The 111,097-nt window shown below is 74.2% G+C and carries 107 protein-coding genes and 1 tRNA gene (2 of these 108 cut by a window edge); 54 read left to right on the top strand and 54 right to left on the bottom strand.

The annotated features are described in order from the left end of the window. Positions 1 to 853, top strand: partial view of a MocR-like pyridoxine biosynthesis transcription factor PdxR gene (pdxR, locus tag FXF68_RS32535; RefSeq protein ID WP_148765971.1) — the 3' portion only. Its footprint begins 542 nt before the window's first position; 853 of the gene's 1,395 nt are visible here — the last part of the coding sequence; the start codon falls outside the window, past its left edge; it ends in the stop codon at positions 851 to 853. Here pdxR and FXF68_RS32530 read toward each other — a convergent pair. Then, on the bottom strand, positions 821 to 1,663 hold the full coding sequence (locus FXF68_RS32530) for a class I SAM-dependent methyltransferase (protein ID WP_148765969.1): 843 nt from the start codon (positions 1,661 to 1,663) through the stop codon (positions 821 to 823). The two genes, pdxR and FXF68_RS32530, sit on opposite strands and share 33 nt — an antisense overlap. 59 nt (positions 1,664 to 1,722) lie before the next feature. Between FXF68_RS32530 and FXF68_RS32525 the strand changes: the two genes are divergently transcribed. Beyond that, positions 1,723 to 2,310 carry a TetR/AcrR family transcriptional regulator gene (locus tag FXF68_RS32525; RefSeq protein WP_148765967.1) on the top strand — a complete coding sequence of 196 codons (588 nt, stop codon included), beginning with the start codon at positions 1,723 to 1,725 and terminating at the stop codon, positions 2,308 to 2,310. 13 nt (positions 2,311 to 2,323) lie between these two features. Here the strand turns inward: FXF68_RS32525 and FXF68_RS32520 are convergent, their stop codons facing one another. From FXF68_RS32520 to FXF68_RS32505, 4 genes are all read right to left on the bottom strand, one after another. Further along, positions 2,324 to 2,536, bottom strand: coding sequence for a hypothetical protein (locus FXF68_RS32520; protein ID WP_148765965.1), 213 nt, complete (start codon positions 2,534 to 2,536; stop codon positions 2,324 to 2,326). Between the two features lie 91 nt (positions 2,537 to 2,627). Beyond that, on the bottom strand, positions 2,628 to 3,302 hold the full coding sequence (locus FXF68_RS32515) for a response regulator (protein WP_148765962.1): 675 nt from the start codon (positions 3,300 to 3,302) through the stop codon (positions 2,628 to 2,630). Next, a complete protein-coding gene (locus FXF68_RS32510; RefSeq protein ID WP_148765960.1) occupies positions 3,299 to 4,426 on the bottom strand; it encodes a sensor histidine kinase in 1,128 nt (375 codons plus the stop codon). The genes FXF68_RS32515 and FXF68_RS32510 overlap by 4 nt, the downstream gene beginning before the upstream one ends. Before the next feature lie 140 nt (positions 4,427 to 4,566). Then, the gene (locus FXF68_RS32505; protein ID WP_148765958.1) at positions 4,567 to 5,022 is read right to left on the bottom strand and encodes a MarR family winged helix-turn-helix transcriptional regulator; all 456 of its coding nucleotides are present in this window, start codon (positions 5,020 to 5,022) and stop codon (positions 4,567 to 4,569) included. A gap of 83 nt (positions 5,023 to 5,105) precedes the next feature. Between FXF68_RS32505 and FXF68_RS32500 the strand changes: the two genes are divergently transcribed. Next, positions 5,106 to 6,638 carry an MDR family MFS transporter gene (locus tag FXF68_RS32500; RefSeq protein WP_246179085.1) on the top strand — a complete coding sequence of 511 codons (1,533 nt, stop codon included), beginning with the start codon at positions 5,106 to 5,108 and terminating at the stop codon, positions 6,636 to 6,638. Here FXF68_RS32500 and FXF68_RS32495 read toward each other — a convergent pair. Genes FXF68_RS32495 through FXF68_RS32485 form a run of 3 tightly spaced genes read right to left on the bottom strand, consistent with a single transcriptional unit; the run spans position 6,635 to position 8,968 of the window. After that, the gene (locus tag FXF68_RS32495) at positions 6,635 to 7,300 is read right to left on the bottom strand and encodes a response regulator transcription factor (RefSeq protein ID WP_148765954.1); all 666 of its coding nucleotides are present in this window, start codon (positions 7,298 to 7,300) and stop codon (positions 6,635 to 6,637) included. The two genes, FXF68_RS32500 and FXF68_RS32495, sit on opposite strands and share 4 nt — an antisense overlap. Before the next feature lie 53 nt (positions 7,301 to 7,353). Continuing rightward, positions 7,354 to 7,782 (bottom strand): pyridoxamine 5'-phosphate oxidase family protein, encoded by a 429-nt coding sequence (locus FXF68_RS32490; protein WP_148765952.1) that lies wholly within the window; start codon positions 7,780 to 7,782, stop codon positions 7,354 to 7,356. Next, positions 7,763 to 8,968 (bottom strand): sensor histidine kinase, encoded by a 1,206-nt coding sequence (locus FXF68_RS32485; protein ID WP_222870171.1) that lies wholly within the window; start codon positions 8,966 to 8,968, stop codon positions 7,763 to 7,765. The genes FXF68_RS32490 and FXF68_RS32485 overlap by 20 nt, the downstream gene beginning before the upstream one ends. On the opposite strand from FXF68_RS32485, the gene FXF68_RS43275 reads away from it, so the two are divergent. Next, positions 8,919 to 9,356, top strand: coding sequence for a helix-turn-helix domain-containing protein (locus FXF68_RS43275; RefSeq protein WP_222870170.1), 438 nt, complete (start codon positions 8,919 to 8,921; stop codon positions 9,354 to 9,356). The two genes, FXF68_RS32485 and FXF68_RS43275, sit on opposite strands and share 50 nt — an antisense overlap. Positions 9,357 to 9,367: 11 nt before the next feature. Here the strand turns inward: FXF68_RS43275 and FXF68_RS32475 are convergent, their stop codons facing one another. From FXF68_RS32475 to tkt, 10 genes are all read right to left on the bottom strand, one after another. Further along, entirely contained in the window at positions 9,368 to 9,697 is a 330-nt protein-coding gene (locus FXF68_RS32475) for a cupin domain-containing protein (RefSeq protein ID WP_067887049.1), read from the bottom strand. Between the two features lie 43 nt (positions 9,698 to 9,740). Further along, positions 9,741 to 10,943, bottom strand: a complete 1,203-nt coding sequence (locus FXF68_RS32470) for a L,D-transpeptidase (RefSeq protein ID WP_246179065.1) — start codon at positions 10,941 to 10,943, stop codon at positions 9,741 to 9,743. Positions 10,944 to 11,042: 99 nt separating this feature from the next. Next, positions 11,043 to 11,795 (bottom strand): 6-phosphogluconolactonase, encoded by a 753-nt coding sequence (pgl, locus tag FXF68_RS32465; protein WP_148765947.1) that lies wholly within the window; start codon positions 11,793 to 11,795, stop codon positions 11,043 to 11,045. After that, positions 11,792 to 12,886, bottom strand: coding sequence for a glucose-6-phosphate dehydrogenase assembly protein OpcA (locus tag FXF68_RS32460; RefSeq protein ID WP_148765945.1), 1,095 nt, complete (start codon positions 12,884 to 12,886; stop codon positions 11,792 to 11,794). Before FXF68_RS32460 ends, pgl begins: the two co-directional genes overlap by 4 nt. Then, positions 12,886 to 14,412 carry a glucose-6-phosphate dehydrogenase gene (gene zwf / locus FXF68_RS32455; RefSeq protein ID WP_148765943.1) on the bottom strand — a complete coding sequence of 509 codons (1,527 nt, stop codon included), beginning with the start codon at positions 14,410 to 14,412 and terminating at the stop codon, positions 12,886 to 12,888. The genes FXF68_RS32460 and zwf overlap by 1 nt, the downstream gene beginning before the upstream one ends. Before the next feature lie 258 nt (positions 14,413 to 14,670). After that, positions 14,671 to 16,407, bottom strand: coding sequence for a glucose-6-phosphate isomerase (locus tag FXF68_RS32450; protein ID WP_148765941.1), 1,737 nt, complete (start codon positions 16,405 to 16,407; stop codon positions 14,671 to 14,673). Further along, complete coding sequence (locus FXF68_RS32445; RefSeq protein WP_187438200.1) at positions 16,404 to 18,062, bottom strand: phosphoheptose isomerase; 1,659 nt, start codon at positions 18,060 to 18,062, stop codon at positions 16,404 to 16,406. The genes FXF68_RS32450 and FXF68_RS32445 overlap by 4 nt, the downstream gene beginning before the upstream one ends. Positions 18,063 to 18,234: 172 nt before the next feature. Beyond that, complete coding sequence (locus tag FXF68_RS32440) at positions 18,235 to 19,908, bottom strand: glucose-6-phosphate isomerase (RefSeq protein ID WP_148765939.1); 1,674 nt, start codon at positions 19,906 to 19,908, stop codon at positions 18,235 to 18,237. Beyond that, positions 19,905 to 21,020 (bottom strand): transaldolase, encoded by a 1,116-nt coding sequence (gene tal, locus FXF68_RS32435; protein WP_148765937.1) that lies wholly within the window; start codon positions 21,018 to 21,020, stop codon positions 19,905 to 19,907. Before tal ends, FXF68_RS32440 begins: the two co-directional genes overlap by 4 nt. Before the next feature lie 19 nt (positions 21,021 to 21,039). Next, positions 21,040 to 23,091, bottom strand: a complete 2,052-nt coding sequence (tkt, locus tag FXF68_RS32430) for a transketolase (RefSeq protein WP_246179084.1) — start codon at positions 23,089 to 23,091, stop codon at positions 21,040 to 21,042. Between the two features lie 546 nt (positions 23,092 to 23,637). On the opposite strand from tkt, the gene FXF68_RS32425 reads away from it, so the two are divergent. The 3 genes from FXF68_RS32425 (at position 23,638) to FXF68_RS32415 (ending at position 27,025) form a co-directional block, all read left to right on the top strand. Next, positions 23,638 to 24,636 carry a heme o synthase gene (locus tag FXF68_RS32425; protein ID WP_425458630.1) on the top strand — a complete coding sequence of 333 codons (999 nt, stop codon included), beginning with the start codon at positions 23,638 to 23,640 and terminating at the stop codon, positions 24,634 to 24,636. A gap of 77 nt (positions 24,637 to 24,713) precedes the next feature. Continuing rightward, on the top strand, positions 24,714 to 25,946 hold the full coding sequence (locus FXF68_RS32420; protein WP_148765933.1) for a PrsW family intramembrane metalloprotease: 1,233 nt from the start codon (positions 24,714 to 24,716) through the stop codon (positions 25,944 to 25,946). Positions 25,947 to 26,032: 86 nt separating this feature from the next. Beyond that, positions 26,033 to 27,025 (top strand): COX15/CtaA family protein, encoded by a 993-nt coding sequence (locus FXF68_RS32415; RefSeq protein WP_187438199.1) that lies wholly within the window; start codon positions 26,033 to 26,035, stop codon positions 27,023 to 27,025. Between the two features lie 28 nt (positions 27,026 to 27,053). Here the strand turns inward: FXF68_RS32415 and polX are convergent, their stop codons facing one another. Continuing rightward, positions 27,054 to 28,772: a DNA polymerase/3'-5' exonuclease PolX gene (gene polX / locus FXF68_RS32410; RefSeq protein ID WP_148765931.1), complete on the bottom strand. Its 1,719-nt coding sequence runs from the start codon at positions 28,770 to 28,772 to the stop codon at positions 27,054 to 27,056. A gap of 62 nt (positions 28,773 to 28,834) precedes the next feature. Further along, the gene (gene prcB, locus FXF68_RS32405; protein WP_148766184.1) at positions 28,835 to 29,644 is read right to left on the bottom strand and encodes a proteasome subunit beta; all 810 of its coding nucleotides are present in this window, start codon (positions 29,642 to 29,644) and stop codon (positions 28,835 to 28,837) included. A 317-nt stretch (positions 29,645 to 29,961) separates the two neighbouring features. Between prcB and FXF68_RS42695 the strand changes: the two genes are divergently transcribed. The 6 genes from FXF68_RS42695 (at position 29,962) to FXF68_RS32385 (ending at position 33,854) form a co-directional block, all read left to right on the top strand. Continuing rightward, positions 29,962 to 30,123 carry a hypothetical protein gene (locus FXF68_RS42695; RefSeq protein WP_187438198.1) on the top strand — a complete coding sequence of 54 codons (162 nt, stop codon included), beginning with the start codon at positions 29,962 to 29,964 and terminating at the stop codon, positions 30,121 to 30,123. 104 nt (positions 30,124 to 30,227) lie between these two features. Then, on the top strand, positions 30,228 to 30,395 hold the full coding sequence (locus FXF68_RS42690) for a hypothetical protein (protein ID WP_187438197.1): 168 nt from the start codon (positions 30,228 to 30,230) through the stop codon (positions 30,393 to 30,395). Positions 30,396 to 30,482: 87 nt separating this feature from the next. Further along, positions 30,483 to 30,992, top strand: coding sequence for a MauE/DoxX family redox-associated membrane protein (locus tag FXF68_RS32400; RefSeq protein WP_148765929.1), 510 nt, complete (start codon positions 30,483 to 30,485; stop codon positions 30,990 to 30,992). Further along, on the top strand, positions 30,992 to 31,507 hold the full coding sequence (locus tag FXF68_RS32395) for a thioredoxin domain-containing protein (protein WP_148765927.1): 516 nt from the start codon (positions 30,992 to 30,994) through the stop codon (positions 31,505 to 31,507). The genes FXF68_RS32400 and FXF68_RS32395 overlap by 1 nt, the downstream gene beginning before the upstream one ends. Then, positions 31,504 to 33,357 carry an ABC transporter ATP-binding protein gene (locus tag FXF68_RS32390; RefSeq protein ID WP_148765925.1) on the top strand — a complete coding sequence of 618 codons (1,854 nt, stop codon included), beginning with the start codon at positions 31,504 to 31,506 and terminating at the stop codon, positions 33,355 to 33,357. Before FXF68_RS32395 ends, FXF68_RS32390 begins: the two co-directional genes overlap by 4 nt. Beyond that, positions 33,354 to 33,854, top strand: coding sequence for a S26 family signal peptidase (locus FXF68_RS32385; RefSeq protein ID WP_148765923.1), 501 nt, complete (start codon positions 33,354 to 33,356; stop codon positions 33,852 to 33,854). Before FXF68_RS32390 ends, FXF68_RS32385 begins: the two co-directional genes overlap by 4 nt. A 34-nt stretch (positions 33,855 to 33,888) precedes the next feature. On the opposite strand, the gene FXF68_RS32380 is transcribed toward FXF68_RS32385, so the two are convergent. Genes FXF68_RS32380 through FXF68_RS32370 form a run of 3 tightly spaced genes read right to left on the bottom strand, consistent with a single transcriptional unit; the run spans position 33,889 to position 36,589 of the window. Further along, positions 33,889 to 34,851, bottom strand: a complete 963-nt coding sequence (locus FXF68_RS32380; RefSeq protein ID WP_148765921.1) for an EamA family transporter — start codon at positions 34,849 to 34,851, stop codon at positions 33,889 to 33,891. Between the two features lie 32 nt (positions 34,852 to 34,883). Next, positions 34,884 to 35,600 carry an ABC transporter permease gene (locus FXF68_RS32375; RefSeq protein ID WP_148766182.1) on the bottom strand — a complete coding sequence of 239 codons (717 nt, stop codon included), beginning with the start codon at positions 35,598 to 35,600 and terminating at the stop codon, positions 34,884 to 34,886. 50 nt (positions 35,601 to 35,650) lie between these two features. Then, complete coding sequence (locus tag FXF68_RS32370; RefSeq protein WP_148765919.1) at positions 35,651 to 36,589, bottom strand: ABC transporter ATP-binding protein; 939 nt, start codon at positions 36,587 to 36,589, stop codon at positions 35,651 to 35,653. A 201-nt stretch (positions 36,590 to 36,790) separates the two neighbouring features. Between FXF68_RS32370 and FXF68_RS32365 the strand changes: the two genes are divergently transcribed. The 13 genes from FXF68_RS32365 (at position 36,791) to FXF68_RS32305 (ending at position 49,237) form a co-directional block, all read left to right on the top strand. After that, the gene (locus FXF68_RS32365; RefSeq protein WP_148765917.1) at positions 36,791 to 38,032 is read left to right on the top strand and encodes an arginine deiminase; all 1,242 of its coding nucleotides are present in this window, start codon (positions 36,791 to 36,793) and stop codon (positions 38,030 to 38,032) included. A 54-nt stretch (positions 38,033 to 38,086) separates the two neighbouring features. Beyond that, on the top strand, positions 38,087 to 39,088 hold the full coding sequence (argF, locus tag FXF68_RS32360; RefSeq protein WP_148765915.1) for an ornithine carbamoyltransferase: 1,002 nt from the start codon (positions 38,087 to 38,089) through the stop codon (positions 39,086 to 39,088). A gap of 32 nt (positions 39,089 to 39,120) precedes the next feature. Beyond that, positions 39,121 to 40,056 (top strand): carbamate kinase, encoded by a 936-nt coding sequence (gene arcC, locus FXF68_RS32355; protein ID WP_148765913.1) that lies wholly within the window; start codon positions 39,121 to 39,123, stop codon positions 40,054 to 40,056. Continuing rightward, complete coding sequence (locus FXF68_RS32350) at positions 40,053 to 41,513, top strand: amino acid permease (protein WP_222870169.1); 1,461 nt, start codon at positions 40,053 to 40,055, stop codon at positions 41,511 to 41,513. The genes arcC and FXF68_RS32350 overlap by 4 nt, the downstream gene beginning before the upstream one ends. Beyond that, complete coding sequence (locus FXF68_RS32345; RefSeq protein WP_148765911.1) at positions 41,510 to 42,442, top strand: universal stress protein; 933 nt, start codon at positions 41,510 to 41,512, stop codon at positions 42,440 to 42,442. The genes FXF68_RS32350 and FXF68_RS32345 overlap by 4 nt, the downstream gene beginning before the upstream one ends. A 71-nt stretch (positions 42,443 to 42,513) precedes the next feature. Then, positions 42,514 to 43,329 carry a helix-turn-helix transcriptional regulator gene (locus FXF68_RS32340; protein ID WP_425458629.1) on the top strand — a complete coding sequence of 272 codons (816 nt, stop codon included), beginning with the start codon at positions 42,514 to 42,516 and terminating at the stop codon, positions 43,327 to 43,329. Further along, positions 43,326 to 44,738: a Fe-S cluster assembly protein SufB gene (gene sufB, locus FXF68_RS32335; protein WP_067886989.1), complete on the top strand. Its 1,413-nt coding sequence runs from the start codon at positions 43,326 to 43,328 to the stop codon at positions 44,736 to 44,738. Before FXF68_RS32340 ends, sufB begins: the two co-directional genes overlap by 4 nt. Beyond that, positions 44,738 to 45,874 (top strand): Fe-S cluster assembly protein SufD, encoded by a 1,137-nt coding sequence (gene sufD, locus FXF68_RS32330; RefSeq protein WP_148765908.1) that lies wholly within the window; start codon positions 44,738 to 44,740, stop codon positions 45,872 to 45,874. The genes sufB and sufD overlap by 1 nt, the downstream gene beginning before the upstream one ends. 73 nt (positions 45,875 to 45,947) lie before the next feature. Further along, complete coding sequence (locus FXF68_RS32325) at positions 45,948 to 46,265, top strand: non-heme iron oxygenase ferredoxin subunit (protein WP_148765906.1); 318 nt, start codon at positions 45,948 to 45,950, stop codon at positions 46,263 to 46,265. 27 nt (positions 46,266 to 46,292) lie between these two features. Then, complete coding sequence (gene sufC, locus FXF68_RS32320; protein ID WP_067886981.1) at positions 46,293 to 47,057, top strand: Fe-S cluster assembly ATPase SufC; 765 nt, start codon at positions 46,293 to 46,295, stop codon at positions 47,055 to 47,057. Further along, positions 47,054 to 48,373, top strand: coding sequence for a cysteine desulfurase (locus FXF68_RS32315; protein ID WP_148765903.1), 1,320 nt, complete (start codon positions 47,054 to 47,056; stop codon positions 48,371 to 48,373). Before sufC ends, FXF68_RS32315 begins: the two co-directional genes overlap by 4 nt. A gap of 72 nt (positions 48,374 to 48,445) precedes the next feature. Then, positions 48,446 to 48,904, top strand: a complete 459-nt coding sequence (gene sufU / locus FXF68_RS32310) for a Fe-S cluster assembly sulfur transfer protein SufU (protein ID WP_148765901.1) — start codon at positions 48,446 to 48,448, stop codon at positions 48,902 to 48,904. A gap of 6 nt (positions 48,905 to 48,910) precedes the next feature. Further along, on the top strand, positions 48,911 to 49,237 hold the full coding sequence (locus tag FXF68_RS32305; protein WP_148765899.1) for a metal-sulfur cluster assembly factor: 327 nt from the start codon (positions 48,911 to 48,913) through the stop codon (positions 49,235 to 49,237). Positions 49,238 to 49,308: 71 nt separating this feature from the next. On the opposite strand, the gene FXF68_RS32300 is transcribed toward FXF68_RS32305, so the two are convergent. Beyond that, complete coding sequence (locus FXF68_RS32300) at positions 49,309 to 49,878, bottom strand: hypothetical protein (protein ID WP_148765897.1); 570 nt, start codon at positions 49,876 to 49,878, stop codon at positions 49,309 to 49,311. A gap of 150 nt (positions 49,879 to 50,028) precedes the next feature. On the opposite strand from FXF68_RS32300, the gene FXF68_RS32295 reads away from it, so the two are divergent. Together FXF68_RS32295 and FXF68_RS32290 are read left to right on the top strand one after the other, a co-directional pair. Further along, positions 50,029 to 51,210 (top strand): sensor histidine kinase, encoded by a 1,182-nt coding sequence (locus tag FXF68_RS32295; protein WP_246179064.1) that lies wholly within the window; start codon positions 50,029 to 50,031, stop codon positions 51,208 to 51,210. Positions 51,211 to 51,283: 73 nt separating this feature from the next. After that, a complete protein-coding gene (locus FXF68_RS32290) occupies positions 51,284 to 51,958 on the top strand; it encodes a response regulator (protein WP_148765895.1) in 675 nt (224 codons plus the stop codon). A gap of 16 nt (positions 51,959 to 51,974) precedes the next feature. Here FXF68_RS32290 and FXF68_RS32285 read toward each other — a convergent pair whose 3' ends face one another. After that, positions 51,975 to 53,111 (bottom strand): EAL domain-containing protein, encoded by a 1,137-nt coding sequence (locus tag FXF68_RS32285; protein WP_246179063.1) that lies wholly within the window; start codon positions 53,109 to 53,111, stop codon positions 51,975 to 51,977. A 72-nt stretch (positions 53,112 to 53,183) separates the two neighbouring features. Beyond that, positions 53,184 to 53,579: an ABC transporter permease gene (locus tag FXF68_RS32280; protein ID WP_148765893.1), complete on the bottom strand. Its 396-nt coding sequence runs from the start codon at positions 53,577 to 53,579 to the stop codon at positions 53,184 to 53,186. 67 nt (positions 53,580 to 53,646) lie between these two features. Between FXF68_RS32280 and FXF68_RS32275 the strand changes: the two genes are divergently transcribed. Genes FXF68_RS32275 through FXF68_RS32265 form a run of 3 tightly spaced genes read left to right on the top strand, consistent with a single transcriptional unit; the run spans position 53,647 to position 55,702 of the window. Further along, complete coding sequence (locus tag FXF68_RS32275) at positions 53,647 to 54,285, top strand: AIM24 family protein (RefSeq protein ID WP_246179062.1); 639 nt, start codon at positions 53,647 to 53,649, stop codon at positions 54,283 to 54,285. Next, the gene (locus FXF68_RS32270; protein WP_148765889.1) at positions 54,285 to 54,938 is read left to right on the top strand and encodes an AIM24 family protein; all 654 of its coding nucleotides are present in this window, start codon (positions 54,285 to 54,287) and stop codon (positions 54,936 to 54,938) included. Before FXF68_RS32275 ends, FXF68_RS32270 begins: the two co-directional genes overlap by 1 nt. A gap of 8 nt (positions 54,939 to 54,946) precedes the next feature. Beyond that, positions 54,947 to 55,702, top strand: a complete 756-nt coding sequence (locus FXF68_RS32265; RefSeq protein WP_148766174.1) for an AIM24 family protein — start codon at positions 54,947 to 54,949, stop codon at positions 55,700 to 55,702. A 75-nt stretch (positions 55,703 to 55,777) separates the two neighbouring features. Here the strand turns inward: FXF68_RS32265 and FXF68_RS32260 are convergent, their stop codons facing one another. Further along, on the bottom strand, positions 55,778 to 56,569 hold the full coding sequence (locus tag FXF68_RS32260) for a VOC family protein (RefSeq protein WP_148765887.1): 792 nt from the start codon (positions 56,567 to 56,569) through the stop codon (positions 55,778 to 55,780). A 266-nt stretch (positions 56,570 to 56,835) separates the two neighbouring features. Here FXF68_RS32260 and FXF68_RS32255 point away from each other — a divergent pair, with 266 nt between their 5' ends. The 3 genes from FXF68_RS32255 to FXF68_RS32245 all read left to right on the top strand — a co-directional run bounded on the left by FXF68_RS32255 (position 56,836) and on the right by FXF68_RS32245 (position 59,735). Next, complete coding sequence (locus FXF68_RS32255; RefSeq protein WP_148765885.1) at positions 56,836 to 58,434, top strand: ABC-F family ATP-binding cassette domain-containing protein; 1,599 nt, start codon at positions 56,836 to 56,838, stop codon at positions 58,432 to 58,434. A gap of 116 nt (positions 58,435 to 58,550) precedes the next feature. Then, the gene (locus FXF68_RS32250; RefSeq protein WP_067886945.1) at positions 58,551 to 58,763 is read left to right on the top strand and encodes a helix-turn-helix domain-containing protein; all 213 of its coding nucleotides are present in this window, start codon (positions 58,551 to 58,553) and stop codon (positions 58,761 to 58,763) included. Between the two features lie 150 nt (positions 58,764 to 58,913). Further along, positions 58,914 to 59,735: an enoyl-CoA hydratase/isomerase family protein gene (locus FXF68_RS32245; RefSeq protein ID WP_148765883.1), complete on the top strand. Its 822-nt coding sequence runs from the start codon at positions 58,914 to 58,916 to the stop codon at positions 59,733 to 59,735. 42 nt (positions 59,736 to 59,777) lie between these two features. Here FXF68_RS32245 and FXF68_RS32240 read toward each other — a convergent pair whose 3' ends face one another. Then, on the bottom strand, positions 59,778 to 61,715 hold the full coding sequence (locus tag FXF68_RS32240; RefSeq protein WP_148765881.1) for a Xaa-Pro dipeptidyl-peptidase: 1,938 nt from the start codon (positions 61,713 to 61,715) through the stop codon (positions 59,778 to 59,780). A gap of 281 nt (positions 61,716 to 61,996) precedes the next feature. On the opposite strand from FXF68_RS32240, the gene FXF68_RS32235 reads away from it, so the two are divergent. Continuing rightward, a complete protein-coding gene (locus FXF68_RS32235) occupies positions 61,997 to 63,970 on the top strand; it encodes an ABC transporter ATP-binding protein (RefSeq protein WP_148766172.1) in 1,974 nt (657 codons plus the stop codon). 39 nt (positions 63,971 to 64,009) lie between these two features. On the opposite strand, the gene FXF68_RS32230 is transcribed toward FXF68_RS32235, so the two are convergent. Further along, the gene (locus tag FXF68_RS32230) at positions 64,010 to 64,939 is read right to left on the bottom strand and encodes a sulfotransferase family protein (RefSeq protein ID WP_148765879.1); all 930 of its coding nucleotides are present in this window, start codon (positions 64,937 to 64,939) and stop codon (positions 64,010 to 64,012) included. Between the two features lie 107 nt (positions 64,940 to 65,046). On the opposite strand from FXF68_RS32230, the gene FXF68_RS32225 reads away from it, so the two are divergent. From FXF68_RS32225 to FXF68_RS32210, 4 genes are all read left to right on the top strand, one after another. Continuing rightward, positions 65,047 to 65,823, top strand: a complete 777-nt coding sequence (locus tag FXF68_RS32225) for an SIR2 family NAD-dependent protein deacylase (RefSeq protein WP_148765876.1) — start codon at positions 65,047 to 65,049, stop codon at positions 65,821 to 65,823. Between the two features lie 88 nt (positions 65,824 to 65,911). Continuing rightward, the gene (locus FXF68_RS32220) at positions 65,912 to 67,096 is read left to right on the top strand and encodes a S66 peptidase family protein (RefSeq protein WP_246179061.1); all 1,185 of its coding nucleotides are present in this window, start codon (positions 65,912 to 65,914) and stop codon (positions 67,094 to 67,096) included. Beyond that, positions 67,093 to 68,004 (top strand): DUF1444 domain-containing protein, encoded by a 912-nt coding sequence (locus FXF68_RS32215; protein ID WP_148765874.1) that lies wholly within the window; start codon positions 67,093 to 67,095, stop codon positions 68,002 to 68,004. The genes FXF68_RS32220 and FXF68_RS32215 overlap by 4 nt, the downstream gene beginning before the upstream one ends. A 7-nt stretch (positions 68,005 to 68,011) precedes the next feature. Further along, a complete protein-coding gene (locus tag FXF68_RS32210; RefSeq protein ID WP_148765872.1) occupies positions 68,012 to 69,154 on the top strand; it encodes a glycerate kinase in 1,143 nt (380 codons plus the stop codon). On the opposite strand, the gene yczE is transcribed toward FXF68_RS32210, so the two are convergent. Beyond that, positions 69,151 to 69,783: a membrane protein YczE gene (gene yczE / locus FXF68_RS32205; RefSeq protein ID WP_148765870.1), complete on the bottom strand. Its 633-nt coding sequence runs from the start codon at positions 69,781 to 69,783 to the stop codon at positions 69,151 to 69,153. The two genes, FXF68_RS32210 and yczE, sit on opposite strands and share 4 nt — an antisense overlap. Before the next feature lie 104 nt (positions 69,784 to 69,887). On the opposite strand from yczE, the gene yczR reads away from it, so the two are divergent. Further along, a complete protein-coding gene (gene yczR, locus FXF68_RS32200) occupies positions 69,888 to 71,354 on the top strand; it encodes a MocR-like transcription factor YczR (RefSeq protein WP_483902919.1) in 1,467 nt (488 codons plus the stop codon). A gap of 41 nt (positions 71,355 to 71,395) precedes the next feature. Here the strand turns inward: yczR and FXF68_RS32195 are convergent, their stop codons facing one another. The 8 genes from FXF68_RS32195 to FXF68_RS32160 form a co-directional block, all read right to left on the bottom strand. Continuing rightward, positions 71,396 to 71,830 (bottom strand): CBS domain-containing protein, encoded by a 435-nt coding sequence (locus FXF68_RS32195; protein ID WP_148765868.1) that lies wholly within the window; start codon positions 71,828 to 71,830, stop codon positions 71,396 to 71,398. A gap of 171 nt (positions 71,831 to 72,001) precedes the next feature. Beyond that, a complete protein-coding gene (locus FXF68_RS32190) occupies positions 72,002 to 73,513 on the bottom strand; it encodes an SDR family oxidoreductase (protein ID WP_148765866.1) in 1,512 nt (503 codons plus the stop codon). Further along, the gene (locus FXF68_RS32185) at positions 73,510 to 74,355 is read right to left on the bottom strand and encodes a M24 family metallopeptidase (RefSeq protein WP_425458628.1); all 846 of its coding nucleotides are present in this window, start codon (positions 74,353 to 74,355) and stop codon (positions 73,510 to 73,512) included. The genes FXF68_RS32190 and FXF68_RS32185 overlap by 4 nt, the downstream gene beginning before the upstream one ends. 84 nt (positions 74,356 to 74,439) lie before the next feature. Continuing rightward, positions 74,440 to 75,252, bottom strand: a complete 813-nt coding sequence (gene fdhD / locus FXF68_RS32180; protein ID WP_148765864.1) for a formate dehydrogenase accessory sulfurtransferase FdhD — start codon at positions 75,250 to 75,252, stop codon at positions 74,440 to 74,442. Positions 75,253 to 75,271: 19 nt separating this feature from the next. Continuing rightward, on the bottom strand, positions 75,272 to 75,898 hold the full coding sequence (locus FXF68_RS32175) for a trimeric intracellular cation channel family protein (protein WP_148765862.1): 627 nt from the start codon (positions 75,896 to 75,898) through the stop codon (positions 75,272 to 75,274). After that, positions 75,895 to 76,122 carry a DUF3099 domain-containing protein gene (locus tag FXF68_RS32170; RefSeq protein WP_148765860.1) on the bottom strand — a complete coding sequence of 76 codons (228 nt, stop codon included), beginning with the start codon at positions 76,120 to 76,122 and terminating at the stop codon, positions 75,895 to 75,897. Before FXF68_RS32170 ends, FXF68_RS32175 begins: the two co-directional genes overlap by 4 nt. A gap of 41 nt (positions 76,123 to 76,163) precedes the next feature. Next, a tRNA-Sec gene (locus FXF68_RS32165) sits at positions 76,164 to 76,256 on the bottom strand. A 10-nt stretch (positions 76,257 to 76,266) separates the two neighbouring features. Continuing rightward, entirely contained in the window at positions 76,267 to 78,126 is a 1,860-nt protein-coding gene (locus FXF68_RS32160) for an AMP-dependent synthetase/ligase (RefSeq protein ID WP_148765858.1), read from the bottom strand. Between the two features lie 211 nt (positions 78,127 to 78,337). Here FXF68_RS32160 and selD point away from each other — a divergent pair, with 211 nt between their 5' ends. Both selD and FXF68_RS32150 read left to right on the top strand, forming a co-directional pair. Next, on the top strand, positions 78,338 to 79,345 hold the full coding sequence (gene selD / locus FXF68_RS32155; RefSeq protein ID WP_148765856.1) for a selenide, water dikinase SelD: 1,008 nt from the start codon (positions 78,338 to 78,340) through the stop codon (positions 79,343 to 79,345). Positions 79,346 to 79,482: 137 nt separating this feature from the next. After that, positions 79,483 to 79,794: a GlsB/YeaQ/YmgE family stress response membrane protein gene (locus FXF68_RS32150; RefSeq protein WP_187438196.1), complete on the top strand. Its 312-nt coding sequence runs from the start codon at positions 79,483 to 79,485 to the stop codon at positions 79,792 to 79,794. A gap of 18 nt (positions 79,795 to 79,812) precedes the next feature. Here the strand turns inward: FXF68_RS32150 and FXF68_RS32145 are convergent, their stop codons facing one another. Beyond that, positions 79,813 to 81,696, bottom strand: coding sequence for a propionyl-CoA synthetase (locus FXF68_RS32145; RefSeq protein ID WP_148765854.1), 1,884 nt, complete (start codon positions 81,694 to 81,696; stop codon positions 79,813 to 79,815). Between the two features lie 90 nt (positions 81,697 to 81,786). Then, on the bottom strand, positions 81,787 to 83,304 hold the full coding sequence (locus FXF68_RS32140; protein WP_148765852.1) for an MFS transporter: 1,518 nt from the start codon (positions 83,302 to 83,304) through the stop codon (positions 81,787 to 81,789). Positions 83,305 to 83,540: 236 nt separating this feature from the next. Here FXF68_RS32140 and FXF68_RS32135 point away from each other — a divergent pair, with 236 nt between their 5' ends. Both FXF68_RS32135 and FXF68_RS32130 read left to right on the top strand, forming a co-directional pair. Continuing rightward, positions 83,541 to 85,262: a GTP-binding protein gene (locus FXF68_RS32135; protein WP_148765850.1), complete on the top strand. Its 1,722-nt coding sequence runs from the start codon at positions 83,541 to 83,543 to the stop codon at positions 85,260 to 85,262. Between the two features lie 90 nt (positions 85,263 to 85,352). Continuing rightward, the gene (locus tag FXF68_RS32130) at positions 85,353 to 86,546 is read left to right on the top strand and encodes an RtcB family protein (protein ID WP_148765848.1); all 1,194 of its coding nucleotides are present in this window, start codon (positions 85,353 to 85,355) and stop codon (positions 86,544 to 86,546) included. Between the two features lie 9 nt (positions 86,547 to 86,555). Here FXF68_RS32130 and FXF68_RS32125 read toward each other — a convergent pair whose 3' ends face one another. Next, entirely contained in the window at positions 86,556 to 87,392 is an 837-nt protein-coding gene (locus FXF68_RS32125; protein WP_148765846.1) for an alpha/beta hydrolase, read from the bottom strand. 140 nt (positions 87,393 to 87,532) lie between these two features. On the opposite strand from FXF68_RS32125, the gene moaA reads away from it, so the two are divergent. From moaA to FXF68_RS43265, 3 genes are read left to right on the top strand one after another with little or no spacing between them, the layout of a single operon-like run. Then, on the top strand, positions 87,533 to 88,522 hold the full coding sequence (moaA, locus tag FXF68_RS32120; RefSeq protein ID WP_222870168.1) for a GTP 3',8-cyclase MoaA: 990 nt from the start codon (positions 87,533 to 87,535) through the stop codon (positions 88,520 to 88,522). Positions 88,523 to 88,528: 6 nt separating this feature from the next. After that, the gene (gene mobA, locus FXF68_RS43270) at positions 88,529 to 89,083 is read left to right on the top strand and encodes a molybdenum cofactor guanylyltransferase (RefSeq protein ID WP_148765842.1); all 555 of its coding nucleotides are present in this window, start codon (positions 88,529 to 88,531) and stop codon (positions 89,081 to 89,083) included. A 49-nt stretch (positions 89,084 to 89,132) separates the two neighbouring features. Then, positions 89,133 to 89,432, top strand: a complete 300-nt coding sequence (locus FXF68_RS43265) for a DUF6457 domain-containing protein (RefSeq protein ID WP_222870167.1) — start codon at positions 89,133 to 89,135, stop codon at positions 89,430 to 89,432. A 30-nt stretch (positions 89,433 to 89,462) separates the two neighbouring features. Here the strand turns inward: FXF68_RS43265 and FXF68_RS32105 are convergent, their stop codons facing one another. Beyond that, positions 89,463 to 89,720, bottom strand: a complete 258-nt coding sequence (locus tag FXF68_RS32105) for a hypothetical protein (protein WP_148765840.1) — start codon at positions 89,718 to 89,720, stop codon at positions 89,463 to 89,465. 82 nt (positions 89,721 to 89,802) lie between these two features. On the opposite strand from FXF68_RS32105, the gene FXF68_RS32100 reads away from it, so the two are divergent. Then, the gene (locus tag FXF68_RS32100; protein WP_246179060.1) at positions 89,803 to 91,224 is read left to right on the top strand and encodes a DHA2 family efflux MFS transporter permease subunit; all 1,422 of its coding nucleotides are present in this window, start codon (positions 89,803 to 89,805) and stop codon (positions 91,222 to 91,224) included. A gap of 21 nt (positions 91,225 to 91,245) precedes the next feature. Here FXF68_RS32100 and FXF68_RS32095 read toward each other — a convergent pair whose 3' ends face one another. From FXF68_RS32095 to FXF68_RS32085, 3 genes are all read right to left on the bottom strand, one after another. Next, a complete protein-coding gene (locus FXF68_RS32095; RefSeq protein ID WP_148765836.1) occupies positions 91,246 to 92,574 on the bottom strand; it encodes an FAD-dependent oxidoreductase in 1,329 nt (442 codons plus the stop codon). Next, on the bottom strand, positions 92,564 to 93,364 hold the full coding sequence (locus FXF68_RS32090; RefSeq protein ID WP_148765834.1) for a tryptophan 2,3-dioxygenase: 801 nt from the start codon (positions 93,362 to 93,364) through the stop codon (positions 92,564 to 92,566). Before FXF68_RS32090 ends, FXF68_RS32095 begins: the two co-directional genes overlap by 11 nt. A 107-nt stretch (positions 93,365 to 93,471) precedes the next feature. Next, positions 93,472 to 93,966 (bottom strand): MarR family transcriptional regulator, encoded by a 495-nt coding sequence (locus FXF68_RS32085; RefSeq protein WP_246179059.1) that lies wholly within the window; start codon positions 93,964 to 93,966, stop codon positions 93,472 to 93,474. Positions 93,967 to 94,055: 89 nt separating this feature from the next. Between FXF68_RS32085 and icmF the strand changes: the two genes are divergently transcribed. Continuing rightward, the gene (gene icmF, locus FXF68_RS32080) at positions 94,056 to 97,274 is read left to right on the top strand and encodes a fused isobutyryl-CoA mutase/GTPase IcmF (protein ID WP_148765832.1); all 3,219 of its coding nucleotides are present in this window, start codon (positions 94,056 to 94,058) and stop codon (positions 97,272 to 97,274) included. 48 nt (positions 97,275 to 97,322) lie between these two features. Beyond that, positions 97,323 to 98,096, top strand: a complete 774-nt coding sequence (locus tag FXF68_RS32075) for a helical backbone metal receptor (protein ID WP_148765830.1) — start codon at positions 97,323 to 97,325, stop codon at positions 98,094 to 98,096. A 21-nt stretch (positions 98,097 to 98,117) separates the two neighbouring features. Here the strand turns inward: FXF68_RS32075 and FXF68_RS32070 are convergent, their stop codons facing one another. From FXF68_RS32070 to FXF68_RS32060, 3 genes are all read right to left on the bottom strand, one after another. Then, the gene (locus FXF68_RS32070; RefSeq protein WP_148765828.1) at positions 98,118 to 99,269 is read right to left on the bottom strand and encodes an acyl-CoA dehydrogenase family protein; all 1,152 of its coding nucleotides are present in this window, start codon (positions 99,267 to 99,269) and stop codon (positions 98,118 to 98,120) included. 156 nt (positions 99,270 to 99,425) lie between these two features. Beyond that, entirely contained in the window at positions 99,426 to 100,808 is a 1,383-nt protein-coding gene (locus tag FXF68_RS32065) for a serine/threonine-protein kinase (protein ID WP_148765826.1), read from the bottom strand. Between the two features lie 465 nt (positions 100,809 to 101,273). Beyond that, positions 101,274 to 101,621 (bottom strand): DUF3099 domain-containing protein, encoded by a 348-nt coding sequence (locus FXF68_RS32060; RefSeq protein WP_246179058.1) that lies wholly within the window; start codon positions 101,619 to 101,621, stop codon positions 101,274 to 101,276. Between the two features lie 68 nt (positions 101,622 to 101,689). On the opposite strand from FXF68_RS32060, the gene FXF68_RS32055 reads away from it, so the two are divergent. Continuing rightward, entirely contained in the window at positions 101,690 to 101,902 is a 213-nt protein-coding gene (locus tag FXF68_RS32055; RefSeq protein WP_148765824.1) for a dodecin, read from the top strand. 101 nt (positions 101,903 to 102,003) lie between these two features. On the opposite strand, the gene FXF68_RS32050 is transcribed toward FXF68_RS32055, so the two are convergent. Both FXF68_RS32050 and FXF68_RS32045 read right to left on the bottom strand, forming a co-directional pair. Then, on the bottom strand, positions 102,004 to 103,377 hold the full coding sequence (locus tag FXF68_RS32050; RefSeq protein WP_148766160.1) for a metallopeptidase TldD-related protein: 1,374 nt from the start codon (positions 103,375 to 103,377) through the stop codon (positions 102,004 to 102,006). Between the two features lie 5 nt (positions 103,378 to 103,382). Further along, positions 103,383 to 104,882, bottom strand: coding sequence for a TldD/PmbA family protein (locus FXF68_RS32045; RefSeq protein ID WP_222870165.1), 1,500 nt, complete (start codon positions 104,880 to 104,882; stop codon positions 103,383 to 103,385). A gap of 204 nt (positions 104,883 to 105,086) precedes the next feature. Between FXF68_RS32045 and FXF68_RS32040 the strand changes: the two genes are divergently transcribed. Together FXF68_RS32040 and fabI are read left to right on the top strand one after the other, a co-directional pair. Further along, positions 105,087 to 105,791, top strand: coding sequence for a beta-ketoacyl-ACP reductase (locus FXF68_RS32040; protein WP_148765820.1), 705 nt, complete (start codon positions 105,087 to 105,089; stop codon positions 105,789 to 105,791). A gap of 23 nt (positions 105,792 to 105,814) precedes the next feature. Then, complete coding sequence (gene fabI / locus FXF68_RS32035) at positions 105,815 to 106,603, top strand: enoyl-ACP reductase FabI (RefSeq protein WP_148765818.1); 789 nt, start codon at positions 105,815 to 105,817, stop codon at positions 106,601 to 106,603. 116 nt (positions 106,604 to 106,719) lie between these two features. On the opposite strand, the gene FXF68_RS32030 is transcribed toward fabI, so the two are convergent. The 3 genes from FXF68_RS32030 to FXF68_RS32020 all read right to left on the bottom strand — a co-directional run bounded on the left by FXF68_RS32030 (position 106,720) and on the right by FXF68_RS32020 (position 110,342). After that, positions 106,720 to 107,352 (bottom strand): hypothetical protein, encoded by a 633-nt coding sequence (locus FXF68_RS32030; protein WP_148765816.1) that lies wholly within the window; start codon positions 107,350 to 107,352, stop codon positions 106,720 to 106,722. A gap of 129 nt (positions 107,353 to 107,481) precedes the next feature. Next, positions 107,482 to 109,392, bottom strand: a complete 1,911-nt coding sequence (locus tag FXF68_RS32025; RefSeq protein WP_246179057.1) for a helix-hairpin-helix domain-containing protein — start codon at positions 109,390 to 109,392, stop codon at positions 107,482 to 107,484. Continuing rightward, positions 109,389 to 110,342, bottom strand: coding sequence for an aldo/keto reductase (locus FXF68_RS32020; RefSeq protein ID WP_148765814.1), 954 nt, complete (start codon positions 110,340 to 110,342; stop codon positions 109,389 to 109,391). The genes FXF68_RS32025 and FXF68_RS32020 overlap by 4 nt, the downstream gene beginning before the upstream one ends. A gap of 69 nt (positions 110,343 to 110,411) precedes the next feature. Between FXF68_RS32020 and FXF68_RS32015 the strand changes: the two genes are divergently transcribed. Continuing rightward, the gene (locus FXF68_RS32015) at positions 110,412 to 111,074 is read left to right on the top strand and encodes a hypothetical protein (protein WP_148765812.1); all 663 of its coding nucleotides are present in this window, start codon (positions 110,412 to 110,414) and stop codon (positions 111,072 to 111,074) included. Here FXF68_RS32015 and corA read toward each other — a convergent pair. Beyond that, positions 111,071 to 111,097, bottom strand: partial view of a magnesium/cobalt transporter CorA gene (gene corA / locus FXF68_RS32010; protein ID WP_187438195.1) — the final stretch only. The gene runs 954 nt beyond the window's last position; only the last 27 of its 981 coding nucleotides appear in the window; its start codon lies beyond the right edge, outside the window — the gene reads right to left on this strand; the stop codon is at positions 111,071 to 111,073. The two genes, FXF68_RS32015 and corA, sit on opposite strands and share 4 nt — an antisense overlap.

Genomic DNA, 111,097 nt, shown 5'->3' with positions numbered 1-111,097 from the left:
GTCGCTCGGCCTGCTCACCGGGGTCCTCGCCGAGGCCGGGACGGCGGCGGTCGCGATGGAGGAGCCCGGCCATCCCTTCCACCGCGAGATCGTCCGGCGGGCGGGGGCGGAGATCGTCCCGCTGCCGGTGGACGAGCGCGGCGCGCTGCCCGGCGCGCTCGGCGGGGCGGGTGCGGCCGTCCTCACCCCGGCGCACCAGTACCCGTCCGGCGCGACCCTCGGCCCGGACCGCCGCCGCGCCTTCGCCGCGTGGGCCCGGCGCACCGGCGGCGTGATCGTCGAGGACGACTTCGACGGCGAGTTCCGCTTCGACCGGCGGCCGGTCGGCGCGCTGCAGGGCACGGCGCCCGACCACGTCGTGTACGCGGGGACGGCGTCGAAGACGCTCGCCCCCGCGATGCGCCTCGCCTGGACGGCGCTGCCCGCGCGCCTGGTCGAGCCGTTCGCCGAGGCGAAGCGGCTCGCGGACGCGCACACGCAGTCGCTCGCCCAGCTCGTCCTCGCCGACCTGATCCGCACGCACGCCTACGACCGGCACGTGCGGGCGTCCCGGCTCCGCTACCGGCGGCGCCGCGACCTGCTGGTCGAGACGCTGCGGGCGCGGGCGCCGCGCGTGCGGGTGCGCGGCGTCGCGGCCGGGCTGCACGCGCTAGTCCTGCTCCCGGACGGAGGCCCGTCCGAGGACGAGGTCATGGCGCGCGCCGCCGCCCTCGGCCTCGCGCTGATGCCGCTCCGCGGCCACTGGCAGGACCCGGACGGGCGGCCGCAGGGGTTCGTCGTCGGGTACAGCACGCCGTCCGGGGCCGCGTACCGTCCCGCGCTAGCCGCGCTCTGCGCCGCCCTCGACCCGTGACGCCATGACCACGAGCGTGGTGTAGGACATGGTGAAGCCGCCGCCGAGCCGGTCGATCGCCTGCCCGGTGAGCTCGGCGACCTCGGCCAGCCGGTCCGGCGCGAGGCGGGTGAAGACGCCCGCCGTGGGGAGCTGGTCGAGCCATTCGTCGCGGGTGTAGGAGCGCGTCCATTCGTGCGGCCACTCGTCGATGGGGCCGAACGCGCCCGCCGCGCGGACGCCGTCCGCGACCTTGCCGATCAGCGCCGGGTACGTCTCCTCGATCGGCCGCTTCATCGCCGTGACGTCGACCGGGATGTCCGGGACGACCCGGCGGACGGCCTCGGCGAGCGCGTCCACGATCTCGTCCGGCGGCCGGGGCGCGTTCCAGAACGCCGCCAGCACGCCGCCGGGACGCAGCACCCGCGCCGCCTTCGCCGCGCCCGCGACCGGGTCGACCCAGTGCCACGCCTGGCCGGAGACGACGCCGTCGAACGTCCGTCCCGCCGGGTCCCAGTCCTCGATCGTCGCGACCTCGACCTCGGTGCCGAGCCGCCGCGCGAGCGCGGCCATCCGGGCGTCCGGCTCGACGCCGAGCACCGTGCGGCCCGCGGCCTGGAACCGCCGGGCGGCGATGCCGGTGCCGCACCCGACGTCGAGGAGCTCCGGGCCGGGGCAGGCGGCGGCGATCCGCTCGATCACGGCGTCCGGGTAGCTCGGGCGGGCGCGGTCGTAGCGTTCGGCGTCGGCGCCGAACGACTCCGCCATCCGCCGGTCGCGGTGGAGCTGGGGATCGGAGGGAGGGCCTGGCTCCGGCGATATAGTGGGCATGCGCCCACCATAGTGGGCAAGTGCCCACTCGTCCATCGGGAACCAAGGAGACGCGTACGGTGCCGACCGGGGTGGCCCTCCGCGACGTGCGGGAGCAACTGTTCGACGCCGCCGACCGCATCCTGCTCAGGGACGGTCCGAGCGGCCTCACCAGCCGGGCGGTGACGACGGAGGCCGGGTGCGCCAAGGGCGTCCTGCACCGGCACTTCGAGGACTTCGACGCCTTCCTCGCCGAGTTCGTCCTCGACCGCGTCGGCCGGATGGACGCCGAGGCCGCCGCGCTCCGCGACGCCGCCGGGACGGGCACCGTCACCGGCAACCTCGCGGACGCCCTGTCGGCCCTGTTCGGGTCGGTCGCCGTCGCGATCGTCGCGCTCGTCACGTTCCGGGTCGCGCTGCGCGTCCGGCTGCGCCGCACCTGGCCCGCGGGCGTCCCCGTGCTGACCGAGGCCGCGGTCATGGTCGAGGGCTACCTCGCCGCCGAGCGCGACCTCGGCCGGATCGCGCCCGACGCCGACGTCGAGACCCTCGCCCCGACGCTCATCGGCGCGGGCCACCTGCTGTTCGCCGACCGCGCCGCCGGACCACCGGACGCGGCCGCCGTCCACCGGATGGTGACCACGGTGCTGACAGGCGTCCTCCGGTAGGCGGGGCCGCCCGTCAGCCGCGGCTCCGGTAGCGGGCGCCGACCACGGCGCCTGCGAGCGCGCAGACGATCGGGACGACGACGAACGCGGCCAGCAGGACGCCGGTGCCGTCGACGTCCAGGGTGCGGTCCAGGACGAAGGTGAAGAACGCGCCGACCGTCTCCGTCAGCAGGAAGCCCGCCGCTCCGCCGACCAGGAACCCGACCATGGCGCCCGAGATGCTCATGCCGCCCAGGTTTGCCGCTCGGGACGCCGGGCCGCGTCCGGCCGGGGCGGTCATTCCGCGATACGCCGCCGGTCGCGGGGCGGCGGCGCGGCTACCGCTCCGGTCGTATCCAGCCGGGGCTGACCATGCCCGACTCGTAGGCGAGGATGACGAGCTGCGCGCGGTCCCGCACGTCCAGCTTGGACATGATGCGGCTGACGTGCGTCTTCGCCGTCGCCGGGCTCAGCACGAGGTGCGCCGCGATCTCGTCGTTGCTCAGCCCCGTCGCGACGAGCCGCATCACCTCGCGCTCGCGGGCGGTGAGGGAGCGCAGCCGCGGGCCCGGCCGCGGCGCCTGGACGCGCCCGGCGAACTCCCCGATCAGCCGCCGGGTGACGGACGGCGTGATCAGCGCGTCCCCGCGCGCCGCGACCCGGACGGCGTGGATCAGCTCGGCGGGCTCGGTGTCCTTGAGCAGGAACCCGGTCGCCCCGGCGCGCAGCGCGCCGTAGACGTACTCGTCCAGGTCGAAGGTGGTGAGGATGACGACGCGGACGCCGTCGAGCCGCGCGTCGCCGATGATCCGGCGGGCCGCCTCCAGGCCGTCCATGCCGGGCATCCGGACGTCGAGCAGCGCCACGTCGGGGCGCAGCTCCCGGCACGCGGCGAGGGCCTCCTCGCCGTTCGCGGCCTCGCCGGTGACCGTGATGTCGTCCTCGTCGTCCAGGATGGAGCGGAAGCCCGCGCGGACGAGCCGCTGGTCGTCGGCCAGCAGAACCTCGATCATGGTGGTCCGTCCCGGTAGGGGAGCCGCGCCCGGACGACGAACCCGCCGCCCGGCCCCGGCCCCGCGGTCAGCTCGCCGCCGAGCGCGCGGGCGCGCTCGCGCATCCCGTCCACGCCGCTGCCCGGCCCCGCCGGGACGGCGGTCGCGCCCCGGCCGTCGTCGGCGACCTCGACGAGCAGGCCGCCCGGACCGTCCGCGACGCTGACGACGACCTCCGCCGCCCTCGCGTGCCGCGACACGTTCGTCAGCGACTCCTGGACGATCCGGTACGCCGCCAGCCCGACCTCTGTCGGCGGGTCGGCCGCGCCGTCCAGCCGGGTGCGGACGGTGAGCCCCGCCGCCCGCGCCGCGCCGACGAGGTCGCCGATCCGGTCCAGGCCGGGCGCGGGGGCGGTCGGCGCCTCCTCGTCGGCCTGGCGCAGCACGCCGAGCGTCGCGCGCAGGTCGCGCAGCGCGTCCCGGCTCGACTCCTTGATCGCGGCGAGCGCGGTCTCGCCCTGCGCCGGGTCGCGGTGGTAGCGGTGCAGCGCCGTGCCCGCCTGGACGTTGATCAGCGAAAGGTGGTGCCCGACCACGTCGTGCAGCTCGCGGGCGATGCGCAGCCGCTCCTCGCCCGCCGCACGCCGCTCGGCCTCCCGCAGGTAGGCGAGCCTGCTGTGCCGGACCCAGCCGAGCGCGACCATCGCCACCACCCAGCCGGTCAGCATGAACAGGGCCACCCCGTTGACCTGCTTGTTGCCGGACAGCGTCCCGATCGCGGTGAAGATCACGGTCAGCGCCCCGAGGGCGAGCGCGACCCGCATCCGCCCCTGCGCCGCGACCAGGTACAGCGCGGCGATCAGGGCCATCATCAGCGCGCCGTCGTAGGTGCTGGTGAGGTAGAACGCCATGGTCAGGACCAGGACGGCGAAGCCGACCGGCACGGGGTGGCGGCGGCCGAAGTAGAGCGCGCCGCAGGCGGCGACGAGCATCGCCCAGGACGCCGCGGTGACCGCCCACGGCTCCCGGCGCGGGCCCACCAGCGAGTCGATGCTGCTGAGCGCGACCGTGACGAACACGCTACCGGCGAGCGCCGCGTCCCGCGTGCGCCCGCGCGGCGGGCGCGGAAACCGGCGACCACCCATGCGGCCAGCGTAGACGGCGTTCGAGGCGCCATGATCGGCCGCGCGGCCGATCGTGCCGCCCGCCGGACCGCAACCGCGGGTGTAGCCGGACGCCCCCGCCCCGCAACCCCGGTCGTAGGCCCCCGGCGCTCGTAGCGCGGTCAGCCCTCGTAGGTGTGGACGAACCGGCCGAGCAGACGGGCGAACTCGGCGCGCTCGGCGTCCGTCCAGTCGGCCATGGCCTGGGCGAAGTGCTCCTGGCGGGTGCGGCGGGTGGCCTCCACGACGGAGCGGCCCGCGTCGGTCAGCTCCAGGTGGATGCGGCGCCCGTCCTCCTGGGACGCGACCCGGCGGACGTACCCGGCCTTGACGGCCTCCGCGACGATGCGGCTGCCGCGCGAGGCGTCCACGCCGAGCCGGGCGGCGACGAGCCCGACGCTCATCTCCTGGCCGGGCCGGTCGGGGCCCTCGTCGACGACGTCCACGACGTGCAGGACCTGGACGTCCACGGGGAGGTTGTGGTCCCGGACGGCGGCCTTCCCGAGCCGCTGCCGCGCCATGCCCCGGCGGAGCCTCACCATGCTCCGCTCGACGGCGTCCAGTGCCTCGTCGCTCATGACGGCAAGTCTAGCTAGGTTGCGCACCTCATCTAGATGTGCTTAGCATCTGCATGCGTAAAGCATATAAATGTGAGGTGCAGATGAATTCCGCGATCGTCACCGGCCCCGCCGTGCGGATGAGCCGCCGGGACCGGCTGCTGGTGTTCGGCGGGCTGATGCTCGCCGGGCTGATGTCGTCCCTGGACGCGACCGTGCTCGGCACCGCGCTCCCAGCGATCGTCGGCGACCTCGGCGGGCTCGACCGGCTCGCCTGGGTGTCCACCGCGTACGTGCTCGCGACCAGCGTCACCGTCCCGCTGTCGGGGCGGCTGGGCGACCTGTTCGGGCGCCGTCCCGTCCTGCTGACCGGCCTGGTCGGGTTCATGGCCGCGTCGGCGGCTTGCGGGGCCGCGCCGTCCATGAACTGGCTGATCGCGCTCCGCGTCGTGCAGGGCGCGGCGGCCGGGTGCCTGATGAGCTCGATGTTCGCACTGACCGGCGACCTGTTCGAGCCGCGCGAGCGGGCGAAGTACCAGGGGTACTCGGCGCTGGTCTTCGCGGTGTCGAGCATCGCCGGACCGCTGATCGGCGGGTTCCTCACCGACCACGCTTCCTGGCGCTGGGCGTTCTACGTCAACCTGCCGCTCGGCCTCGCCGCCACCGCCGCGACCGCGCTCCTGCTGCGGCTGCCGAGGCCGGAGCGCGAGCCGCGGATCGACTACCGCGGGATCGTGCTGCTCGGCGCGGCGGTCACCTGCTTCACGCTGTTCACGAGCTGGGCCGGGACGCGGTACCCGTGGGGCTCGCCGGTCGTGCTCGGGCTGGCGGCCGGGTCCGCCGTCCTGTTCGCGGTGTGGGTCCTCGCGGAGCGGACGGCGGCCGAGCCCGTCGTCCCGCCCCGCCTGTTCCGCGACCGGTCGTTCGCCGTCGCCTGCGCCGTCGCGGCCGTCGGCGGCGCCACCGGGTTCGGGCTCGCCACCTACCTGCCGATGTTCTTCCAGGTCGTCGGGGGAGCGGGGGCGACGCGCTCCGGCCTGCTCGTACTGCCGATGATGATCGGCCTCCTCGCCTCCTCGATGGGCGCGGGACGCCGCATCCACCGGACCGGCCGCTACCACCGGCTCCCGGCCGCGAGCATGGCGGTCAGCGGGCTGGGCGTCGCGCTGCTCGCCACCATGGACGCCCACACCAGCCTGCTCGTCGCGGGCTGCTACATGGCCGTCCTCGGGTTCGGGGCGGGCCTGTCGCAGCAGGTCGTCGTGCTGATCGCGCAGAACGCGGCGCCGCCCCGCGACCTCGGCGCCGCCGGCTCGGGGGTGTTCGCGACGCGGATGCTCGGCACGGCCGCCGGGATGGCGGTGTTCGGCGCGATCATGTCCAGCCGGTTCGCCGCCGAGGTCGGACGGCGCGTCCCGGACGGCCGCGTCCCCGCGTTCGACGACGCCGTCCGGCCCGGCGCGCTCGACGCCCTGCCCGGCCCGGTGCGGGACGGCGTCGCCGAGGCGTTCGCCGCCGCCTTCACCGACCTGTTCCTCGCCGCGCTGCCGCTGCTCGCCGCGGGTCTCGCCGCCGCGCTGCTGCTGCGGCACGTTCCGCTCGCGCCCCGCGGCCCCGGCGGCGGCCCCCGCGACTAGGTGTCGAGGGCGGCGTCGTGGACGAGCAGCGCCACCTGCACCCGGTTGTTCAGCTCAAGCTTCGTCAGCAGGCGCGACACGTACGCCTTCACCGTCGCGACGCTGAGCGACAGCTCCCGGCCGATCTCGCCGTTCGTCCGGCCCTGCCCGACCAGCGCCGCCACGGCCCGCTCGCCCTCGCTCAACCGGCCGAGCAGCTCGCGGGCGCGGGCCTGCCGCGGGTCCGCGCCCGCGTCCGCGACGTAGGACATCATCCTGCGCAGCACCGCGGGCGACATCATCGGCTCGCCCGCCGCGACCTGCCGGATCGCCTGGACGATCTCCGGCGGCGGCGTGTGCTTCAGCAGGAACCCGCTCGCCCCCGCCCGCATCGCGCGGACGATGTGGTCGTCGCTGTCGAACGTCGTCAGGATGATGATCTCGGGCGGGTCGCGGCGGGCGCGCAGCAGCTCGGTCGCCGCGAGGCCGTCCAGCCTCGGCATCCGGATGTCCATCAGCACCACGTCGGGTCGGTGCAGGTTGACGGCGGACACGACCTCCGCGCCGTCGGCGACGTCGGCCACCACGTCGAGGTCGTCGGCGTTCGCCAGCATCATCGACAGGCCGGCCCGGACGAGCGCGTCGTCGTCGACGATCAGGACGCGGATGGCAACGGAGTCCATCCCGCCACCCTATGGCTCGGAGCGGCCCGGCCCGTCCGCTACCGGCCTGTCCGTTACGGGCGGCGCAGGCGGCGGCCGCTGACCTCGTGCGCGGCCAGCCGGAACCAGGCGTCGCGCTCGCCGCCCGGCCACGGCCGGACCTGCGCCACGTGCGGGATCTCGTCGTCGGTCAGGGGATGCGCGCCGCCGCGTACGAGCACGCTCCACCCCTCGTGCGTCGCCTGGTCGAACTGGTCGACCTCGAACGCCGCGCGGATCTCGCCGCCGGTCACGAGCGTGTGCAGGCTGCGGTTCAGGCGCCCGGCGGCCGAGGTGCGGAAGATCACGGCGTCGCCGTCGACGGCGTGGTTCACCGGGACGACCGTCGGCCCCTCGCCGTCGTCGAACGCGACCCGGCCGACGTCCGCGGCGGAGACCAGCCGGAGGCATTCGGCGCGGTCCAGTTCTTCGAGCAATGGCCGGTCAGCGGAGTTCGGTGCCATGGGGGACACCCTTCCCGGCATCCCCGCCGGCATGCGGGCCGCCGAGCGGCAGCCGGGCCCGCAGCCGGAACCGGCCGTCGCCGGTGCGGCCGTGCTCCAGCGTCCCGCCGAGCAGCGCGACCCGCTCGGCCAGGCCGACGAGCCCCGCGCCCGCTCCCGGCAGCGGCCGGGCGGGCGGGCCCGGCGGCAGCGCGTTGACGATCTCGATGTCGAGGTCGTCCGCGGCGTCGAGCGTGACGCGGACGCGCGCCCCCGGCGCGTGCTTGCGGGCGTTGGTCAGCCCCTCCTGGACGATCCGGTACGCGTGCCGCCCGACCCGCGCCGGGACGCGCCCCGGGTCGGGGACGCGGTCGTCCAGCGTGACGCGCCCGCCCGCGCGCTCCGACTCGGCGACGAGGCCGGACACGTCCGCGAGCGTCGGCTGCGGGCGCTCCGGACCGGCGGAGCGCGGCGAGTCGTCCCGCAGCACGCCGATGACCTCGCGCAGGTCCTCCATGGCCTCGTAGGCGCTCTGCCGGATGATCCCGGCGGCCTCGCGCTGCTCGGGCGGCGAGTCCTGGCGGAACTCCAGCGCGCCCGCGTGCACGGCGAGCAGGGAGATGCGGTGCGCGAGGACGTCGTGCATCTCGCGCGCGATCCGCTCGCGCTCCAGCAGCCGCGCCTCCTCGACCCTGAGCTGCTGCTCGGTCTCGGCGGCGCGGGCCCGCTCGCGCAGCGACTCGATCAGCATCCGCCGTGACCGCACCAGCATCCCCGCCGTGACGAGCACCGCGTACATCAGCCCGAAGACGACGACGCCCTCGCGGAAGTCGCGCGCCGACAGCGGCGCGATCCAGAACTCCAGGGCGACCACGCCCATGGTCGCCGCGCCGATCGGCAGGCTCGTCCGCCACGGCCGCAGGACGGCGACCGAGAACACGGCCGCCGCGGCGGTGCCGAGCACCGTCGACGCGACGAGCTGCGCGAACATCATCGCGATCGCGAGCGCGACCGGGTAGCGGCGGCGGAACAGCAGGACGGCGACCCAGCTCACGGCGCCGATCACCAGGTCCCGGGGGACCGAGAGGTCCTGGCCGTCCTGGAGGTCCTCCAGCGACGCCTGGAGCATGAGCAGGCCGAGCACGACGGCGCCCGCGGTGACGCCCGCGTCGCCGAGCCGGTCGCGCCACGCCCGCCTGATCTCCACACACTCCACGGTATCGGCGGCCCCGGTTGCCGGCAGTGGCCGCAGGTCGGCGGCCCGTCGACTTTGGTATCGGCCGCGTCCGGCGGCCCGGCCGACGAGCGAGGCCGACGCCGCCGGGCGGCTCACCGTCCTGTTCGACGACCTCGACTTCGATCCGAAGCCCGCCGACGGCGTGATCCGGCTCCGGCACTGCCCGTTCCTCGAACTGGCGGAGGAGTACGGGCCGCTCGTCTGCGACGTCCACCTCGGCCTCATGCAGGGCGCGCTGGAGGAGCTGGACGCGCCCCTGTCCGCTGACCGGCTGGAGCCCTTCGCCGAACCCGGCGCCTGCGTCGCCCACCTGCGGCGCACCCCTCGATTATCTTCGAAAGCCGCCGGAGGCCGATGATCCCCCGCAGGTCAGCGCTTGGCGACCGTCAGCAGGACGGCCGAGTCCTCCAGCGCCTCCAGGGCGTGCCGCGCGTCCGGGACGATCAGCAGGTCGCCCGCGATGCCGTCCCAGGCGTCGTCGCCGCTCAGCAGCCGCACCCGCCCCAGCAGGACGTGGACCGTCGCCTCGCCCGGGCTCTCGTGCTCGGCCAGGGACGTCCCGGCGGTCAGCGCGATCAGCGTCTGGCGCAGGACGTGCTCGTGCCCGCCGTACACGGTCTCGGCGCTGCGCCCGGTGGACCCGGCGGCGGCGCGCTTGAGCTGGTCCCGAACCTGTGCGTCCAGCGAGAGCTTCTGCATGGCACCCAGTGTGCCAGCGCCCCCGGAGGCTCACCGGGGCGGGTCAGTTCAGCGGCGCGCCGGTGACGGGCCTGCCGGTCGCGCTGCCCTGGAGCCAGGCGTCCCACGACTTCGCCCACGGGGTCGGGCCGTTGCCGAACTGGAGCTTGCGCGTCGTCCCGGTCACCGTGACGACGTCGCCGCGGTTCGTGAAGTCGAAGAACCACTTGGCGTCGGACGGGGAGGCGTTGACGCATCCGTGGCTGACGTTGTCGTTGCCCTGCGAGTCGGTCGACCACGGCGCGGAGTGGACGAACGTCCCGCTGTAGGTCAGCCGGACGTTCCACTTCGTCGGGATCCGGTACTCGCCCGGGTCGCCGGTGGTCGCCGAGTCCATCACGATGTGCGCGCTCTTCTCCTGCGCGATCATCGTGCCGCTGTAGCTGTCGTGGCCCGGCTTGCCGAGGCTGACCTTCATCGTCCGGACGGTGCGCCCGCCGTCGGTGACGGTCGCGGTGTGCTTCTTCGCGTCGATAGTGGTGACGTGCCGGGGGCCGACCGTGAAGCCGGTGCTGCGGTCCTTCATCCCGTACAGGCCCTCGCCCGCCTTCAGCCCGGCCAGGTGCGCGACGACCTCCACCTTTTGCCCGGACGGCCAGTAGTCGCGGGGCCGGAAGTCGACCTCCCGGTCGCTGACCCAGTACCAGGCGCCCTCGACCGGCTTGGACATCCGGACCTCGAGCGCCTTCTCGACCGCGACCTTCCCGGCCTTGGTGGAGACCGGCTTGGACAGCAGCAGCTGCACCGGCATCCCGACGCCGACCTTCTCGCCGTCGAGCGGGGACATGCCGCTCTCCAGCTTCTTCGGCGGGGTCAGCGTCGTGAACGTGGACGTCGCCGTGGCCTCCTTGCCGCCCTCGCCGGTGCCCTTCGCGGTGACCGTGTACGTCGTGGACGGGCGGAGCGTCCACGACGACTTCCACGACTTGCCGTCCGCGGCGAGCCGCCCCTGCGCCTTCGCGTTCTTCTGGCCGTAGGTGAGGGTCACGCTGGTCAGCCGCCCCTTGTCGGCGGTGACGGTGACGGGCTGGTCGGGCGCGACCCGCTGGGCGCCGGTGACGGGGGTGATGGCCAGCTTGACCGCGTCCGCGGCCTTGCCGCCGCCCCCGCCGCCGCCTCCGCCGCCCCCGGACGAGCAGCCCGCGACGGCGACGACCGCCGCTCCGATGATCGCCGCGCACGCCGTCCCGGTCCGACCCCTGAGCACTGGGCACTCCTCACGCTCGACGGGCATTCCCACCGTCAGGGTATGCACGGTTTTGCCGAAGACATTCGAATGCGCGGGCTTGGTTCTGCTTCTCGCTGGTCAGGGCCGTCCGGACGTGTCGGCCCCCGGGAGCTTCGCGGCGGCGGACCGGTCCAGCAGGAACAGCGTGCGGTTCCGGCCGCGCACCCCGGCGACGGGCGCGGCGGCGACGTCCGCGCCCGACAGGCCGAGCCGGACCGCCTCCGCCTTCGACTCCCCGGCCGCGAGGACCCACACCTCGTCGGCGGAGTTGAGCGTCCCGAACGTCAGGGAGACGCGCGTCGGGGGCGGCTTCGGCGCGCCGTGCACGGCCACCGCCGTCCCGTCCGCGTCCAGGCCGGGCATGTGCGGGAACAGCGAGGCGACGTGCGCGTCCGGGCCGACGCCGAGCAGCACCACGTCGAGCCGGCCCCCGGCCCCCGCCAGCTCGGCGCCGTACCGGGCGGCGGCGGCCTCCGGGTCGTCGCCGTCCGGGCCGTCCGGCGCGGGCATCGCGTGCACCCGCGCCGGGTCGACCGGGACGTGGTCGAGCAGCGCCGCCCGCGCCCCGGTCTCGTTGCGCTCCGGATCGCCCGTGGGCAGGAACCGCTCGTCGCCCCACCACACGTCGAGGCGCGTCCAGTCGACCGCGTCGCGCGCATCGGACGCGGCGACGGCGGCGAGGACCGCCGTTCCGACGCCGCCGCCGGTCAGCGCGACCGACGCGGCGCCCCGCTCGGCCTGGGCGTCCGCGATCCGCGTGACCAGCCGCGCCGCCGCCGCGGCGGCGAGCACCCCCTGGTCGCGGTGCACCAGGACGGACGGCGGAGTCATGCCTCCTCCGATCCGCCCGCGCCGCCCTCGCCGGTTGCGTCGCCCGCGGCGTCGCCCCCGGCGGCCTCGGCACCGGCGGCGGCCTCGCGGTCGGCGACCTCGCGTTTCGCGGGGCCGGTCTTCGCCGCCTCGGCCGTCGCCGACACCGGGTCGCTCGCGACGCCCTCGCGGGTCGTCCCGCCCGCGAGGTCCTTGGCGAAGCGGGCCGCGGCCTCCCGGTACACCTCGTCCGGGTCGAGCCGCCGCAGCTCCTCGGCGAGCAGCTCCGCCATCGGCCGCCGCATCAGCGCGACCTGCCGGTCGGGCTGCCCGGGACGGCACAGCGTCGCGACCCGCCCGTCCGGACGGTGGATGACGATGTCCCCGGCCGTGGTCGTCAGCGTCACGCCGGTGATCCCCGGCCCCTCGGACACCGCACGGGACATCGGGACGCCGAGCCGGATCGACAGCCACGCCGCGAGCAGCTCCGCGCTCGGGCTGTCCGGCTCCGCCGCGACCTCGCCCGAGACGATGTCCTCGTGGTCCTGGTCGAGGGCGGCGGCGAGCAGCGACCGCCAGGACGTCAGCCGCGTCCAGGTGAAGTCGGTGTCGCCCGGCCGGTAGCCGTCCGCGAGCTGGGCCAGCGTGCCGAGCCGGTCGCGGGCCGCGTAGGAGTCGGTCACCCGGCGCTGCGCGAGGCGGCCGAGCGGGTCCCGCGCGGGCGCCTTCGGCACCTTGCCGCCCGGCCACCACGTCACGACCGGGGTGTCCGGCATCAGCAGCGGGACGACGACCGAGTCGGCGTGCTCGGCGAGCGGCCCGTACATGCGCAGCAGCACCGTCTCGCCGGGGCCGGTCTCGCCCATCCGGATCTCGGCGTCCAGCCGGGACGTCCCGCCGCGCGGGTCGCGGGAGATGACGGTCAGCACCCGGCAGGGGTGCTCGCGCGCCGCCTCCGTCGCCGCCCGCACCGCGTCGTACTGCGCCGACTCGTCGGTCACGATGATCAGCGTGAGCACCATGCCGACGGCCGGGCCGCCCATCAGGTGCCGGGACTGCGTCAGCGCGTCCTGGATCTGCCGGGTCGTCGTGCCGGTGAGGTCGATGTTCATCAGAGCCTCCTCCAGGTGCGCCCGTCGCGCGCCATCAGCTCGTCGGCGCTGTCGGGCCCGTAGCCGCCGGACTTGTACTGGTCGAGACCGCCCCGGCTCGCCCAGTACTCCTCGATCGGGTCGAGGATCTCCCAGGACAGCTCGACCTCCTCCTGGCGGGGGAACAGCGGGGGGTCGCCGATCAGCACGTCCAGCAGCAGCCGCTCGTACGCCTCGGGGGAGGTCTCGGTGAACGACTCGCCGTAGGCGAAGTCCATGTTGACGTCGCGGATCTCCATCGAGGTGCCGGGCACCTTCGAGCCGAACCGGACCGTGATGCCCTCGTCCGGCTGCACCCGCATCACGAGGGCGTTCTGCCCGAGCTCCTCGGTGTCGGTCTCGGAGAACGGCAGGTGCGGCGCCTGCTGGAACACCATCGCCACCTCCGTCACCCGGCGGCTCAGCCGCTTGCCGGTGCGCAGGTAGAACGGGACGCCCGCCCAGCGCCGGTTGTCGATCTCAAGCTTCACCGCGGCGTAGGTCTCGGTGCGGGAGTCGGCGGGAATGCCGTCCTCCTCCAGGTAGCCGCGGACGTTCACGCCGCCCTGCCACCCCGCCGCGTACTGCCCGCGCGCCGTGGACGCGGACAGGTCGCCCGGCACTCGCACCGCCGACAGGATCTTCGCCTTCTCCGCGCGGACGGCCTCCGCGCTGAACGACGTCGGCTCCTCCATCGCGGTCAGCGCCAGCAGTTGCAGCAGGTGGTTCTGGATGACGTCGCGGGCCGCGCCGATGCCGTCGTAGTACCCGGCCCGGCCGCCGATGCCGATGTCCTCGGCCATGGTGATCTGCACGTGGTCGACGAACGACCGGTTCCAGATCGGCTCGAACATCGAGTTCGCGAACCGCAGCGCCAGGATGTTCTGCACGGTCTCCTTGCCGAGGTAGTGGTCGATCCGGAAGATCGACTCCTCGGGGAAGACGCGGTGGACGGTGTCGTTCAGCTCCTTGGCGGTGCGCAGGTCGCGGCCGAACGGCTTCTCGATGACGACCCGCCGCCAGGACCCCTCCGTGCGCTCGGCCAGCCCGCTGCGCTGCAGCTGCTCGACGACGAGCGGGAACGCCTTCGGCGGGATCGACAGGTAGAACGCGTAGTTGCCGCCGGTGCCGCGGCTCGCGTCCAGCTCCTTGACCGCCATGGCCAGCGCGTCGAACGCGCCCGGGTCGCCGAACTCTCCGGGGACGAAGTGCATGCCCTCGGACAGGTGCGTCCAGACGTCCTCGCGGAACGGGGTGCGGGCGTGCGCCTTGACGGCGTCGTAGGCGATCTGGCGGAAGTCCTCGTTCTCCCAGTCGCGGCGGGCGAACCCGACGAGGGAGAAGCCCGGCGGGAGCAGCCCCCGGTTCGCCAGGTCGTAGATCGCCGGGAGCAGCTTCTTGCGCGACAGGTCGCCGGTGACGCCGAACAGCACGAGCACGCACGGGCCGGCGACCCGCGGCAGGCGCTTGTCGCGGGGGTCGCGGAGCGGATTGGCTGGGTCGGTCACGTGGCTCCACCTTTCCTCGGGGCTTCCCCCGGGCCCCCGTGGCGGCGGCCCGAAGATCCTCGCTTCGCTGCGGTCATCGGGGCCTCTCCGGCCGTCCGGCCGCCCGCCCGGTCCCCGCCGGGCGCGCGGCGCGCTGTCGTCCTCGTCCTGCAAGCATCCTGCCCTCTCTGCGCATTCTTCGGTCGCCACATCTCCGGTCCCGGGCCGCCGGGGGCGGCGCGGGGCGTCCACGGGTACGCGCCGCGGGGGGCGTCGCGCTCATCCCGTGCTCCATCCGGTTCCCCATCCGGTGCTCGGCGCCGTGCCCGGTTCCCCGTCCGGTCCGGGGCGGGGGCCCGGCTCGCGCGCGGCGTCCAGGAGCCGGGCGAGCCCGGCCCACCGGTTCCGCAGGTGCAGCCGCAGCACCGGGCGGCCGGCGGCGCGCGCGTCGCGGACGTCCCCGAGCGCCCGGGCCAGCCGCAGCGTCCCGAGCCGGTGCCCCCGTCCCGGGACCGGCACGTCGCGGTCCACGTTCCCGGTCACCATCAGGTATACGCACCCGTCCGGGTGATCATTCCCGCGCGCGGGCCGCCGCGCGCCCCAGCCGACCGCCACCGGGCGGCCGCTGCGCGCCGCGAGCAGCGCGGCCAGCCTGCGGACCTGCGCGCCCTGCCCGCGCGCCTCGTCCGGGTCGAGGTAGGCGAGGATCGTGAGCCCGCCGCCCGGGCCGGCCCCGGCGGCGAGCGCGGCCAGCGCGGTCATGAGCGCGGGCAGCGTGCCCGCCGCCGCGAGCTCCGGGACGGTCGTGTGCGCCTCGACGGCCCGGTCCGGGGCGCCGTCGGCGAACAGCGGCCCGCCCGTCCCGTCGTCGAGCGTCGGCGGGGCGGCGGGCGCGCGCGGGGCCATCGGGTCGGCGCCCAGCAGGTACGCGGCGACGGCCGCGGCGTACTCCCACACGAGGAGCTGGGCGGCGAGCGGGCCGGTGACGGTGGCGTCGTCCTGGCGCGGACGGCCGCCGAACGTCACGAGGAACAGGTCGTCGGCGGGCGCGAGCGGGAGGCCGCCGTCCTGGACGACCGGCGTCAGCCGCCCGCCCGTCGCCTCCGCCAGCAGCGCCGCCGCCCACCCGGCGAGGCCGGGCGGCGCGGCCGAGTAGCCGCCGAGCACGGCCGTGCGGCGCCCGGCGCGGGCGGCGCCGCCGAGGATCGCGCCGAGGACGAGCCCCGGGTTGTGCTCCGGCCGGGTCAGCGCCGGCAGTACGGCGGTCGCCTCGCCGAGCAGCGCTCCGACGTCCGCCCCGGCGAGCGCGGCGGGCACCAGCGCGTACGGGGACAGCGCGCCGAACGCGGTCGGCGCGGGCGCCTCGACCAGCGGGCGTCCCGCCTCCGCGGCGAGCTTGGCGGCCGCCGCGCCCGGCTCGGCGACGGTGACGATCCGCCGCGCGACGTCGGCGGGGGAGAGGCCGAGGCCGCCGAGCATCCCGCCGAGGACCTCGCGGAGCGCGCCGGTGCCGGGGTCGTCGCCGGTCACCACGACCATCGTCCGGGCCAGGCGGTCGGGGTCGTCCTGGAGGCGGAGCAGCGGGCCGGGCTCCGGGCTGTCGAGCAGCGTGAGCGCCGGGACGTCGACGGCGGCGACCTCCTCGTCGGGATCGTCGGGCTCGACGTCGTCGGGTGCCGCGTGGCGCCGGGACGCAACGATCAGCTCGGCGGCGCGGGCCGGGGCGCCGTCGCCGAGCAGCACGACCTCGGTCAGCCCGTCCGCGCGGGCCCGGTCGCGCAGCTCCCCGGCACGGTCCAGGACGGCGCGCCCCGGCCCCGGCTGGCTGGGCCAGCACAGGTCCCGGCCCTCCAGCGCCGCGGCGGCGGCGGACGGCCACAGCGACGCGTCCTCCGACGCGAGCCGGACCGGCACCTGGTCGATCCACAACCGGCCGAGCACCCGCTCGGCGGCCGCCCGCAGCGGTCCGCGGGCGGTGATGGCCGTCTCCCCCGAGACGACGGCGGTGAACGTCACGGCCTGCGCGCCCCCGCGACCGCCCGTACCGCCTCGGTGAGCCGTCCGGCGCCCTCGACCGGGTCGCGCAGGTGCAGCCTGATCACCGGGAGCCGCCGCTCGCGCAGCGCCCGCAGCTCGCCGAGGGCCCGCGCCACCTGCAGCTCGGCCAGGCTGTACGGGCGGCCGGGGACGGGGTGCGCGGCGAGGGCGTCGCCGGGCGCCGGGTCGCCGGTGATGATGAGGAACGCGCCGTTGCCGGGACCGTCCTTGTGTACCGGCCCCGTCGCGTGCGGGAAGGCGGGCCCCGGGCCGTAGACGACCGGACGGCCCGACGCGCGGGCCAGCGACGGCGCGAGGTAGCGCCCCGAGAAGTCGCCCGACAGATACGACATGACGGATAGGTACCCGTCGGACGGGACCGACGCCACGAGCCCGCCGAGGACGGTCATCAGCTCCGCGCCCGGCGGCCACGGGAAGTCGGCGTGGACTTCGATGCCGTCCTCCACGTACACCGGGCGCTCGGCGGTCAGCGCCGTCCCGCCCGGCGCGCGCAGCAGCGCGGCGGCGTCGTCCTCCGCCTCCTGGACGACCGCGCTGCCCGCCTCGAACGGGTTCACCCCGAGCAGCCACCCGGCGACCGCCGTCGCGTACTCCCACAGCAGGAACTGCGCGCCGAGCGGCGCCCACACCGAGGTGTCGGCGTCCTCGTCGGCCGCCGACCGCGGGTTGATCGACACGCCGTGCACGTCGGGGAAGCCGCCGCGCCCGCCCGGCGGCTCGAACACCAGCACGCCGCGGCCCCGCTTGCCGGTGCCGACCGCGAGGAGCTGGGAGATCCACGCGGTCAGCGCGCCGGGCCCGCGCAGCAGCACCTTGTCGCGGGCGAGGCCGCCCGGGGTCTGCTGCGCGCAGCCGCCGAGGACCGCGCCGAGCAGCAGGCCCGGGTTGTCCTCGTCCTTGCCGAGCGACGGGACGAGCGAGGCCGCCTCCTCCAGCAGCCGCTCGGCGTCCGCGCCCGCGAGCACCGCCGGGACGAGCCCGTACGCCGACAGCGCGCCGTAGTGGCCGGGCAGGTACGGGTCGGTCAGCCCGATCCGGTAGCCGCACTGCCGGGCGAAGTCGTGCAGCGGGCTGCCGTGGTCGGTGATCACCAGGAACCGGGACGCGATCTCCCGCTCGGACAGGCCCCGCTCCCGGAACGCGGCGGCGAAGATCCGCCGGTAGGCGTCGCCCTCCAGCGACACGCCCGCCTTGCTGGCCAGCACGACGAGCGTCCGGTCGAGGCGCTCCAGCGCGAACGCGAGCGCGGCGGTGTCGCTGCCGTCCAGCACGGTGAGCCCGCCCGCCGGGCGGTCGTCCCCGGCGGCGGGCGCGTGCGACTCCACGATCGCCTGCGCGGCGAGCGTCTCCGCGCCGACGCCGATCAGCACGATGTGGTCGAGCCCCGAGTAGCGCGCCTCCGCGACGAGGGCGTCCACCTGGCTCAGCAGGCCGCGGGAGGCGAAGGGCAGGTCGAGCCAGCCGAGCCTGCTGTGGTCGACCGCGCGGCGCCCCCACAGCTTGGGGTCCTTCGCGGCCAGCGCGGCCGGGACGCCGCAGCTCACGAGGTAGTCCCTCGCCTGCAGCGCCGAGTCGAGCACCTCGCCCCGCGTCAGTACGTCGAATCCGGACACCGTTCCCCTCCCGGCCCCCATCGTTTCAGGAGAGAAAGGGCATTGGCGACCATCTCCGTCGATCTTCTTCGTCGCGATTCGGGTTCGTGCGGTCGCCCTGCGTCCCGCCCGTTCCGTCCCAGGTCGTCCGGGTCGTCGAGGGCGGTCGGGCGGCGGGCCGCCGAGCAGGGGATCAGGCGAGGGCCTCGGTGAGCTGGGCGAGGCCCTCCGCGCGGTCGCGCAGGTGCAGCCGGACGGCCGGACGCCCCAGCGACCGCACCGTCCGCAGGTCGCCGAACGCCTGCGCCAGCTCCAGCTCGCCGAGCGTGTAGGGCCGCCCCGGCACCGGGACGTCGTCCACCACGGCGCCCGTGATCTGGAGGAACGCCCCGTTCGCCGGGCCGCCCTTGTGGTACTGGCCCGCCGCGTGCAGGGACCGCGGGCCCCAGCCGAACGTCACCGGCGCCGGGTCGCGGCGGAGCTTGCCGCCGCGCGCGGCGAGCAGCGGCCGCAGCCCGGCGGCCGCCGCGTCCCCGGTGCGGTCGAGGAACGCCTGCACGGCGAGGTAGCCGCCGTCGGGGACGTCGTCCAGGAGCATGTCGAGCGCCTCGGTGAGCGTCCGCGCACCGCGCAGCGCGCCCTCCGGGGCGTGCACCTCCACCGCGCCTGACACCAGCTCGGGCGGACGGGTCACGACCGTGGGCGCGGCGCCCTCCTCCGAGCGGAGCAGCGCCGCCGCGGCCTGCCGGGAGGCGTCCGCGTCGGGCTCGTCGAACGGGTTCACGCCGACCACCCGCGAGGCCACCGCGACCGCGTACTCCCAGAGCAGGAACTGCGCGCCGAGCGGCCCCGCGACGCTCACCCCGGCCTCGCGTCCGGGGCCGGGCTCGTCCGGACGGCGGCCGAGGATGACCCGGCGCAGGTCGCCGGTCAGCTCGAAGCCGGGCGCGTCGACGCTCTCCACGACCACCGGCAGCAGGCCCCTGCCGTCCTTGCCGAGCGACCCGGCGACGAGCTGCTCCATCCACCCGGACAGGCCGTGCAGCCCGGAGCCGTGGTCGGCGATCACCAGCTTGTCGCGGGCGCCGAGCGCGGACGAGGCGAGCACCGCCCCGAGCGCCAGCGCCGGATTGTCGTACGGCTGGCACAGCACGCCCGCCAGCCGGGACGCCTCGTCGAGCAGCCCGTCCACGTCGACGCCCGCGAGCGCCGCCGGGACGAGCCCGCGCGCCCCGAGCGCGCCGAAGCGCCCGTCGGTGCCCGGCTCGGCGACGACGAGGTGGTGGCCCGCTTCGCGGGCCGTCCGCTCCAGCTCGGAGCCGTCGTCGGCCACGACGACGAACCGCAGCGCCTGCTCGGCGGCGCTCAGCCCGGTGCCGCCGAACGCGTGGGCGAAGACCCGGTGGAGGGCGTCCGCCTCGGGGCTCTCGCCGACGACGACCACGATCGTCCGGTCGACCCCGGCGGCGAGGACGCCGCCCACCTCGTGCGGGTCGGCCGTGTCGAGGACGACCAGGTCGGCGCCCGTGGCGTCCCGCCCGCCCGCCGTGCGGAACATCGCCTCGGCGGCGAGGGCGGGGCCGCCCGCGCCGGCGAGGACGATCCGGTCGAGCCCGGCGTCGCGGGCGTCGGCCGCCGCCTCGGCCAGCCGGGCCGCCACGGGCCGCGCGGTCTCCGGCAGGTCCAGCCAGCCGAGCCGGCGGGCGGCGAGCGGGGCCGCGTCCGGCCCCCACAGCTTGGCGTTGCCGGACGTCAGCGAGCCCGGCACGCCGTCGGAGACGAGACGGTCGAGGACCGTCTCGCTCTCGTCGACGACGGCGCCGCGGATGGTGACCGAGATCCCCCCGGCGGTCACCACCGAGGTCACGCGCCGGCCCTCTTGGCTTCCAGCTCGCCGGTGATGGAGTCGAGCAGCTGCTTCCAGGACGCGGCGAACTTCTCGACGCCCTCGTCCTCCAGCACGCGGACGACGTCGTCGTAGTCGACGCCCGCGTCCTTCAGCGCCGCCATGTGCGCCCGCGCCTCGTCGTACGAGCCGCGGACGGTGTCGCCGCGCACGTCGCCGTGGTCGGCCACGGCGTCCAGCGTCGCCTCCGGCATGGTGTTGACCACGCCGGGCGCGACCAGCTCGTCGACGTAGAGCGTGTCCTTGAGGTCCGGGTCCTTCACGCCGGTCGACGCCCACAGCGGGCGCTGCGGGCGCGCCCCCGCGTCCTTCAGCGCCTTCCACCGGTCGGTGCCGAACTTCTCCTCGTACAGCGCGTACGCCAGCCGCGCGTTGGCGACGCCCGCCTTGGAGCGCAGCGCCTTCGCCTCGTCCGACCCGATCTTGTCGAGCCGCTTGTCGATCTCGGTGTCGACCCGGCTGACGAAGAACGACGCCACCGACGCGATCCCGGACAGGTCGTGCCCGTTCCGCCGCGCCTGCTCCAGGCCCTCGAAGAACGCGTCGATGACCTTGCCGTACCGCTCCAGCGAGAAGATCAGCGTCACGTTCACGCTGATGCCCTCGGCGAGCGTCGAGGTGATCGCGGCGAGGCCCTCCTCCGTCGCGGGGATCTTGATGAACAGGTTCGGCCGGTCGACCAGCCACCACAGCGCGCGCGCCTCGGCGGCCGTCTTGCGGGTGTCGCGGGCGAGCCGCGGGTCGACCTCGATGGACACGCGGCCGTCGAGGCCGTCCGTCCGGTCGTAGACGGGGCGCAGCACGTCGCAGCCCCAGCGGATGTCGTAGGTGGTGATCGCGCGGGACGCCTCCTCGACGTCCACGCCGCGCACCGCGAGGTCGCGGACCTGGTCGTCGTAGGCCGTGCCCTTGCTCAGCGCCTTGGCGAAGATCGTCGGGTTGGACGTGACGCCGACGACGTGCCGGTCCTTGACCAGCTCCGCCAGGTTGCCGGTGCGCAGCCGGTCGCGGCTGATGTCGTCCAGCCAGATCGAGACGCCCTCGTCCGAGAGCCGCTTCAGGATGTCGCTCATCGCTCTGCTCCTCACGCTCCTAGTTGCCGGTGGTCTCGCCGCGTCCCGCGTCCTTCACCGACGCCCTGATCAGGCTGGCCTTCGCCGCCGCGACGACCCGCTCGGAGGTGATGCCGAACTGCAGGAACAGGGTCTTGTAGTCGGCCGAGGCGCCGAAGTGCTCCAGGCTCACCGACTCGCCGGCGTCGCCGACGTAGGCGCGCCAGCCGAGCGCGATCCCGGCCTCGACCGACACGCGGGCCTTCACCCCGGGCGGGAGCACCTCCTGCCGGTAGGCGTCGGTCTGCGCCTCGAACCACTCCACGCACGGCATCGACACGACCCGGGTGGGGGTCCCCTCGGCCTGCAGCGTGTCGCGCGCCTCCAGTGCGAGCTCCACCTCGCTGCCGGTCGCGATGATGATCACGTCGGGCCGCCCGCCGTCGGCGTCGGCGAGCACGTAGCCGCCCTTCGCGACGCCCTCCGCGGACGCGAGGCCGCCGCTCCGGTCGAGCGTCGGCAGCTTCTGCCGGGTCAGCGCCAGCCCGGCGGGCCGGTCGGTGTGCCCGAGGACCGTCCGCCACGCGACGGCCGTCTCGTTCGCGTCCGCCGGGCGGACGACGTCCAGCCCGGGGATCGCGCGCAGCGCCCACAGGTGCTCGACCGGCTGGTGGGTCGGGCCGTCCTCGCCGAGGCCGATCGAGTCGTGCGTCCACACGAACGTGACCGGCAGCTTCATCAGCGCGGCCAGCCGCACCGCCGGGCGCATATAGTCGCTGAAGATCAGGAACGTGCCGCCGTACGGGCGGGTGCCGCCGTGCAGCGCGATGCCGTTGCAGATCGCGCCCATCGCGTGCTCGCGGACGCCGAAGTGCAGCGTGCGGCCGTACCGGTCGCCGGGGAACTCCTTGGTCTGGAACTCCTCCGGGATGAAGGACGGCTGGCCCTTCATCGTCGTGTTGTTGCTCTCGGCCAGGTCGGCCGAGCCGCCCCACAGCTCCGGCAGCACCGGCGCCAGCGCCGCCAGCACCTCGCCGGACGCGGCGCGGGTCGCGAGGGCCTTGCCCGCCTCGAACTGCGGCAGCGCGGTGTCCCAGCCGGGGGGCAGCGTGCGGGTCGAGATCCGGTCGTACTCGGCGGCCCGCACCGGGTTCGCCGCCCGCCACGCCTCGAACGCCTCGTTCCAGGTCGCGTGCTCGGCGCGTCCCCGGTCGCTCACCTCGCGGGCGTGCGCGAGGACGTCGTCCGGGACGACGAACGTCTCGGCCGGGTCCATGCCGAGGATCCGCTTGGTCGCGGCGACCTCGTCGGCGCCGAGCGCCGAGCCGTGGATCTTGCCGGTGTTCTTCTTGTTCGGCGCCGGCCAGCCGATGATCGTGCGCAGCGCGATGAACGACGGGCGGGACGTCTCGGCCTTCGCGGCGGCGAACGCGGCGGCCAGCGCGGCGACGTTCTCTTCGTAGTCGCCGTTCTCCGTCCAGTCGACGTGGTGGACGTCCCAGCCGTACGCGGCGTACCGGGCGCGGACGTCCTCCGACAGCGCGATCGCGGTGTCGTCCTCGATCGAGATGTGGTTGTCGTCGTAGAGCAGGACCAGGTTGCCGAGGCGCTGGTGGCCCGCGAGGGAGCTCGCCTCGTGGCTGATGCCCTCCTCGATGTCGCCGTCGGACGCGAACGCCCAGATCGTGTGGTCGAAGGGGGACTCTCCCTCCGGCGCGTCCGGGTCGAACAGGCCGCGCTCGCGGCGCGCCGCCATCGCCATCCCGACCGCGTTCGCGATGCCCTGGCCGAGCGGCCCCGTCGTCGTCTCGACGCCCGCCGTGTGGCCGTGCTCGGGGTGGCCGGGGGTGAGGCTGCCCCACTTGCGGAGCGACTTCAGGTCGTCCAGCGTCATCGGGTAGCCGGACAGGTACAGCTGGATGTAGAGGGTCAGGCTGGAGTGGCCGCAGGACAACACGAACCTGTCGCGGCCGGGCCAGTGCGGGTCCGTCGGGTCGTGCCGGAGGAACCGCTGGAACAGAAGGTAGGCGGCGGGCGCGAGGCTCATCGCCGTCCCCGGGTGGCCGGAGCCCGCCTCCTCGACCGCGTCCATGGCCAGGGCGCGGACCACGTCCACGGCCCGCCGGTCCTGGTCGGACCACTCAAACGTGCTGTTGTTCCTGCTCACGGAACGCCAGGCTCCTCTCGAACCGATGTGAAGATCCACACTGTGATGTTGTGCCGCGCCCGTCCCCGCCCGCGCTCTCATGGGCGGTGACGTCCGGCGGCGCGCCGCGCCTCCCCGGCCTCCCGGCGCCCCGTGACGACCCCGTTCGCGGCCCGCGAAGATCACGCCGCGGCCCCCTCGGCGAGCCTATCGCGCGGACGGGCCGCACCACCCTTGCCCGGACGGCCCGCGCGCTAACCCCCGCGCGGCGGATCGGGGACGGGTCCGCGAGGGGGACGCGCCGGGGCGCGTCCGCACGACCCGGTGCGAGGGTGGCGGAGGGGGCGGACTACAGTGATTGCGCGGTTGACGACAGCGGCCGCGGCAGGAAACGAAGCGAGATCGAATCCCAGCCGAGGCCGGCCCGGATCGCGGGGGCGCCGCCGAGCTGGTACGCGATTTCCCCATCCCTAGTTGGACGTGGACCCGATTGTGACGGTGCTCAGTAACAAGCGCGGGGTCGAGATCGACCTCGACTCGCAGGCGCCGGGGGCGCCGGCGGCGCCGCTCGTGCCGGTGGCCGCCGCCGAGCAGGCGGAGGCGCGGACCCTCGGCGCGCGGCTGCGCGCGTACGTGGCGCTGACCAAGCCGCGGGTGATCGAGCTGCTGCTGATCACCACCATCCCGGTGATGTTCCTGGCGGACGGGGGCGTCCCGCCGCTGTCCACCGTGCTGCTGACGCTGGCGTTCGGCACCATGTCCGCGGGCGCCGCCAACGCGATCAACTGCTACATCGACCGCGACATCGACGCGAAGATGCGCCGCACCCGGCGCCGTCCGCTGGCCCGCCACCAGGTCACCCCGGCCCGCGCCCTGATCTTCGGGATCACGCTCGCGGCGCTGTCCACCGCCGGGTTCCTGGTCGCCGTCAACCCGGTCGCCGCCGCCGGGTCGCTGTTCGCGATCCTGTTCTACGTCTTCGTGTACTCGCTGCTCCTCAAGCGCCGCACCTCGCAGAACGTCGTGTGGGGCGGGATCGCCGGGTGCATGCCCGTCCTCATCGGCTGGGCCGCGATCACCGGCGGCGTCGCCTGGACGCCGCTCGTCCTGTTCGGCGTCGTGTTCCTCTGGACGCCGCCGCACACCTGGACGCTCGCGATGCGCTACCGCGACGACTACGCGGTCGCCAAGGTCCCGATGCTGCCGGTCGTCGCGAGCGAGCGCCGCGTCGTCACCGAGAGCCTCGTCTACACCTACGCCACCGTCGCGTGCTCGCTGCTGCTGTGGCCGGTGGCCGGGATGGGACCGGTGTACGGGGCGGTCGCCGTCGTCCTCGGCCTCGTGTTCCTCGCCGAGGGGCACCGGCTGCTGCGTGCGGTGCGGGCCGGGGTGACGGGCGTCCACCTGCGCCCGATGCGGTTCTTCCACCTGTCGAACGTGTACCTCGCGCTGCTGTTCACGGCCGTCGCCGTCGACCCGATCCTGCGCTGAGCCGGGTCGCCGGGCGGTCACCGTCCGTGTCGGGCCGGGCTTAGCGCTCCGGCCGACCGGCGGTTACGCTCGGCGGCATGGCGCAACTTGACCCCAAGGCGGTGCTGGAGGGCCGGGTTCCCGGCCGGCCCCCGGTCGGCATGATCATCGGTATGACCGTCTCGGGGCTGTGCGTCCTGATCGCGCTCGGCGCGGACGTCGCCATCGGGGGAGCGGGCTTCTGGGTCGGGGTCGTCCTCGCCATCCTGCCCATCCCGGTGCTGGTCGCCCTCGCGCTCACCCTCGACCGGCTGGAGCCGGAGCCGCCGCGCGCCCTGGCCTTCTCCTTCCTGTGGGGCGCCGGGATCGCGGTGCTCGGCGCGCTGGTCCTTAACACCCTCGGGCTGCTGTACGTGACCGTCCCCGTCTTCGGCGAGACGGAGGGGCACTTCGTCAGCGCCACGTTCGGCGCGCCCGTCATCGAGGAGACGCTGAAGGGCGCCGTCCTGTTCGGGCTGCTGTGGTTCCGCCGCAACGAGATCGACGGGTTCGCCGACGGGATCATCTACGCCGCCATGGTCGGCCTCGGGTTCGCCATGATGGAGAACATCACGTACTACATGCGGGCCTTCGAGGAGGGCGGGGCCCAGCAGCTCCAGGCCGTGTTCATCCTGCGCGGGCTCGTCGCGCCGCTCAGCCACCCGCTGTTCACCTCGATGACCGGGCTCGGCGTCGCCTACGCCGCCACGCACCGGCGCTGGCAGCTCCTCGCCCCGCTCGCCGGGCTGCTCGGCGCGATGGTCCTGCACGGGCTGTGGAACGGCGCCGCCTCGTACGGGCTCGGCGGGCTCGGCGTCGTCTACCTGCTGGACTTCTGCGTCCTGGTGGTCCTGATGGTCATCGTGCTGGTGGAGCGGCGGGGGACCGTCCGGCGCATCGAGGCGTACCTGCCCATGTACGCGGGGACGGGCCTCGTCACGCCGCAGGACGTGCGGATGCTGCGCTCGCTGCCGTCCCGCCGCGCCGCCCGCCGGTGGGCCCGCGCGGTCGGCGGCCCGCCCGCCGCCCGCGCCATGACCGACTACCAGCTCGCCGCGACCGAGCTGGCGCTGCTGCACAAGCGCGCCGACCGCGGCGTGGCCGAGCCCGCCTGGTTCGTCACCCGGCGCGACTCGCTGTTGAACCTGATGTCGCTGGCCCGGCAGGCGTTCCTGCGGACGCCGCCGCGTCCCGGCGCGAGCCGCCTCGGCGGCCCGCCGTGGGCGGGGCCGGGGCCATCGGGCTTCACCCCACAGGGCCCTTACGGAGGTCCACCGGCCCCGCGCTACTGACCGATCGGAGGCCGGTGCGGGTCCGGGCCGGGCGCTTGCCGGGGGGCGGGGCGGGGGCGCGGTGGGGCGGCCATACGATTGGTGCCGTGGCAGAGCGTCGGACCTCCTCCCTCCTGACCCGGACCCGGGACGCCGTGTGGCGCCCGACGGCCGGGTCGCTGCGGCTGCTCGCGCTCGTCGGCGTCCTCGGCAACGTGGTGATCGTCGTCAGCGGCGGCGCCGTGCGGGTGACGAAGTCCGGGCTCGGCTGCCCCGACTGGCCGCGCTGCTCCGGCGACAGCCTCGTCCCGACGCACGACCCCGAGCACCACTGGCTCAACATGTCGATCGAGTTCGGCAACCGGCTGATCACGTTCGTGGTGCTGGGCGTCGGGGTGCTCGTGTTCGTCGCCGCGCTGCGGCTGCGGCCCCGCCGCAAGGACCTCGTGTGGTGGGCGCTGGCGCAGCCGATGAGCGTGGTCGCGCAGGCGGTCATCGGCGGGATCGTCGTCCTGACCAAGCTGCACCCGGCGGCCGTGTCGCTGCACTTCCTGGTCTCGCCCGCGCTGCTGGTCTTCTGCGTGGCGCTGTGGGTCCGCGCAGGCGAGGGCGACGCGCCGCCGCGCCCGCTCGCCGGGCCGTGGACGCGCCGCCTCGCCGCCGCGCTGCTCGTGTCGTGCGCGGCCGTGCTCGTCGCGGGCACCGTCGTCACCGGCACCGGGCCGCACGCGGGGGACGCCGAGTCCCGCCGGTACGGCTTCGACATCACCGACGTCGCCCGCGTTCACGGCGAGCTGGCCTGGGTCACGATCGGGCTGACGCTGGTCATGATCCTCGTCCTGCACCGGACCGGCGCCCCGGCGGCGGCGCGCCGCCGGGCGCACGAGCTGGCCGGGATCATCGTGGTCCAGGGCGCGATCGGCTACATCCAGTACGCGCTCGGCGTCCCCGAGGGACTCGTGCTGCTGCACATGCTCGGCGCGGTGCTCATGTGGATCACGGCGTTCCGGCTCTTCTTCGCCCTCCGCGACCGGGGGCAGGTGCCGACCGCCGCTCCCGTGGTGGAGCCCGTGCAGGCGGAGGCCCCGCAGCCCGCCTGACGGCCCTCAGCCCGCCGACGGCCCGCGCTCAGCGCTTCTTGAGGAACGCGCGGAGCCGGTCGAGCGGCCAGGTGTTGATCACATCGTCCGGGGTGAGCCAGCCGCGCTGGGCGGTGCCGACGCCGTAGCGGATGTTGCGGTGGTGCCCGAGCGAGTGCGCGTCGGTGTCGACGGAGAACTTCACGCCGAAGCGCTTCGCGCGGCGGATCAGGTCGGCGGGCAGGTCGAGCCGGTCGGGGAACGAATCGATCTCCATGGCGGTGCCGGTGCGGGCGGCGGCGCGGAACACCTCGTCCCAGTCGGCGTCGACCGGCGGGCGGCGGCCGATGCTGCGGGCCGTCGGATGTCCGATGACGTGGACGTGCGGGTTCTCGCACGCGCGGACGAGCCGCCGCGTCATGGTCTCCTGGTCCTGGGTGAAATGCGAGTGGATCGACGCGACGCACACGTCGAAGCCCGAAAGGAAGTCGGCGTCCCAGTCGACGCCGCCCTCCGGGCCGATGTTCAGCTCCGTGCCGTGCAGGAGCGTGAGGTCGCGGTACTCCTTCTGCAGTTCGGCGACCTCGGCGCGCTGGGCGAGCATCTTCTCGTCCGTCATGCGCTGCATCACGAGGTCGGGCGCGTGGTCGGTGATCGCGTAGTACTCCAGGCCGCGGGCGTGCGCGGCGGCGACCATGTCGGCGAGGGAGGCGACGCCGTCGGTCAGGTCGGTGTGGCTGTGCAGGTCGCCGCGCAGGTCGTCGACGGTGACGAGGCGGGGAAGGTCGTCCTTGAGGGCCGCCTCGATCTCGCCGGTGTCCTCGCGGAGCGTCGGGTGGACCCAGGGCAGGCCGAGCCGCTCGTAGACCTCCTCCTCGGTCGCGGAGACGATCAGCTCGTCCGTCTCGGCGTCGAACAGGCCGTACTCGGAGAGCTTGAGCCCCGCCTTCACCGCGATCTCGCGGGTGCGGATGTTGTGGGCCTGCGAGCCGGTGAAGTACTGCAGCGCCGCGCCCCACGACTCCGGCGGGACGACCCGCAGGTCGACCTGGAGCCCCTTCGCGGTGCGGATCGACGTCTTCTTCTCGCCGCTCGCGACGACCTCCGCGACGAACGGCAGCGCGGTGAACGCCGCCATGATCGGCTTCGGGTCGCGGGACGCGGCGAGGACGTCCACGTCGCCGATCGTCTCCCGCATCCGGCGCAGCGAGCCCGCGTGCTCGCACCGCTCGACCTCCGGCAGCCCGGAGAGCATGGCGACGACCTCGTCGGCGACGCTCGCCGCGGCGTCGAGCAGGACGCGCTCGCCCGAGCTGCGCATCAGCTCGATGCCGTGGAGGATGTTCTCCTCGGTCTTGGCGCCGAAGCCCTTGAGGCCGCGCAGCCGCCCCTCCTTGATCGCGTCGGCGAGGTCGTCCACGGACGAGATGCCGAGCTCCTCGTAGACGGTGAGGGCCTTCTTCGGGCCGAGGGTGGGGATGGCGGTCAGCGCCCGCACCCCGGCGGGGATCTGCGTCCGCAGCTCCTCGACCTGGCGGATCGTCCCGGTGGTCGTGTAGTCGAGGACCTTCTTCGCGATCGCCTCGCCCACCGTGGGGATCTTGCGCAGCCCGGCGAGGTCGAGCTCGGAGACGTCGCCGGGATGGCCCGCGATCGCCCGCGCGGCCTTCTCGTACGCCCTGATCTTGAAAGCGTCGCCGCCGGTGATGGACAGCAGGTCCGCAAGTTCCTGGATGAGGGCCGCAGCCTCGTCGTTCGCCCGTGCCATGCCTTCGAGTCTAGGAGCCGGGTACGACGTTTCCCGGCCCGCACCCGGCCCCCGGCGCGGGGTCAGCGCAGCGGCGCGACCGGGCCGTTCGGGGCGTCGAGGCGGGCCCGCAGGACCTCGTCGGCGATCGCGGCCACCTGCTCCTCGGGCAGCCGCCGGTAGCCGTCGGCGGTGACGACCGCGATCGTCGGGTAGATGCGGCGCGCCGGGTCGGGGCCGCCCGTGGCGGTGTCGTCGTCGGCCGCGTCGTAGAGGGCCTGGACGCAGACCGTCGCGGCGTCCTCCAGGGACAGGTCGGTGCGGTAGAGCTTCTTCAGCGCACCCGTCGCGTGGGGGGAGCCGGAGCCGTCCGCGTGGAAGTGCCGGGCCTCCTGGGGCGCGCCGGTGATGTCGTAGGTGTAGATGCGTCCCTCGTCGGCGTCCGGGTCGTACCCGGCGAGCAGCGGGACGACCGCGAGCCCCTGCAGCGCCTGCGCCAGGTTGGCCTGGATGACGGCGCCGAGCCTGCGGGCCTTGCCCGGCAGCGACAGCGGGACGGTCTCCATCTTCTCGTAGTGCTCCAGTTCCACCTGGAACAGCCGGACCATCTCCAGCGCCAGCCCGACCGTCCCGGCGAACGCGACGGCGGAGTACTCGTCGCCGCGCTGCACCTTGTCGAGCTCGCGGTAGGCGATGCGGTTGCCCTGCGTGGCGCGCCGGTCGCCCGCCATCATGACGCCGCCGGGGAACGTCAGCGCGAGGACGGTCGTCCCGTGCGGCAGCTCGGGCACGTCGCCGTCCGGCACCCGGTTCACCGGCAGCAGCTCGGGGGAGTGGGCGCGCAGCAGGTCGACGAACGACGGCGACCTCGCCTCGAAGAACTCGGGCGGCATCCCCTGCTCCTCGTTCCGGCCGGCCACGGCTGCTCCCCTCGCTGGACGATCACTACGCCTCCGATCCTTCCACGCCCCGCCGGCCTCCCGCCACCGCGCCCGTCCGCCGCCCGCGAACGCCCGGATGGTTGATCTATCAACATCAATAAGACAGGTTTCGGTCAATTTGAGTTGATATCAAGCGGTGCCGATATTGCCGCGTCCTGGGGCGATGGCACGTTCCAGGGAAAAACGATCATGACTCTTGTGCCGAAATTCCGGACCGTTCCATGATCGCTCCAACCGATCGGCCGGGACCCGGCCGGAGAGGACACGCCATGTCGCGCATCGCCGACAAACTGCTCGCACGCATCGCGGGCAAGGCCGCCGCCGAGGCCGCCTGCAGCACCACCGCCATCTGCCGCTTCGGTCACATCTACCTGCGCACCTGCTGCCTGAACCAGGGCTGCTCGGAAGTCCGTACCCGCGACCTCTGCTAGCCGGTCCGGCCGTGGGCCGGGGCGGCGGCATGCCGCCGCCGACAGACCGCTTCACGATCGTTCCGACTGACCGGCCGGGACCCGGCCGGAGAGGAGACACCACCATGCCGCGTATCGCCGACAAGCTGCTCACCCGTATCGCGGGCAAGGCCACCGTCGCAGCCTCCTGCACCACCACCACCTACTGCATCAGCAACCACATCGTCTATCGCACCTGCTGCCTGAACCAGGGCTGCACGGACCGCCGCACCGGCAACATCTGCCACTGGTGATCCGGTCGTAGGGCGCGGGCGGCGGCGCGCCGTCGCCCGTTCCCCATAGACCGCCCTGGAAGAACCGCTCTCAATGGGGAGGACGGCGTGGGGTACCTGCACGTGGGGTGCGCGAGCCTGGTCGGGCTCGTCTTCCTCGTCGGGGTCGTGTCCAAGCTCCGGGACCTGCGCGGCTTCGCCGCGTCCGTGCCCGGTCTCGTCCCGGGCCTGCCGGGGCGGTGGACGATGCCCCTCGCCGTCCTCGTGGTCGCGCTCGAAGCCGTCGTGGCCGCCGGGTCCGTCCCGCCCGCGACCCGGCCCTACGCGCTCTGCCTGGCGGCGGCGCTCCTCGCCGCGTTCGGCGCCGCCATCGGACGGGTCGTCGCGGGCGGCGGACCCCGGGCAGCGTGCCGCTGCTTCGGCACCCGGAGCGCCCCGCTCGGGGTCCGGCACCTCGTCCGCAACGGGGTGCTGTTCGCCGCCTGCCTGCTCGGGCTCACCGCCTCCCGGCCCACCCCCGTCGCGGGCGCCGTCGTCGCCGCGGCGGCGGGCGCCCTCGCCGCCGTCCTCATCGTGTCGCTCGACGACCTCGCCCACCTGCTCACGGGAGGCTCCTGATGCCCTACCTCGCCGCGGCCGTCGTCCTCGTCGGCCTGATCGCCGTCCTCAACCTGCTGCTCACCCTCGCGCTCGCGCGGCGGCTGAAGGAGCCGGCCGCCGCCGGGACCACGCACTCCGGCCCCCCGGTGGTCCTGCGTCCCGGCTCGCGGCCCGCCGCGTTCGCCTCCAGCACCACCGACGGCGAGCCCGTGACCGACGCGACGCTCCCCGCCCTGGTCGCGTTCTTCTCCGCGGGCTGCGGTCCGTGCCACGCCCAGGCGCCCAGCGTCGCCGAGCACGCCCGCGCGGCCGGCCGGGAGAACGTCCTCGCGGTGATCGCCGGGGACGACCCGGAGCTGGTCGCGACCCTCGCGCCCGACGTCCGGCTGGTCGTGGAGGAGGACCAGGCGGGCCCGGTCTCGGCGGCGTTCCAGAACGAGTGGACGCCCGCGCTCTACCTGATGGGCGACGACCGGACCGTCCTCGCGACGGGTGGCCGTCTGACCGACCTCCCCCTACCGGCCCGCGGATGACCGCGCTCGTCCCGGCGTCCGCCAAGGGGCCGCGGTTCGGCCTGCGGGACGCCGCCACCGCCGCCGCGACGGCCGTGCCGCTGGTCGTGCGCGCCGCGCCGCGCGGGGCCGCCGGGCATCTGCTGCTGACCGTGTCCGCGGCGGGCGCGCCCGTCGCGACCGCCTGGCTGACCAAGGTCGTGATCGACCGGCTGGCCGCGCCGCAGGGCGCGGTCGGCGGGGTCGCCGTCGCGCTGGTCGGGGCGGGGCTCGCGACCGCCGCGACGCCGCCGCTCGTCCGGTACCTGAGCGCGCAGACCGGCCGGGCGGCGTCCGCCGTCGCGACCGACCGGCTCTTCGCCGCCACCGAAAGGCAGGTGGGCCTGCGCCGCTTCGAGGATCCGGCCTTCCTCGACCGGCTGCGGCTCGCCCAGGACGGCGCGGCGGGCGTCGGCCAACTCGTCGAGGGCGTCGCCGGGACGCTCCGCGGGGCGCTGTCGCTGGCCGGGTTCGTCGGGGCGCTCCTCGTCCTCAGCCCTGTGATGACCGGGGTCGTCCTGCTGGCCGCCGTGCCGGTGCTGGTCGCGGAGCTGCTGCTGGCGCGGCGGCGGGCGGCCGTCCAGTGGGGGAACGAGATGGCGCACCGGCGCGAGTTCTTCTACAACGGGCTGCTGACCGGGGTCCAGGCGGCGACGGAGATCCGGCTGTTCGGCATCGGCGCGTTCCTGCGCTCCCGGATGATGGCCGAACGGCTCCGCGTGAACCGCGCCGACCGCCGGATGGACCTGCGCGAGCTCGCCACGCAGGGCGGCCTCACCACGCTGAGCGCGGTCGTCGCGGGCGGCGGGCTGCTGTGGGCCGTCACCGCCGCGCGGCACGGCGCCCTCAGCGTCGGGGACGTCGCCCTGTTCGTCGCGGCGGTCGCCGGAGTCCAGTCGGCCCTCGACTCCGCCGTCATGTCGGTGGCCGTCGTCCACGCGCGGCTGCTCGCCTTCACGCACTTCGCGGCCGTCGTCCGCGCCGAGCCCGACCTGCCGCGCGCCGCGGACGGCGACGCGCCGCCGCTGCGCGAGGGCGTCCGGCTGCGGGACGTGTGGTTCCGCTACAGCGACGACCACCCCTGGGTCCTGTCCGGGGTGGACCTGCTGATCCCGGCGGGACGGGCGGTGGCGCTCGTCGGGCTGAACGGCGCGGGCAAGAGCACCCTGGTCAAGCTGCTGTGCCGCATGTACGACCCGACCCGAGGGGCCATCCTCTGGGACGGCGTCGACCTCCGCGACATCCCGCCCGAGCGGCTGCGGGACCGGATCAGCGCCGTCTTCCAGGAGCACATGCACTACGACATGACCGCCGCCGAGAACATCGGGCTCGGCGACCTCCCCGCCCTGGACGATCCGGAGCGGCTGCGGGCGGCCGCCGTCCGCGCGGGGATCCACGACGAGGTCGCGGGCCTTCCGCGCGGCTACGACACACTCCTGACCAGGATGTTCTTCTCCGAAGCGGACAAGACCGACCCCGACACGGGGGTGGTCCTCTCGGGCGGCCAGTGGCAGCGGCTCGCGCTCGCCCGCGCGTTCGTCCGGGAGGGCCGCGACCTGATGATCCTGGACGAGCCCAGCTCCGGACTCGACCCGGAGGCCGAGCACCGGGTCCACGCCGAGATGCGCGCCCACCGGGACGGCCGGACCAGCCTGCTGATCTCCCACCGGCTCAACACCGTGCGGGACGCCGACCTCGTCGTCGTCCTCGCCGACGGGCGGATCGCCGAGCGCGGCACCCACGACGAGCTGCTCGCGGCGGACGGCCCGTACGCCCGCCTGTTCCGCCTCCAGGCCGCCGGTTACCAGGCGCCGGAGGTGGCGGCGGGATGAGGACGATCGGGTGGGCGGTGCCGGGCGCGGCGGTCGCGGTCGTCCTCGTGGCCCTCGGGATCCGGCGGCGCCTGCTGGTGGCGACGGTGTCGGGGCGGAGCATGGAGCCCGCGCTGCGCTCCGGCGACCGGCTGCTGGTCCGGCGGACGCCGCGGGCCCGCCGCGGGCAGATCGTCGTGGTGCGGGCGCGCGTCCCGCTGCTGGACGGGCCGCCGCCGGAGGCCGCGACCGCCGTCGAGGTGGAGCCCTCGGCGGCGGAGCTGGAGTCGTACGCGAAGCACGGTCTGCTGCTGATAAAGCGCGTGGCGGCGGTCGGCGGCGACCCGGTGCCGCGCGAGGCGTGCCCGGCGCTGCGCGACGTCCCGGAGGACGTCGTGCCCCGCGGCGCGCTGGTCGTGGTGGGCGACAACCGGCCGCTGAGCTGGGACTCCCGCGAGTTCGGCTACGTCCGTCCGGGGGACTGCGTGGGCGTCGCCATCCGCCGGATGAGGCTGTGAGACCACCCGCCGGAGGCCACCACACCCCGGGGCGTCACGCCTCGGGGGCCTCCGGCGGGTTCTGCTGGCTGCGGGTCGCCCCGGCGCAGGCGACGATGACGCAGCAGATCGCGATCCACTGCCGTCCGGTGAGGACCTCGCCGAGCAGCGCCAGCCCGACCAGTGCCGCGACGGCGGGCTCCAGGCTCATCAGGACGCCGAACACCCGCGCCGGCATCCGGCGCAGCGCCTCCAGCTCCAGCGAGTACGGGATCACCGACGACAGCAGCCCGACGCCGACGCCGACCAGCAGCAGCCGGGGGTCGAGCAGCGCCGTCCCGGCGGACGCGACGCCGAGCGGCAGGATCGCGAACGTCCCGACGATGCTCGCGACCGCGAGGCCGGTGGAGCCGGCGAACCGCTTGCCGGTCGCGGCGGTGAGCAGGATGTACCCGGCCCAGCACGTCCCGGCGAGGAGCGCGAACGCGATGCCGGCCGGGTCGAGGCCGCCGGAGCCGCCGCGCGCCAGCATGACGACGCCCGCCCCGGCGAGGACGACCCACAGCGCGTCCCGCGGCCGCCGGGACGCGACGATCGACACGGTCAGCGGCCCGAGGAACTCGATCGTCACCGCGACGCCCAGCGGGATCCGCGCGAACGACTGGTAGATCGAGAAGTTCATCAGCGCCAGCGCCAGCCCGAACCCGGCGGCGATGGCGAGGCTGGAGCGGGAGTGGTCGCGCAGCACCGTCCGCAGCGCCCGCCGGGCCAGGAACCCGAGGACGACCGCGGAGGTCAGCAGCCGCATCGTGACGATGGCGCTCGGCGGCAGCCGGTCGAACAGGTGCTTGGCGAGGCCCGCCCCGACCTGCAGCGAGATGATGCCGAGCAGGATCAGCGCGGGCGGCGGCACCGACCCGAGCGACAGCGTGCGGACCGACAGTGCGCGGACGCGGAAGCGCCCCGCCGCCGGCCGGGACGCTCCCCCGTAGGACCCCGGCGCCTCAGCGGAAGCCATCCCCCACCCCCGTCACTCCCATCCGAACCCGGTCACTCCCACTTGAAGAACTTGGCGGCGAGCGCGAGGCCCGCGACGGCCCACACCGCGAGGACGATCATCGGCGTGCCCGGCAGTGCCGCGCCGTCCTGGAGGACGTCCCGCAGCCCCTCGGCCAGCGCCGAGACGGGCAGCAGCTCCAAGGCGTCCCGCACGCCGCCGGGGAACTCGTCCAGCGGGAAGACGACGCCGCCCACCGCGAGCAGCAGGATGTAGACGAGGTTGGCGGCGGCGAGGGTCGCCTCCGCCCGCAGCGTGCCCGCCATCAGCAGCCCGAACCCGCTGAACGCCGCCGTGCCGAGCAGCAGCAGGAGCAGCACCGACCCCGGGTCGCCGTGCGGGTGCCAGCCGAGCGCCAGCGCGACCGCGCAGATCACCACGGCCTGCACCGCCTCGACGGCGACGACGCTGAGCGTCTTCGCGGCGATCAGCCCGCCGCGCGGCAGCGGCGTGGCGCCGAGCCGCTTCAGGACGCCGTACCGGCGCTCGAAGCCCGTCCCGATGGCCTGCCCGGTGAACGCCGTCGACATCACCGCGAGCGCGAGAACGCCCGGCGCGAGGAAGTCGACCCGGTCGCCGGGCCCGAGGTCGAGCAGCGACGTGGCGCTGAACAGGGTGAGCAGCACCACCGGGATGATCAGCGTCAGCAGGAGCTGCTCGCCGTTGCGCAGCACCGCGCGCACCTCGTAGGCGGCCTGGGACAGGATCATCCGCGGCGGCGGCGCGGCCCCCGGCGCGGGCGACAGGTCGAGCGGGGCGGTCACGGGCGCAGCTCCCGTCCGGTCAGTTCGAGGAAGACGTCCTCCAGGGTGCGGCGCTCGATCCGCAGGTCCTCGGTGAGGACGCCGTGGGACGCGCACCAGGCGGTGACGGTGGCGAGGAGGCCGGGGTCGACGTCCGCCTCGATGAGGTAGTGCCCGGCGGGCGACTCCTTCGCCGCGCTCCCCGCGGGCAGCGCGGACAGCAGCTCCTCCAGCCCGAGCCCGGGACGCGCCCGGAACCGCAGCTGCCGCTCGGCGCCCGTCAGCTCCTCGGGCGCGCCCTCGGCGACGACCCTGCCGTGGTCGACGATCACCACGTGGTCGGACAGGCGCTCGGCCTCGTCCATGTTGTGCGTGGTCAGCACCACCGACACCCCGGCGGCGCGCAGCTCCCCGACGAGCTCCCAGGTGGCGTGCCTGGCCTGCGGGTCGAGGCCGGTGGTGGGCTCGTCGAGGAAGACCAGCTCGGGGCGTCCGACCACGGCGACGGCGAGCGACAGGCGCTGCTGCTGCCCGCCCGACATGCGCCGGTACGGCGTGCGGGCGTGCTCGGTGAGGCCGAGCCGCTCCAGCAGCGCGGCCGGGTCGAGCGGCGTGGCGTGGAACGAGGCGACGAGCCGCAGGAACTCGCCCGCGCGGGCCGTGCCGGGCACGCCCCCGGACTGCGGCATCACGCCGACCCGCGGCCTGAGCGCGCGCCCGTCGGCGGCGGGGTCGAGGCCGAGGACGCGGACGGTCCCCGAGTCGGCCCGGCGGAACCCCTCGCAGATCTCGATCGTGGTCGTCTTGCCCGCGCCGTTCGGGCCGAGCAGCGCGGTGACCGCGCCCCGGGCGGCGCTCAGCGAGAGGCCGTCCACGGCCCGGCGTTCGCCGCCGGCCGCGGCGTAGCGCTTCACGAGCCGGTGCAGCTCGACGGCGCCGTCTCCGGGGGGTGTCATGCCGACGAGTCTAGATCCGGGACGGGCGCGCTCCGCGCCCGGTCCCGCCGCCCCGGCCGGGAAAGGTCGGGCAAAGCCGCGGGGCTGAAGTCGATCTAGTTTCGCCCGCCTGAGCGGGGGGAATTTCCCGCCGTGTCGGCGGGCCCGTCCCGGCGGCCGGGGCGGGGTGCGGCGGCGTGGCCGCGCCGGAGGAGGTGGGGGATGCCGTTCCATGTCGGTTCGGAGGTCGGGCGGCTGCGGGGTGTCCTGATCCACCGGCCCGAGCTGTCGCTGAAGCGGCTCACCCCGTCCAACGCCGCCGGTCTGCTGTTCGACGACGTGCTGTGGGTGCGGCGGGCGATGGAGGAGCACGAGGAGTTCGAGGACGTCCTGCGCTCGCAGGGCGTCCGCACGTACCTGTTGCTCGACCTGCTGCGCGAGACGATCGGGATCCCGGAGGCGCGCAAGCACGTCCTCGACGCGGTCGTCGACCCGCACTGGTACGGGCCGCTCGCCACCGACGCGATCCGCAACTGCTTCGACGCCATGGAGGTCGACGAGCTGGCCGCCTTCCTCATCGGCGGCATCACCAAGCGGGAGATGCTGGAGCGGATGGAGGAGCCCGCGTCCATCGCGTTCCACTCCATCGGGACGGACGGGTTCGTCCTGACCCCGCTGCCCAACCACCTGTTCACGCGCGACACGTCCTGCTGGATCTACGACGGCGTCTCGATCAACACGATGCGCATGAAGGCGCGGATGCGCGAGACCGTGAACATGGAGGCGATCTACCGCTGGCACCCGCTGTTCGCGTCCGGCTACGGCAGGCCGGAGGCGGGCGGGTTCCACGTCTGGAACACCGGGACGGCGATGGCCCCGGCGACCCTGGAGGGCGGCGACGTCCTGGTGATCGGGAACGGGGCCGTCCTGGTCGGGATGAGCGAGCGGACGCAGCCGCAGGCGGTCGAGATGCTCGCCCAGTCGCTGTTCGCCTCCGGGTCCTGCCAGAAGATCGTGGCGCTGCGGATGCCGCAGAAGCGGGCGTTCATGCACCTCGACACCGTGATGACCATGGTCGACCACGGCGTGTTCACCAAGTACGCGGGCATGGGGATGCTGCCCTCGCACACCGTCGAGCCGGGAGACACCGAGAAGGAACTCAAGATCACCGACCATCCGCCGGAGGACATGCACCGCGTCATCGCGGCGGCCCTCGGCCTGGACGACGTCAAGGTGCTCGTCCCGACGCAGGACGTCTTCTCCGCCGAGCGCGAGCAGTGGGACGACGGCGCCAACGTCCTCGCCGTCTCGCCCGGCGTGGTCGTCGCCTACGAGCGCAACGCGACCAGCATCGACCACCTCACCCGCAACGGCATCGAGGTGATCACCATCCGGGGCAGCGAGCTCGGCCGCGGGCGCGGCGGCCCCCGCTGCATGACCTGCCCGCTCGAACGGGACGCCTGACCGCGGGACGATCCCGCACGACCAAGACGATCCCGCACGACCAAGGAGTGGACGATGGCGTTCGACCTTCGCGGGCGCAGCTTCATCAGGGAGCTCGACTTCACACCGGAGGAGTTCGGGTCCCTGCTCGACCTCGCCGCGGATCTGAAGGCCGCGAAGCGCGGCGGCACCGAGGTCCCGGCTCTGACCGGCCGGAACATCGCGCTGATCTTCGAGAAGTCGTCCACCCGGACGCGCTGCGCGTTCGAGGTCGCCGCGCACGACCAGGGCGCCCACGTCACCTACCTCGACCCGAGCGGCACGCAGATCGGCCACAAGGAGTCGATGAAGGACACGGCCCGCGTCCTCGGACGCATGTACGACGGCATCGAGTACCGCGGGTCGAGCCAGAAGCTGGTGGAGGAGTTGGCGGCGTACGCGGGCGTCCCGGTGTGGAACGGCCTGACGGACGAATGGCACCCGACGCAGATGCTCGCCGACCTCCTCACCATGCGCGAGCACAGCGGCGGGCCCCTGGACGGCGTCACGTTCGCCTACCTGGGCGACGCCCGCAACAACATGGGCCACAGCTACCTGGCGGCGGGCGCGCTGGCGGGCATGAACGTCCGCGTCGTCGCGCCGCGCGCCCTGTGGCCGGACGAGGAGACCGTCGTCACGCCGTCCGCCGAGGTGGCCGCCACGACCGGCGCCGACCTCCGCTTCACCGAGGACGTCGCCGAGGGCGTCCGCGGCGCCGACTTCGTGATCACCGACGTGTGGGTGTCGATGGGCGAGCCCGCCGCGCGGTGGGACGAGCGGATCGCGCTGCTCCGCCCCTACCAGGTCAACGCCGAGGTCATGCGCGCGACCGGCAACCCGGACGCGAAGTTCATGCACTGCCTCCCCGCCTTCCACAACCGGGACACGGTCGTCGGGGAGCAGATCTTCCAGAAGACCGGCCTGGACGCCCTGGAGGTCACCGAGGAGGTGTTCGAGTCGGACGCCTCCATCGTCTTCGACGAGGCGGAGAACAGGATGCACACCATCAAGGCGGTCATGGTCGCGACGCTCGGCTGACCGGCCGGAGCGCGGAAGGGGAAGGGGGCAGGATGCGCGTCGTCGTCGCGCTCGGTGGGAACGCGCTGGTGGAGCGGGGCGACACGCCCGACGCCGACCTCCAGCGCGGCAACGTCGACCGGGCGGTGCGGGCGCTGGCGCCGCTCGCCGAGCGGCACGAGCTGATCGTCACGCACGGGAACGGCCCGCAGGTAGGGGTGCTGTCGCTGGAGAGCGTCAACGACCCGAACCTGACCCGGCCGTACCCGCTGGACACGATCGGCGCCGAGACCCAGGGCATGATCGGCTACTGGATGCTGCAGGCGCTGCAGAACGCGCTGCCCGGCCGCCAGGTCATGGCCATGATCAACCAGACGCTGGTCTCCGCCGTGGACCCGGCGTTCGAGAACCCGACCAAGTTCGTCGGGCAGGTGTACGAGCGGGAGGAGGCGGAGAAGCTCGCCGCCGAGTACGGCTGGACGGTCCGCCAGGACGGGGAGCTCTGGCGCCGCGTGGTGCCGTCCCCGCGCCCGCAGCGGGTGATCGAGACGCGGCTGATCAGGGAGCTGGTCCGGCTCGGCACGGTGGTGGTGTGCGCGGGCGGCGGCGGCATCCCGGTGTTCCGCAACGACGTCGGGCGGCTGGAGGGCGTCGAGGCGGTGATCGACAAGGACCTCACCGCGTCCGTCCTGGCCGAGAGCATGGACGCGGACGCCCTGCTCATCCTCACCGACGTGTCCCGCGTCATGCGCCACTACGGGACGCCGCGCCAGGAGGAGATCGTCCACACCACGCCGCACGAGCTGCGCGCCGAGGAGTTCCCCGCCGGGTCGATGGGCCCGAAGGTCGAGGCGGCGGCGAGCTTCGTCGAGCGGACCGGCGACATGGCCGCGATCGGGCGCCTCGACCAGTGCGTGGAGATCCTCGACGGGACGGCCGGCACGATCGTCACCCCCAACGCGACCTGGCCGCTGGCGAGCACGCTGTGACCGCCCCGCCGAAGCCCGCGCCCGTCTCGTTCGCGCGGAGCCTGCTGCGGACCAAGCCGGTCGACCGGATCGTCGCCGAGGGCGGCCAGGGCGAGGGCGGCGAGCTCAGGCGGACGATGGGCCTGCTCCAGCTCACCCTGTTCAGCGTCGGCGCGACGCTCGGCACGGGGATCTTCGTCGTGCTCGGCGAGGCGGTGCCGCTGGCCGGGCCCGCCGTCGTGCTGTCGTTCGTCCTGGCCGCCGTCACCGCGCTGTTCTCGGCCTTGTCGTACGCGGAGCTGGCCGGGACGATCCCCGTGTCCGGCTCGTCCTACTCCTACTCGTACGCGACGCTCGGGGAGCTGGTCGCGTGGGTCTGCGGCTGGTGCCTGCTGCTGGAGTACGCCGTGTCGGTGTCGGCCGTCGCGGTCGGCTGGGGCGCCTACCTGAGCGCGTTCTTCGACGACGCGGCGGGCTTCACGATCCCGGCGGCGCTGGCCGGGCCGCCGGGGGAGGGCGGGGTGGTCAACGTCCCGGCGGTGGCCGTGGTGCTGCTCGCGATGTTCCTGCTCCTGCGCGGGACGTCGGAGAGCGCCACCGCCAACACGATCATGGTGTTCCTCAAGATCGGCGTGCTGCTGTTCTTCTGCGCGGTCGCCTTCACCGCCTTCAAGTCGGGCAACCTGAGCCCGTTCGCGCCGATGGGCTGGGCGGGCATCAGCGCGGCCGGGTCCAAGGTGTTCTTCTCCTACATCGGCTTCGACGCCGCGTCCACGGCGGGCGAGGAGGCGAAGAACCCGCGCCGCGACCTGCCGCTCGCGATCGTCCTGTCGCTGGCGATCGTCACGACCGTGTACGTGCTCGTCGGGCTCGCCGCCGTCGCCGCCATGCACTGGACGAGGTTCAGCCTCAGCGGCTCGGAGGCGTCGCTCGCCGAGGTCCTGAACGAGGCGACCGGACGCACCTGGCCGTCGATGATCCTCTCGCTCGGCGCGGTGATCGCGATCGCCAGCGTCGTCCTCACCGTCATGTACGGGCAGACCCGCATCCTGTTCGCGATGTCGCGGGACGGGCTCGTCCCCGACGTGTTCCAGAAGGTCAGCCTGCGGCGGCGCGTCCCGGTCGCCAACACCGTCATCGTGGCCGCGTTCATCGGGACGCTCGGCGCCGTCGTCCCGCTCGGCCGCCTGGTGGACGCCACGAGCATCGGCACGCTGTTCGCGTTCGCGCTGGTCAGCGTGGGCGTGATCGTGCTGCGGCGGACGCGCCCCGACCTGCCGCGCAGCTTCCGCACCCCGCTCTACCCGGTGACACCGCTCGCGGGCGTCGGGTTCTGCGTCTACCTGATGGTCGGCCTCGGCGGGGTGACCTGGACGGTGTTCGCGCTGTGGAGCCTCGTGGGCCTCGCCGCCTACTTCCTCTACGGCCGCCGCCATTCGCGGCTGGCGGGCGAACCGTCCGGACGGAGCGCCCGGTGAACGGGCCGCGCGTCCTCCTCGGCTACTCGCCGGACGAGCGCGGCGACGACGCGCTCGCGCTGGCGGCGCTGGTCGTCCGGTCGGCGGGCGGGTCGCTGGTGGTCGCGAACGTCCACCCGCCGCCCTGGCCCGCGCGCGGCCCCGGCTCGGTCGACGCCGAATGGGTCGCCTACCTCAGGGAGGAGTCGCGGTCCGCGCTCGACCGGGCGGCGGCGCGGCTTGCCGGGACGGGCGCGCCGGAGCCGACGTGGCGCGTCCACGCCCACCGGGGCAGCGGGCGCGGCCTCATCGAGATCGCCCGCGACACCGCCGCCGACCTGGTCGTCATCGGGTCCGCGCCGCGCGGGCGGCGCGGCCGGATCGCCATCGGCAGCACCGCCGACCAGCTCCTGCACGGCTCGCCGGTGCCGGTCCTGCTCGCCCCGCGCGGCTACGCCGCCGACCCGCCCGACCGGCTGGCGCGCATGACCGTCGCGTACTGGCGGCGGCCGGGCGCCGAAGGCCCGCTGGCGAGCGCCGCCGCGTTCGCCGCGTCGCTCGGGGTGCCGTTGCGGCTGCTCACGCTGGTGCTCAGGCCGCCCGGCCTCGCCGCCAGGTTCCGCGACGCGGACGCGATGATGGAGCGCCGGCGGGTCCAGGCGGAGGAGGACCTGCGGGACGCCGCCGCCGGGCTCCTCGACGCGGCCCCGCGCGTCGAGCGCGAGACCGCCGCCGGGACGGGCGTCGCCAAGGCGCTCGGCGCGGTCGATATGCTGCCGGGCGAGGTGCTGGCCTGCCTGTCCAGCCACGACGGGCCGCTCCGCAAGGTCTTCCTCGGGGAGAGCTCCGGCAAGATCGTCCGGGCCGCGCCCTGCCCGGTGCTGGTGCTGCCGCGCGGCGCCGCCCGGCGCCCCGCCGCGGCGCCGGACGCGCAGCCGCGTGTTAGGTAAGGCTTACCTGCGTGAGCTACGACATCGGCGTTCCGGTGTTTGCCGGGAAGGAATTACGGCACACTGATGTTGTGAAAAACGTGAGCGAGGATCGGGCGAGCACGGAGACCGCAGGTACGCGGTCCGCCGGCGTGCCGTCCGCGCCCGGCCGCACCGAGCGCGACACCCGCGCCCGGGTGGCCCGGCTGATCCTCGAGCACGGACCGGTCACGGCGTCCACGCTGGGGGAGCGCGTCGGCCTCACGCCCGCCGCGGTCCGCAGGCACCTGGACGCGCTGCTGGCCGAGGGCATGATCGAGGTCCGCAAGGCGCGGACGCCGCAGACCCGGCGCGGCCGGGGGCGTCCCGCCAAGTGGTTCGCCATAACCGACGCCGGGCGCAACGCGTTCGTGCACGCCTACGACGACCTGGCGACGAGCGCGCTGCGCTTCCTCGCCGAGACGGCGGGGGAGCGCGCGGTCGCCGAGTTCGCCCGGCGGCAGATCGCCGACCTGGAGCGCCGCTACCGGCCCGTCGTGCAGGAGGCGCCGCTCCACCAGCGGGTCCGCACGCTCGCCGAGGCGCTGTCCGGCGACGGCTACGCGGCCGCCGCGGCCAAGGCGCCGCAGCCGGGCGGCGGCGAGCAGCTCTGCCAGCACCACTGCCCGGTCGCGCACGTCGCCGCCGAGTTCCCGGAGCTGTGCGAGGCCGAGACCGAGGCGTTCAGCCGCCTGCTCGGGACCCCCGTGCAGCGGCTGGCCACGATCGCCCACGGCGACGGGATCTGCACGACCCACGTCAGCCCGCACTCGCTCTGCGGGCCCGGCGAGAGCGGCCGGAGCGGCGGCGATGCCGCCGCGAGCGAAGAACTGACCAGTGACGAGGAGTCCGGAGGGACCTCCCTATGACTACGGCAGCCCACCCCGAACTGGAGGGGCTCGACAGGTACAAGTTCGGCTGGGCCGACTCCGACGAGGCCGGGGCCTCGGCGCGGCGCGGCCTGAACGAGGACGTCGTCCGCGACATCTCGGGCAAGAAGGGCGAGCCCGAGTGGATGCTCGACCTGCGCCTCAAGGGGCTGCGGCTGTTCAGCAAGAAGCCCATGCCGACCTGGGGCTCCGACCTGTCGGACATCGACTTCGACAACATCAAGTACTTCGTCAAGTCGACCGAGCAGCAGGCGGCGTCCTGGGAGGAGCTCCCCGAGGACATCAAGAACACCTACGACAAGCTCGGCATCCCCGAGGCCGAGAAGCAGCGCCTGATCGCGGGCGTCGCCGCGCAGTACGAGTCGGAGGTCGTCTACCACAAGATCCGCGAGGACCTTGAGGAGAAGGGCGTCATCTTCGTCGACACCGACACCGGCCTGCGTGAGCACCCGGAGATCTTCCAGGAGTACTTCGGCTCGGTGATCCCGGTCGGCGACAACAAGTTCGCCGCGCTGAACACCGCCGTCTGGTCGGGCGGCTCGTTCATCTACGTCCCGCCGGGCGTGCACGTCGAGATCCCGCTCCAGGCCTACTTCCGGATCAACACCGAGAACATGGGCCAGTTCGAGCGGACGCTGATCATCGCCGACGAGGGGTCGTACGTCCACTACGTCGAGGGTTGTACCGCTCCGATCTACAAGTCGGACTCGCTGCACTCCGCCGTCGTGGAGATCGTCGTGAAGAAGGACGCCCGCGTCCGCTACACGACGATCCAGAACTGGTCGAACAACGTCTACAACCTGGTGACCAAGCGCGCCGTCGCCTACGAGGGCGCCACCATGGAGTGGGTCGACGGCAACATCGGCTCCAAGGTCACCATGAAGTACCCGGCCGTCTACCTGCTCGGCGAGCACGCCAAGGGCGAGACGCTGTCCATCGCGTTCGCGGGCGAGGACCAGCACCAGGACGCGGGCGCCAAGATGGTGCACGCCGCGCCGAACACCTCGTCCAGCATCATCTCCAAGTCGGTCGCGCGCGGCGGCGGGCGGACGTCCTACCGGGGCCTCGTGCAGATCCAGGAGGGCGCCGAGCACAGCAAGTCCACCGTGAAGTGCGACGCGCTGCTCGTCGACCAGATCAGCCGGTCCGACACCTACCCGTACGTCGACGTCCGCGAGGACGACGTCGAGATGGGCCACGAGGCGACCGTCTCCAAGGTGTCGGAGCAGCAGCTCTTCTACCTGATGAGCCGCGGCCTCACCGAGGACGAGGCGATGGCGATGATCGTGCGCGGGTTCGTCGAGCCCATCGCGCGCGAGCTGCCGATGGAGTACGCCCTCGAGCTGAACCGGCTGATCGAGCTGCAGATGGAAGGAGCCGTCGGCTGATGGGGCTGGAGCAGAAGCCTCTGTCGACGCTGCACGACAAGGCGTCGTACGAGGTCGCCGACTTCGACGTGCCGACGGGCCGCGAGGAGGAGTGGCGGTTCACCCCGCTGCGCCGCCTGCGCGGCCTGCACAACGGCACCGCCGAGGAGGGCGGCAAGGTCCTGGTCGAGGCGGAGGCGGCGCCGGAGGTGACGGTCGAGACCGTCGGCCGCGACGACGCCCGCCTCGGCAGGGCGTACGTCCCCGCCGACCGGGTCAGCGCCCAGGCGTGGAACTCGTTCACCGAGGCCGTGGTCGTGACCGTCCCGAAGGAAACCGCCGCGTCCGCGCCGACCGTGCTGCGGCTGCGCGGCGAGGACGCCTCGGCCGCCGCCTACCGGCACACGACGGTGATCGTCGAGCCGTTCGCGCAGGCGACCGTCGTGCTCGCGCACCGCGGCGTCGCGACCTACGCCGACAACGTCGAGTTCGTCGTCGGCGACGGCGCCCGGCTGTCGGTGATCAGCCTCCAGGACTGGGCGGACGGCAGCGTCCACGTCTCCCACCAGCACGCCCGCCTCGGCCGCGACGCCCGGTTCGTCTCGCACAACGTGTCGCTCGGCGGCGACGTCGTGCGGATCTCGCCGTCGGTGTCCTACGACGGTCCCGGCGGCGACGCCGAGCTGTACGGGGTGTACTTCGTGGACGGCGGCCAGCACCTGGAGCACCGGCTGCTCGTCGACCACGCCGTCCCAAACTGCCGCAGCCGCGTCGACTACCGCGGCGCGCTCCAGGACCAGGACGCGCACGCCGTCTGGATCGGCGACGTCATCATCCGCGCCGAGGCCGAGGGCACCGACACCTACGAGCTGAACCGCAACCTCGTCCTCACCGACGGGACGCGGGTCGACTCCGTCCCGAACCTGGAGATCCTCACCGGCGAGGTCGCGGGCGCGGGGCACGCCTCGGCGTCCGGACGGCTCGACGACGAGCACCTGTTCTACCTCCAGGCGCGCGGCATCACCTTCGACGACGCGCGCCGCATGGTCGTCCGCGGGTTCCTCGGCCAGCTCGTCGAGCGCATCGAGGTCCCCGACGTGCGCGAGAAGGTCCGCGAGGCGATCGAGGCCGAGTTGGATCAGGGAGCGTCCCGATGACCGGAGCGAAGCGAGGATCATCGGGCGCCCGCCTCGGGGGTCTGGGGGTCGTCCCCCAGAAGGGCAGGTCGCGGTGACGTACGTGAAGGTGTGCGCGCTCGGTGACGTCCCGGCGGACGGGGCGGTCGCCGTCGAGGTCGACGACACGCCCATCGCGATCGCGCGGAGCGGCGAGGACGTGTTCGCCGTCAACGACATCTGCTCGCACGCCGAGGTCTCGCTCTCCGAGGGCGAGGTGTACGACGGCACGATCGAGTGCTGGCTGCACGGGTCCTGCTTCGACCTGCGCAGCGGCAAGCCCACCAACCCGCCGGCCACGCAGCCGGTCGCCACCTACAAGGTCAAGGTCGAGGACGGCGACGTCTACGTCTCGCTCGCCGCCGACGACTAGGCCCCACGATAAGGACAACGACGCACTATGGCCACGCTTGAGATCCGCGACCTCCACGTCTCCGTCGGCGACGGCTCCGACGGGTCGAAGGAGATCCTCCGCGGGGTCGACCTGACCGTGCAGGCCGGCGAGACCCACGCGATCATGGGGCCGAACGGCTCCGGCAAGTCCACCCTCGCGTACGCGGTCGCCGGGCACCCGAAGTACGAGGTGACGTCCGGCACGGTGACGCTCGACGGCGAGGACGTCCTCGCCATGTCGGTCGACGAGCGCGCCCGCGCCGGGCTGTTCCTCGCGATGCAGTACCCGGTCGAGGTGCCGGGGGTGTCGGTCTCGAACTTCCTGCGCTCGGCGGTGACCGCCGTCCGCGGCGAGGCGCCGAAGCTCCGCGAGTTCTCCAAGGAGATGAAGCAGGCGATGGACGACCTGTCCATCGACCCGGCGTTCGCGCAGCGCAGCCTGAACGAGGGCTTCTCCGGCGGCGAGAAGAAGCGGCACGAGATCCTGCAGCTGGAGATGCTGAAGCCGAAGGTCGCCGTCCTGGACGAGACCGACTCCGGCCTCGACGTCGACGCGCTCAAGGTCGTCTCCGAAGGGGTGAACCGGTTCGCGTCCGGCGACACCGGCGTGCTGCTGATCACCCACTACACCCGCATCCTCCGCTACGTGAAACCCGACTTCGTGCACGTGTTCGCGGGCGGCCGGGTCGTCGCCGAGGGCGGGCCCGAGCTGGCCGACGAGCTTGAGGAAGAGGGCTACGAGAAGTACGTGAAGGCGGGCGCGTCGCTATGAGCCTGAGTGAGGCGAACCGGGCGGCGTGGGAGGCCGCGTCCCCGGAGGGCGCCGGGAACCTCCTGCCAGAGGAGCTGAAGAAGGACTTCCCGCTCCTGCAGCGCACGGTCCGCGGCGGGCACCCGCTCGTGTACCTCGACTCGGGCGCGACGTCGCAGAAGCCCCTCCGGGTGCTGGACGCCGAGCGCGACTTCTACGAGCGGCACAACGCGGCCCCGCACCGCGGCGCGCACCTGCTCGCCGAGGAGGCGACGGAGGCGTACGAGAACGCGCGCGCGTCGATCGCCCGGTTCATCGGCGCGACGCCCGCCGAGATCGTGTTCACCAAGAACGCCACCGAGGGCATCAACCTGGTCGCGTACGCGATGAGCAACGCGGCGACCGCGGGCCCGGAGGCGGAGCGGTTCAGGGTCGGCCCCGGCGACGAGGTCGTCGTGTCGGAGATGGAGCACCACGCGAACCTCGTCCCGTGGCAGGAGCTGTGCCGCCGGACGGGCGCGACCCTGCGCTGGTTCGGCATCACCGACGACGGGCGGCTCGACCTCGACAGCCTCGACGACCTGGTCAACGAGCGGACGAAGATCGTCGCGCTGACGCACCAGTCGAACGTGCTCGGGACCGTCCCGCCGATCGAGCTGATCGCCGCCCGCGCGCACGCGGTCGGCGCGCTGGTCCTGCTGGACGCGGCGCAGTCCGTCCCGCACCAGCCGGTGGACGTCTCCCGGCTGAACGTCGACTTCCTCGCCTTCTCCGGGCACAAGATGCTCGGCCCGACCGGCATCGGCGTCCTGTGGGGGCGGAGCGAGCTGCTGGAGGCCATGCCGCCGTTCATCACCGGCGGCTCCATGATCGAGGTCGTCCGGATGGAGGGCACCACGTTCATGCCGCCGCCGCAGCGGTTCGAGGCGGGCGTGCCGATGACCGCGCAGGCCATCGGGCTCGGCGTGGCGTGCGAGTACCTCGCCGAGATCGGCATGGACCGGGTGCACGCCCACGAGGAGGCCCTCATCGGCTACTCGCTGGAGCGGCTCACCGAGATCCCCGGCGTCCGGATCGTCGGGCCCGGCACCACCGAGGCGCGCGGCGGCGCCGTGGCGTTCACCGTCGACGGCATCCACCCGCACGACGTCGGGCAGGTGCTGGACGACCTCGGCGTCGAGGTCCGCGTCGGCCACCACTGCGCGTGGCCGATCTGCCGCCGCTTCGGCATCCCGGCCACCACCCGCGCGACGTTCTACCTCTACAACACCCTCGACGACATCGACGCGCTCGCCGACGGGGTGCGGCAGGCGCAGCGGTTCTTCGGGACGGTCTGACCCGGGTCCGACCCGCCCGGAACACGCCCACCGCCCGCCCTGTTGCAGTGAGAAAGGCTTGGAAAGGACGACATGCAACTGGAGGCGATGTACCAGGAGGTCATCCTGGACCATTACCGCAACCCCCACCACAAGGGGCTGCGGGAGCCGTTCGAGGGCGAGGCGCACCACGTCAACCCGACGTGCGGCGACGAGGTGACGCTGCGCGTCCACCTGGACGGCGAGGGCCAGGCCGCCACGGTCGCCGACGTGTCCTATGACGCGATGGGCTGCTCCATCAGCCAGGCCAGCGCCTCGGTGATGTCCGACCTGATCATCGGGAAGTCCGTCAAGGAGGCGATGGCGGTCGGGGACGAGTTCCTGGCGCTGATGCAGTCGCGCGGCCAGGACGTGCACCCCGACGAGGACCTCCTTGAGGACGCCATCGCCTTCGCGGGGGTCTCCAAGTACCCCGCCCGGATCAAGTGCGCCCTGCTCGCCTGGATGGCGTGGAAGGACGCGACCGCCCGCGCACTCGGAGAGACAAGGTAGGGCACCATGACCGAACCGACCGGCACGGCCGTCCCCGAGGAGGAGATCCTCGAAGCCCTCAAGGACGTCGTCGACCCCGAGCTCGGCATCAACGTCGTCGACCTCGGCCTGGTGTACGGCGTGGACATCGCCGACGAGGTCGCCGTCCTGGACATGACGCTCACCAGCGCCGCCTGCCCGCTCACCGACGTGATCGAGGACCAGGCGCACAGCGCCCTGGAGGGCCTGGTCAAGGACGTCAAGATCAACTGGGTCTGGCTGCCGCCGTGGGGCCCCGACAAGATCACCGACGAGGGCCGCGACCAGCTCCGCGCCCTCGGCTTCAACGTCTGACCGGCATCACCTGTGAGGCCGCGCCCCGCTCGCCGGGGTCGCGGCCCCACGTGTCTTCGCGGTGCTGATCGTCAGTCTTGGCGCGCGGGGTCGGCGGGCTTCCGGGCCTTCTTGGGCTTCGCGGGCCAGAGGGTGTGGGTGATGGGCCACAGGGACCAGATCGCGAGGACGAGGCCGAGGCGGGCCGTCCAGCCGAGGAGGGCCTCGGTGCGGTCGGCGTCGCCGATCCAGGCGATCATGGCGAGGAGCAGGGCGCAGCCGATCGCGGTGGCGACCGCGGCCTTGCCGAACTCACGCCACTCGTAGCGGGTCCGGGCGGCGCCGTGCCCGGGCTTGCCGCGCGGCGGCGGGCCGCCCGCGAAGCGGTGCGCGAACCGCTCGTCCGCCCAGCGGACCATGCTGTGCCCGAACGCGACCGAGTAGCCGAGGTAGGCGGCGGCGAGCCCGTGCGCGAACCCGGCGGTCGCCCCGCCGCGCAGGTCGGCCGCCGTCGCGACCAGCAGCACCAGGTCGACCAGCGGGACGCAGAGCAGCAGCGCCGCGCCGGTCCGCCGCAGGCGCAGCGGGTAGCGGGCGGCGAGCCCGGACGCGAGAACGACCCAGAAGCCGATCTCGCAACCGGCGATGACCGCGATGAGCACGGGAGACCCCTTTCCGTCGGTTCCATGGTCCGGGGCCGGGGGCCGGGAATCGTCGTCCGCTGTGCGGGTTCCGAGGGTCGTCCGAAGGATGTACGGGGCATCCTCACCCGGACGGACGAGCCACGGCGCCGGAGATGCTGAGATGGGACGGTGCACCGCATCCGACGCCTGACCACCCGCCAGGACGCGCTGATCGTCGTGGCGGCGCTGGCCGGCGGGCTGACGATGCTCGCCGCGCACGGCTACTCCACCTGGTCGGAGGACTGGGACCCCTCGTTCCGGGCGCGGCTCGTCCCGCTGCTCGGGCTGTGCACGGCCATGCTGCTGCGCCGGACGGCGCCCCTCACCGCCCTCGCGCTGGCGACGCCGTTCAACTTCGCCGACGTCGCGTTCGGGCCGAGCATCGCCACCGCGATGATCTACGGCGACGCGCTGTACGCGGCGAGCCTGTACGGGCGGCGCCGGACGGCGGAGTGGCTGCTCGGCGCGACCGTCCTCGCCGCGCTCGGGGTCGCCGTGGGCGCCGCGATCGGGCTGCGCGGCGTCGCGCCCGGGGTGGTCGGCGGCGCGGTCGCCGGGCTGGTGTGGGTCGCGCCGGTGCTGACCGCGATGGCGGTCCGGGAGCACCGGTTCCGGGCGGAGGCGGAGCGGGCGCGCGCCGAGCAGGTCGCGCGGCTCGCCGAGCTGGACCGGCGCGCCGCCGTGACGGCCGAGCGCGCCCGGATGGCCCGGGAGCTGCACGACGTGATCGCCAACCATCTGAGCGCGGTCGCGCTGCACTCCTCGGCCGTCCTGAAGGTGCGCGACCTGGACCGGGACGGCGTCGACCGCGCCATGGAGGTCATCCGGGAGAACAGCGTGCAGGGACTCGCGGAGATGCGCCGGATGATCGGGCTGCTGCGGGAGGGCGACGGCGACGACCCGGCCGCCCGGCCCCGGCTCGCGGAGCTCGACCGGCTCGTCCGGCACACCGCGCGGTCCGACCTGTCGGCGAACCTGGAGGTCAGCGGGGAGCCGCCGGAGCTGCCCGCGGCGGTGGAGCTGGCGGCGTACCGGATCGTCCAGGAGGCGCTGACGAACGCGCTGAAGCACGCCGGTCCCGGCCGCGCCGACGTGCGGGTCGCCTACGCGCGGCGGCGCGTGGTGATCGACGTGCTGAGCCCGCTCGGCCGGGACGGCTCCCGGCTGCCGGGCACCGGCAGCGGCCTGGTCGGGATGCGCGAGCGCGCCGTGATGCTGGACGGCGAGTTCGACGCGGGCCCGGACGGCGAACGCTGGCGCGTCCACGCCGAACTGCCCCTGGACCAGGTGATCGAAGGGCGGGCGTCATGACCGGAGCGGAGCGAGGACCATGGCGACCGCCGTCCGGGGACCTGGGGGCCGTCCCCAGGAAAGGCGGGGCGTCGTGATCGATGTGCTGGTGGCTGATGATCAGGCGGCGGTCCGGGCGGGGCTGGTGCTGATCCTCGGGGCGGCGCCGGGGGTCCGGGTGGTCGGCGAGGCGGCCGACGGGCGGCGGGCCGTGGAGCTCGCCAGGGAGCTGCGCCCGCACGTGGTGCTGATGGACGTCCGCATGCCCCGCCTCGACGGCATCGCCGCGACCCGCGAGATCGCCGGGTTCACCGACGTGCTGGTGCTCACCACGTTCGACATGGACGAGTACGTGTTCGGCGCGCTGCGGGCGGGCGCGTCCGGGTTCCTGCTCAAGGACGTCGACGCCGACCGGCTGGTGGAGGCGGTGCGGACGGTCGCCGCGGGCGAGGGGATCATCGCGCCCCGGGTGACCCGGCGGCTGATCGAGGCGTTCTCCGCCGCCCCCGCGCCGCCCGCGCCGCCCGCCCTTGAGGAGCTGACGCCGCGCGAGCGGCAGGTGTTCGCGTGCCTCGGCGAGGGCCTGTCCAACGGGCAGATCGCCGCCCGCCTGGACATGGCCGAGACGACCACCAAGACCCACGTCAGCCGGATCCTGCAGAAGCTGGGGCTGGCCAGCCGCGTCCAGGCGGCCATCCGCGCGCAGGAGACGGCCGCCTCCGGACTTTCCGGGCCGGACCCCCATAAGGGATCACCCGGGACGAGCTGACCCCGTAGGAACGATCTCAGCCGGACAGGCTGCGGATCAGGTCGGCGACGCGGACGATGCCGAAGCACCGGCCGAGCTCGTCCACCACGACGAGGTCGTCGTAGACGCGGTCGTCCTCCCGCCCGGCGGCCCGCAGCGCCGCGACGGCGGGCACGGTGCGCGGCACCAGGCGGGGCGGGTCGGCGAGCCGCGCCGCCGGACGCCGGGCGTGCAGCGCGTGCCCGTACGCCCCCGAGAGCCGCAGCAGGAACCGCGTCCGGTCGACGGTGCAGCGGGGGCGCTGCCGCTCGTCCACGAGGACGATGCTGGTGATGCCGGTCTCGCTGTTCAGCGCGGTGAGCACCTCCCCGGCGGTCGCCGTGTGCGGCATCGTCACCGCGGGCAGCGTGAACTCCGAGACGCGCGGGCCGAGCCCGAGGTCGTGCCGGGCGGGCTCGCCGGGCGCGGCGACCGGGATGTGGATCGGCATCCCGGGCCGCCACTCCGGCGGGGCGAGCGCGGGACCCTGGACGAGCCGGACCCCGGCGTCCCGCATCCGCAGCACCTGCTCGCGGGTCGTCATCCGCGGCGCGAGGACGTGCGTCTCCAGCCGGTGCGCCAGCTGGACGAGGCTGTCCACGAGCGAGGCGCGGCGCGGCTCCGACATCGCCCTGCGGGCCAGGTCGGGATCTAGTTTCAGGAGGTAGCAGGCGCCGTCGACGAGCAGGTCGAGCGGCGCGTGCGCGGCGCCGAGGCCCGCGAAGCCGACCAGGTAGCCGGCCCTGCGCAGCCCGCCGAGCGCGGCGGTGAGTGGGGGGCGCACCGCGGGCGGGAAGCCCCCGGACACGCAGAGGATGATCTCCTGGGGGCGGCGTCCGGTCTCGGCCAGCCCGCGGTGCAGGCCGGCGAGGACGTCCTCGCCCTGGCAGAGGGTCTCGGCCCGGAGGCCGATCTGGATCGGCAGCGGGCTGCCGAGGTCGGCGCCGGCGCGGGCGGCCTCGACCGCGCGCCGCACGTCCTCGGAAGCCGGATCCGCCCGCATCGGGACGCGGGACGGGCCGATCGGCGCGGCATGCGCCTCCACGGCGACGACGGTGCCGGTGCCGAGATCGACCACCGGATGGAACACCGCCCGCGCCGGAAGGAGGGCGTCAATCGCTTCGACAGCGGACACAACGGCATCATGTCGCCCGTCAACCCTCGAAACTAGATACGTCAGGAGAAGTTAACGCATAATTCGCGCTGCTCACAGGCCCCGACCGCCGACGAACGCGGAGAGGAGGTAGGTGGCTCCGGCGAGTGCCGCGAGCCACGCGTACGCGGTGATGTCGGCGCCGCGGAGCGCCTGCACGGTCAGCCCGCCGACCACGGCGACGGTCAGCACGTCGCCGGTCATCGCCGCCGCGCGCAGGTGCGCGCGGGCCCGGGTGCCCGAGCCGAACCCGTCGCTCAGCGGCAGCGCGGGCTCGTTGCGCCGGTACGCCAGGTAGCCCGCGTACCCGGCCAGGGCGACGAGGGCGACGAGGGCCGTCCCGGACCGCCCGTCGGCGGCGAGCACGACCCCCACCACGACCCCGGCGCCGAGGACGACGCCGGGCACGGCCCACCTGCTCAGGCTGCGGCGTTCGGGAGCGATCCACATGGTCCTCATCCTTCCCGATCTACGGAGCGGCGGACCGGCAACGCGCCGGGCTGTATCTTCTCGCTTCGTGGCTCGATTTCGATTGAACGGCTCGAAGATGCTCGCCGTCGACCTGGCGGGCGAGACGGTCCGGGCACTGAACGGCTCCATGGTCGCCTACGAGGGCCAGATGGCGTTCAAACGGCAGGGCATGACGGGCGGCGAGGGCCTGCGCGGCGCCCTCAAGCGGAGGATCGCGGGCGAGGGCATGACACTCATGGAGGTCACCGGCCAGGGGACGGTGTACCTGGCGAGCGAGGCGACGGAGGTCACGCTCGTCCAGCTCGGCGGCGACACCCTGTTCGTGGAGTCGGAGAGCCTGCTGGCGCTGGACGGCAACCTCCAGACCGGCGTCCAGTTCGTCGGGCTGCGGGGGATGGGCACGGGGCAGGGCCTCGCCACCACCAAGGTGGAGGGCCACGGGACGGTCGCGATCCTCTCCGACGGCCCGGCGATCGCCCTTGAGGTGACGCCGCAGACGCCGCTGTGCGTCGACCCGCACGCCTACGTCTGCCATCACGGGCAGCTCCAGCAGGACGTGGTGACCGACGTCAACTGGCGGACGGTGATCGGCCAGGGATCAGGGGAGAGCGTGCAGTTCCGGTACCAGGGGCACGGGCTGGTGTACGTCCAGCCGGCCGAGCGCGGCGGGATTCTGGAGATCTGATGCCCGGATATCAGGCGATCAACTCGAAGATGCTCCAGGTGCCGATCGGCCCAGGGCAGGAGGTCTACAGCAAGCGCGGCGCGATGCTCGCCTACACCGGGCCCGTGTCGTTCGCGCCGACCACGACGGCCGGGCAGGGCGTCGGCGGCGCGCTCGGACGCGCCGTCGCGGGCGAGCACAGCGCGATGATGCACGTCACCGGTCAGGGCAGCGTGATGTTCGGGCACGGCGGGCTGGATGTCACCGTCATCGACCTGAACGGCTCCGACACCCTCTACGTGGAGGCCGACCGGCTGCTGGTCCACGACACGTCCCTCCAGGTCGGGACGATGTTCATGGGCGAGCAGGGCGGCGTCCGGGGGATCGTGCGCGGCGCGGTCACCGGGCAGGGCCTGTTCACCTCGACGCTCGCCGGTTACGGCTCGTGCGCGGTGCTGTCGCACGGCGGCGTGCTGGAGCTGCCGATCGGGCCGCAGCGCCCGGTGCACGTCGACCCGCAGGCGTACGTGGCCCACCGCGGCCAGGTGCAGAACAAGCTCACCACGGCGGTGGGCCTGCGCGACCTGATCGGACGCGGTTCCGGCGAAGCGTTCCAGCTGGAGCTGAGCGGATCCGGGGTCGTCTACGTCCAGGCCAGCGAGAGGAAGATCTGACCGTGAGCATGTTCGGCACGCAGACCTGGAACCCCGGGACGCTCCCCGTCAACGACAACGTCAACCCCTACGCCTTCAGCGTCGACCTCAACGGCCAGTGGTTCGCGCAAAAGGGGAAGATGATCGCCTACTACGGGCAGATCAGGTTCGAGCAGCTCTCGGCCGGGCCGCTCGACTCGCTCGTCGCCCACACGTTCAACTCCCCGCTGTACGCGCAGGACTGGATCGTCGCGCAGGGGCAGGGCAAGCTCCTCCTCGCCGACCGCGGGTTCGACGTCAACTCCTACGACCTGGACGAGGGCAACCTCACCGTCCGGGCCGGGAACCTGCTCGCCTTCGAGCCGGGCCTGGAGCTGAAGCAGTCGATCATCCCCGGGTTCCTGACGCTGATCGGGACGGGGCGCTTCGTCGCCGCGTCCAACGGCCCCGTCCACTTCGTGGAGCCGCCGATCCGGGTCGACCCGCAGGCGCTGCTCGGCTGGGCCGACTGCCCGTCGCCCTGCCACCACTACGACCACTCCTACATGCGCGGCGCGTTCGGCGCCGCTCGGATGGTCTTCGGGATCGGCGGGTCGTCCGGCGAGGAGCACCAGTTCGACTTCACCGGGCAGGGGACGGTGCTGCTGCAGTCGTCCGAGACCGTGATGAACGAGGACGTCCTGCTCCGCGATCTCGAAGGGCAGATCGGGCTGGTCGGCGCCAACGGCCTCCAGCGCCTCCACCGGACGATCTCGCAGCGGCTGTCGTCCGAGCGCCAGGGCTGACACGGCGGTTCCAGGGCCGACCCGGCGTCCCAGGCCCACGGCGTTCCAGGGCCCCGGCGGCCCTGGAACGTCCGGTCACGACTCCGGCTCGGGCGCGGGCTTCATCACGCGGAACGGCACGCCGAACGGGTCGCGGACGGACGCCGACCGCCCGTACGGGCTGTCCCGCGGCTCGCTGTCGACGGAGCCGCCGCCCGCGCGGACCTCGCGGACGGCCTGGTCGGCGTCCTCCACCGAGAAGTACGTCAGCCAGGAGGGGACGGCCTCGCCGCCCCCGCCGAGCACCGTCTCGGCCCCGCCGAGGATGCCGCCGACGTACCGGCCGTCCGGCCGCTTCAAGGCGGTGTAGTCCATCCCGGGGACGGGCTCGAACTCGTAGCCGAACAGCGTCCCGTAGAACTCGCGGGCGGGCCCGGCGTCGGGCGTCACCAGCTCGTTCCAGACGAACGAGCCCGGGTCGTTCACGATCGCCGACCCGACGTGCGCCTCGCCCTGCCACAGGCCGAACTGGGCGCCCTGCGGGTCCTTGAGCACCGCCATGCGGCCCTGGCCCATGACGTCCATCACAGGGACGACGACCTCCGCGCCCGCGTCGGCGGCCCGATCGGCGGAGCGGTCGCAGTCGTCGGTGGCGAAGTAGACGTTCCACCAGTACACGTCGGGCTGGTCGTCGGGGTTCTGCATCATCCCGGCGACCGGGAGGCCGCGCACCTTGCACATGTTGTAGTGGCCCGCCTCGGGGCCCGCGTCCTCGAACCGCCAGCCGAAGAGCGCCCCGTAGAACGCGCGGGCCCGGTCGATGTCGGGGACCCCGATGTCCAGCCAGTTGGGGGTGCCCTCGGGGGCGTTGCTCGTGACCTGGGTCATCTGCACTCACTCCTTCGCGCTGGGACCCACCGGTCCCGGTGTCGTCCCGTCGCACGCCCCGCCCCTTCCATCCTGGCCCCTCCCCGCGAGTTCACACATCGCCGTCGGCCATCGGCATGGCCGGGACCGGCCCGCGGTCACGTACACTTGACGGATGGTTCCGCTCCCGAACTGACAGGCCGCCCAGCGCGCCCGCGTCTCAGGACCGCGTGGCGCGCTTTCTCGTGCCTGTCCACCGAGCCGTCCGTCAGGGGAGCCCTGTCACTGTGATCATCGCGAAAGACATCGAGCTGCGCGCCGGGTCCCGGCTGCTCATCGAGGCCGCCACGTTCCGGGTGAACCCCGGCGACCGGGTGGGCCTCGTCGGCCGCAACGGCGCGGGCAAGACCACCCTCACCCGGGTGCTGGCGGGGGAGGGGCTGCCCGCTCAGGGGGCGGCGACCTCGTCCGGCACCATCGGCTACCTCCCGCAGGACCCGCGCGACGTCGACCTCGACGAGCTGGCCCGCGACCGCATCCTGTCCGCCCGCGGCCTGGACGAGGTCATCCGCGACCTGCGCGCCGCCGAGGACGCCATGGCGACGGCGGGCGGCGCCGAGCGCGACAAGGCCGTCCGCCGGTACGGCCGCCTCGAGGAGCGGCTGCACGTGCTCGGCGGCTACGCCGCGGAGGCGGAGGCGTCCTCGATCGCGTCCAGCCTCGGGCTGCCCGACCGGGTGATGACCCAGCCGCTCGGGACGCTGTCCGGCGGCCAGCGCCGCCGGGTCGAGCTCGCCCGCATCCTGTTCTCCGGCGCCGACACCCTCCTGCTGGACGAGCCGACCAACCACCTCGACGCCGACTCGATCGTCTGGCTCCGCGACTTCCTGAAGTCGCACCAGGGCGGCCTCGTGGTGATCAGCCACGACGTCGACCTGCTGGACGCGGTCGTCAACCGGGTCTTCCACCTGGACGCCAACCGCTGCGTGATCGACGTCTACAACGTCGGCTGGAAGAAGTACCTCGACCAGCGCGAGACCGACGAGCGGCGGCGCAAGCGCGAGTCGGCGAACGCGCAGCGGCAGGCGTCCGCGCTGCTGTCGCAGGCCGACAAGATGCGCGCGAAGGCCACGAAGGCGAAGGCGGCCCAGCAGATGGACCGCCGCGCCCGGCAGCTCCTGGCGTCCGCGGAGGGGGAGCGGCGGGCCGACAAGGTCGCCAAGATCCGCTTCCCGGAACCGGCTCCGTGCGGCCGGACCCCCCTCACCGCGGAGGGTTTGTCGAAATCGTACGGATCTTTGGAGATATTCACCGACGTGGACCTGGCCGTCGACCGGGGCAGCCGGGTCGTGATCCTGGGCCTCAACGGGGCGGGCAAGACGACGCTGCTGCGCCTGCTGGCGGGCGTCGACAAGCCCGACACCGGGTCGGTCGTGGCCGGTCACGGCCTCCGCGTCGGCTACTACGCGCAGGAGCACGAGACCCTGGACGTCGACCGGTCCGTCCTGGAGAACATGCAGTCGGCCGCGCCGGGCCTCGCGCCCGTCGAGGTGCGCAAGATCCTCGGCTCGTTCCTGTTCTCCGGCGACGACGTCGACAAGCCCGCGGGCGTCCTGTCCGGCGGCGAGAAGACCCGGCTGGCGCTGGCGATGCTCGTGGTGTCCAGCGCGAACGTCCTGCTGCTGGACGAGCCCACGAACAACCTCGACCCGGCGAGCCGCGCGGAGATCCTCGGGGCGCTCCGGACGTTCACCGGGGCCATCGTCCTCGTCACGCACGACGAGGGCGCCGTCGAGGCGCTCGCCCCGGAAAGAGTGATTTTGCTGCCCGATGGTGTGGAAGACATCTGGAGTGACGAGTTTGCCGATCTGGTGGCGCTCGCGTGACCTGCGGAACGACTTCCGCAGATCTTTTCTGGCCGAGTGGGTAGCCGAACAGCCGGGAATGACTGATCATGGCGGGGGATAACGCAGCGGTCACCACATCACTACGGGAGGTACTCGTGGCCGAGACCCTGAAGAAGGGCACCCGCGTGACCGGTGCCGAGCGCGACAAGCTGGCGTCGGACCTCAAGAAGAGGTACGACTCCGGCGAGAGCATCCGCGCCCTGGCAGCCGCCACCGGCCGCTCGTACGGTTTCATCCACCGGATTCTGACCGAGTCCGGCGTCAACCTGCGCGGTCGCGGTGGCGCGACCCGGGGCAAGAAGTCCTGACCGGACACCGGCCCCCGGATGAGCGCACCGCCTGAGCCGTTGCCGCGGCCGACCGAGTAGGGTTCGGTCGCGGCGGCGGACAGGTGCGGCGGGTCCCGTCCCGTGGACGGCGGGACGGGCCCGGCGCCGCTCATTCGAAGGGACGGACCCATGGCGGACGCGCAGACCGCCGGGCGACCGGAAGCGGTCACCGGCATCGGCCCCGGCACCGACGAGGCGGCCCTCCTCGCTGAAGGAGGGCTGCGCCTGGACGTGTCCGGCGCCGTCGCCACCATCACCCTGGACCGTCCCGAGCGGCGCAACGCGATGACGTTCGCGACCTGGCGCGGGCTCGCCGCGATCGGCCGCTCCCTCCCCGCCGAGGTGCGCGTCGTCGTCCTGCGCGGCGAGGGCCCCTCGTTCTCGGCGGGCATCGACCTCGGCATGTTCTCCGGAGCGGGCGGGGGCTTTCCCGACACGTCCGACCCGAAGGCCGCCGACCGCCTCATCGCGGAGCTCCAGGAGGGCTACACCTGGCTCCGCCGCCCCGATTTCGTCACCGTCGCGGCGGTGCAGGGCCACGCCATCGGCGGCGGCTTCCAGCTCGCGCTGGCCTGCGACATCCGCGTCGCGGCCGACGATGCGAAGTTCTGCATGAAGGAGCCCGCGCTCGGGCTCGTCCCCGACCTGACCGGCACGAAGCCGCTGGTCGAGATCGTCGGCATCGGGCGGGCCCTGGAGCTGTGCCTGACCGCCCGGACGGTCCCCGCCGACGAGGCCGCCCGGATCGGGCTCGCCGAGATCGTCGTGCCGCGCGACGGGCTGGACGGCGCCGTCCGCGACCTGGTGGACGCGCTTCTCGCCGTCAACCCCGGCGCGGCGGTGGCGACGAAGCGGCTGCTGTGGCAGGCCGCGGAGAACAGCCTGGAAGAGCAGTGCGCCGCCGAGCGCCGGGAGCAGATCGGCCGGCTCCGCGAGCTGTTCGGCGGGTGACCGGCGGGCCGGGGTCCTGGGCTTCCCGGCCCGCCGGCCGGCCTACCCGAGCGACTCGCGGCCGCCCCGCGCGAGCGGCAGCAGCACCTTGCTGGCCCCCGGACGGACGGTGACCTTGGTCCCGGCCGGGTAGCGCAGCGTGTAGTCGTAGTCGGTGGACAGCAGGATCACGCCGAGCCGGTGACCGGCCTTCACGACGTAGTCGGTGGGCACGAAGTCCCACGTGAACGTGTACGTCTTGCCCGGCTTGATCGGCTCGGTGCGGCTGAAGTCGTGCCGGTTGCGGGCGTCCAGCCAGCCCCGCGTGATGATCTTGAAGGGGGCGGTCTCGGTCCGCAGCGTCTGCCGGATCGTGCAGCCGGGGTCGCCCTCCACGCTCTGCCCGAAGCACACCTGCTGGTCGGTGTTGTCCCGGGCGCCGGTCGGGCGGGTGTCGGTCCCGTAGTCGACCAGCAGGGCGGTCAGGAACGGCGACCGGCCGTCCAGCGACGCCTGGATCGAGGCGGACGGGATGCCGTCCACCCGGACGGGCTCCTCCAGCGGTCCCGTCAGGTACGCGAGCCGGTTCGGGTCGGCCTGGTTCTCGTTGGCGAGGAGCTGCTCGGCGGTGCGGGTCTTGCCCGCGTCCACGAACGACTGCGGGGCGCCGTGCCGGGCCTTGAGACCGAGCGTGCCCGGCTGCCCGGACGGCCCGGCGTTCAGGCTGACCGGGACGGTCCGCGTCCCCGGCACGGGCCAGTCGGACGCCGTCTCCCACGAACCGTCCGCGCGCTCGACGTCGACCTTCGGCTCGCGCTCGATCCCGTTGCGGATCCCGTAGAGGTAGCGGTCGAACCAGTGGTGCGTCTGCCGCAGCCACTCCTCGACGCGCCAGCGGAACGGCGTGGAGTGGTTGCCCTGGTGCAGCCACAGCTTGCGCGGGACGCCCGCCTTCTTCAGCGCGTTCCACCACTGGACGGAGTTCTTGACCTTGACGTTCCAGTCGTTCACGCCGTGCACGACCATGACGGCGGCGCGCACCTTGCGGGCCTGCCCGACGTAGTCGCGCTGGGCCCAGACCTTGCCGTAGTCGCCGGTCTCGCGGTCCTGCGCCTTCTCGATCTCGTCGATGATCTTGGCGCAGACCTCGGGGTTCTGCCGAGTCAGCACGATCTTGGCGAGGACGTCCAGGTCCTCGCCCTGGAACCCGCCGGGCGCGACCACGCCGCCGCCCGCGCGGTAGTAGTCGTACCAGCTGGAGATCCCGGCGATCGGGACGATCGCCTTCAGCCCCTCGACGCCGGTCGCGGCGGCCATGTTCGGCAGCGTCCCGTTGTAGGACTGGCCGATCATGCCGACGTTCCCGGTGGACCAGGTCGCCCTCACCGGCGAGCCGTCCGGCGCCCAGCCGCGGGCGCGGCCGTTCAGCCAGTCCACGGCGGCCTTCGCGCCCGCCTGCTCGCTGCGGTCCCCGGACGTCGGGCAGCCGGTGGACCCGCCCGTCCCGATGCTGTCGAGGTCCGCGATCGCGTACCCGCGCGGCAGGAAGTAGTTGTCGTAGTAGCCGGGGAAGACCTCGGCCATGTTGCGCGGGGCCGGCTTCAGCGCGCGGCTCTGCGGGTCTCCGATGTCGACCGGGTGGTTCGGCACGCTGTGCGTCCCCGCCCAGTACGGGCTCGCCTCCATGATCGTCGGGACCTTGAGCCCGGCGGTCTCGGTCTCCTTCGGGCGCATGATCCGCAGCTGCACGCGGTCCCGGACGCCGTCGCGGTCGCTGTCGGCGGTGGTCTCGATCATCACCGTCTGGGTGACGGCGTCGGCCCGGGAGAACACCGGCTGCGTCTCGCCGTTCCGCACGGTGACCTGCGGGGACGCGGCGCGTCCCGGCGACTCGGGACCGGCGGGGGGCAGCGCCGCTCCCGCCGGGAACGCGGTGAGCGCGAGCAGCGCGGCGGCGAGGGTGATCGCGCCTGCGCCGCCCCTTGTGAGGGGTCGTGTCACTGGGGCTCCTGGGGGGTGCGAAGCCTTGAGGGTGTTGATCACAGTCGCACTAGCGGGCCCGCTTGTCCAGACGCGGTTACGCCCTGAGCGGAGCCGGGAAGCCCGACGGGCGGGGCGGCGTTGTCCGCTCCGACTGAGATGCTTACTTGATTACCGCGCTTGATCATCCGCACTCGGCCACCCGCTCCGTCCGGACGACCGCGCCGGTCGGGACGGGCCGACCGGGCCGATCGGGAAGGTGGGGCGCGGCACGCCGACCACACGATGGAGGCACAGTGGGAATGCCGGGAACGCCGGGCAACGGCTGGCAGGTGATGGCCTCGTTCCGCCGGGACAGCTCCGTCACCCAGCAGAGGCTGAAGCCCGGCACGGTCAAGCGGATCGCGGGGTACGCCCGGCCCTACGTCCGCGAGCTGGTGCTGTTCCTCGCGCTGAACTCGGTGTCCGCGCTGATCGTGGTCGCCAACCCGCTGCTGCTGAAGGGGATCATCGACCGCGGCATCGTGCCCGGGGAGCAGAGCGTCGTCGTCTGGCTCGCGGTCGCCGTCGCCGGGCTCGCCCTCGTGGAGGCCGTGCTCGGCCTCGGGCAGCGCTGGTACTCCGCGCGCATCGGCGAAGGGCTGATCTACGACCTGCGCAGCCAGGTGTTCGCGCACGTCCAGCGGCAGCCCGTCGCGTTCTTCATGCGCGCCCAGACCGGCTCCCTGGTCAGCCGCCTGAACAACGACGTGATCGGCGCGCAGCGGGCGATCACCACCACCCTGTCGTCGGTGGTGTCCAACGTGATCAGCCTGGTCGTGGTGCTGATCACCATGATGATCCTGTCCTGGCAGGTCACGCTGATCGCGCTGCTGCTGCTCCCGGTCTTCGTCCTGCCGGCCAAGTGGGTCGGCAAGCGGCTGCAGCGGGTCAGCCGCGAGCAGATGGTGCTGGACGCCGAGATGGGCTCGCTCATGACCGAGCGGTTCAACGTGGCGGGCGCGATGCTGGCCAAGCTCTACGGGCGCCCGGCCGAGGAGGAGGAGAACTTCTCCAGTCGCGCCGCCCGCGTCCGCGATATCGGTGTCGTCGCCGCCATGTACGGCCGGGTGTTCTTCACCGCGCTGACGCTCGTCGCGGCCCTCGCCACCGCCATGGTCTACGGCGTCGGCGGCTCCCTCGTCGTCGGCGGCACCTTCGAGCTCGGCACGCTCGTCGCGCTCGCGACCCTGCTCACCCGGATGTACGGGCCGCTCACCGCGCTGTCGAACGTCCACGTCGACGTGATGACGGCGCTCGTCAGCTTCGACCGCGTGTTCGAGGTGCTCGACCTCAAGCCGCTGATCCGCGACCGCGAGGACGCCCGGCCGCTGACCGAGGCCCGCGCGTCCACCGCTCCCGACCTGTCGAAGTCGCCGTCTGAGCCACTGTCGAAGTCGCCGCTGAAGGCGCCGTCGATCGAGTTCGACCACGTCCGGTTCGCCTACCCGTCCGCGGAGGAGGTGTCGCTCGCCTCGCTGGAGTCGATCGCGCGCACCGACACCGCGCCGGGCCGCGAGGTCCTGCACGACGTCGACTTCACCGCCGCGCCGGGGCAGCTCGTCGCGCTGGTCGGGCCGTCCGGCGCGGGCAAGTCGACGATCACGCACCTCGTGTCCCGGCTGTACGACGCGTCGGGCGGCGCGGTCCGGATCGGCGGCGCCGACGTCCGCGACGTGACGCTGGAGTCGCTGCGCGCCGAGATCGGCGTCGTCAGCCAGGACGCGCACCTCTTCCACGACACGATCAGGGAGAACATGCGCTACGCCCGCCCGGACGCCTCCGACGGGGAGATCCTGGACGCGCTCGCGGCGGCGCAGGTCGGCGCGCTGATCGCGGACATGCCCGAGGGCCTCGACACCGTGGTCGGCGACCGCGGCTACCGGCTGTCCGGCGGCGAGAAGCAGCGGCTCGCGATCGCGCGGCTGCTGCTCAAGGCGCCGTCGGTGGTCGTCCTGGACGAGGCCACCGCGCACCTCGACTCGGAGTCGGAGGCGGCCGTCCAGCGGGCGCTGCGCACCGCCCTCGCCGGGCGGACGTCGCTGGTCATCGCGCACCGGCTGTCCACGATCCGGGAGGCCGACCAGATCCTCGTGATCGACGAGGGCCGGGTCGCCGAGCGCGGGCGGCACGAGGAGCTGCTGCTCGAAGGCGGCCTCTACGCCGAGCTGTACCGCACCCAGTTCGCGCACCAGCGCGACGAGGAGCGGCGGACCGAGCCGCTCGGCGCGGAATAGCCGCTTCCGGTCGGCGGTCCGCCGGGAACCGCCGGGCGGTCAGCGGTCGGAGCCGAGGCGGTAGCCGAGCCGCCGCAGCTCCGTCCCGGCGACCTTCTCGACCTGGGCGAGCTGCCGCGGGGTGAGCCGCTCGCGCCACGCGCCGACGCCGCCGTCGTCCCTGGTCCCGGCGGGGACGAGCCCCGACAGGACGGTCCGCGGGATCGCCGCGTCGAGGTACTCCGACAGGTCGGCGGCGACCCGGCGCGGCGCGGCGACGAGGTCCTCGTAGCGGACGGTGAGCAGCTGCTCGGCCGGGACCTGGAGGCGCAGCCGCGCGCTGAGCCGCACCGACCCGCGCCAGCGCAGCGCGCACTTGACGGCGGTCGCGGCGGCGGGCCACCGGCTGCGCTCGGTGTGGTCCTCGACGCCGAGGAACGGGTTCGGGAACACCGTGTCGAGGTTGGCGAGGCCCGGCTTGAACCAGGCGAGGCAGCGCTCGTCGGCGAGCATGTCGGCGACCGCGTCCCGGCCGTCCCGGATCACCTGGACGAGCTGCGCGTCGGGGAAGGCGTCCAGCAGCACGTCGGCGCTGTAGATCAGGTCGGGGGAGGCGTCGGCGAAGCGGGCGATGCGCCCGGGGTCGACGCACGGCCCGGCCGGTTCGCCGGGCGAGGTGAGCCCGGCCATGTCGCGGCACTCGTCCGGGCACTCGGCGCAGGCCCGCGCGGACACGAGCCACGCCTCGGCGCAGGCGTCCCGCAGCACCCGGGCCGCGCCCTTCCCGCGCTCGGACGCGATCGCCGGCTGCCGGGCGAACGCGTAGGTCACCCGCAGCACGCCGTGCCGGCCGGTCGTGAGGTGGAAGCCGGGCGACCGTTTCATCGCACGGGCCAGCGGCTCCACACCCGAGTGCGGAGCTCCGAGGATGAACACCGGGCGGCGGACCTTGGTGCCGTTGACCACCAGGATGTGGGGCGTCGAACTCATACCGGGCCCAAGTTTGTCACCTTTTGCGGGCTGCTCCGGCCCGCGACGCTCCGAGCCGGCCTCGGCGAATTCCGGGCGGGGCCCCGCCGGGATCTACCATAGGGCGAATGGAGGCTCCCCAGACGCTCGCCGGGTTACTGCCCGAGACGGCGGCGATCACCGTCCTCACCGGAGCCGGGATCTCCACCGACAGCGGCATCCCCGACTTCCGCGGCCCCCGGGGCGTCTGGACGAGGGACCCGGCGGCGGAGGCGCTGTCCCGCATCGACTCCTACCTCGCCGACCCCGACGTCCGGCGGCGCGCCTGGCGGGCGAGGCTCGACGACCCGGTCTGGAAGGCCGAGCCCAACGCCGCGCACGCCGCGCTCGCCGAGCTGGAGCGGGCCGGACGGCTGCGCGCCCTGATCACCCAGAACATCGACGGCCTGCACCAGCGCGCCGGGTCGTCGGACGCCAAGGTCATCGAGATCCACGGCTCGGTGCGGGAGGCCGTGTGCCTGAACTGCGGCCTGCGCACGCCCATGCCCGACGTCCTCGCGCGGGTCGCCGCCGGGGAGGACGACCCGCCCTGCGCGGACTGCGGCGGCGTCCAGAAGTCCGCGACGATCTCCTTCGGGCAGGCGCTCGACCAGGACGTCCTCGACGCGGCGATCACCGCGTCCCGCGAGTGCGACCTGTTCCTCGCGGTCGGGACGTCGCTGACCGTCCAGCCCGCCGCCGGGCTGTGCCTGGAGGCGGTCGACCACGGCGCCCGGCTGGTGATCGTCAACGCGGAGGAGACCCCCTACGACGGGATCGCCGACGCGGTCCTGCGCACGCCGATCGGCGAGGCGCTGCCCCGGCTCGCCGGGCTCGCCCTCGGCGCCGGGGGAGGGCCGAGATGATCTGTTGGCGGGTCGTGACCGGACGCCCCTTCCGCTTGGGTCCGGATCCTGACAAGCTCTATCCGTCGCGGTGCGAGGAGGGATCGGGTTGAACAGCGGGGGCGCCCGCGCGGAGGCGGCCGAGGAGCCGTCCGACGCGCCCGCCGCCCGGCCGCCGGGCGGTCCGCCGTGTGCGCCGGAGCGCCGCAGGTACGAGCGGTTGCGGCGCGGCGACCGGATCGCCGTGGTCGCGCCGAGCGGACCCGCCGAGCCCGCGCGGCTGGAGGCCGGCTGCGCCGTGCTGCGCGACCTCGGCCTTGACGCCGTCGTCGGCAAGCACGCGCTGGACCGTGTCAACCTCGGCGCGCCAGGACCCGTCCGCGACGATTGGCACCGGCTCGCCGGAAGCGACGCCGACCGGGCCGCCGACCTGCAGGAAGCCTGGTGCGACCCGCGCGTCCGCGCGGTGGTCTGCGCGCGCGGCGGCTACGGCGCGACCCGCGTCCTCGACCTGCTCGACTGGGACGCGCTGCGCGCCGCGACCGGCACGCCGTCCGGGCGCGGGCCGAAGATCCTGCACGGGTCCAGCGACATCACCGCGCTGCACGTCGCGTTCGGGACGCGGCTCGGCGTCACCACGTCCTTCGGGCCGATGCCCGCGGGCGTCCTCGCCGGCCCCGGCCCCGGCCCCGGTCCCGCCGCCGCGGACGGCGCGTCCGACGAGCGGCTGGACGGCCTGCGCGCCGCCCTGTTCGGCGGCCCCGTCTCGCTGCCCGGCACCCGCGCGCTGCGGCCGGGCCGCGCCGAGGGCCCGCTGACCGGCGGCACCCTCTCGCTCCTCACCGCGCTGCTCGGCACCCCGTACGCCCCGCCGCCCGCCAGGGGCCGCGTCGTCTTCCTTGAGGACGTCACCGAGGCCCCCTACCGGATCGACCGGATGCTCGTCCAGCTCCTCCAGGCGGGCTGGCTCGACGGCGCCGCCGGGTTCGCGCTCGGCTCGTGGCGCGACTGCGGCGACCCCGCCGAGCTCGACGCCGTCTTCGCCGCGCGGCTCGGGCCGCTCGGCGCCCCGATCCTCGCGGGCGTGCCCGCGGGGCATGGACCGCGCCAGCGCACGCTGGAGCTCGGCGCGCCCGCCGTCCTGGACGTCCCCGCCGTCCCGGACGCGCACGAAGCCCGACCGCACGAAACCGATACGCACGAAACCGATAAGCAGGAAGCCCGACCGCAGGACCCCGCCGTGCCGGACGCCGGCGCGCTCACCCTCCAAACGCTCCCGGGAGGCGCGCGATGAGCGGCCGCCACGCCCGCCCCGTCCCTTCGGACGACGGCACCCTCGACTCACTCCTCGTGCTGGTGGCCGAGAGCCTCGGCTACACCTGCCGCCGATGTCCCGGCGAGATCGTGATGCTGGAGGATCCGCGCCGGCTGCCGATCACCGCGCGCCGGCTGCCCGTGAACATGCGCGACGTGCGGCAGCTCGCCCGGCTGGTGCCGCCCGCCGACTGGCCCGCCGTGGTGTCCGACTACGTCACGACGATCGTCACGTCGATGGAGGAGCCGCTCGACCTCGACGACTTCGACCTCGCCCAGCACCTGCTCCGCACCCGCATCTACCCCGACGAGGCCGACAACGGCGGGCTCGCGTCCCGGCCGTTCGCGCCCGGCCTGATCGAGGTCGTGGTCGTCGACACCCCGACGTCCGTGCGGACGGTCAGCACCATGGACATGAACGGCTGGCCGGTGTCCGGCGACGCGCTGTTCATGCTCGGGCGCGCGAACGTCCGCGCCGACGGACCCCTCCAGGTGGACGAGCAGGACCTCGGCGGCGTCCGCGTCTCCGTCCTGCACGGCTGGACGTTCTACGTCGCGACGCATCTGGCCTGGCTGGAGGAGTACCTCCAGATCGGCCCGCACGGCGCGCTCGTCATCGCGCCGAACCGGAGCCTGATCGTCGCGCACCCGCTCCGCGTCGCCGAGGGCGACGCGCGGACCCGCCACCGCACGGCCGTCGCGGCCGCCACCGAGCTGCAGGCCCAGGCGCACCGCGCGTACGAGGAGGGGCCGGGGTCGCTCAGCCCGCACCTGTACTGGTGGCGCGCCGGCGAGCTGACCTACCTGGAGACCCGCTACGAGGGCTCGACGCTCGTGCTGCCGGAGGAGTTCTCCGCCGTGCTCGCGACGCTGACGGCCGAGCGGTGACCTCCGGATGGTGACCGGCCCGCGGATCGTCGTCGCGCCCGACTCGTTCAAGGGGAGCCTGTCCGCGTCCGGCGTGTGCGCCGCCGTCGAGGCGGGCGTCCTGCGCGCCGTGCCCGGCGCCGACGTGGTCGCCGTGCCGATGGCGGACGGCGGCGAGGGCACGCTCGACTGCTTCCTCGGCGCCCGCTCCGGCCGGGTGGTCGCGGTCGCCGCGGCGGACCCGGCCGGGCGTCCGGTCAAGGCCCGGTACGCGCTGTCCGGCGACGGCGGGTCGGCGGTGGTGGAGCTGGCCGCCGCGTCCGGGCTGCCGCTGGTGGAGGACGTCCCGCCCGACCCGATGAACGCGGGCAGCGCGGGCACCGGTGAGCTGATCATGGACGCGGTGCGGCGCGGGGCCCGCGACGTCCTCGTCTGCGTCGGCGGCAGCGCGAGCACGGACGGCGGCGCCGGGCTGCTGGGCGCTCTCGGCTTCCGCTTCCTGGACGCCTCCGGCGCGGAGCTGCCGCCCGGCGGCGCGGCGCTGGCCCGGCTCGCGCGGATCGACGGCTCCGCCGTCCCGGCGGAGGTGCGCGCCGCGCGGTTCCGGGTGGCGTGCGACGTGACGAACCCGCTCGTCGGCCCGGACGGCGCCGCCGCCGTGTTCGGCCCGCAGAAGGGCGCTTCCCCCGCGCAGGTCCGCGAGCTGGACGCCGCCCTCACCGTGTTCGCCGACGCCGTCGCCGCGCACACCGGCGTCCGCGTCCACGACCTGCCCGGCGCGGGCGCGGCGGGCGGCGTGTGCGGCGGGCTCGCCGGGCTGCTCGGGGCCGTGCCCGCCGACGGCGCGGCGCTGGTCGCGGAGGCGGTCGGGCTCCCGGCCGCGCTGACCGGCGCCGACCTGGTGATCACCGGTGAGGGGCGGGTGGACGCGCAGAGCGCGGCGGGCAAGGTCGTCTCGGCCGTCGCCGCCCTCGCGAAGGAGCGCGGGATCCCGTGCGTCGCCCTGGCGGGCGGCGTCACCGGGCCCCTGGACGATCTGCACGAACTCGGCCTCACCGCCGCGTTCAGCCTCGCCGACGGGCCTCGCCCGCTGGCCGAGCTGAGGGCCGAGGCCGCGCCGCTGCTGGCGGCGCTCGCCGAGCAGGCCGTCCGCCTGTTCGCCGCCCGCTAGCTCCGGACGGGCTCCGGCTCAGGCTCCGGCAGGGCGGCCGGAGCGGGCGGCGCCTTGATCGTCAGCGCGGGCAGCAGGACGTGCGTGAGCGGCCCGATCGCCACCGCGTAGAGGACGGTCCCGAGCCCGACCGTCCCGCCGAGCAGCCAGCCCGCGGCGAGGACGCTCAGCTCGATCCCGGTCCGCACGACGCGGATCGAGTGGCCGCGCGCGGCGAGCCCGGTCATCAGGCCGTCGCGGGGGCCGGGGCCGAGCCCGGCGCCGATGTAGCAGCCGGTCGCGAACCCGCCGACGAGGACGGCGGCGACCAGGAACGCCCAGCGGGCGGCGAGCGCGTCCGGGGCGGGCAGCAGCCAGAGGAACAGGTCGGCGAACACGCCGACGAGGACGACGTTGCTGATCGTCCCGATCCCGGGCCGCTGCCGGAGCGGGATCCAGGCGAGCATCACGAGCGCGCCGACGATGATGATCCAGACGCCGATCGACAGGCCGAGCCGCCGGGAAAGACCCTGGTGGAAGACGTCCCACGGGTCGTTGCCGAGCCCGGACGACACCTGGAGGGCGATCCCGAGCCCGTACAAGGCCAATCCGAGGTAGAGCTGCACCAGGCGGCGCGCGAGCAAGGCCATTTTTCCGCTCTCCAAGCAATATCACACGATAGTACGCACCAACCTGCCCTACTCTCTGGCAAGTGGTCTGGTGATGACAGGGCCAATGTGGAAAAGTGGCTTATGTGAGCACACGGTATGTGAGCGGCCCGAACCTGGCCCGCATGGTCGGGGACGTCGGGCGGGAGCGCCCCGTCTACGCCTCCCTGGCCCGGTCGGTGCGCGCCCTCGTCCTGGACGGCCGCCTGGCCCTGCGGACCCGGCTGCCCGCCGAGCGCGACCTCGCCGCCGCGCTCGGCCTGAGCCGCACCACGGTCACCGCGGCCTACGACCGGCTCCGCGACGAGGGCTACGTCGAGAGCCGCCAGGGCGCGGGGAGCTGGACGGCGCTGCCGCCCGTCCGCATGTCGTCGGCCGAGCCGCGGCCCGCGCCGCCCGGCGGGCGGTACGGCAAGGTGCACCCCGTCCCGGACGACCCGTCGTTCATCGACCTGGGCTGCGCCACCCCCGGCGCCCCGGCGATCTTCGACGCGGCCGTCGCCGCCGCCGTCGCGGAGCTGCCCCGCTACAGCTCGGGCCCCGGCTACGAGCCCGCCGGGCTGCCCGGCCTGCGGGAGGTCATCGCCGACGGCTACACGGCGCGCGGCGTGCCGACCCGGCCGGACCAGATCGTCGTCACTACCGGGGCGCAGCACGCCTTCACGCTGCTGACCCATGTCCTGGCCGAGACGGGCGACGCCGTCATGGTGGAGCGGCCCACCTACCCGCACGCGCTCGGGGCGCTGCGCCGCCGGGGCGCGCGGCTCGTTCCGGTCGGCGTCAACGAGGGCTGGGACGTCGAGCTGATCGCGGGCACGATGCGGCAGGCCGCCGTCCGGATGGCGTACCTCGTCCCGGACTTCCAGAACCCGACCGGGCTGCTGATGTCGGCGGACGACCGGGCCGCGCTCGTCGACGCCGCCCGCCGCGCGGACGCGTTCCTGGTCCCCGACGAGACGTTCGCCGACCTCCCGCACGATCCGGGCGCGCCGCGCGTGCCGCCGCTCGCCGCGTTCGACTCCGGCGGCCGGGTCGTCACGGTCGGGTCGGCGTCCAAGCTGCTGTGGGGCGGGCTGCGGATCGGCTGGATCCGCGCGACCGCGCCGCTCGCCCGGCGGCTCGTCCTCGCCCGCGAGCCGTTCGACATGGCGAGCCCGGTGCTCGACCAGCTGATCGTCCGGGAGCTGCTGCTGCGGGTGGAGGAGGTCCGCGCCGAGCGCGCCGAGACCCTGCTGCGCGGCCGGGACGCGCTCGCCGCCGCGCTGCGCGAGCTGCTGCCCGACTGGGAGTTCCGGCTCCCGGACGGCGGCATGTCGCTGTGGGCGCGGATCGGCGCGCCGGTCGCGACGGCGCTCGCGGAGACGGCCGAGCGGCTCGGCGTCCGGGTCGTCGCCGGACCGGTGTTCGGCGCGGACGGCGTCCTGGAGGACTACGTCCGCCTCCCGTACGTCCTGCCGCCGGACACGCTCCGGGTCGCCGCGGAACGCCTCGCCGTCGCCTTCCACGAGGTGGAGGCGGCCCCGGCCGCCCGCCCGCTCCCCGCCTACGTCTAGGCGCCGGTCGCCGCGGGGCGCGGGCGGGGGCCGCGGTCGGCCTAGGGGACGTTCTGGATGTAGCCGACGAGGTGTTCGCGTTCGCTCTGCAACTCGTCGATCGCGCTCTTGACCACGTCGCCGATGCTGACGATGCCCGCGAGGCGCCCGTCCTCGACGACGGGGACGTGGCGGAAGCGGTGCTCGGTCATGGTGCGGCGCAGGTCCTCGACCAGGTCGCCGGGGCCGCAGCTCCGCACCTCGGCGGTCATGATCTCGGAGACGGGGCGGTCGAGCAGGCCCGCGCCCCGCTCGTGCATCCGCCGCACGACGTCGCGCTCGGACACGATCCCGGCGATGGACGCGCCGTCCGGCGAGACCACCACCGCTCCGATGTTGTGCTCGGCCAGGACGGCGAGCAACTGCCGCACGGTGGCCTCGGGCCGCACCGTGGCCACCGTGTCTCCCTTCCTCCGCAGGATGTCGCGAATCCGCATGCCTCACGCTCCGGTGCCGGTTCGGACTGGTGGGACGACGGCCGCCCGGGGCCTGGCCCCGGGCCTGTTCCTGCCAAGGTCGCATGTTCCGGGCCGCGGTGGAACCCCGCGCCGGTAAACCGTTCCGAGGCGCCGCCCGGCGAAACGCCCGAACCGGGACCGGCGGGGCCGTCAGTTCGCGCCGACGCGGGCCAGGACCCGCCTGAGGCGCGGGGGGAGCCGCGACGCCGCGTGCGCGAGCCGCCCCTCCGGCGTGACGGGCCCCAGCGACATGTCGCGCAGCACGGCCGCCACGACCTGCTCCGCGACGTGCTCGGGGTCGTGGCCGCGCCGCCCGAACCCCCGGCCGCCCTCGCCCCGGTCCTCGAACAGCCGCGACTCGTGGACGACGTCCCAGAGGTCGACCTCCAGGACGCGCTCACAGTCCGGCGCGGTGTGGTCGAGGAACGACCCGGCCATCCCGGTGCCCACGTTGTTGACGACGACGTCCGGTGCCCCGTGCTCGTGCACGACGGACTTGGCGAAGTCCTCCATCGCGGCGGGGTCGGACACGTCCACCTGGTAGGGGTGGCCCTCCGGCCCGAGCAGGCCCGCCAGGTCGGCGGTGCGCCGCGCGGACTCCGGGTCGGGGTCGGCGGCGACGACCTCCGCGCCGCGTTCGGCGAAGGCGAGCGCGGTGGCGCGTCCGATCCCGCCGCCCGCGCCGGTGACGACGACGAGCGAGCCGTCGAACGGCCGCCGTCCCGGACGGACGCGGGCCCGCCGCAGCGAGCGGGCCTCGGCGGCGCTCAGCGGGCCGCCCAGCACGCCCGTGACGTGCTCGGTGATCCAGCGGGCGACGGGCCCGGGATGGCTGCGCGGCACCCAGTGCCCGGCGGCGATCGGCCGCAGCGACAGGTCCGGCACGCGCCCGGCGAGCCCGCCCACCAGGTGCGGCGACACGAACAGGTCCTTGGTCGGGACGATGACCTGCGTCGGGACGTCCGTCCGCCGGTCGGCGGGGGCGCGCAGCCGCCGCAGCATGTTCGCGCGGTAGAGGCCGACGCCGGCGGCGGCGTCGCGCCCCATCGTCCGGGCGGGGTGGCCGGGACGTGCCGCGATGCCCTCGCCCAGCTCCAGCGCGCGCATGAACGGCTTCGACATCCCGCCCCGCCAGAGCAGCTCCGGCAGCAGCGGGGTCTGGAAGAAGTAGATGTACCAGGACCGGGCCATCTGCCCCGCCGCCCGCTTCAGGTTGCCCGGCGTCGGGCGGGAGAGGTTGCGCCGCATCCAGCGCCCGGCGTGGTCCAGGCACGGCCCGGAGATGGACGTGAACGACGCGAACCGGTCGGGCATGGTGAAGACCGCCTCCCACGACTGGATCGAGCCCCAGTCGTGCCCGACGAGATGCACCTTGCGGTCGGGCGCGGCGGCGTCCAGCACGGCGCACATGTCGGCCATCAGGTACTCGAACGCGTAGCGCCTCCGCCCGAACGGACGCGACGACGCGCCCGCGCCGCGCACGTCGTACCGGACGACGTGGAACCGCTCGGCGAGGAGCGCGGCGACCTCGTCCCAGACCGCGTGGGTGTCGGGGTATCCGTGCACCAGCAGGACGGTCGGCCGCGCCGGGTCGCCCTGTTCGTAGACGGCCAGATCGACCCCGTCACCCCGAACCCTGCGCCGCGCAACGGGGGATGTCATCTGGCGGCCTCCAAGCTGGCCCAGCGGTGGACGTGGGGGAGGTCGTCGTCGAGCCAGTAGGCGTCGTCCTCGGTGACGACGAGGATCTCCTCGAACTTCACGCCGACGCCGCGAAACGCGATGTGCGGCTCGACCGCCCACAGGCCGGGCGTCGGGGGGTGCTGCGACCGCGCGGCCCCGCTCCAGAGCGGGGAGCGCCCTTCGAGGCGCTCCTTGACCAGCTCGCGGCCGATGGTCTGCAGGAACCGTACACCGAACGGGAATCCGACGCGCTTCGGGAGGATCCCGCCGATGACGCCGACCTGGTGACCGATGACGCGGCCCGGGTACTTGCGGTGCCGGTTCTGGTATCCCTGCCGCTCGATGAGGGCGTCCACCTCGGCGTAGACGTCGGCGAACGTCCGCCGCTCCCGGACGAGGCCGAGGATCAGCGTCCGGTAGGCGGCGAGGTCGGCGTCGATCCGGTCCCAGATCCGGTTCTCGCCGAGGACGCCGCCGTACCCGATGTCGGCGGCGTAGCCGTCCCGCACCGGCGCCATGTCGAGGATGTAGGGCATGCCCTCCTCCAGGCGCGCCCCGCTCGGGAGGAATTGGGTGGGGAGCCGGAAGCCGCGGAACGCGGTCCGGTCGCCGAACCAGGCGAACGGGGTGTGCAGCCAGTCGTCGACGCCGCGGGCGCGCAGCCAGCGGCGCATGCGGCGGCACGCCTCGCGCTCGGTCACGCCCGGCTCCAGCGTGGCGGCGACTTCGTCCGCGCACCGGTAGCAGAGGCGCTGGACGTCCCGGAATCGCTCGAGCTCCGCCTCGTCGTGCACGCGGGCGAGCGTCACATTATTGGACACAGAGTTAATAAATCCCCGGAACGGGGGCCCGGTCAAGGGGCGCGCGGACGTGAGACGGGACACGCAGGGACGACCGGCGTGCGGTCAGAGGGTGATGCGCTCGGCGCCGGTGTAGACGTTCATCGTCTCACCGCGCAGGAAGCCGACGAGCGTCATGCCCGCGTCCTCGGCGAGGTCGACGGCCAGCGACGACGGCGCCGACACGGCCGCCAGCACCGGGACGCCCGCCGTCATCGCCTTCTGCGTCAGCTCGAACGACGCCCGCCCGCTCACCATGAGGACCGTTCCGGCCAGCGGCAGCCGCCCCTGCCGCAGCGCCCAGCCGACGACCTTGTCGACCGCGTTGTGGCGGCCGACGTCCTCGCGCAGCGCGAGCAGCTCGCCGCCCGCGTCGAACAGCCCGGCGGCGTGCAGGCCGCCCGTCCGGTCGAAGACCCGCTGCGCCTTCCGCAGCCGTCCCGGGAGCGCGGCCAGCACGTCCGGCGTCAGCCTCACGGGATCGCCCGCGACGTCGTACGGACGGTCGTCGCGCAGCGCCTCGATGCTCGACTTGCCGCACACCCCGCACGCGCTGGTCGTCGTGAACGCCCTGGTCATCGAGTCGTCCGGGGGCGGGACGCCGGGGCCGAGCACCACGTCCAGGGTGTTCTGCTCGGCGGTGTCGGCGCAGTAGCGCATCGTCGCGAGGTCAGCGGCGGAGCCGATCACGCCCTCGGTGGCGAGGAACCCGGCCACGAGGTCGAAGTCGTGGCCGGGCGTGCGCATCGTGATCGTGAGGGGCTTGCCCGCGACGCGGATCTCCAGCGGCTCCTCGACGGCGAGCGTGTCGGGACGCCGTCCCCGCCCGCCGGAGGTGCTCAGCTTCAGCACGGGCCTGCGCACGGTGATCCGCCCCATGCCGGACACGGTACCCGGTTCAGTCCGGAACGCCGCGGGGCAGGGGCGCCCGCCAGCCGTACCGCATGGCGAGCACCCGCAGCGCGAACGCCGTGACGGCCGCGCCCGCCGTGACGGCGCCGCCGTGCAGATCGGCCGCGTCCGCGGCGGCGACGGCGGCGGCGCCGAGCAGCGCGGGCAGCGCGTACAGCTGCCGGTCGTACAGGACGCTCGGGATGTGCCCGGCCAGCACGTCGCGCAGGACGCCGCCGCCCACCGCCGTCACGACGCCGAGCAGCACGGCGTGCACCGGCGACAGGCCGTGGTCGAGCGCCTTCAGCGTCCCGGTCGTGCAGAACAGGCCGAGCCCGGCCGCGTCGAACAGCAGCACCGCCGGGAACAGCCGTGTCACCTGCGGGTGCCAGAAGAACACCAGCGCCGACGCGGCGAGCGGCACCAGCACGTACCCGAGGTCGGTGAACGCCGCGGGCGGCACCGCCCCGATGATCAGGTCGCGGACGATCCCGCCGCCGAGCGCGGTGATCTCGGCGAGCACCACCATCCCGACGACGTCCAGCCGCTGCCGGACGGCGGCGAGCGCGCCGGACACCGCGAACACGAAGATCCCGGCGAGGTCCAGCGCGGACGCGACGGCCGGCCCGCTCACCCGCGGCGGTCCAGGTGGTCCGTGCGGTCCGAGTCGTCCGCGCGGTCGGTGCGGTCGATGTTCCAGTTCGCCACGATGACCGCGACGGGCGGGATGACCAGCGCCGCCATCGACATCGCGAACGCGGCCTCGCCCGAGTACCGCCGGACCACCGCCCACGCCAGGACGAACAGGGTGAGGCAGGTCCCCATCATGATCCCGTACGCCACCTCGCGCCGCCTCATACCCTCACGTTACGTCGCGCGTCCGGCGCGGGACGGGGGAGCGGAGGCGTACGGGAATCGAACCCGCCGTCCCGAGATCCTCGGGACCGTCGGCTTTGAAGGCCGGGGAGGCCACCAGGCGCTCACACGCCTCCGCCGGTGATCTTAGCGGTCGTACAGGCCGTCGAGGGCGGCGGCGTACTTGGCGTGCACGACGCGCCGCCGCAGCTTGAGCGTCGGGGTGAGCTCCTCGCTCTCGGCCGTCCACTCGGCGGGCAGCAGCCGCCACCGCTTGACCTGCTGGACGCGGGCGAGCCGCGCGTTCGCGTCCTCGACGGCCTTGCCGACCTCCTCCAGGACGATCGGGTGCTCGGCGAGCGCGGCCAGGTCGGTGGTGTCGGCGCCGTGGGCGGCGGCCCAGACGGGGGCGACCTCGCCGTCCAGGGTGATCAGCGCGACGACGTAGGGGCGGCGGTCGCCGAACGCGAGGGCCTGGCCGATGAGCGGATGCTCCTTCAGGCGGTTCTCCACCAGGGACGGCGCGACGTTCTCCCCGCCCGCCGTGATGATCAGCTCCTTCTTGCGGTCCACGACGGTGAGGAAGCCGTCGGCGTCGAGGCGGCCGACGTCGCCGGTGCGGATCCAGCCGTCCGGGTCGATGAGGTCGGCGGTCGCCTCCGGGCGGTTCAGGTAGCCGGGCGTGCAGGTCGCGCCGCGGACGAGGATCTCCCCGTCCGCGGCGAGCCGCAGCTCGACGCCGTCGAACGGGCGCCCGACCGTGCCGAGCTTGAACGAGTCGGACAGGTTGGCGGTGACCGCGCCGGTCGTCTCCGTCATCCCGTAGGCGTCGAAGATCTTCATGCCGAGCCCGGCGAAGAACCGGGCGACCTCGACGGGCAGCGGCGCGGCGGCGCTGGACGCCTGCCGCACCCGGTCCAGCCCGAGCAGGGCGCGCATCGGGGCGAGGACGGCCGCGTCCGCCGCCTCGAACGCGGCGGTGACCTCCGGAGTGGGGGAGCCGCCGTACTCCTGCGCCGCGACGTACGCGCGGCCCGCGTCGAGCGCGGCGGCCACGGCCCGCCCGCGCGCCTCGTCCGGCTCGGCCGCCAGCACCGCCTGGATCCCAGCCATGATCTTCTCCCAGACGCGCGGGACGCCGAAGAACGAGTGCGGCCTGACCTCGGCGAGGACCGTCGTGAGCTGGGCCGGGTCCGGGCAGAAGTGGACGTGCGAGGCGAGCCCGACGGGCAGGTAGTAGCTCAGCACCCGGTCGGCGATGTGCGCGAACGGCAGGTAGGACACCCCGGACGGGTGCTCGGGCAGCACCGACGTCCGCCGCACCATCTCCGCCTCGTGCAGCACCATCGAGTGCGTGATCAGGACGCCCTTGGGGTCACCGGTCGTCCCGGACGTGTAGAGCAGCGTGACGGTGTCGTCCGGCGCGACGGCCCGCCAGCGGCGGTCGGCCGCGTCGGGGTCGGCGGCGAGCCGCTCGCGGCCGAGCGCGGTGAGGGCGTCCCAGGTGAGGAAGCGGTCGCCGGGCGGGCAGGCGCCGGCGTCCACGACGACGACCGTCCGGAGCCCGGGGAGCCGGTCGAGCACCGGCAGCCAGCGGTCGAGCTGCGCCTTCCCGTCCAGGACGGCGTACCGGGCCGCGCAGTCCCCGGCGACGAACGCGACCTGGTCGGGCGCGAGCGTCCCGTACACGGTCGTCGGGACGCCGCCCGCGTGGACGGCGCCGAGGTCGGCGAGGACGTGCTCGGACCGGTTCGGCATCATCAGCGCCACCACGTCGCCCCGCTCCAGCCCGAGCGCGGCGAACCCGGCGGCGGTCTCCAGCGCCCGCGTCCGGGTCTCGGCCCAGGTCAGCGTCCGCCACTCGGCGCCGACCCGGTCGGAGTAGGCGGGCTTGTCCCCGTGCCGCTCGGCGGTCGCGGCGAGCGTCGTGCAGACCGTCCGCCCGGCCACGGCCTGATCGAGGTGCTGGCCGAGGTCGAGGCCGCGCCGCTGCTCCTGGATGCCCATGTCGCCCCTCGCTGTCGGTTCCCGAATGTAAGTGAGGACTTGCAGAGGGGAATCGCATCATGCCGAACGAGGTTCGGACAAGCCCCCGGCCCGATTCCGTCCCAGGTCGGACGCCGGTCGCGGGCCGGCCGCGGCGGATCTCGCCCGTCGTGACCGGACCCGTACTGTCCGGTTGTTGATCATTTGAGGTAGTTGTGCGTTAAATTTTCCGGTGACCCGCCTCGCTCCGGCAGCCCGCCTCACGCAGTACGCGCACGGCGGCGGCTGCGCCAGCAAGATCCCCCCGGCGGAGCTGGAGCGCGTGGTGGCCGGCCTCACCGGCGGCGGCCCCGCCGACCGCGACGGCGCGCTGCTCGCCGGCGGGCAGGACGGCGACGACGCCGCCGTGCTGCGGATGGACGGCGGCCGGGCCGTGGTGTCCACCGCCGACTTCTCGACGCCCGTCGTCGACGACGCCTACGACTGGGGCCGCATCGCCGCCGCGAACGCGCTGTCCGACGTGTACGCGATCGGCGGCGAGCCGCTGATGGCGCTGAACCTGCTCGGCTGGCCCGTGGACGCGCTGCCCGCCGAGCTCGCCCGCGAGGTGCTGCGCGGCGGCCGGGACGTCGCCGCGCTCGCCGGCTGCGCGATCGCGGGCGGGCACAGCGTCGACGACCCCGAGCCCAAGTACGGCCTCGCCGTCACCGGAGTCGCCGATCCGGACCGGCTGCTGCGGCTGGACGCGGGCCGTCCCGGCGTCCCGCTGTCGCTGACGAAGCCGCTCGGCGTCGGCGTCCTCAACGCGCGGCACAAGGCGACCGGGGAGGCGTTCCCGCACGCCGTGGAGACGATGACCGCGCTGAACGCGGCGGCCGGGCTCGCCGCGCTGGAGCGCGGCGTCGTGTGCGCCACCGACGTCACCGGGTTCGGGCTGCTCGGCCACCTCTACAAGCTGGCGCGGGCGAGCGGCGTCACGGCCGTCGTGGACGCCTCCGCCGTCGAGTACCTGGACGGCGCCCGCGCCGCGGTGCGGCACGGGTTCGTCCCCGGCGGGACGCGGCGGAACCTGTCGTGGGTGTCCCCGCACACCGACTTCCGGCGGATCGCCGAGGAGGAGCGGCTGCTGCTCGCCGACGCGCAGGTCTCCGGCGGCCTGCTGATCGCGGGCGAGATCCCGGGCGCGCCCGTCATCGGGGAACTGGTCGCCCGGCAGCGCCGCGCGCTCATCGTCCGCTGACACCGCCGGGCCCTCGGTCCGCGCGCCCGGGACTTTGCCCGGGGCGCGAACGACCGGCGGGCTCGTGTCGGGACCGATACTCCGGGTAGGGCTTCCCTTGACCGGGTGTTCGCCGCCCCGGGAAGCGGAGGGACGAGATGAGCGTCGGGGGGCTCGCCGCGGCCGTCGTGCTTGGCGCGGTCGTCGGGGTGCTGGGACGGTTGATCGCGCCGGGCCGGGAGACCATGCCGGCCTGGTGCACGGTCGCGGTCGGCGTCGTCGCCGCGTTCGCCGGGACGGGCCTCGCCCACCTGTTCGGCCTGGGCAGCGGCGGCTGGAGCGGCTGGAGCTTCTGGGAGTTCCTCTTCCAGCTCGGCATCGCCGTCGCGGGCGTGTTCCTGGTGGCGGTGTGCTGGCCGAAGCGGATCGTCCCGCCGCCGAGGCAGACCCGCCCGCCCCGCTCGCCTTAGCGCGCCCGCCAGGGGCTCCTAGGGGGCCTTGCGCAGGACGGGGCGCAGCTCGTCCAGGACTTCCGGGTCCTCGATCGTGGACGGGACGCTCACGTCCTCCCCGTCGGCGATGCCGCGCATCACCCCGCGCAGGATCTTGCCCGACCGCGTCTTGGGCAGCGCTCCGACGACCGTGATCTCCTTCAGCGCGGCGACCGGCCCGACCTGGTCGCGGACCATCCCGACCAGCTCGGCGCACACCTCGCCCGGCTCGGCGAGCACCCCGCTCTTCAGCACGACCAGCCCGCGCGGCACCTGCCCCTTGAGCGCGTCCCGGACGCCGATCACCGCGCACTCGGCGACGGCCGGGTGGGCGGCCATGACCTCCTCCATCGTCCCGGTGGACAGCCGGTGCCCGGCGACGTTGATGACGTCGTCGGTGCGCCCCATCACCCAGACGTAGCCGTCCTCGTCCATGTGGCCGCCGTCGCCGGTCAGGTAGTGGCCGGGGTGCTTCGTGAGGTACGACTCGACGAAGCGCTCGTCGTCCTGCCACAGGGTGGGGAGGGTGCCGGGCGGCAGCGGCAGCCGGATCGCGATGTCGCCGTCCTCGCCGGGCGGGACGGCGGACCCGTCCGGGCCGAGGACCCGCACGTCGTAGCCCGGCACCGGCACCGAGGGCGACCCGGGCTTGACCGGCATCGGCTCCAGCCCGCGCAGGTTCGCGACGATCGGCCAGCCCGTCTCTGTCTGCCACCAGTGGTCGACGACGGGGCGGTCCAGCACCCGCGCCGCCCACCGGTAGGTGTCGGGGTCGAGCCGCTCCCCGGCGAGGAACAGCGTGTCCAGCGCGGACAGGTCGTGCCCGGCGAGCAGCGCGCCCTCCGGGTCCTCCTTCTTCACCGCGCGGATCGCGGTCGGCGCGGTGAACAGCGCTTTGACTCGGTGCTGCGCGGCGACCCGCCAGAACGCGCCCGCGTCGGGCGTGCCGACCGGCTTGCCCTCGTACAGGACGGTCGTGCACCCGGTGAGCAGCGGCGCGTACACGATGTAGGAGTGGCCGACGACCCAGCCCACGTCCGACGCCGCCCAGAACACGTCGCCGGGCCCGACGCCGAACACGTTCTCCATCGACCAGCGCAGCGCCACCGCGTGCCCGCCGTTGTCGCGGACGACGCCCTTCGGCCGCCCCGTCGTCCCGGACGTGTAGAGGATGTACAGCGGGTCGGTGGCGGCGACCGGGACGCAGTCGGCGGGCTCGGCGGCGGCGACGGCCTCGTCCCACTCCACGTCCCGCGGCCGGACGAGGTCGGCGTGCAGCTGCTCCCGCTGCCGGATCACGCACCGCTCCACCTTGTGCTTGGCCAGGTCGAGGGCCCGGTCGAGCAGCGGCTTGTACGGGACGACCCGGCCGCGCTCGATCCCGCACGACGCCGAGACGACGGCCTTCGGCCGTGCGTCGTCGATCCGGACGGCCAGCTCCCGCGCCGCGAACCCGCCGAACACCACCGAGTGCACCGCGCCGAGCCGCGCGCACGCCAGCATCGCCACGACCGCCTCGGGGATCATCGGCAGGTAGAGCACGACCCGGTCGCCGCGCTCGACGCCCTGCGCCCGCAGCGCCCCGGCGAACCGGGCGACGAGGCGGGTCAGCTCCCGGTAGGTGTAGGTCCGCACGGTGCCGGTGACGGGGCTGTCGTAGATCAGCGCGGCCTGGTCGCCGCGGCCCTCCTCGACGTGCCGGTCCAGGGCGTTGTCGCAGGTGTTGAGCTCGCCGCCGGTGAACCAGCGGTAGAAGGGGGGCGCCCCGTCGTCCAGCACCCGGTCCGGCGGGACGAGCCAGCGCACGTCCCGCGCGGCCAGCCCCCAGAAGCGGGTCGGGTCGGCGATGCTCCGTTCGTACGCGGCCGCGTAGGCGCCCATGTGGTCCTCCCGGTGGCGGGTTCCTGGCCCCGCCCTGCGATTCGGCCCGTCCGGCGATGCGGCCCCGATCTCGGATTGGGGCCGCATTCCCTATAGGGCACGTCGGAGGGCCCGTTCGTCAAGGCTCGTTGCGGCATCGTCAAGGCGCGTCGCGGCTCGTCCCGGCCGGAGGGACGGCGAGTCGGGGTGCCGCAGGCCGTGCCCCACGGCGACCGCGGAGGCGAGCACGGCGCCCGCCGCGACGATCCAGAAACACAGTTCGTAAGCGCCGAGGGCGGGCATCTCCGTCCCGGCGACGACCTGCCCGGCGAGGATCGACGCGGTGACCGCGCCCGCGATGCTGCCGCCGGTCACGCGGACGAGCGAGTTGACCCCGGAGGCGATGCCGCTCTGGTCCATCGGGACGTGCTGGACGGCGAGCGTCCCGAGCGCCGCATAGGCGATCCCGAACCCGACGCCCTGGATCGCGCTGAACGCCAGCATGTCGTAGCCGTGCGAGTTCGACACGGCGAGCCAGCCGTAGCACAGCCCGGCGAACGCCGACCCGACCGCGAGGGTGAAGGCGGGGCCGACGCGGGCGGCGATCGGCCCGGCCAGCGTGGAGAACACCAGCATCGTGACGGTGCTCGGCAGCATGTAGAGGCCGACGTCGAGCACGGAGCCGGACAGGCCGTAGCCGACGTCGGCCGGGCGCGCCTGCACGAAGCCCGCGATCAGCGTGAACGCCGCGAACATCGAGAAGCCGAGCAGCGCGGACGCGGCGTTCGCCGACAGCGACCGAGGGCCCGCGAGCAGGCTCAGCCGCACCAGCGGCGCGCGGACCCGCCGCTCGACCGCGACCCAGACCGCGCACAGCGCCGCCGCCGCGGCGAAGAAGCCGAGTACGCCGCGCGACGTCCAGCCCCAGGCGTTGCCCTGGCTGATGCCGAGCAGCAGGCACAGCAGCCAGCCCGCGAGCAGCGCCGCGCCCGCGAGGTCGGGCCGCCCGCCCGGCCGGGCGCCGACGTCGCGCGCCGCCGCCCCGACGAGCACCAGCCCGGCCGCCGACAGCGCGGCGGCGATCCAGAACACCGGGTGGTGGCTCGAGGTGTGCGCGGCGATCAGCCCGGTCACGATCATCCCGGCGCTGCCGCCGACGCCCATCGTGGCGCTGACGATGCCGATCGCCGTGGTGATCCGGTCCCGCGGGAAGGTGTCCCTGATCATGCCGATGGCGAGCGGGATCATCGCGGACGAGACGCCCTGCATCGCGCGCCCGGCGATCAGCACGGCGAGCGACCCGGACACCGCGCACACCACCGACCCGGCCAGCAGCAGGACCAGCGCCAGCATGATCATCCGCTTCTTGCCGTACAGGTCGCCGAACCGCGACAGCAGCGGCGTGGCGACCGCCCCGGCCAGCAGCGACGCGGTGAACACCCAGGTCACGTCCGTGATCGGGGCGTCGAACGCGCGCATGAGCTGGGGCAGCAGCGGCAGCACCAGGGTCTGCTGCACGGACACGACCATCCCCGCCACCGCGAGCGCCAGGAGCGTGCGGCCGGTGCGCGCGGGGGCGGGGTCCGGACGCCCCGCGGTCGCGCACGCCTCGGTCGGGGCGCCGGTCATCCGAACCTCCAATAAATTTACTTAGCTTAAGTAAATTGTACGGATAGGGCGGGAAGCGCAGCGCGCGCCGGGTCCGTTCCAGGGACGCGGGGGGTCGTCCCCCCACACGAGAGCGGCCCGGTTTTGCGCGGGCGTCGCGCCTCCCTAGGCTTGCCCTCCGTGGACCTTCGTCTGCGCCACCCCGGTACCGGCCTCCCTCGGGAGGCCCGCTGCGTCCCGCCCCGGAAAGGACGCTGATGCAGGTCGTCACCACCGCCGGCCACGGTGGGCACGGCAAGTCCGCGCTCGTGCGCGCCCTCACCGGCAGGGACACGAAGGAGCCCGAGGCGTGGACGGAGCTGCCTTCCGGGCGCCGTGTCGCGTTCGTGGACGTCCCCGGCGACGAGCGGTCCGTCCCGGCGATGCTCGCCGGGGCCGCGCCCGCGTCCGCCGTGCTGTTCGCCGTCGCCGCCGACGAGGGCTGGATGCCGCGCTCGCAGGAGCACCTGGACGCGCTCGCCGCGCTCGGCGCCCGGTTCGGCGTCCTCGCCGTCACCCGGTCCGACGCCGCCGACCCGAAGCTCGCGCTCCGGCAGGCCCGCGAGCGGCTCGCCGGGACGGCGCTGCGCGGCGTCGAGACCGTCGCCGTCAGCGCCGGGACCGGCGCCGGGATCGACGAGCTGGCCGCCGCGCTCGACCGGCTCGCCGGGCGGCTGCCCGTCCCGGACGCCGCCGCCCCGGTCCGGCTGTGGATCGACCGCGCGTTCACCGCCGGGCGGCAGACCGTCGTCACCGGCACCCTCACCGCCGGGACGGTCGCCGTCGGCGACGAGCTGCTGCTCATGCCCGCCGGGTCGCGCGTCCGCGTCCGGACGATCGGCTGCGCGGGCGAGCCCCGGGACTCGGTCAGGGGCGTCTCCCGGGTCGTGCTGACCCTGCGCGAGGCGGGGCGCGTCGACGCCGGGATGGCCCTCGTCACCCCCGGCGCGTGGACCCACACCACCAGCGTCGACGTGCGCACCCGGAACGGCGAGGCGTCCGGGCGGCTGGCGCGGCGGATGACGCTGCACGTCGGGTCCGCGGCCGTCCCGGTCCGGCTGCTGCCGCTCGGCCCCGACACCGCCCGGCTGACCCTGAACACGCGGCTCGCGCTGCACCTCGGCGACGCGGGGGCGCTGCGCGACCCGGAGCGCCGGTCGATCGCCGGGGTGAGCGTGCTGGACGTCCGGCCGCCGACGCTCGTCGGGCGCGGCGCGGGCGCCGCCCGGGCGCGCGAACTGGCGTCCTGGCCCGACCGCCCGGACGGCGCGCTCGTGCTGCGCCGGCACGGCGTGCTCCGCCGCTCCGAGCTGGCGCTGATGGGCTGCGCCCCGCCGCCGGACGCCGTCGCGCTGGACGGCGGGTGGCTCGCCGACCCCGCCCACTGGCGGTCGCTGTTCGAGCGGCTCGCGGAGGAGGCGGCCCGGCACGCGGCGCGGAGCCCGCGCGCCCCGGGCGTCCCGCTGGAGACGGCCCGGCTGCGGCTCGGGCTCCCTTCGCGGCAGCTCGTGGCGGCGCTCGTCCGGCCGCCGCTGCGGGTGGAGGCGGGGCGCGTCCACGGCCCCGCCCCGGCCCCGGCGCCCGCGCCCGCCTGGGAGGCCGCCGTGCGGCGGCTCCGCGCCGACCTCGCGTCCGCGCCGTTCGCCGCCCCGTCCGCCGAGCGGCTGGACGAGCTCGGCCTCACCGGCGCGACCCTCGACGACGCGGTGCGCGCGGGCGCCGTCGTGCGGATCGCCGCCGCCGACGACGGGGACGGGGACGGCGGCGAGATCGTCCTGCCGAAGGGCGCGGAGGAGGCGGCGCTGCGCGTCCTGTCCGCGCTGCCGCAGCCCTTCACCCCGGGTCAGGCGGCGGAGGCGCTGTCGACCGGCCGCCGCGTCGCCGCCGCGCTGCTGCGCCATCTCGGCGGGCTCGGCCTCACCGAGCGCCGCCGTTCCTGACCTTCCGGCGGGGAATAAACCGGTTGAACCGCGGCCGGGCGCTCTGGCGTCATAGATCACGGTTCGGTTCCCGTCGATCGAGGAGAAGGCATGCCGTACCAGACTCTGAAGGGCGGCCGCGTTCCCATCCGCATGTGGACCGACCCCGCCACCGTCGAGGACCTCGCCCTCGACCAGCTCCGCAACGTCTCCGCCCTGCCGTGGGTGGAGGGCCTCGCTGTGATGCCCGACGTCCACTACGGCAAGGGCGCCACCGTCGGCTCGGTGATCGCGATGCGGGACGCGGTGTCCCCGGCGGCCGTCGGCGTCGACATCGGCTGCGGGATGACCGCCGCGAAGTCGACGCTCACCGTCGAGGACATGCCGGACGACCTGTCCGGGCTGCGCGGCCGCCTGGAGAAGGCGATCCCGGTCGGGCGCGGCTCGCACAGGAGCGCCGTCGACCCGTCCGCGCTGCCGAACCTGAAGGAGCGCGGCTGGTACGACTTCTGGAAGGCGTTCGACGACCTGCACCCGGCGGTCCGGTCCCGCCTCGGCCGCGCCCACCAGCAGATGGGCACGCTCGGCGGCGGCAACCACTTCCTGGAGCTGTGCGCCGACGACGACGGCGCGATCTGGCTCGTCCTGCACTCGGGGTCGCGCAACATCGGCAACGAGCTGGCCGAGCACCACATCGAGGCCGCCCGCAAGCTGCCCCACAACCAGGACCTACCGGACAACGACCTCGCCGTCTTCGTCGCGGGCACCGCGAAGATGGACGCCTACCGGCACGACCTGTTCTGGGCGCAGGAGTACGCGCGCCGCAACCGCGCCGTCATGCTCGCGCTCGCGCAGAACGTCGTGACGAAGCGGTTCGGCGAGAAGCGCTGCCGCTGGGAGCAGGTCATCTCCTGCCACCACAACTACGTGGCGGAGGAGGAGTACGAGGGCGTGGAGCTGCTCGTCACCCGCAAGGGCGCGATCCGCGCGGGACGCGGCGACCTCGGCATCATCCCGGGGTCGATGGCGACCGGCACCTACATCGTCCGCGGCCTCGGCAACGAGACCGCGTACAACTCGGCGTCGCACGGCGCGGGACGCAGGATGAGCCGCAACAAGGCCCGCAAGAGCTTCACCGTGGACGACCTCATCGAGCAGACCCGCGGCGTCGAGTGCCGCAAGGACACCGGCGTCATCGACGAGATCCCCGGCGCCTACAAGGACCTGGAGACGGTGATCGAGGAGCAGTCCGACCTGGTGGAGGTAGTGGCCCACCTGCGCCAGCTCATCTGCGTGAAGGGCTGAGAAGGACGGTCAGAGGGGACGGCCGAGGACGCGGTCTACGAAGGCGGTCACGTCGGCGAGGACCGCGTCCCGGTTCGTCTCGTTGAAGACCTCGTGGCGGGCGCCCGGGTAGAAGCGCTCGGTGAAAGCGGGGCCGCGGATCGCCTCGATGCCGACGCGGGTGTCGGTCGGGCGCACGATCTCGTCGGCGTCGCCGTGGACGTGGAACACCGGCAGGCGGCCGAGGGAGCCCCGCTCGTTGACGCGGCGCAGCGCGGTGTCGAGGGCCCTGACGGTCGTCTTCTTGAACGGGCCGTGCCAGACGAGCGGGTCGGCGGCGTACGCCTTCCCGACTGCCGGGTCCCGCGACAGCAGGGACGTGTCGATGGGCTCGTCGGGCATCTCGTCCAGGGGGAGCAGGGCGTCGACGACGTGCCAGCGACCGAGCACCGGCCCGGACAGCACCAGCGCCGCGAGGACATCGCCGTGCAGTTGCGCGTACCGGGCCCCGATGAGCCCGCCCATGGAGTGGGCCACCATCACGACGGGCAGTTCGGGGCGGTCTTCGCGTGCCGCCTCGACGACGGTGTGCAGGTCTGCGACGACGTCGTCGTAGTCCTCGACCAGGACGCGCTCGCCCGCCGAGCGGCCGTGCCCCATGTGGTCGGGGCCGCAGACGACGGCGCCGTGCCGGACGAGGGCGTCCGCGACGTGGTCGTAGCGGCCGAGGTGCTCGCCGTAGCCGTGCACGAGGACGGCCGCGTACCGGGGCTCGGCGGCGTACCGGGGCTCGGCGCCGTCCGTCCAGATGCGCGCGGAGACGGCGCCCCGCGTCCCGGCGAACTCCCACTCGCGTACGGCCGTCACGGGACCCCCTCCGCTGATCTACGGACTGTCACGGTCTCCCGCGATGCGACCGATCGTCAACCGCCGCAATAGTCTGGGGAGTCCGACCGCAATCCCCGGCGGCCCGCGGGACGGGCGCCGGTCAGCAGGAAGGGGCCTCCGTGCTGGTCGACACCTTCGGCCGTACCGCGACGGACCTGCGGGTCTCCCTCACGGACCGCTGCAACCTCCGCTGCTCGTACTGCATGCCGCCCGAGGGGCTCGACTGGCTGCCGAAGCCGGAGCTGCTGACCGACGACGAGGTGGTCAGGCTCGTGACGCTCGGCGTCCGCGACCTCGGGGTCACCGAGGTCCGCTACACCGGCGGGGAGCCGCTGCTGCGCCGCGGGCTGGCCGACATCGTCCGGCGGACGGCGGAGCTCTCCCCGCGCCCGCAGATCTCGCTCACGACGAACGGCATCGGCCTCGACCGGCTGGCCGCGCCGCTGGCGGCGGCGGGGCTCGACCGGGTCAACGTCTCGCTCGACACGTTGGATCGTGCCACCTTCCGGCGGCTCGCGCACCGCGACCGGCTCGGCGACGTCCTCAAGGGCCTCGCGGCGGCGCAGGCCGCCGGGCTGGCGCCGGTCAAGGTCAACGCCGTGCTGATGCGCGGGGTGAACGACCACGAGGCCGTCCCGCTGCTGCGGTTCTGCCTCGACCACGGGTACCGGCTCCGGTTCATCGAGCAGATGCCGCTGGACGCCCAGCACGGCTGGACCCGCTCCGGCATGGTCACCGCCGACGAGATCCTCGACCGGCTGTCCGCGGCGTTCGCGCTCGCGCCGGACGCCGCGCACGACCGCGGCAGCGCGCCCGCCGAGTCGTTCACCGTCGACGGCGGCCCGGCGACGGTCGGCGTCATCGGATCGGTGACGCGGCCGTTCTGCGGCGCGTGCGACCGGGTGCGGCTCACCGCCGACGGGCAGGTCCGCAACTGCCTGTTCGCCACCGAGGAGTCGAACCTGCGGGACGCGCTGCGCGGCGGCGCCGACGACGCCGAGCTGGCGGACCGGTGGCGGAAGGCGGTGCTGCGCAAGCGCGCCGGGCACGGCATCGACGACCCGTCGTTCCTGCAGCCCGCCCGGCCGATGTCCGCGATCGGCGGCTGACCTCCGGTGGACTTCGACGCCGTGGTGCTCGCCGGGGGGCGGGCACGGCGGTTCGGCGCCGACAAGCCCGCCGCGTCCGTCGGCGGGCGGACGCTGGTCGAGTGGGCGGCCGCCGCCGCGGCCGGGGCGTCCCGGCTGGTCGTGGTCGGGCCGCCGCGCGACGTCCTGCCGGGGGCCGTGCTCGTCCGGGAGGACCCGCCGGGCGCCGGGCCGGTGCCCGCGCTGCGCGCCGGGCTCGCCGAGGTCCGCGCGCCGCGGCTGGCGCTGCTGGCGGCCGACCTGCCGTTCCTGCGTCCCGGGCACGTCGCCCGCCTGCTCGGCGCGGCCGCCGGGCGCGCGGGGGCCGTGCTGGTCGACGACGCGGGCCGGGAGCAGTGGCTCGCCGGCTGCTGGGACGCCGCCGCGCTGCGCGAGGCGCTCGGCGCGTACGGCGGCGCGTCCCTGCGCGGGCTGCTCGGACCGCTCGGTCCCGTCCATGTCGCGCTGCCCGCCGAACCGCGTCCCGCCTGGTACGACTGCGACACCCCGGACGACCTCGCCGCCGCCCGCCGCCTGCTTTGATCGGACGAGAACGGGCAGATCCGCCCGGACGACGCCACAAGGAGGACCCATGTCCGTGCTGGAGGACTGGATCAACGCGGCCTGCCTCGAACTGGGCCTCGACCGCGGCGACATCGACCGCGACCTCGTGCTGGACCTCGCCCGCGACGTCGCGCACGGCGTCGCCCGCCCCGGCGCGCCGCTGACCGCCTACCTGCTCGGCCTAGCGGTCGGGCGCGGCGCGCCCGCGCGGGACGCCGCCGCCCGCCTCACCGAGATGGCCGAGGGCTGGCCGGACGCCGCCGGCCGCGCCGCCGGGACGCCCGACGTGCCCGGACCGGCGGGGGAGCGGGTGCTCGGCGAAGCCTGACCCGCCGGGGCCCGCGGGCCCGGACGCCGGTCAGCGGCCGTCGGGAGGCGCGTCGAGGTCGGCCACCGGGACCACGTCCTTCAGGAAGTCGCGGCGGCCGAGGAACGCCGACAGGCTCTCGCGGTGCTCGTCGCAGGCGAGCCACACCTTCCGCCGGTCCGGCGTGTGGATCTTCGGGTTGTTCCAGCGCAGCGCCCACACGGCGTCCGCGCGGCAGCCCTTCGCCGAGCATTGCATCTCGTCGCGCTGCGTCTCGTCGGGGACGGCCCCCTGGCCGGAGTCGGGCATGGCGCAACTGTTCCACAGCACGTCCGGACACGGTCGCGCGCCCCGGCGTTTCGTCCCCGTGATCGCCGGAAAGGAGCCTGCCGTGCCGACCGAGGCGACCGACTCCGACGAGCGCGAGACGCGGCGGCGGCGCTGGCAGGCGCTGTCTGTCTGCCTCGTGGCCGCGTTCATGACGCTGCTGGACGTCAGCATCGTCAACGTCGCGCTGCCGTCGATCCGGGACGGCCTGGACGCCTCCGACGCGCAGCTCCAGTGGATCCTGTCCGGGTACGCGCTGACGTTCGGCCTCGTCCTGGTGCCGTCCGGGCGGCTCGGCGACGCGCGCAGCCGCCGCGCCGTGTTCATGGCCGGGCTTGCGCTGTTCACGCTGGCGAGCGCCGCGGCCGGGATCGCGCCGACGATCCTGTTCCTGGTGCTGGCGCGGCTCGTCCAGGGCGTCGCGGGCGGCATCCTGAACCCGCAGGTCGCGGGGCTGATCCAGCAGCTGTTCCGGGGCGCGGAGCGGGGCCGGGCGTTCGGCGCGCTCGGCGCCGTCATCGGCATCGCGACCGCCGTCGGGCCGCTGCTCGGCGGCGGTCTGATCGCGGTCGCGGGCCCGGCCGAGGGCTGGCGCTGGGTGTTCTACGTCAACGTCCCGGTCGGCGTGATCGCGCTGGTGCTGGCGTGGCGGCTGCTGCCCGCCCCCGTCTACGGGGAGCGGCAGGGCCTTGACCCGCTCGGCGTCCTGCTGCTCGGCGCGGGCGTGGTGTGCGTCCTTCTGCCGCTTGTGCAGGAGCAGAGCTGGCACAGCGACCTGAAGTGGCTGCTGATCCTCGCGGGCGCCGTGCTGATCGCCCTGTTCACCGCGTGGGAGCGGCGCGCCGCGACGCCCATGGTCGACCTCGCCCTGTTCCGGCTGCGCTCCTACGCGCTCGGCACGGCGATCGCGCTGCTGTACTTTGCCGGGTTCACCGCGATCTTCTTCATCTTCACCCTCTACCTGCAGAACGGCCTCCACTACAGCGCGCTGGAGGCGGGCCTCGCGATCACGCCGTTCGCGGTCGGGTCGGGCGTCGCGTCCGCCGCCGGGGGACGGGTCGTCGCGCGGTTCGGCCGCCCGCTCGTCGCCGCCGGGCTCGTCATCGTCGTTGTCGGGCTCGCCGCCGCGTGGGTCGCGGTCGAGCTGGTGCCCGGCCGGGGCGTGGCGTGGGCGACGGCGGGCCCGCTGCTCCTCGCGGGGCTCGGCAGCGGCCTCGTCATCGCGCCCAACCAGACGATCACGCTGTCGGAGGTGCACTACACCGAGGGCGGCAGCGCGGCGGGCGTCCTGCAGACCGGGCAGCGGGTCGGGACCGCGACGGGCATCGCCGCGGTCGGGTCGGTGTTCTTCGCCGCCCTCGCCGGGACGCGCGGCGACTGGGCCGCCTCGTTCCGGCACGGCCTGATCGTGATCCTCGGGTTCGTGCTGGCGGCGCTGGCCGCGGCCGTCGCCGACCTGCTCGCGACCCGCCGCGCCGCCCGCTAGTCCCTTCCGCCGGCCCCCTCGTCAGGACCTCCGGCGGCGCAGCAGGCCCGCCAGCCCGAGCGCGCCCGCCGCGCCCGCGACGGCCAGGCCGAGGACGCGGTTCTGCCGCCGGATCCGCGCCGGGATCTCCGCGTACGGGACGGTCGAGAACGACACCAGCTCGTACCGGGACACGTACCGGCCCGCGAGCCGCCGCTCCAGCGCGTGCGTCGCCGCCTGCTTCGCCCGGTACACCCGGGACGAGACGCGGTCGCGCATCTCGACGAAGTTGTCCAGCGCCATCTCGGCGATCGCGTCGGTGTTGGCCTTGCGCCGCTCCTGGTAGAGCGACAGGGCGCGGGCCCAGTCGCCGCCGGTCTCGGTGAGGCACCGGTCGATCTCGATGCAGTCCTCGAACGCGCAGTTGGCGCCCTGCCCGAAGAACGGGACGATCGCGTGCGCCGCGTCCCCGAGCAGCGCCACGACCGCGCCGTCGCCGTACCGCGTCCACGGCCAGCACCGGACGGTGACGAGCGACCCGACCGGGTTGTGCGCGAAGTCGTCGGCGAGGTCCGGGATCAGGCCCGCGACGTCCGGGTACTCGTCCTCGAAGCGCGCCGTGACCTTCTCCGGCGTGTCGAGCGCGGCGAAGTCGTCCTTGTCCCAGAACAGGGTGCAGGTGAACGACCGGTCGAGGTTCGGCAGCGCGATCATCATGGACGTGCCGCGCGGCCAGATGTGCAGCGCGTCCGGGTCGAGCGCGAACCCGCCGTCCCGCGGCGGGATCGTCAGCTCCTTGTACCCGTGCGCCAGGAAGTCGGCGTCCTCGTCCAGATGGAGGGAGCGGCGGACGGCGCTGTACGCCCCGTCCCCGGCCAGGACGACGTCCGCGGGCTCGGGGTTGGCCCCCTCCAGGAGAACCATGCCCGCGTCGACGTCGACGCCGGCGACCCGCTGGGAGAACCGCAGCGTCACGCCGGGCGTGCCGTCCGCGGCCTCCAGCAGGGCCCGGTTCAGCTCGCCGCGGCTGATGGAGTTGATGGCGCGCTCGCCGTCCGCGCTGTAGGGCTGGAAGTTCTGCGCGCCGCGCGCCGGGTGAACCATCCGCCCGTGCATGGGCAGCGCCTGCTTGAGCGCGTGGTCGCGCAGGCCGACCTGCTCCAGCGCGGCGAGGCCGCGCGCGGAGATCGCGAGGTTGATCGACCGGCCGCGCTCGGCGCCGGCGATCCGCGGGTCGGGGCGCCGCTCGTACACCGTCACCGGGACGCCCCGCCGGCCGAGCAGCACCGCGAGCAGGCAGCCCGCGAGGCCCGCGCCGACGATCGCGACCCGCTCGCCGCCGGGCTCGCGGGCGGAGCCGTCACGCGCCATGGACGGGGGCCTCCTCGGTCCGGGAGCGGACCTCCCACAGGTCCGGGAACGCGGGCGCGAACAGGGTGCGGCGCAGGTAGTCGGCGCCCGCCGAGCCGCCGGTGCCGAGCTTCGCGCCGATCGTCCGCTCCACCATCTTCAGGTGCCGGTACCGCCACTCCTGGACGCCCTCGTCGACGTCGACGAGGCCCTCGCACACCTCGGCGGCGGGGCTCGACTCGTCCGCGTAGACGGCGAGGAGCGCCTTCTGCACCGACTCGTCCGGCTCCCACGGCTGGGACGTGTCGCGTTCGATGACCTCGGGCGGCACCTCGTACCCGTGCTTGGCGAGGTAGCGCAGCAGCGAGTCGAACATGGACGGGCGCGCCACCGCCGCCTGGAGCCGCTCGTCGCCGCGCAGGTCGGAGGCGGGGAAGGAGCGCCGCCCGAGGACGGCCTCGATCTCCCGGAACTGCTCGCTCTGGAACCCGCTGGAGCTGCCGAGGACGTCCCGGAACGCGGCGAACTGGCGGGGCGTCATCGTCTCCAGGACGTCGAGCTGCCCGACCACCGTCTTGAGGATCTTGGCGATGCGGCGCGCGGTGTGCAGCGACCCGGCGCTGTTGCCGTCCTCAAGGCGGCGCTGCAGGAGGGCCGCCTCGTGCAGGATCTGCTTGAACCACAGCTCGTAGACCTGATGAATGATCACGAACAGCATCTCGTCGTGGGCCGCGGTCTTCGGCTCCTGGCAGTCCAGGAGATCATCGAGCCGCAGATAGCCGCCGTACGTCATCGCCTGCGAATCCGCCATCGGGCCTCCTCGCCCACGCCGTCGTGTGATCCGCAGGATATGGGATCCGTTTCCGGACGACCGGGCAGGGGGAGCCCGGGAACGCCCGAAGCCCGCGGGGCGGGACGTCAGTCGAGGTCGCCGGCGGAGACGCGGACGGCGCGGAGCGCGGTGGTGATGTCGGCGGCCTGCTCGGCGGGCAGGTCGGGGATGCCGAACCCGGACTCGTTCAGCGCGAGCGTCGCCTCCTCGGCCAGCTCGCGCCCGGCCGGGGTGATGCTGGCGAGGACGACCCGCCGGTCGTCCGGCCAGGACCGCCTGGCGACGAGTCCGCGCTGCTCCAGCCGTCCGATCACGTTGGTGACGGACGCGGGATGCACCATGAGCCGGGTGCCCATCTTGCCCATCGGGAGCGTTCCGGTGCGGGCGAAGGCGAGCAGCCGCAGCGCCTCGTAGGCGGCGAACGTCAGCCCGTACGGCTTGAGGACGGCCTCGATCCGGCTCAGCAGGAGCTGCTGCGCCCGCATCACCGAGGTGACGGCGGCCATGTGGTCGGCGTGCTCGGGCCAGCGGGCGCTCCACTGGCGGTGGGCTTCGGCGATCGGGTCGGGGGTGTCGGGCACCGCCCCACCGTATGTGGTCTTGACCTGGTGGCGCACGCAAACTATTTTAACTTCCAAATATTGGATGTCCAAGGGTCGAGGTGGAGACGGTGACGGGGGACCTGCACGCGCCGGAGCACCCGGTGCGGTTCGTGACGGCGGCGGCGCTGTTCGACGGCCACGACGCGGCGATCAACATCATGCGCCGCATCCTTCAGTCGCAGGGCGCCGAGGTCGTGCACCTCGGGCACGACCGCGCGGTCCGCGAGGTGGTCGACGCCGTCCTGGAGGAGGACGCGCAGGGCGTCGCGATCAGCTCCTACCAGGGCGGGCACGTCGAGTACTTCGAGTACCTGTCGCGCAGCCTGAAGGAGGCGGGCGCCGAGCACGTGAAGGTGTTCGGCGGGGGCGGCGGGGTGATCGTCCACGAGGAGATCGCGCGGCTGTCCGGCGCCGGGGTGCGGATCTTCTCGCCCGAGGACGGCCAGCGGCTCGGCCTGCCCGGCATGATCAACGAGCTGGTGCGGGAGTGCGACGTCGACCTCGCCGCCGAGCCCGTCCCGGCGGACCAGGTCGTCGCGGGGGAGCGGCGCGCCCTCGCCCGCGCGATCACCTGCCTCCAGGCCGGCAAGCTCCCCGACGCCGACCGCGCGCTGCTCGCGGAGGCGGCCGGGCGGCGGAGCGTCCCCGTGCTCGGCATCACCGGGACGGGCGGGTCCGGCAAGTCGTCCCTCACCGACGAGCTGGTGCGGCGGCTGCGCGTCGACCAGCGGGACGAGCTGCGCGTCGCGGTCATCGCCGTCGACCCGACGCGGCGGCGCGGCGGCGGCGCGCTGCTCGGCGACCGGATCCGGATGAACTCCCTGGACGGCGACCGCGTTTTCTTCCGCTCCCTCGCCACCCGCGGCGCGCGCGAGCTGCCCGAGAACATCGAGGACATCGTCAACGCCTGCAAGGCCGCCGGGTACGACCTCGTCATCCTGGAGACGCCCGGCATCGGGCAGGGGGACGCGGCGATCGTCCCGCTGGTGGACGTGTCGCTGTACGTGATGACGCCCGAGTTCGGCGCCGCGTCCCAGCTGGAGAAGATCGACATGCTCGACTTCGCCGACGTGGTCGCGATCAACAAGTTCGAGCGGCGCGGCGCGGCCGACGCGCTGCGCGACGTGGGGCGCCAGCTCGTCCGCAACCGGGAGGCGTTCGGCAAGAAGCCCGACGACATGCCCGTGTTCGGGACCAGCGCCGCCACGTTCAACGACGACGGCGTGACCGCGCTCTACCAGCACCTCGGCGGGCTCCTCGCCGAGCACGGCCTCCCGTTGGCGGACGGCGTCCTGCCGGCGGTCGCGACGAAGGTCTCGACCAGCGCGGCGACCGTCATCCCGCCGGGCCGGGTGCGGTACCTGTCCGACATCGCCGAGACGGTCCGCGGCTACCACGCCGACACGGTCGCGCAGATGGCGGCGGTGCGGCGCGTCCAGCGGCTGGACGACGTGCGCGCCGAACTGACCGACGGCGCCGAGGTCGAGGCGCTGCTGGAGAAGGCCCGCCGCGACGTCGCCCCGGCGAACGCCGCGCTGCTCGACGAGTGGCCCGCCGTCGTCGAGGCGTACTCGGGCGACGAGCAGGTCGTCCGGATCCGCGACAAGGAGCTGCACACCAGGCTGACCCGCGAGTCGCTGTCCGGCAGCCGGATCCCGCGCGTCGCGCTGCCGCGCTTCACCGACCACGGCGAGCTGCTGCGGTTCCTCCGCAACGAGAACCTGCCCGGACGGTTCCCCTTCACCGCCGGGGTGTTCCCCTTCAAGCGCGACAACGAGGACCCGGCGCGCATGTTCGCGGGCGAGGGCGACCCGTTCCGCACCAACCGCCGCTTCAAGCTGCTGTCGGAGGGGCAGCCCGCGACGCGGCTGTCCACCGCGTTCGACTCGGTGACGCTGTACGGGCGCGACCCGGACGAGCGTCCCGACGTGTACGGCAAGGTCGGCACGTCCGGCGTGTCGATCGCCACGCTCGACGACATGAAGGCCCTCTACGACGGGTTCGACCTCTCCTCGCCGACGACGTCGGTGTCGATGACCATCAACGGCCCCGCGCCCACGATCCTGGCGTTCTTCCTCAACACCGCCATCGACCAGGGGTTGGACGCCTTCTACGAGGAGCACGGGCGGGAGCCGACCGAGGAGGAGGCCGCCGCCGTCCGGGCGCGGGTGCTGTCGACCGTGCGCGGGACCGTCCAGGCCGACATCCTCAAAGAGGACCAGGGCCAGAACACCTGCATCTTCTCCACCGAGTTCTCACTGCGGATGATGGGCGACATCCAGGAATGGTTCATCGCCAACAAGGTCCGCAATTTCTATTCGGTGTCGATCTCCGGGTACCACATCGCGGAGGCCGGGGCGAACCCCATCAGCCAGCTCGCGTTCACCCTCGCGAACGGGTTCACCTACGTCGAGTCGTACCTGGCGCGCGGAATGGACGTCGACGACTTCGCGCCCAACCTGTCGTTCTTCTTCTCCAACGGGATGGACCCGGAGTACAGCGTCCTCGGACGTGTCGCCCGCCGCATCTGGGCCGTGGCTATGCGCGACCGGTACGGCGCCAACGAGCGCAGCCAGAAGCTCAAGTACCACGTGCAGACGTCCGGCCGTTCCCTGCACGCGCAGGAGATGGACTTCAACGACATCCGCACGACGCTCCAGGCCCTCATCGCCATCTACGACAACTGCAACAGCCTGCACACCAACGCCTACGACGAGGCCGTCACGACCCCGACGGCCGAGTCGGTGAGGCGGGCCCTCGCCATTCAGCTCATCATCAACCGCGAGTGGGGCCTCGCGATGAACGAGAACCCCCTGCAGGGGTCGTTCATCATCGACGACCTGACCGACCTGGTGGAGGAGGCCGTCCTCGCCGAGTTCGACCGCATCAGCGAGCGCGGCGGCGTGCTCGGCGCGATGGAGACCGGCTACCAGCGCGGCCGCATCCAGGACGAGTCGATGCTGTACGAGCAGCGCAAGCACGACGGCTCCCTGCCGATCGTCGGCGTCAACACGTTCCGCGCCCCCGGCGCCGGGGACGGCACGCCGGACACGATCGAGCTGGCCCGCGCCACCGAGGACGAGAAGCGCTCCCAGCTCGACCGCGTGCACGCCTACCAGCGGACGCACGCCGGGGAGTCCGAGGACGCGCTCGCCCGGCTGAAGGACGCGGCCCGCTCCGGCGAGAACGTGTTCGGCGTCCTGATGGACGCGGCCCGCGTGTGCAGCCTCCAGCAGATCACCGACGCCTTCTTCGAGGTGGGCGGGCAGTACCGCCGCAACGTATGAGCGGAGCGAACCGGGGGGCGTGGGGCATCGCCCCCATAGGGAACGCGTATGACGTTTGGTGTTGACGACACCGGTGTTCCGGTTCCTGTGCCGGAGCGGGTGCGGCGGGTCGTGTCGATCGTGCCGTCGCTGACGGAGACTGTCGCGGTCACCGCGCCCGGTCTCCTGGCGGGCGCGACCGACTGGTGCACGCACACGGCGGGGCTGGACGTGCCGAGGGTGAGGGGCACGAAGAATCCCGACGTGGAGCGCATCGTGGAACTGCGCCCGGACGTCGTGCTCGGCAACACCGAGGAGAACCGTCCGTCGGACGTGGCGGCGCTGCGGGCGGCGGGCGTCCCGGTGTGGATGACCGAGATCCGCACCGTGGACGAGGCCCTGGCGTCGCTGCGCCGCGTCCTCGAAGAGGCGTGCCGGGTGCCGGTGCCCGGCTGGCTGGACGAGGCGTCCCGCGCCTGGTCGGACGTGACGCCGGACGGGCGGCGCGCGGCCGTCGTCCCGGTGTGGCGGCGGCCGTGGATGGTGGTCGGGCGCGACACGTTCACCGGCGACGTGCTGTCCCGGCTGGGGGTGTCCAACGTGTACGCGGAACACGCCGAGCGCTACCCGAAGGTCCCGCTGGACGAGCTGAACGCGGCGGGCGCGGACCTCGTCGTCCTGCCGGACGAGCCCTACCGCTTCACCGCGGACGACGGCCCCGAGTCGTTCCCCGGCCTCGACGTAGCGCTCGTCAACGGCCGGTACCTGACCTGGTACGGCCCGTCCCTGGTGGACGCGCCGGGCGTCCTGTCACGGCAGCTCGCCGCCGCCCGCTGCTACTGACCGTCAGCCGGGGAAGCCCCGTCAGACCTGGAGGTCCTTGGCGATGATGGTCTTGAGCACCTCGCTGGTGCCGCCGTAGATGCGGGTGACGCGGGCGTCCGCGTACAAGCGCGCGATCGGGTACTCCAGCATGTAGCCGTAGCCGCCGTGCAGCTGGAGGCACTTGTCGACGACCCGTCCCTGCACCTCCGTGCAGAACAGCTTGCACACGGCGGCGTCGGCGGGGGTGAGCTCCCCGGCGTCCAGGGCCTCGATGCAGCGGTCCACGAGTGAGCGGGCCGCCTCCACCTCGGTGGCGCATTCGGCGAGGACGAACTTGGTGTTCTGGAAGGACGACACCGTCTTGCCGAAGACGGTCCGCTCCTGGACGTACTTGCGGGCGAACTCCACGGCCGCCGCCGCGGACGCGTACGAGCTGGTCGCGATGCCGAGCCGCTCCTCGGCCAGGTTGTGGGTGAGGTACTCGAAGCCGCGCCCCTCCTCGCCGAGGAGGTCCTCGACCGGGACGCGCACGTCGGTGAACGACAGCTCGGCGGTGTCGGAGCTGCGGAGCCCGATCTTCTCCAGCTTGCGTCCGACGGCGTAGCCCTCGCTCTTCGTGTCGACCGCGAGGATCGACAGCCCGGCCCGGCGGTTCTCCGGCCCGGCGGGCGAGGTGCGCGCGACGACGAGCACCCGGTCGGCGAGGACGCCCCCGGTGATGAACGTCTTCGCGCCGTTCAGGACGTAGTGGTCGCCGTCGAGCCGCGCGGTCGTCCTCATCCCGGCGAGGTCGGACCCGGTGCCGGGCTCGGTCATCGCGATCGCCGTCATCATCTCGCCGGACGCGAACGGCGGCAGCCACCGCTTCTTCTGCTCCTCCGAGCCGTACTTGAGCAAGTAGGGCAGGACGAGGTTGACGTGCACCCCGTAGCCGCCGAAGCTCACCCCGGCGCGGGCGCACTCCTCGGACACGACCGCCTGGTACTTGAAGCTGGTCTCGCCCCCGCCGCCGTACTCCTCGGGCACCTGCACGCCGAGCACGCCGAGCTCCCCGAGCTTGCGGTAGAAGTCGCGCGGCGGGTGCCCGGCGTCCTCCCACTCGCCGTACACGGGCACGACCTCGGCCTCGACGAACGACCTGATCATCGCCCGGAACGCCTCGTGGTCCTCGTTGAACAGGGTGCGGCGCACGCGGTGCCCCTTTCAGTGCCTGACCCGACGGGTCGCCAACCTAGCCCGAACAGAATTCTAGAATCAAATACGGATCAGGTGGGCGCGGTGAGGCGCCTTCGAGGTCGTCTCGCCGCCTGTGATGTTCGTCTCAGCGAGGCCCGTCCCCGCGGCCGGTCAGGGACCTGCGGGGACTTCGGCGAGCAGCCGGGTGAGGCGTGCGGCGCGGTCCGGCGCCACGTCGCCGGGGGCGCGTCCGGCGAGGGCCGCGCGCAGTTCCGCGACGCGGGGGCCGAGGCTCACCTTCTCGCCGCCGTCCACCTGGTTCAGCAGCGTCGTGACCAGGGTGGCGAAGTCGCCGCCGAACCGCGCCCCGACCTCGCCCGCGGCGATGCCCACGTCGATCGCGCGCCGCAGCCGGACGAGCGCGTTCACCGCCGCCGCGCGCGTCCCCGCCGGGACGGCCATGGGCGACGGCGGCGCGGGCGGAACCGGCGACCGGGTCACCGGAGCGGAAGGCTCGGCGGAAGGCGCGGCGGACGAGGGGGCCGACGAGGGGGCCGACGGCGGGACGGTCGGCGGGACGGCGGTGGCGCCGCCCGGCGGCGGCGTCAGGGCCACCCCGCGCGGCGAGTCCGGCAGCGACGGGACGATCACCGCGAGCGGAGCGAGGACCAGCGCCAGCGCCGCCGCCGCGCCGCCGCCGAGGAGCAGCGCGCGGCGCGTCCGGCCGAGCCCGCGCCACCGCGACCCGCGCGCGGCGGGGGAGCGGGACGCGTCCGGGACCGGCCGCGCCGTCCGCGCCGCGCCCAGGGCGAGGGCGCGGGCCGCCTCGGCCGCCGCCGGGCGCTCCTCCGGGTCGGCGGCGCGGCAGCGCCCGGCCAGCTCGACCAGGTCGGCGGGGACCCCGGCCGCCGCGGCCGAACCGGGTCCGGCCTCCGGATCGCCGGTCAGGCACTCGGCGAGCAGCAGGCCGAGCGCGCGGACGTCCGCCGCCTGGCCGGGCGCGATCGGCTCCGTCGGCGGCCCGTCCGCAGCGGTGTCCGGCTCGGGTCCGGCCTCGTCGGCGGCGTCCGCGACGGCGCCGGAGAGGCCGAGGCCGAGGAGCCTCACCCCGTCCGCGGTGAGGAACACCTGCGCGGCCCTCAGATCGCCGTGTGCGATCCCGCAGGCGTGGACGGCGGTCAGGGCGTCGGCGACCTGCGCGCAGACGCTCACGGCCTCCCAGACGGGCGGACGGCCCCCCGCGAGGCGCGCGGCCAGGGACTCGCCGTCCAGGAACTCCGTCACGGTGTAGACGAGCGCGTCGCGGTCGTCGCCCTCCGCCTCGCCGTAGTCGTAGGTGGTGACGACGGCGGGGTGTTCGAGGGAGGCGGCGGCGCGGGCGGCGTCCCCGAGCCGCCGCCGCAGGTCCCGCCGCGTCCGCGGGACGGAGACGAGGGTGACGGCGACGCTCCGGGCGAGCAGCTCGTCGCGCGCCGCCCACACCTCCGCCGGGCCGGGCCGCCCGAGACGGCGGCCCATGCGGTAGCGGTCGTCCAGGCGGAATCCTGGCTTCACGGGGACCTCCCCCGGCGTGGGGACGGTGGGGTGTGTCGCGTCCAGCAGTACGCACCGGGGCCCGGTTCGGATCGGCGCGGACGCCGCACGAGTGCGAAGGAGGAAAAGTTCGCCTCCCCCGGGTTTCGGCCTCTGGCCGGACCAGGCCACCGCCGGGGGTTGTCTTCCCGCCCGGATGTGCCTATGGCCGGGAGTCGCGGGGCCGGGGCGCCGCGGACGGGCCGGTCGGGGCCGGGTGCGGGCGTCTGCGGGTCACGCGCGGGTCATCGGCTTCTCGCGAAAGACCCAGGAGAAGGCCCCGGACATTGAAAAGCGGCGCCGGGTGGATACGGGGGCAATCCACCCGGCGCCGCATCATCGGTGTTCCGACGGGGGCCCGGAACACCGGCACGGGCGCTCCGACGGGGGACCAGAGCGCCGGTACAAATCGTACACCGAAACCCCCCGCGGTTAGTCAAGAGAATGTCACGACCCGATTTCCGGTCGCTGTCCGGAAACCGGCTTCTGTTCGCGCGCCTCGTCCCGTCCCGCGGCGTCGCCGAAGGACGCCGAGGCCGTCGGCTCGCGTCCGCCGTTCGCGACGATCACCGCGACGTAGGGCAGGAAGAGCGCGCCGACCACGAGAAGGATCACCAGCCAGACCGGCGCGCCCGCCACGGCGGCGAGGATCGCGCCGACGAAGCAGCCGGTCCGCACCGCCATCGACATCAGGTACCGGCGCTGGCGGTGGCCGATGTCCTCCGACATGGGGCGGGGAGCGTCGGTGACCGTGTAGACCGCCGGCTCGCGGTGATGGTGGTGATTGACCCTCACGTTTCCACGGTAAGCCCAAGGCGTCCGACTGGCGACAGGAGTACGGGTCAAGACATGGGAGGAACGCCATGACCGATCGCACGTACCGGGTGACGGAGATCGTCGGGACCTCGCCGGAGTCGGTCGAGACCGCCGTCCGCAACGGGATCCGGCGGGCCTCGGAGACGATCCGCCACCTGGACTGGTTCGAGGTGAAGGAGGTCCGCGGCCACATCGAGGACGGCGAGGTCGCCCACTTCCAGGTGACCCTCAAGGTCGGCTTCCGCCTCGAAGACACCTGACCGGCCCGCCGCCCACCCCCCTGCGCGGGCGCTGAGGACGCCCGAGCGCCCCGCGGCCCGCCCCGGCGTGCACGGAGCCGGGCCGGGCCGCGGGAGCGGCGTCAGGACGCCTGTGACACCGTCGACATGTTGAAGTCGGGGACGCGCAGGGCGGGCATCGCGGCGCGGGTGAAGTAGTCCGACCACTCGCGCGGCAGCGTCGGGCCCGTCGAGCCGACCTCGGTGAGGCGGGACAGCAGGTCGACCGGGCTCTCGTTGAACCGGAAGTTGTTCACCGCCCCGACGACCTCGCCGTCCTCGACGAGGTACACGCCGTCGCGGGTCAGGCCGGTGAGCAGCAGGCTCTGCGAGTCGACCTCGCGGATGTACCAGAGGCACGTCAGCAGCAGCCCGCGCTCCGTGCGGGCGACCATGTCCTCCAGCGACGCGCCGCCGTCCGGCCCGGTCATCGTCAGGTTGTCGACGGCGGGGGTGAGCGGCAGCCCGGTGCGCTCGGCGGAGTGCCGGGTCTGGGTGAGCGCGGCGAGCGCGCCGTCCGCGATCCAGTCGGTGCGGCCGAGCGCGAGGCCGTTGTCGAACACCGACGACTCGCGGCTGGACGCGTGCGCGATCACGAACGGGGCGCACTCCAGGCCGGGCGCGGCCGGGTCGCTGGACAGCGTGACGGGCAGGTCCGCGAGCTTCGCGCCGACCCGGGTGCCGCCGCCGGGCGCGCTGAACACGGTGCGCCCGTCCTGCGCGTCCTGCGCGCCCGCCGACCAGTACAGGTAGATCATCAGGTCGGCGACGGCGGACGGCGGCAGGACCGTCTCGTACCGCCCGGCGGGCAGGTCGACGCGCCGCTCGCCCCAGTCCAGGCGGCGGGACAGGTCGGCGGCGAGGGCGGGGACGTCCACGTCCGCGAAGTCGGCGGTGCCGACGCCCGCCCACGCCGAGCCGCCCGAGCCCTTGGCGTTCAGCTCCAGCAGCCCGGTCGGCTGGTCGTGCCGCAGCCGCAGCCCGCCGGAGCTGCCGACGAACGTCGAGGTCAGCTCGTGGTTGGCGAACCCGTACAGGCGCCGGTCGGCGGCGCTCGCCGCGGCGAACGCCTCGCCGAGCGCGGGCGCGACGCCCTCGAACACACCGATGCCGGTCTCGGCGGGGTCGTCGTCCCAGTTCGCGGAGGCGGCTGCGGTGACGAGCGGGGCGGCGTCCTCGGCGGGCTCGTTGCCGGCGGCGTCGGCCTCGGCGGCGCGGACGAGGTCCTCGATCCCGTCGGCGCCGACCGCCGACCGGGACACCACGCCCGCGGCGACGCCGCCCGCGGTGTGCCGCAGCGCGATGACGGTGAGGCGGTTGGAGCGGGTGACGCCGTTGGTGGTGAGCGTGTTCCCGGCCCACCGCAGGTTCGCGGTGCTCGCCTCGTCGGCGATGACGACGCACTCGTCCGCGCGGGACAGCGCCAGGGCCCGCTCCACGGCGTCCTGCGGCCTGATCGTGCTCACTGTCCGGCCTCCTTCAGGGCGTTGAGGATGTTGACGCCGCGGAACAGCGCGGACGGGCACCCGTGGCTGACCGGCGCGACCTGCCCCGGCTGTCCCTTCCCGCAGTTGAACGCGCCGCCGAGCACGTACGTCCGCGGCCCGCCGACGGCCTCCATCGAGTTCCAGAAGTCGGTGGTGGTCGCCTGGTAGGCGACGTCGCGGAGCTGCCCGGCCAGGCGCCCGTTCTCGATCCGGTAGAAGCGCTGCCCGGTGAACTGGAAGTTGTACCGCTGCATGTCGATCGACCAGCTCTTGTCGCCCAGGATGTAGATGCCGCGGTCGACGCCGGAGATCAGCTCGTCGGTGGACGGCCCGCCCTCGGCGGGCTTCAGCGACACGTTCGCCATCCGCTGGATCGGCATGCTGGACGCCGAGTCCGCGAACGCGCACCCGTTGGACCGGTCGGCGCCGGTGAGGCGCGCGATCCGCCGGTCGGTCTGGTACCCGGTGAACCGGCCCTCGGCGATGATGTCGAACGCCTGCGCCTGGACGCCCTCGTCGTCGTACCCGATCGTCGCGAGGCCGTGCTCGGCGGTGCGGTCGCCGGTGACGTTCATGACCTTCGAGCCGTACTGGAGGTTCCCGAGCTTGTCGGGCGTGGCGAACGACGTCCCCGCGTAGGCGGCCTCGTAGCCGAGCGCCCGGTCCAGCTCGGTGGCGTGCCCGATCGACTCGTGGATCGTCAGCCACAGGTTGGACGGGTCGACCACCACGTCGTACACGCCCGGGTCCACGGACGGCGCGGCGAGCTTCTCGGCGAGCAGCTCGGGGATGCGGGCGAGTTCGCCGTCCCAGTCCCAGTGCGCGCCGGACAGCCACTCCCACCCGTACCCGGCGGGCGGCGCGAGCGTCCGCATCGTGTCGAACAGGCCGCCGGAGATGCCGACGGCGTTCACCACCGGGTGCAGCCGGACGCGCTGCTGCGTGGTGACCGTCCCGGCGAGGTCGGCGTAGAACTTGTTCTCCTTGACCTGGAGAAGGGTCGCGTCGACGTGGTCGACGCGGTCGTCGCCGAGCAGGCGGCGGCTCCAGTCGGCGAGGAGCGCGACCTTGTCGGCGGTCGGGACGGTGAACGGGTCGGTCTCGTACGCCGACACCCACGTCCGCTCGCCGTGGACGGGCTCGGGGGCCAGCTCGATCGGCTCGCGGTTGACGGCCTTCGCGACGGCGGCGACCTCCACGGCCCGCGCGGCGACGCGGGCCGCGCCGTCCGGGGTGAGGTCGATGCCCGCCGCGAACCCCCATGTGCCGTCCTTGACGACCCGGACCGACAGGCCGACGTCGTCGGCGTCCAGGGCGGTCTCCAGGGCGGCGTCGTGCAGCCTGAGGGTCTGGCTGCGGATGCGTTCGAGACGGAAGTCGGCGTGCTCCGCGCCGAGCTCCCGGGCGCGGGCGAGGGCCGCGTCCGCCAGCGCGCGGAGCGGCAGCGAGAGGAAGGTTGGATCGATGTCATGCACCCTTGGCAACCTACCCGCCGCGCCCATGCGGGATACCGTGCGGGACATGCGGGTGAGACCGCGCGGCGGCCTGAACAAACGGGGTGCGCGGATCTTGTCGGGTCGGTACATCCGCAGTGCCGCCCGGTGCCGCTAGGGTCGACCCGCAGCCACAGCGGAACAGTCGGTGAAATGCACGGACGTGCAGCAGACGAGAGGGTCGTGATGAGTCGCTCTGTCCTCGTGACCGGGGGGAACCGGGGCATCGGCCTCGCGATCGCCCGGGAGCTCGCCGCGGCGGGCGACGCGGTCGCCGTCACCTACCGGTCGGGCGAGCCCCCCGAGGGGCTGTTCGGCGTGCGGTGCGACGTCACCAGCGCCGAGGACGTCGACGCCGCGTTCGCGAAGGTCGAGGCGGAGCAGGGCCCGGTCGAGGTGCTGGTCGCCAACGCCGGGATCACCAAGGACACGCTCCTCGCCATCATGAGCGAGGACACCTTCATGTCCGTCCTGGACACGAACCTCACCGGCGCGTACCGGGTCGCGAAGCGCGGCGTGAAGGGCATGATGCGCAAGCGGTCGGGACGGATCGTCCTGGTCTCCTCGGTCGTGGGGCTGATGGGCTCGCCGGGGCAGTCCAACTACGCCGCGTCCAAGGCGGGCCTGGTCGGCTTCGCCCGGTCCCTCGCCCGCGAGCTCGGCTCGCGCGGCATCACGGTGAACGTGGTCGCGCCGGGGTTCGTCGACACCGACATGACGGCGGTCCTGACCGAGGACCAGCAGAAGTCGATCACCGCGGCGGTGCCGCTCGGCCGGATCGCGCGGCCGGAAGAGATCGCGAAGGCGGTGCGGTTCGTGGCGAGCGAGGACGCCGCCTACATCACCGGGGCCGTGATCCCGGTGGACGGCGGCCTCGGCATGGGTCACTGACGGGGATTGGGGCACTGACGGTCATGGGCATTCTCGAAGGCAAGCGGATCCTGGTCACCGGCGTCCTCACCGACGCGTCGATCGGCTTCCACATCGCGCGGGTCGCGCAGGAGCAGGGTGCGGAGGTGGCGCTGACCGCCTACCCGCGGCCGACGCTGACGCAGCGGACGGCGAAGCGGCTGCCGTCCGGGCCCGACTCGCCGCCCCCGGTGATCGAGCTGGACGTGACGAACTCCGAGCAGCTCGGCGCGCTCGCCGGGAACCTGCGCGAGCACGGCTTCGACCACCTGGACGGCGTCGTCCACGCGATCGCGTTCGCGCCGCAGACCGCGCTCGGCGGCACGTTCCTGGAGACGCCGTGGGAGGACGTCGCGACCGCCGTGCACGCGTCGACGTACTCGCTGAAGTCGCTGACGATGGCGTGCCTGCCGCTGATGAAGGACGGCGGGTCCGTCGTCGGGCTCGACTTCGACGCCTCCAAGGCGTGGCCGGTGTACGACTGGATGGGCGTGGCGAAGGCCGGGCTGGAGTCGTGCTCCCGCTACCTCGCCAAGTACCTCGGGCCGCAGGGCATCCGGGTGAACCTCGTCGCCGCGGGCCCGCTCGCCACGATGGCGGCGAAGAGCATCCCCGGCTTCGAGGGGCTGACGGACATCTGGGCGCAGGCGGCGCCCCTCGGCTGGGACCTCAAGAACAGCGAGCCGACGGCGCGCGCGTGCGTGGCGCTGCTGTCGGACTGGTTCCCGGCGACGACGGGCGAGATCGTCCACGTGGACGGCGGCCTGCACTCGGTCGGCGCCCCGGCGATGTAGCACGGCCGTGTGAGCCTCTGACGCGCCGTACGAGCCTCTGAACGCGAGGAGAGGCCCCTCCCACCGCGCGGGAGGGGCCTCTCGTCTTCGCGCCGGTACCGGCCGTCTCCGGGACGTCAGCGGCGCCCCGGGGCGGCGCGGCGGCGGAGGGCGCGGCCCGCGACGCTGAGGTGCAGCGCGGCGACGGCGCCCGCCGCCCCGGCGGCCGCGGCGACCCACGGCGTGCGGGCGGTGCCGCCCTCGGTGGCGGCGACGGGGGAGATGAGCCGGGTCCGCGGCGTGCCGGACGTCTGGTAGACGTCCGGGTCGGCGACCTCCGGCGACGGCAGGACGCCCGGCGGCGCGCCGGGCGGGACGAGCGACCCGGACGGCGGCGCGGCGCCCCCGTAAGGGCGCAGGCCGCGCGCGTCGGTCATCGTGGACGGCGCCGGAGCGCCGGGCGGCGCGGCCCGCCGGGACGGTGTCCGCGCGGGCAGCTTGTGCGGCGTCGTCTTCGAGGTCTTCTTCGGCGCGGTGCCCGCGGTTCTGGTCGGGGCGGGCGCCGGCGCGGCCGGGCTCTTCGGGAGAATCGCGTCGCGCAGGTTGCCGAGGTTGCACTTCCAGTTCTCGACCGTGCTCGCCGGGTCGGTTCCCTTCTTGCAGATCTCCGCGGCGGCCGCGTCGGCCGGGCCCGCGGAGATGACCAGGACGATCGCCCCGGCGGAGACCGCCGCCGACGCCGAACCGAGCCGCACGAGCCGCTGGGGCATGTTGGTCCTCCACCCGATGCCGTCCCTCACCCTTGTTGACATCGTGTCCCATAAGAGGGGGTGAGTAAACCACGGCACGGCGGTTTCTTTACTCCGCCGCGACCCTCGGGCGCCCTACCGCACAACGAGTTACCGCACGACGAGTCTCGCCAGGCGGGTGCGCCGTCCGGGGGCCTCCTCCTCGCGGACCGCCTTGGCCAGCGCGGGCCCGGCGGCCTGCACGACCGACAGGTGCCGCCGCGCCAGCCCGAACGCCGTGGCCACGAGCGGCCGGGACAGCCCGTCCGGCGTCAGGACGGCGACGACGCCGGGACGGCGCGTCCCGCGCGCCAGCGCGACCGGCACCGCCCAGCCGTGCCGGAGCCGCGCCGCGTCGGCGGGAGCGACGACGGCCGCGCCGCCGGGGAATTCGACGTCCAGGCCGTGCGGTCCGCCGCCGGTGACGACGCCGGTCTCGCCGGTGGGGGCGCAGGGGAGCGGCGCGGCGACGACGACGCGGTCGCCCGGGTCGAGCCCGGCGAACCGTCCGGGGCCGGGGTTCAGCCGGGCCTTGAGCGCCGCGTTCAGCGCGCCCGCGCCCGCGTCGCCGCCCGCGGCGGGCGTCACGATCTGGACGTCCTCCGCCGGGATGCCGAGCGCCCGGGGGATCGAGTCGGTGACGAGTTGCACGGCCCGGTGGACGGCCTCGCCGGGGCTCTCGGCCGGGACGATGACGACCTCGCGTCCGGGGGCGTCCACGGCGGCGAGGTCGCCGCCGCGCACCGCCTCGGTCAGCGCGCCCACCGGGCCGGACGGCGCCGCGTCCAGCGTCACCACCGGGACGGTCTCGGACGCCTCAAGGTCGTCCAGCGGGCGTCCGGGACCGGTGGGCGGCGGCGCGCCGGGCTCCGCGCAGAGCACCAGGTGGGCGCCGTCGGGGCACGCCTCGACCAGCACGGCGCACAGCTCGACGTCGAGCGCCGCCGCGTCCGCGACGACGACCAGGTCGAGCTCGAAGGGCTCCCGCTCGCCGCGCCCGTAGACGACCGCGCCGGGCGCGGCGGACGGGTCGTCGCGCGGCTCCAGCAGCCGGTGCAGGCTCGCCACCGTCACGCCTTCCGCGTCGGCAGCGAGGTCGGCGGCGAGGTCGGCGGCGGCGCGGTCGGTGGGCGTCGCGACCGCGACCCGCAGGCCCTGACCGGCCGCCGCGGCGGCGACGCCGAGCGCGGCGCGCTCCAGGTCGCCGGGCGTGCCGCGCAGGACGCTCACCCCGGTGCGCAGCGCGGCGGTGAGCGCGAGGGAGCGGTCCTCGGGCAGGCCGTCGCGCAGTTCCTTGAGGGCCGCGTCGTCCAGCAGCGGGACGGCGGTGAGCGTCAGCCGCTGGAAGCCCTCGGCCGCCGCCTCCTCGGCGAGCGCCCACCGCGCGGGGCCGAGCGTCTCCTCCGGCTCGGGCGGCTCGGCGTCCTCGGCGAAGGACTCCTCGTCGAACTCGGGCTCCTCGGTGAGCGCGAGGACGTCCGCCTCGTCCAGCGCCGCCTCGACGGCCCGGCGCGGGTCGCCGACCCGCACGCGCTCCAGCGCGGACACGACGTCCGCCACGGGCGTCACCGTGTGGCCGCCGCGCGCCGCCTCCGTCAGCAGGTGCAGGACGAGCGCCCGGCCGCGCCGCGGGTCGTCCGGCCGCGCGGCGTCGCCGAGCACGGCGCGGGCGAAGTGGTCGGCCTGCCGGGGCGCGACGCCGGGGACGCGCAGCAGCCGCCACGGGTCGTCGCGGAGCCGTCCGGCGGCGCCCGGGCCGAGGCGGGCGGCCGCGCGGGCCGCGAGCGGCGCGGGCACGCCCGTCGCGGCGAACAGCTCGGCCAGGGCGGGAAGGCCGTCCTGCGCCGCCGCCGCGCCGTTCCGGGGGGCGGGCGCGCGGTCCTCCTCCGGCTTCGGCTCCGGCGCTCTGCCGGGAGCGGCAGCGGCGGCCTCGGCGGCGCGCATCGCCTCGGCGGCGCGCGCCGCCCGCTCGGCGTGAGACGGGCCGTCCGGTCCAGGGGCGGGGCGGGGTGTGTCGGTCACGGGCTTCCCGTCGCGGTGTCGGAGACGTCGTCCAGCGCCGCCCGGATCTCGTGCGGCAGCGTGAGGTCCTCGCTCTCCAGTATCACGCCGAGCTGCGCCGCCGTGCGCGCACCGACGATCGGCGCGGCGACGCCCGGCCGGTCGCGGACCCAGGCGAGCGCGACGGCGAGCGGGGAGCGGCCGAGGCCCTCGGCGGCGGTCACCACCGACTCGACGATCCGGGAGCACTCCTCGTCCAGGTACGGCTTGACGAACTCGGCGTAGTGCGCGGCGGCGGCGCGCGACCCGGCGGGGATGCCGGTGCGGTACTTGCCGGTGAGCACGCCCCGCCCGAGCGGCGACCACGGCAGCAGCCCGGCCCCGGCGTCCAGCGCGGCGGGCACGACCTCCCGCTCGATGTCGCGGCTCAGCAGCGAGTACTCCTGCTGCGCGGACACGACCGGCGCGCGGCCCGGCCAGGCGCGCTGCCACGCGGCGGCCTTCGCCACCTGCCAGCCCGCGTAGTTCGACACGCCGACGTAGCGCGTCCGGCCGGACGCGACGGCCTCGTCCAGCGCGGACAGCGTCTCCTCCAGCGGCGTCGCCGGGTCGTAGACGTGGAGCTGCCACAGGTCGACGTGGTCGAGGTCCATGCGGTCCAGGGAGGCGTCGAGGGCGCGGAGCAGGTGCCGCCGGGACCCGTCGTAGCGCCCGTTCGGCCTGATCGCGGCCTTGGTGGCGACGACGAGGCCGTCCCGGTCGACCAGCTCGCGCAGCAGGTGCCCGAGGATCCGCTCGCTGTCGCCGTCGTTGTACACGTCGGCGGTGTCCACGAGCGTGCCCCCCGCCTCGGCGAACGCGACGAGCTGCGCCGCGGCCTCGTCCGGCTCGGTGTCCTGGCCCCAGGTCATGGTGCCGAGGCCCAGCCGGGACACCAGCAGCCCGCTCCGCCCGAGGTGACGCTCCTTCATAGGCGGCAAATGTAGCGGTCCGCGGGACGGCTGTTGCCGCCGCCCGCCGCCGCGCTAGGGTGCGCGACCATGGCGCCACCTCCCTTTTCGACGGACTCCCCGGACGCGCCGGAAGGCGGCGGCGGACCGGGCGCGGCGCCCGCGTTCGGCGCCGGTCCGGGCGACGACCCCGGCTACCTCGCGTCCCTGCGCGGCCGCACCGAGCTCGGCCGGATGCGCCTGCTGATGCTCGTCCTCGCCGCCGCGCCGGTGCTGATCCTGGCGATCACGCCGCTGATCGTCGTCGGCGGCCCGGACGACCCGGCGCCCTGGCTGTTCGCCCCGCTGGCCGCCGCCGCCGGGGCCGCCGCGCTGGCCGGGCCGCGCACGCCGCGCCCGATGGCCCCGGAGGACGACCCACGCCGCGCCGCCGCGGCGGCGCTGCCGCTGTTCCGGCAGGCGCTGCTGGCGCGGTTCGCGCTCGCCGAGGCCGTGATCGTGCTCGGTATGCCTCTCTCGATCGCCGGGCAGAGCGAGCTGGTGTTCGCCGCCGGGTTCGTCCTCGGATACCCGCTGCTGCTGTGGCTGGCGCTGCCCACCCGCGGCGGCGTCGAGCGGCTGCGCCGCAGGCTGGAGTCGCGGGGCGCCGAGTCGCACCTGTGGGCCGTCCTGCTCGCCGAACCCGCGCCGCGCGACGCCGTCCCGCACGACACCGTCCCGCACGACACCGTCCCGCACGACGCCGTGGACTAGAGCCAGCCGCTCTTGCGGAGGCG

The sequence above is a fragment of the Actinomadura decatromicini genome (genome assembly GCF_008121305.1).
Taxonomy (GTDB): Bacteria; Actinomycetota; Actinomycetes; order Streptosporangiales; family Streptosporangiaceae; genus Spirillospora; species Spirillospora syzygii.
This window is presented reverse-complemented; position numbering and strand designations above follow the sequence as displayed.

Excerpts from the sequence above, each read along its gene's own strand:
- FXF68_RS32530 (WP_148765969.1), bottom strand. The coding sequence starts at position 1,663 with ATGCCCACTATATCGCCGGAGCCAGGCCCTCCCTCCGATCCCCAGCTC.
- FXF68_RS32520 (WP_148765965.1), bottom strand. The coding sequence starts at position 2,536 with ATGAGCATCTCGGGCGCCATGGTCGGGTTCCTGGTCGGCGGAGCGGCG.
- FXF68_RS32515 (WP_148765962.1), bottom strand. The coding sequence starts at position 3,302 with ATGATCGAGGTTCTGCTGGCCGACGACCAGCGGCTCGTCCGCGCGGGC.
- FXF68_RS32510 (WP_148765960.1), bottom strand. The coding sequence starts at position 4,426 with ATGGGTGGTCGCCGGTTTCCGCGCCCGCCGCGCGGGCGCACGCGGGAC.
- FXF68_RS32505 (WP_148765958.1), bottom strand. The coding sequence starts at position 5,022 with ATGAGCGACGAGGCACTGGACGCCGTCGAGCGGAGCATGGTGAGGCTC.
- FXF68_RS32500 (WP_246179085.1), top strand. The coding sequence starts at position 5,106 with ATGAATTCCGCGATCGTCACCGGCCCCGCCGTGCGGATGAGCCGCCGG.
- FXF68_RS32495 (WP_148765954.1), bottom strand. The coding sequence starts at position 7,300 with ATGGACTCCGTTGCCATCCGCGTCCTGATCGTCGACGACGACGCGCTC.
- FXF68_RS32490 (WP_148765952.1), bottom strand. The coding sequence starts at position 7,782 with ATGGCACCGAACTCCGCTGACCGGCCATTGCTCGAAGAACTGGACCGC.
- FXF68_RS32475 (WP_067887049.1), bottom strand. The coding sequence starts at position 9,697 with ATGCAGAAGCTCTCGCTGGACGCACAGGTTCGGGACCAGCTCAAGCGC.
- pgl (WP_148765947.1), bottom strand. The coding sequence starts at position 11,795 with ATGACTCCGCCGTCCGTCCTGGTGCACCGCGACCAGGGGGTGCTCGCC.
- FXF68_RS32460 (WP_148765945.1), bottom strand. The coding sequence starts at position 12,886 with ATGAACATCGACCTCACCGGCACGACGACCCGGCAGATCCAGGACGCG.
- tal (WP_148765937.1), bottom strand. The coding sequence starts at position 21,020 with ATGAGCGACATCCTGAAGCGGCTCTCGGACGAGGGCGTCTCGATCTGG.
- tkt (WP_246179084.1), bottom strand. The coding sequence starts at position 23,091 with ATGGACGCGGTCGAGGAGGCGGGCTCCGGCCACCCGGGGACGGCGATG.
- FXF68_RS32420 (WP_148765933.1), top strand. The coding sequence starts at position 24,714 with ATGGCGCAACTTGACCCCAAGGCGGTGCTGGAGGGCCGGGTTCCCGGC.
- polX (WP_148765931.1), bottom strand. The coding sequence starts at position 28,772 with ATGGCACGGGCGAACGACGAGGCTGCGGCCCTCATCCAGGAACTTGCG.
- prcB (WP_148766184.1), bottom strand. The coding sequence starts at position 29,644 with ATGCCGCCCGAGTTCTTCGAGGCGAGGTCGCCGTCGTTCGTCGACCTG.
- FXF68_RS42695 (WP_187438198.1), top strand. The coding sequence starts at position 29,962 with ATGTCGCGCATCGCCGACAAACTGCTCGCACGCATCGCGGGCAAGGCC.
- FXF68_RS42690 (WP_187438197.1), top strand. The coding sequence starts at position 30,228 with ATGCCGCGTATCGCCGACAAGCTGCTCACCCGTATCGCGGGCAAGGCC.
- FXF68_RS32395 (WP_148765927.1), top strand. The coding sequence starts at position 30,992 with ATGCCCTACCTCGCCGCGGCCGTCGTCCTCGTCGGCCTGATCGCCGTC.
- FXF68_RS32390 (WP_148765925.1), top strand. The coding sequence starts at position 31,504 with ATGACCGCGCTCGTCCCGGCGTCCGCCAAGGGGCCGCGGTTCGGCCTG.
- FXF68_RS32385 (WP_148765923.1), top strand. The coding sequence starts at position 33,354 with ATGAGGACGATCGGGTGGGCGGTGCCGGGCGCGGCGGTCGCGGTCGTC.
- FXF68_RS32380 (WP_148765921.1), bottom strand. The coding sequence starts at position 34,851 with ATGGCTTCCGCTGAGGCGCCGGGGTCCTACGGGGGAGCGTCCCGGCCG.
- FXF68_RS32375 (WP_148766182.1), bottom strand. The coding sequence starts at position 35,600 with ATGATCCTGTCCCAGGCCGCCTACGAGGTGCGCGCGGTGCTGCGCAAC.
- FXF68_RS32370 (WP_148765919.1), bottom strand. The coding sequence starts at position 36,589 with ATGACACCCCCCGGAGACGGCGCCGTCGAGCTGCACCGGCTCGTGAAG.
- FXF68_RS32365 (WP_148765917.1), top strand. The coding sequence starts at position 36,791 with ATGCCGTTCCATGTCGGTTCGGAGGTCGGGCGGCTGCGGGGTGTCCTG.
- argF (WP_148765915.1), top strand. The coding sequence starts at position 38,087 with ATGGCGTTCGACCTTCGCGGGCGCAGCTTCATCAGGGAGCTCGACTTC.
- arcC (WP_148765913.1), top strand. The coding sequence starts at position 39,121 with ATGCGCGTCGTCGTCGCGCTCGGTGGGAACGCGCTGGTGGAGCGGGGC.
- sufB (WP_067886989.1), top strand. The coding sequence starts at position 43,326 with ATGACTACGGCAGCCCACCCCGAACTGGAGGGGCTCGACAGGTACAAG.
- sufD (WP_148765908.1), top strand. The coding sequence starts at position 44,738 with ATGGGGCTGGAGCAGAAGCCTCTGTCGACGCTGCACGACAAGGCGTCG.
- sufC (WP_067886981.1), top strand. The coding sequence starts at position 46,293 with ATGGCCACGCTTGAGATCCGCGACCTCCACGTCTCCGTCGGCGACGGC.
- FXF68_RS32315 (WP_148765903.1), top strand. The coding sequence starts at position 47,054 with ATGAGCCTGAGTGAGGCGAACCGGGCGGCGTGGGAGGCCGCGTCCCCG.
- sufU (WP_148765901.1), top strand. The coding sequence starts at position 48,446 with ATGCAACTGGAGGCGATGTACCAGGAGGTCATCCTGGACCATTACCGC.
- FXF68_RS32305 (WP_148765899.1), top strand. The coding sequence starts at position 48,911 with ATGACCGAACCGACCGGCACGGCCGTCCCCGAGGAGGAGATCCTCGAA.
- FXF68_RS32280 (WP_148765893.1), bottom strand. The coding sequence starts at position 53,579 with ATGTGGATCGCTCCCGAACGCCGCAGCCTGAGCAGGTGGGCCGTGCCC.
- FXF68_RS32270 (WP_148765889.1), top strand. The coding sequence starts at position 54,285 with ATGCCCGGATATCAGGCGATCAACTCGAAGATGCTCCAGGTGCCGATC.
- FXF68_RS32265 (WP_148766174.1), top strand. The coding sequence starts at position 54,947 with ATGTTCGGCACGCAGACCTGGAACCCCGGGACGCTCCCCGTCAACGAC.
- FXF68_RS32260 (WP_148765887.1), bottom strand. The coding sequence starts at position 56,569 with ATGACCCAGGTCACGAGCAACGCCCCCGAGGGCACCCCCAACTGGCTG.
- FXF68_RS32245 (WP_148765883.1), top strand. The coding sequence starts at position 58,914 with ATGGCGGACGCGCAGACCGCCGGGCGACCGGAAGCGGTCACCGGCATC.
- FXF68_RS32235 (WP_148766172.1), top strand. The coding sequence starts at position 61,997 with ATGCCGGGAACGCCGGGCAACGGCTGGCAGGTGATGGCCTCGTTCCGC.
- FXF68_RS32230 (WP_148765879.1), bottom strand. The coding sequence starts at position 64,939 with ATGAGTTCGACGCCCCACATCCTGGTGGTCAACGGCACCAAGGTCCGC.
- FXF68_RS32225 (WP_148765876.1), top strand. The coding sequence starts at position 65,047 with ATGGAGGCTCCCCAGACGCTCGCCGGGTTACTGCCCGAGACGGCGGCG.
- FXF68_RS32215 (WP_148765874.1), top strand. The coding sequence starts at position 67,093 with ATGAGCGGCCGCCACGCCCGCCCCGTCCCTTCGGACGACGGCACCCTC.
- FXF68_RS32210 (WP_148765872.1), top strand. The coding sequence starts at position 68,012 with ATGGTGACCGGCCCGCGGATCGTCGTCGCGCCCGACTCGTTCAAGGGG.
- yczE (WP_148765870.1), bottom strand. The coding sequence starts at position 69,783 with ATGGCCTTGCTCGCGCGCCGCCTGGTGCAGCTCTACCTCGGATTGGCC.
- FXF68_RS32195 (WP_148765868.1), bottom strand. The coding sequence starts at position 71,830 with ATGCGGATTCGCGACATCCTGCGGAGGAAGGGAGACACGGTGGCCACG.
- FXF68_RS32190 (WP_148765866.1), bottom strand. The coding sequence starts at position 73,513 with ATGACATCCCCCGTTGCGCGGCGCAGGGTTCGGGGTGACGGGGTCGAT.
- fdhD (WP_148765864.1), bottom strand. The coding sequence starts at position 75,252 with ATGGGGCGGATCACCGTGCGCAGGCCCGTGCTGAAGCTGAGCACCTCC.
- FXF68_RS32170 (WP_148765860.1), bottom strand. The coding sequence starts at position 76,122 with ATGAGGCGGCGCGAGGTGGCGTACGGGATCATGATGGGGACCTGCCTC.
- FXF68_RS32160 (WP_148765858.1), bottom strand. The coding sequence starts at position 78,126 with ATGGGCATCCAGGAGCAGCGGCGCGGCCTCGACCTCGGCCAGCACCTC.
- FXF68_RS32150 (WP_187438196.1), top strand. The coding sequence starts at position 79,483 with ATGAGCGTCGGGGGGCTCGCCGCGGCCGTCGTGCTTGGCGCGGTCGTC.
- FXF68_RS32145 (WP_148765854.1), bottom strand. The coding sequence starts at position 81,696 with ATGGGCGCCTACGCGGCCGCGTACGAACGGAGCATCGCCGACCCGACC.
- FXF68_RS32140 (WP_148765852.1), bottom strand. The coding sequence starts at position 83,304 with ATGACCGGCGCCCCGACCGAGGCGTGCGCGACCGCGGGGCGTCCGGAC.
- FXF68_RS32135 (WP_148765850.1), top strand. The coding sequence starts at position 83,541 with ATGCAGGTCGTCACCACCGCCGGCCACGGTGGGCACGGCAAGTCCGCG.
- FXF68_RS32130 (WP_148765848.1), top strand. The coding sequence starts at position 85,353 with ATGCCGTACCAGACTCTGAAGGGCGGCCGCGTTCCCATCCGCATGTGG.
- FXF68_RS43265 (WP_222870167.1), top strand. The coding sequence starts at position 89,133 with ATGTCCGTGCTGGAGGACTGGATCAACGCGGCCTGCCTCGAACTGGGC.
- FXF68_RS32105 (WP_148765840.1), bottom strand. The coding sequence starts at position 89,720 with ATGCCCGACTCCGGCCAGGGGGCCGTCCCCGACGAGACGCAGCGCGAC.
- FXF68_RS32095 (WP_148765836.1), bottom strand. The coding sequence starts at position 92,574 with ATGGCGCGTGACGGCTCCGCCCGCGAGCCCGGCGGCGAGCGGGTCGCG.
- FXF68_RS32090 (WP_148765834.1), bottom strand. The coding sequence starts at position 93,364 with ATGGCGGATTCGCAGGCGATGACGTACGGCGGCTATCTGCGGCTCGAT.
- FXF68_RS32075 (WP_148765830.1), top strand. The coding sequence starts at position 97,323 with ATGACGTTTGGTGTTGACGACACCGGTGTTCCGGTTCCTGTGCCGGAG.
- FXF68_RS32055 (WP_148765824.1), top strand. The coding sequence starts at position 101,690 with ATGACCGATCGCACGTACCGGGTGACGGAGATCGTCGGGACCTCGCCG.
- FXF68_RS32040 (WP_148765820.1), top strand. The coding sequence starts at position 105,087 with ATGAGTCGCTCTGTCCTCGTGACCGGGGGGAACCGGGGCATCGGCCTC.
- fabI (WP_148765818.1), top strand. The coding sequence starts at position 105,815 with ATGGGCATTCTCGAAGGCAAGCGGATCCTGGTCACCGGCGTCCTCACC.
- FXF68_RS32030 (WP_148765816.1), bottom strand. The coding sequence starts at position 107,352 with ATGCCCCAGCGGCTCGTGCGGCTCGGTTCGGCGTCGGCGGCGGTCTCC.
- FXF68_RS32020 (WP_148765814.1), bottom strand. The coding sequence starts at position 110,342 with ATGAAGGAGCGTCACCTCGGGCGGAGCGGGCTGCTGGTGTCCCGGCTG.
- FXF68_RS32015 (WP_148765812.1), top strand. The coding sequence starts at position 110,412 with ATGGCGCCACCTCCCTTTTCGACGGACTCCCCGGACGCGCCGGAAGGC.